Source organism: Membranihabitans maritimus (assembly GCF_021729145.1).
Lineage (GTDB): Bacteria > Bacteroidota > Bacteroidia > Chitinophagales > Saprospiraceae > Membranihabitans > Membranihabitans maritimus.
In genome coordinates this window covers 1-99,472 of sequence record NZ_JAJSLW010000019.1, presented here as the reverse complement: position 1 = coordinate 99,472, position 99,472 = coordinate 1, and the positions used below count along the sequence as shown (strand labels likewise).

The following is a 99,472-nucleotide window of genomic DNA, read 5'->3' as shown; positions in this document are numbered from 1 at the left end:
CCTACCCTCATCAATTGTGCAGCCACAATGCTGCTTATCAACTATTCATAATCTGCATCGTTTCGTGACACTCAATAGCCCGGGTTCTGATTGAGATTCGTGTTCGCCTGAATTTCCAGCAAAGGGATGGGAAACAGCCGGTGTCTATCCTGAGCCGGCTTTCCACTGGCAACCATGACATCTACAAAACGACCGGTTCTCAGCAGATCCCACCTTCGATGACCTTCAAAACACAACTCCATCGCCCGTTCCGCCCACACAGCTTCCCTGAACGCCTCCTTGGACAACCCCGCGAGGTCCGGCAATTGGGCCCTTTCATCTGCTTCATCCACCCCGTTGGCATTGGCATCCCGCGCTCTCTTCCGTATGGAATTTATAGCATCGTAAGCATCCTGTGTAGGTCCATTTACTTCATTTTCCGCTTCTGCAAACATCAGTATTACATCAGCGTATCTCAACACCATCCAATTGGCATCGCCCTGGCTTTCGGCGATAAGATTCGGATCCCAATATTTCATACACGCCGGCCCGGCCTGGCATCGCCCCTCCGCTGTTATCTCGGGATAATAAGCACTCGGAAAACTATCAACCAGGGTAATGGATTTCCGGTAATGGTCCGGGAAACCATTGTAAAAATCATCTTCCGCTGCAATGGCAGATCCGGCCCGCAGTCCGCCAAATAGCAAATTGGGATTCCGGGAAGCAAATGCAGAGGTAAAAGAACTGGCCAGTCCCGAGCTGGCCCCGGACATAAACTGCACGGAAAATATATGCTCTTTCCCGTTTTCATTTTCCACCCGGAATACATCCCTGTAATCTTCAAACAATTGATAGGTTTCCGAATCCATAACCGCCAGCGCCTGGGTCCGGGCATTGGCATAATCACCGCGGGTCAGATACACCTTGGCCAACATAGACCTTGCTGCACCTCTTGTAGCCCTTCCGATGTCACTACTCCCATACGATTCCGGTAATGACTGGGTGGCAAATACCAGATCTTCCTCGATGGTAGTATATATTTCATCCGCTCCGCTTCTCGGCAGGATATTATTCGATTCATCCGTCGTGGGTTCCAGGATCAGGGGAACATCTCCAAACCCCCTCACCAGGTCAAAATAGAACATAGCTCTCAAAAAACGAGCTTCCCCTACGTACCGATTCCGCAAATCTTCGTCCATCTGGATACCGGGAACATAGGTGATGACATTATTGGCATAATTAATACCCCGGTACAATATCGTCCAGTATCCCCTGAATGTATTAATAGCCGGATTGTAATCCATGACATCCAGCTCCCCGGTCACTTCACCGTTGTTCGCCTGGTCTGCCGATACATCGCCAAAATACCATCCGTTACCTCCGAAATAAGCACCGTCATTGAGGATAGAATATATGGAATTGACCCCGGCGAGGGCATCCTGTTGGCTTTTGTAAAAATTATCATTGCTTATTTGTGAAAAAGCCTGCTCCCTGAGAAAATCCTGACACGACTGGGCGCAGGTAAATAAACAAACAAAGGTTACTATATATATAGATGTTTTCATTATACTTTCATTTTATCATTAAAAACCAATTTGTACACCGGCACGAAAAGTCCTGGCCATAGGGTATGCATTCATATCCACGCCCAACACGGTATTGTCATCTCCCAGCGAGTTGACCTCCGGGTCGTATCCCGAATAATCCGTTAGGGTGACCAGATTTTCCGCGGCTACGTATACCCTTGCCCGCTGCAAAGAATAGATCTTTCCGGCGGGAAAATTATACCCCAATGTGACATTCCGCAATCGAATAAAGGATCCGTCTTCGATAAAATTGGTACTGACGCGGTTCGGGAATACCCCGGACCTACCGGCTGGACGGTCGATTTTGGGAATTAAATTTCCGGAACCGGGTCCATCCCAGGCCTGTGTATATACGGCAAATCCATTGAATCCGTTGATCTGGGTCGTTCCTTCTACCAGATTGAGGTTCAAAATATCATTGCCTTGCTTTCCGTATATAAAAAAACTGAAATCAATATTTCGGTAAGATAGGGTATTATTGATCCCGAATTCATAATCGGGATGGGGATTCCCCACTATGGTCTCATCCAGCCCTTCTTCGAAAACCCCGTTGCCATCAATGTCCCTGAAATTTTCAAATCCCGGTCCGGAATTACCGTTCCCGGACATATGGCCTGCGTCAAACGCTTCCTGGGTTTGCCACAACCCGTCAAATATATTTCCCCAGAAAACACCGATGGGTTGTCCTTCCATGATGACCGACCCGGATCCTCCATTCCGCTGGATTAAATAACTGCTCAAGGATGATCCGAAAAACCGGTCAGCATCCGCCAGTTTCAGTACTTTATTCCGGTTGAAAGAAATATTCGCTGATACATTCCACTTAAATTCCCGGTCTATCACATCGCCCGAAAGACCAAACTCCATTCCTTTGTTCTCCACTTCACCCACATTGATCAATGAACTGGTAAATCCTCCCTGCCGCGGTATCGGCACATTGAGAAGTAAATCCGAGGTCAGTTTGTAATAATAGTCAGCGACTACATTCACCCGGTCCCGGAAAAGGGTCAGATCGATACCGATATCAAACTGGTCCGTCTTTTCCCATTTAATATCTTTATTGGGCAATACCCCGGGGACAATACTATTGACAAAACTATTACCAAATACATATTGACCGCCGGTGGTATAGGTTTCCAGGCTCCTGTACAATGGGATATCCTGGTTCCCCGTCTTTCCATAACTCGCACGGATCTTCAAATCCCCGAGGAAAGAATTTTGGGGATAAAAATCCTCACCGCTGACTCTCCAGGCCAGCGCCGCAGATGGAAAAAACCCAAATTTATTATTCTCGCCAAACCTGCTTGATCCGTCGTACCGGGCCGAAACGGTCACGAAATATTTACTGTCAAAATGGTAATTGAGACGTCCGAGATAGGACATCAGCGACCACCGGTAGGCTGATGATTGCGGGGGTAGAGGATTATTCCCGCTCGAGAGGTCATTATATCCTGTAGCATTCGAAAAGAAATTCTGCGTATTCGCATTTGAATTCTCCCCATTTTCCTGTTGAAGCGTATACCCGATCAGGACATTGATACTGTGCCGATCGGCAAACAATTGCTGGTAGGTGAGGGTATTTTCATTGATCCAGTTTATCACCTGGCGGGAACCTATACTGGCACTTCCCCCGGTACTCCGGGAGATAACCAGGTCCGAGGGCAGAAAAGTCTTCAACCGGATGTTGGACACATCAGCTCCCAGACTCGATTTAAAAGTCAGGGAATTCAACAATTTATAGGTAAAAAAAGCATTTGCCAGGGTCCGGCTATTGGTTTTCAGGTAGTCCATCTTTTCGGCCAGTTCCACCGGGTTTTGATGAAACGGCTTCATGAATACCCCTGTAGTCTGCCATATTTCATCGTGGGAAGAATAGCTTCCATCCGGGTTGCGAACAGGGAGTACAGGCACCATGTGCATGGCCCCGAAAATAGGATTACTCTGGTCGTGTCCCGAAGTACTTTGGGGAATGGCGTCATCATGGATAAAACTTGAGGTAAACTGGGTACCTACGGTCAATTTATCCGTTACATTTTGTTCCAGGTTTAGTCGCAATGCGCCCCGGCGGTATCGGGAATCAATGACGATACCCTGTTGGTCGAAAAAGTTCCCCGATACCAGGAATCGCGTATCTTCATCCCCGCCGCTTACCGATAGATTGTAATTCTGGATCGGTGCATTCCGGAATATCGCATCCTGCCAATCCGTCCCGGCCCCCATCTGTGCAATCTGATCTTCGGTATACGCACGGCTAATCAAACTCCCGTCCCGGAAATTTGACCAAAACTCCCGGGCCAGGGTAGCCCATTGGCGTGCATTTAATACGTCTATTTTTTTGGTCACCTGCTGAAAACCCGCATACGTGTCAAAATTGATCTGGGTCCGGTTCCGACTCCCTTTTTTGGTAGTAATCATTACCACACCGTTCGCCCCCCGCGCTCCGTATATAGCTGTAGCGGAAGCATCTTTCAGTACGGATATGGATTCGATATCATTGGGATTCAGGAAAGCCAGTGGGCTCGTCCCCTGGTTTTTCCCAAATACACCCGAAGCCCCTATATTCCCTGTATTGAAACTACTGTTGATAGGGAATCCGTCTATGACATAGAGGGGTCCATTCCCATACTGGACGGAATTATTCCCCCGGATCCTTACCCTAAGGGTACCGCCCGGGGCCCCGCTGGTCTGGGATATATTCACCCCGGGGATCCGCCCCTGAAGGCCCTGTTCCGTGGATACTACAGGCAGTTGAAGGATTTCCTTACTGCTGACAGCAGCTACAGAACCAGTCAGATCCTTCCGGTTTACTTCCCGGTACCCCACTACGATGACCTCGTCCAGGCTCTGAATGTCTTCTGTTAGGTCGACATTGATTTCGGATTCACCCCGTACGGGCACCTCCCGGGGCACATAGCCGATATACGAAAAAACCAGGGTATCACCGACATCCGGCACGGCAATGGTATACGCCCCTGTCACGTCTGTAACTGCTCCTATATTCGTCCCTTTTACCAATATATTCGCTCCTATGAGGGGTTCACTCCCGGATGATGACACCACCCGTCCTTCGACACGGATGGATGGATTCTGCGCGTGCCCCCAGGCCGGAAGCAAAATAAATACCGCAGACATAATGCTTAGCCATTTTTCCACAGCATTCCATAAAAGCCCCTTATCCAAGGGATTTTCATTTTTTTTCATAAATTTGGGTTTTATATTAACAATTTTTAATATATCGGTATCTCAAACAAAATGCACCAACATTATCCAGTTTGAGATACTTTTTTGATTCATCTATTCCCTTTTTTCCAGTCCTTTTTCCCGGGTTGCCTTCTCTGTTTTGGAAGGAAAATACCCCAGTCTCTTGGATATCATATCCGCATGCTCCTTTACCAGTTGTCCTATCTCGTCCAGGGAAGACCTGCTCACGCGTTTGGTGGGTCCGGTAAGCCATATAGCGGCCTTTGGATATCCGTGCACATCAAAGATCGGGGCGCCTACGCATTGGGCTCCTATGATCTCTTCTTCATCGTCTACACTGTATCCTACTTCTCTGATCCTGGTCAACGCCACCATAAAATCGCGCGCATTGGTAATAGTGTTTCCGGTAAATTTCGGAAAACTCATTTTATCGACGATTTCTTGCTGCTCCGACGGGGGCAAAAATGCGATGATGGCTTTGGACGGTGCTGCTGTATTCAGGGGAAACCGGGAACCCGGATCGACATAAAACTTAAAAGGATACTTACCCACTACCTGTTCCAGGACGACTCCTTCTCCACTCAGTAAGACGCCAATCAATACGGTCTCTTCGGACAAATCCCGCAATCTCCGTAAAATATCCAGGGATTTTTCGATCAGGTTCTCCTCACCTACTGCGGAATACCCCAATGCCAGTAACTTCCGGGACAAAATAAATTTTTTGGTATCCTCATCCCGCAAGAGGTACCCCCTGTTTTCCAATGTTCGGGTGATCCGGAACACACTATTCTTTGGAACCTCCAGTTCATTGGTGATTTCCGCTATAGTCATTCCTTCCGGTGACTGACTCAATAAATCCAAAATATCAAAAGCCCTTTCCAGGTTGGGAACGTGGTATCGGGAATCCTGATTACGTTTTTTATTTGTCATTGTTTTATATTTAGAACATCGTTCTGTATAACAAATATACAAACACAATCTAAATCAACAACACTTTCCTATATTTTTTTCCAAAATCCATAGTATTATATTCTATAAAACCCCATTTATATAGAATTATAAAGTCCTTATCCGAAAACATGGATGCCGTTACTAAGAAAAAATTCTGGTCATATCCTACTCTATTGATATTCTGATGTGTACCTACAGCGCGCTATATATTTTTTCTACCCTATTTCTGCCCAGGCTTTGTCCTGCTGGGACCGCTTCGCAGCGTGCCGTAGGTACTCACCTTATGGGGCATCAGGGAAAAGACCGGACACCATTCCGTATTTTCAGTTCGCTGTACCGGGTACCGAAAACAATACATTAAAAAAACATGCGGTTCCAATCCCCCTATTATGCGAAGCATCGTACTGCCCCATACTAATGTAGCGTTTCATAAGTTTATATAATTTAACTGGTTCGCGTCAGGTCTCATGACCTGAGGATGGTAGGATGTCAGGAGAACCCGAGTGCACGGGACTGACAACAATCCATAATCTAACCTGAGTTCGACAGAGAGAATAAGAGCCCTGAAGGGGCGAAATATTACTAACCCAGGGTGGAAAACAAGTTGAATCGTCGATTCTGGCATTGATTTTTTTGCATTTTCAGCAAAAATAATGACAGAATCAATTATTCGTCGAAATCACGTTAATCTATATTTCTCATGAATTAATGAACCAATTCTTGATCGCCGCCTTACCGCCGGACCTAACGGCGGAACACATCTTTTTTTAACAATGTATTCTGGTCATATCCTATTCTATTGATATTCTGATGTGTGTATAATTGTTCCTTTCCGTGCCGTAGGTACGGTACATATGGTGAATGCGCGATGGATGGAAGCCAATAATTAATTTAAGATATGGACCAACGACAGACCACCGGACAGGAAGGCACAGCATTCCCCTATCCACCCCCATCGGTTATCTTCTTTTTTTCCGGGCCAGTGCACGAATGATAAGAGTCGCGACAAATACCTCCAGGAGGCTCAGGGGTATGGCAAAATACAAAATACCCAGGGGCAATACTCCCATATTTCCCGCGACCAACCACATAAGCACAAAACTCAGGAACCAGGAAAGCAACCAGGTCCCGACAAAGGAAAAATTCCGGGAAATACTATAAATACCTATAGCATAGCACAAAGACCAGAGGCCCCAGACCGCCCCGTTAACGGGCTCTTCCGGGAATGTCATTCCCAGGTTCTGGTAATGGGTAATCCAATAGTCGTGTAAAAAATAGGAATTGCGTACAAATTCGGATAGGCTGATCCAGGCTGTAGCTGCCAATATGGGAAGTAGGGTATTCCGTATCACGCTTGCATCATTTTGTGTGGTCGTAAAAGACTATTAATGTATTAAAAAAATCGCATTCGGCCTGAAAAATTTTACCGGCCCGTACTTTTTCATCCTTTTTTCCCCGCGGTGATAAAAGTCACCATTTCCCGGGTCCATCGTGATGTAGATTTGAAGGGACATCAAATTACACAACAATAATGCAAGTATCATGCGAATAGAACAAATTTATACCGGATGCCTGGCGCAAGGCGCATATTACATCGAAAGCAATGGCGAAGCGGCCATCGTGGATCCGCTCAGGGAGGTCGGGCCCTACCTCAAAAAAGCGGAAAAAGACGGGGCGGAGATCAAGTATGTCCTGGAAACCCATTTCCATGCAGATTTTGTATCGGGCCATATCGACCTGGCGAAAAAGACGGGAGCGACCATTGTATTCGGTCCTACGGCCCAACCGGGGTTTGACGCATACGTGGCGAAAGACGGGGAAGAACTGGCATTAGGCGGTGCGAAGATCACGATCCTCCACACCCCCGGGCATACCATGGAAAGCACTTGCTTCCTGGTGACGGATGAAAATGGCATACAGACGGGATTGTTTACCGGCGATACATTATTTATCGGGGATGTAGGCCGCCCGGATCTGGCCCAGAAAGTAAAAGCCGAACTTACCGAAGAAAAACTGGCGGCTCACCTCTACGACTCGCTGCATCAAAAGATTATGCCGCTCCCTGATGATCTTATCGTATACCCTGCGCATGGGGCCGGGTCGGCCTGCGGTAAAAATATGAGCAAAGAAACGACGGATACCCTGGGGCACCAGAAGAAGACCAATTATGCCCTGCAGGACATGTCCAAAGAAGCATTTGTCAAGGAGGTGCTTACGGGCCTGATGCCGCCTCCGGGCTATTTTCCCGAGAATGTATTGATGAATATTAAGGGCTATGACAGCATTGACGAGGTACTGGAACGGGGCCTGGAAGCCCTCAGCCCATCCCGGTTCGAACAGGTAGCCAATGAAACCGATGCCCTGTTACTGGACACCCGGGACGCCCAGACCTTCGCCAGGGGATTCATTCCCAATTCTATAAACATCGGGATAGACGGTAATTTTGCTCCCTGGGTCGGGGCCCTTATTCCGGATATCCGGCAAAAAATCCTGATTATCGCGGAACCGGGTATGGAAGAAGAAGTAGTCACCCGCCTGGCTCGCGTAGGCTATGACCACGCCATCGGATTCCTGGAAGGCGGCTTCCCCTCCTGGATAGCGGCTCACAAAGAAACCGATAAGATCCTGTCCGTCACCCCCGATGAACTGGCAGGACTCCGCACAGCGAACCCGGAAATTAAAATCCTGGACGTACGGAAGAAAAGCGAATATGATTCCGAACACCTCCTGGGTGCCGAGAACCTGCCGCTGGACTATATCAATGAGACCCTGGACCGCATCGCCAAAAATGAAACCTGGTTCGTACACTGCGCAGGCGGGTACCGGTCGATGATGTTCACCTCGATATTACGGGCGAGAGGATATGACCGCCTGATAGACGTGAAAGGCGGATTCAGCGCACTCAAAGCCTCCGGACAATTCGAAGTAAGCGAATACGTCTGTCCATCCACTATGCTGTAAACACACCTATAGATCATTTGGTAATCCTTGCTGCTGCCCGGCGCGTTCCGGGCAGCCCGGCAAGGGATGCCGCATCCATGAGGATAGTAATGCCTTCGTGCAAGCTGAATTCCATCCCCGGTAATCTCCATACCCCCACCTACTATTCTTACAGGATTACAGGATCCATACATCTTCTATACTAGCTATGATAATGGTAGGTACAGCCTTATGCGATATCTATGATCCAGTCCGCAAGACCCAGGTATCCATCCGGCGAACCATCCCATTGGAGGTGGGTCCCATCACCTCCCGACCGGGTTGATTTTTATGAAAACGCCCCCCGTATCTTTCCGGCCTTACTTACAAATGTATAATAAGAATAAATTAATTCGCTGTATATTTGTTAAATTAATTATTTATTTATACATTTACAACATTAAGATATTTCAATCTTAAAATTTAGTTCAGCCACAAATGTATTTTATTTTTTAATCAGAACTTTTAAGCAAAAGGATCTGGGTTATATATTTATGTAAAAAAACATAAAAGAAACAACTGTTTTTTTTTAAACAGGGTCTTTATGTAATACACTATACCCTGGAGTTCTCTTGCTGAATAAGTTCTTAAAAGGGTATATCATGCATTGGGCCAGAAGGATAGAGAACGGGACGGTATTGATTATGATTGTGGTATTTGCCTATACGGGCATTTCCAAGTTGTGGGCATTTGACCACCATATAGCTACTTTCCGCAATCAGCCTTTACCCACAGAATGGGAAAACATCCTGGCTTATATCATCCCATTTTCTGAACTTATAACAGTCATCCTCCTGATTTTTCTGAGTACCCGGAGGATAGGCTTAGTACTTTCTTTGGTCCTTATGACGATATTTTCCACCTATGTAGGATTGGTCGTAGCGAGGGGATTTGACCGCATACCTTGTAGTTGTGGAGGTATTTTCTCTTCGATGGACTGGAAGTTACATTGGTTGATTAATATTTTTTTGACGTCCTTATTATTTTTCGGTGTCATAATGCAAGGACCCAGGAAAAAACCGGGCAGCGATTGTGGCTGAACGACACATAGCATTGCCCGTGGGTGGGACCCTTTGCTAAGGGCTTCCACCCTATTTTTGAAAAAATTACATTTAGATAAACACCCAACGACCGGCCATCCGTCGACGGATGATTTTTGTACATAATTTTTTTTATAACCTGTGGTCGCATCCACAACGGTTACCGGTATGGGCCCATATACCGTACCGGATACGACTACGCAAATTTAAATGTCATGAAACATTTGAAAATTAGTAATTCGAAATGGGCAGTGAAACACCTGCCCGCACTGGCCGCCGCTGTGGCCGTCACACTCGCACTGGCGTTTACGCCAAAAGAAGCTGTCGATGGATTCGGAACTCCCGATGGAGGAGAAACGTGGTATGATACTTCTCAACCCGGTATAGAATACGAATGCAATGAACCTCAAACTGAGAATTGCATCTACGCTCTACCGGATACCAATTCACAGGTATTACAAACTGGGCGTTTCGAACTTCAGTAGTTATTAGGTTGTAAAGGGGGTACATTAGTATCCCCTTTACTTTTTTACAATGGATTTTGTTCAATTTTTGTCAATTGTATTTCATCTACCGGAATCGGAAATACGTATCCATTGGAATGAGGTAACAATTGGTAGGTTTTTCCATTTAAACTTCTTGAAATGGTAGTTTCACTATCTTCATCCCGATTGAGGCGACGCAGGTCCAACCAACGATTGTGTCGAAAGACTAACTCTTTACGTCGTTCTTCCAACACCCTATTCAGCGCCTCTTCCTGAGAAAGTCCTGTTATTGGTTGAAATGTTCCTTTTTTATACCGATATTCCAAAAGTTGATTAAGAAAAGATAAGCCTTCCTCTACCTCACCAATACGGATTAAGCATTCACTTCGGGTCAAGTAAATCTCATTTAAGCTAATTCCTCCAAATATATTCCTTCCACCTAAATAGCTTCCTCTAAAGTTATATTCTTCATATTCATTTTTAGTAAAGAAAATAGATTTTCTCAGATCATCTTTTTCATACAATTCAATTAACTGCGGGTTTACATATACCAAATTATTACCCCGAAAACTATAATTGGTAGCCCTGGCCTGGAAAAGAATTTCCGAATTAGGGAAAGGTATAGTATAACTTTCAGTGCTATCCAACAGGTTATAATCCATCAATTCCAACGGAACTTCATTTATTTTTGATATATGGGTTAAAGCACTTTCATATTCCCCTATTTGGAGATATATTCTGGAAAGCAATCCATGAACAGCATTTTTATCCGGTCTGTTTGGGAGGGTCTCTTCCTCAGGCAATAAACTTATTGCGTCTTGCAAATCCTTTATTATTTGATTATAAGTATTTTGCAATGAGGCTCGGGGTGGTTGCTTGTCTATATTTGAAGACCTTTTTAAAACTATACCTAATTGACGATCTGAATTTGATTGTTCATAAGGCAATGTGAATAGGGAAGTTAAATTAAAAAAAGCCTGGGCTCTAAAAAATAAAGCCCTTCCTCTTACTTTATTGTATAAATCCTGTTTATTAGCAGACGGGACTTCTAATCTATTCAATTCTTCCAAAATCACGTTGGCATAAAATACATTTTCATAAGACGCTGTCCATTCACTTATGGTCTCCAATCCTTTGGAATAATCCCAAATGTAAGTATTTTTTTCCACCGTAGAACTCAATCCCGCCCATCCAGCATCATCAGTTAAAAGTTCATCAGATGCCCATAGACCCAGTGCCGGATACCAATAGTTGAGAATAAGAATATTATCCGTCAATCGGGCAAGGTCTTCCAAAGATCTTGGAACTACAAGATTCTTCTCAGGTTTTACATCCAGGTAGTCTTTACAGCCGGTGGTCATGAGTATAGTTAGGAGTAAAAGTAGTATGTATTTTTTCATGGTTATGGTGCTTTAGTTGTTACGCAAAGTTCACGCAAAGACTCGCAGTGTATGTGAGTGCTTTATGATTTTGGGGGATCGCCCCCAACGGGATGCCTTGGGCACAAGCCGCGCACATGCATGAAGCAGAGGTAGGTTTGGCCCCGTAAGGCCCCAAAGGGATGGCCTTGCCAGATGCCTTTGGCATGAGCCCGCCTACACAGATGTTTCGGCGGGAGATCCCGGATATTTTTCAGTAATTATTTCTTTCTTCCGGGAGGTAACGCTGTCGGGTCTTACCGACGCCGACCGATTATTCCCTTCCTCATTCCTTCCATTTCTCAGGGAAGTCGGTATTTCGTATTTTTTCATGGTTATGGTGTTTTGAGGGATCGCTAAACCGCGTACATGCATGGAGCAGAGGCAGGTTTGGTGAGCCCGGTTATTTCTTAGTAATTATTCCATTTTTCAGGAAATAACGCTGTCAGGTCTTTCAGATGCCAACAGGTTATTCCCTTCTTCGTTCGTTTTCAGTGGCTGCGTCAAAGGCATCCCTAAGTGGCTTCCTGTCGCCCAGCCGATGCTAGAGAAAGGCAACTGCCACTTATCGCCGGCACTCTATTCCTTTCTTTCCTCCCTTTCTGTCATGATCGAGGGATCGCCCCCAACGGGATGCCTATGGCATGAGCCCGAATTAACTGCGACAAAGCTCTGCGCGCCCGGATAGTTGGCCCAGCCGCTTTGACAACTCCTCGGCTCACCAAACCCGGCTTCCCGCATTCCTTTCTCGCGGCTTGGCGATCCTTTCAAAACTCCACCCGCACCCCCACTGCTATACTCCTTCGCGGCTTCGCGCTCCGGAAGTCCGGGTCCAGGGGGTCATCACTCGCCTTCCACAGGATACCGATATTGTTCACATACCCATAGAACTCCGCATGCGCCACGGGCAGTCGCGGCATCTGCCTCCGGTCCAGCGAATAACTCAACCGCACATCCTGCCACCGGATATGGTCACCTTTCTCCACCAGGATATCCGAATAGATATAAGTATTATCCCTGTCATAATAGATCGATGAAGGCAGTGATGGAACATTAGTATGTGATTCATCTCCCGGTTGCTCCCAACGGTCTGAAAAGTCATTATGGTCCAGATTTCCATTTAACAACATGGGATAGTTTACCGATCTTCTCCGGTAGTAATAGCCCAATCTATAACTTAAGTTCGCCGACAAGTTCCATTCCTTCCAGGTCAGTTCATTCCGTAACGCTCCAAATATAGGTGGCCTTCCCGGACCGTGGTAGATCAGGTCCTCTTTGGCGAACCGGCTGCGAATCGCACTATAGTTCCTACTCGCCTCACCTTCAAACCAAATCATGGGATCTCCCGTCTGAGGATCCAGACCTACCCAGGGATAACTATACATTCCATACAACGGCCGCCCTTCATACGGACTCCCCGTACCACTAAATGATAAATAACCATTAGTTGTAAAATCATCTTCATAATTTGTCACCTTTTCACGGACCAAATTCCATAACCAATGTGTGGTCCATTTCCATTTTCCTGTAGTGTTAATCGTAGTCAGATCCAAATCCCAACCAACGGTTCGAGTAGAAGCAAAATTTCCACGCATTTCGGAAATACCACTGGAATATGGGAATTGACGGTCCCCAATTAAATCATTGCCCGTTTTTATGTAATATTCTAATGTTCCCTTCATACGTTGATTACGAGACTCCCAATCTACCCCCACATTCCAACTCTCTATCGTTTCCCAACGTAGATCGGGATTAGGTGGATTATTTATTTGAGCATATGGGACACTCACTCCCGCTATTGTATTATTCCAGTAAAATGCCGTTAAATATGCCGATAGTGAACGATCTACATTACCACTATAGCCATAGGTCATCCTCATTTTTAAATAGGGCAACCATCCGATATTATAGAATTTTTCCTTACTTATAGTCCAACTTGTACCTACCGACCAGAGTGGAACCCATTTTTGATTAGTACGGACACCAAAAAGATTCGATCCATCTTTGCGGGCACTCAATGACAATCCATAGGTATAATCATACGTATAAGCTCCATTAAAATAATACGATTCAAATCGGTCCGTCCTTCCGGTATGTGATTCCTTTGATGGGATAAAACCCAAACCACCATTATGAAAATATCGATACCAATTTGCCAAATCCACATTCTGGCTTTCGCCGGTGTAGTCATTATATCCGTATGATCTGTTTATATCAGTTTCCGTTTGGAATTCTTTTATTTCTATTCCGGACAAAACATCAATGTGGTGATCCCCTCGTTTGACATTATAGCGTACCTGTCCGCGTGCCGTATGACTGTATCCCGACGTATAACTATAGTCCAGGATCCCCCCTTCCGGCACCCTTTGAACCTTTCTTCCGTATTGGTCGATTTCAGTAAAGTAATTTATAAGACTCCTTGCTTCATAGCTTTCTTTTGGGTGATAATCACGTAAACGGGTATGATTATTCCAGTATTGATATTTACCTTCTATCGTCAAACCGCTCATGATTTCCCAGGATACCCCGGTTTGGATACGATATTCCATATTCGTATTGTTCCGGTCCCTAAGCCCAATCTCTTCCAGTGGACGGTATCGCCAGTCCAAAAGTCCCACTGTATCTAAACTGGCAAGATAGGTACTTCGCAAACCCTGCATCACCGGTAACGGCTGACCCTTTTCATCTACTAATGATTCATAAGGATGTGTGTCGGGTACAGAATTGTCATTGGCTCTCCGATCCCGGGACATAGAAAGCCCTACATCCGCACGCAATCGCTCAGACCGGGAAATCCAGGTATTTCTTGCATTCAAAGTGATCCGTTTCCGGCCATTGCCCACGATTTGGGATTGGTTGTCGTCATACCCCAGGGAAAACGAATACCGGTACCGGTTTCCACCACCCCGCAATGCCAGAGAATATTGTTGCTGCCAGGTGGGCCGGTAATAATATCGATCCAAATCCTCCCGTACATCATGGTTCCGATATCTATCCAGTATAGATTCAGCAACACCATTATCGATAATCTCGTCCCGCTGGGCGATTAGTGTCTCTACTACCGGGGATAACGCCGGTTTATTATTAGAATTTTCATCTCCACTGTAAAACGATCTATTAAATAATATTTCCTCCACCTCTACATAGTCAGTCATTGACATCATCGGTCGATAATAAAGGTCCCTTTGTTCCTGAAAGGTCCCATTACTATTGAAGGACACCTTTAGCGGCTTGTCATACTGTCCCTGCTTCGTGGTGATCACGATCACACCGTTCCCGGCCCGCGCCCCCCAGATAGAGGCCGCCGCCGCATCCCGCAGCACGGTGATGTTTTCCACATCATTGGGATTGATCGATACCAGGTCCCCGTCATACGGAAAGCCGTCCACTACGATCAGTGGCCGGGCATTCGCATAGATGGTATTCCGGCCACGGATCGATATGGGGTCATCAGAAGCTCCCGCCCGGTTGAAGACCAGCCCCGGTACCATATCTTCCAGCCGGTCCAGGAGGTTAGGACTCACCCGGCGCTGCACCAGTTCTTCATCCACCGTAGCGAACGAACCCGTCGCCCGCTCCCGCGGCACCTCCTGGTAGCCCGTAGATACGATCTCCACTTCCCCCAGCGAGATTCCCGAGGGGCCCAGGTTCACATGAAGGGAGTCGGTACCCGGTATGTGCGTAAGTAGTTGCTTTGGTCTATACCCCAGGTACCGGACTTCCAATGTATAAGTTCCTTCGGTGAGGGACAGGGTGAATCGGCCCGATTCATCCGTCACAGAACCTATGTTTTCTTCGCCCATCACCTGCACGGCAGCCCCCACCAATACGTGTTGTGTCAAGGAGTCCCATACACTACCATGCAGGGTGTATACGGCCTGTTGGGCTTGTAACCAGGATGCACTCATCAATATAAGTAGTAGTGTTATACGTTGTGTTGTTTTCATAGGCTATTTTTGAGGGATCGTCCCCAAGGGATCACTTTGTGGCCAAGCCGCGCACATGCATTGAGTCGCGGCGGGTTTGGCCCCGTAAGGGATGCCGTTGGCATGAGCCCGCCTACAGATATGTTTCGGCGGGAGATCCCGGTTTACATAATTAATCTTTTCACTTTTTTCGGTCCGTTTCTTTCTTTCAGTCCTTTCCATTCCCGTTCTGTCATGGTTTTTGCGTTTTGCAAAAACACACGCCAGAACTTTCCATTCGTTTCTTTCTTCACCCCGGGTTCAACACCCGGGGTTACTCCTATTCAGCCCCGATAGGGCTAACCCGTACTGCATTTCTGCGAAGGGATGCCCTGGGCATTTACTTTTCATATCTTTTTAGTTCTATTCGCTTACCAGTAGCCGGGATGCCGTTGGAGTTCTTTTCTCTCAACCTATTATTTCGAACGTCCCTTTGATTTCTAGTCGATTGATCCATAGTAAATAAATTTTAATATTTTCCTTTGTTCCTTTTTTTATCTGAAAAAAAGAAACCAAACCCCAAAGGGATGCCTATGGCAAAAGCAGACCTTTTGCTAAGGCGCTTTTGCGCTACTTCTTAGCCTTCAGCTCGTAAAATCCTGCTTCCACAATCCTTTTATGCATCGTCTTACCGTCTTTTTCCTGCATCACTCCCACCTATCTTCTATACCTCGGCTACAGGATCTCTGATAAAAGAATTGAAAGCCGCAACGGATTTTCCTCGCCCCGCGCTATTGCAAAAGGAAGCTCAGGAACCTGGCAGTCTGCTATATCAAAGCCTTCTTCCTGCCTTACCATTTCTCGGTTCTTGTCAGGAGTCCTCTCCTGACAACTCATGAGAACTTTCAATCCGTTTCTTTCTTTACCCCGGATCAGGTATCCTCTTTTTTATCTTTTCTTTGCTGGCCAAAGAAAAGAAACAAAAGAAAAGCCACCTTTTGCTAAGGCGCTTTTGCGCTACTTCTTACCCTTCAGCTCACAAAATCCTGCTTCCACAATCCTTTTACGCATCGTCTTACCGTCTTTTTCCTGCTTCACTTCCACCTATCTTCTATACCCCGGCTACAGGATCTCTGATAAAAGAATTGAAAGCCGCGACGGATTTACCTCGCCCCGCGCTTTTGCAAAAGGATGCACAGGACCCTGGCAGCCTGCTATATCAAAACCTTCTTCCTGCCTCACCACTTCTCCCGGGATTCTACACCCAACCTTGAAGGTCTCTGATTTGACCCCCGTGAAGCTTTCTCTGAATTGTATCACTCCTTACAGCCACTACAAGCCAGACCTTCAAGGTTTTTGTTTTGAACTGCCCATTCCCGTTCTGTCATGGTTTTCGCCCCTTTCGGGACCGCAAAAACACACGCCAGAACTTTCCATTCGTTTCTTTCTTTACCCCGGGTTCAAAACCCGGGGTTACCTGCCATTATAACAAATCGTGTAGCCTCGCCGTGGAAGGCTCGGTTCCTTCAAATTTAATTCCTGTAGCATCGGGACGGAACCCTCGGTTCCCTTACCAGAGCTCACCCACCCTCACCTTGGAAGGTGAGGTTCCCTCATCAAGCGTGCATTTAGCACCCTTGGTCCGACCTCCGGGTCGGACTACATTCGGTCACCTTCAGCGCTTTTCCATACTGGTTTCCATTTTCATTCACTGCTCCTATATTCCCGTCACAGGAACTTTGCTCCAACCTTGAAGTATACCCTTCAGGGTCTCTGATTTGATCTTTATATTCTTTTCTTGATAAAAACAGGGGCAGCCCCTACCGGCTCCGGGAGCGTCATGGTGAATTGCAATGTACTGACAGAAGGAATCCTATAACACTGCTCCGGAAATCCAGTCATACGTAACGGGTCCTTTTCAAACATTCTCAATATCAAAGGGATCGCTAAGCCGCGCATAAGCTTATGTGATGGCTAGGATTGTCCCAAGGGATCACTTTGTGGGTGAGCCCAAATTCAACCCGGTACGGGGCTGTCCAACCTGTCGATCATTTCCCGGTCGCCCTCCGGCCTCCGGGACTCTCTCTCCGGTCCTTTGACCGGAAAACTCCGCTTTTACCTGCCTTCACCGGTCCGTCATAAACACAGCAACCACAGGTCATAAGCATGGCATGAATTCTTTCCACAGGGTACACTTACCCGGGCACTTGTATTTTACCTTTCGATTTACTTTTTCAAAACCTCCCTAATTAATACCTCCAATTCCTCCGGGTCCTTCGGAAAATTCCCGATCTGGTAGACCTTCCCTTCCCGGTCCAGCAGCATCTGCGTGGGATAAGCACGGATCCCGTAGTACTTCAGCAGTGGGTGGTCAAATCCTCCGGCCGCCAGGTTGAGTAAATCCGACGAAGTATACTTTCCTTCTTCGATACTGCGCAGCCACACCTCCCGGCTCCGGTCCGAGGATACGGAGGCGAATACCACATCTTCTTCCTCCCGCATCCGCTCTTCCACTGGGCCCAGGGTCTCGTGGTAATACTTCATACAGGCCCCGCAACCCGTATACCAGAAGTCAACGAGAACAACTTTATCATCCAAGTCCGAGAGCAGGACTTCTTTTCCGGACCGGTCTTTCAGCGAGATTTCCGGAAAAGGGGTACCGGTCTTGAGACGGGAAGCCATTTGCTGCAATCCGTCACGTAACCACGGTGTTTGAATGAATTCCAATGCACGGGCAAACAAGGCATCGGGGGTGTCATGATTTTTGTACTGGCGAATTGTATAATACGCGACTACATATTCACCAAGTATAGCTCCATATTTACCAATCATATCATCAAAACTCACTTCTACCCCTTCCACTTTTTGGTACGCCTGGATATTCCGGTACAAAAAGTCCACTATTCCCGGCTCTATAAATGAAATATCATCCGGCAAGGTCACATCCTCCATGCGATCGGTATAGGTATCCCATATTCGTTGTGATTCTTCGCTACGCCCCAGGCCCATGTATAGAAATTCGGCCAGCGGTTCCATAATTTGCCCCAGGAGCCGGTACTCCATGGACCGGATACCCGCTTCATCCACCAGCGGGCGATACATCGCGATCACTTCCCACCCCGGGTGGTCGTAGGGATCCCGGTCTACCCTTTCTTCCATATACCGGTATTTTTGCCGGTCATTGAAGATCATGCGCATCAGGGGAAGCATACTTTCTTCCGCTGCTTCACGCGCTTTTTGATAGGCCTTCTGTGTTTTTCCTTCCGACAAAAACGTCTCCCGGTCCACCCCCACCATTACCGGGTCGTGGGTTTTCTTTTCCGTATCGATGGCGCGTGCCAGGTCGTACTGGGCCTGGAACCGCATGGCGTCAGGCCCGGTGAATCGCACCATCGCCTGCTTGGTATCGATGTGGATAAATACGCTGTCGCCCGGCCGGATTTTCATACGGTCGCAAAAGGTAAACACATTCCGACGCAGCGAGAAATAACCGGGTCGGTCCAGGTGCAGTCGGAAGGAGAAAGTCCTGCTTCGTATCGTCCGGTTGAAAATATTTCCCGCTTTCGTCACACTTTGCATCCGATCAAAAGGAGGAAATATCCCGGTTTTACCCAGATAGCGCTTCCATACTACCAATTCCATCGTATCCACCGGCTCCACAGATTCGATCTCCCCATATATCACCGCCGTACCTCCCTCACCGGCACCACTACTTCCCTCCTGCCCCATCACCACAGTACATACCATAGCCAGGAGACTGATAAACCTATATCGTCGCATATGTATAATTTCAAGTTGTTTGTAAAAATGTAAATCGTAAATCGGTAGTAGGGCCATTAAGCTGTCAGGAAATCAGGAAGATCCACAGATGAATTCACCATCGTGCACAAATGAAAATTTCATCAAAAATGGAATCCTGGCCCGTCTCTAGCTTGAACCTGTAGCTTGCAGCTTCCTCAGATCGGTTTCCTCGGCTTCCTTCTGTACATTAAATCATACTGTGAAAACCCTGACGCCATTTTTATTTTTGATATTATCACATTCATGTATTTGAAATTCCTTCCTATTTCCTCTTTCGATTGAGATGACGCTAATCTATGATCATCAATACAACTAAACAAATATGATTAGTTATAAATTATTCCTTCACCCTATTTTTGTTATCCAAACCTAAATCGGCTTCCTCGGCTTCCTCGAATACATAATATCTGATACGGAGAACAAATTAACAATCTGGATACCATCGTTGCTTTCCTCCAATTTGTAAGGGAAAAACAATGTTGAATAAGGATCGGTAAAAACAACTAATGGCTCCATAATTATTAAACTATTTTTATGGAACGTCTTGATTAAAAGAATGGATTCAAAAAAAGGCATGAACCAAACTCATCGACTAGAGGTACTGGTATACCCTGGACACAACAAGATGGCCCACGCCTAAATTTTATAGACGTGAGCATTCACCTAATGTCCTGTGTCCATAAAAATTACCAGTTTTCTAGACAAGACGTCAAGTATAAATGCTATATCTAGCTTTCACTTTTATTTCTACTCAAAGTAATATTTAATCTTTGAGTATTTTGTCTAAGACAAATATAATAAAAATAATTATACGGTCTAATTAGACCGTGATTTTTTTAAAAAAATCTCTCACTTTAGATATCACTGCAATCATCTATGACTGAAGAAGAGAGAAAAAAAATATTGTTATTATTTGGAGAAAACATTAAGAAGATAAGAGAAGACAAACAATTGTCTCTTCTTCAAGCTGATTACCAATCAAACATTGACGAAAGTAATATCTCTAAGTATGAACATGGCAAAAGAGATTTAAGACTATCCACTATATTTAAAATAGCTAAAATGCTTAAAACCCATCCAAAAAATCTCTTAGACTTAGGGATAGATTACACAGAGGAGGATTAAACAAATAATAGTTTTCAATAAACTCTTTACGTTACTTGCATAAAAGGCAACAAGAAAATTTCAGAACGCTCCTATTATTCTAATCTATTTGACCTTATACTAATAGCATATATAATAAATTGCAACTTATTTTAATTATATACATGAAAATTCTTGAACAAGGGTCAATTTTTGAATTTTATTTTTTACATTAGGGAGTGTATTTGTAAGCCCTAATGAAGTGATGATAATGTATTTACGTGCTACTTGTTATGTAAAATTCAAAGTTATCGAGAAGTATGTGATGCTGATGCTGCACTGCATACAAAAACGGTGTGAAAGGGGTATAAAATTTACGGATATAAATGAGTTATAAGCCATTCAAACAGTAAAGCAATATTTTAAATAATCATGTGGAGCGATAACGAAACAAATTCGGATTTTATTGATTTTCAGCATATGGTAAGGGCTGTAACAAGTATTATTAATAACGACAACCTTTTACCATGCAGTATAGGCGTTTTTGGAGATTGGGGTAGTGGAAAGTCTAGTCTAATGAAAATGATTGAAGACAAATATGCAGATGAGGATGATGTTCTCGTGATCAACTTCAACGGATGGTTATTTGAAGGTTATGAGGATACCAAGACAGTTCTGATGAGCAGGATTGTGGATGAAATTATTAAGAAAAGAACTCTTGATGAGAAGGCATTGAAAATCGCGGCTAAGTTGCTTCGGAAAATTGATCTGATTAAACTTGGACGATCCGCTATTAAATATGGTCTTGGATACCTCACAATGGGGCCTGCCGGATTAGCTGTCGCCGGCTCTGCGGAAGCAATTCAGAAGTTTTCAGAAGCGGATTACGAAAAGTATATAAAAGAGAAGCAAAGCACTGATGATCCTGATGAATCTCTGAGGACAAATATTCAAGAGTTCCATCTCAACTTTGAGGAACTGATCAATGAGACTAATATCAAAAAGGTTGTTGTATTTATTGACGACCTGGACAGGTGTTCTCATGATACTGTCATTGGTACACTGGAAGCTATTAAACTATTCTTGTTTGCTAAAAACACAGCATTCATAATAGGTGCAGACGAAAGATTAATCAAGTACGCTGTTCGAAGAAGGTTTCCAGAGATTCCAGGGGACAACATGGAGGTAGGCCGTGATTATCTGGAGAAATTGATCCAATATCCAATAAGAATACCTCCGTTGAGTGATTTGGAACTTACCATTTATGTAAACTTGTTATTTACTAATCTATTTGTCGATCCAGGCGAATTTGAATTTATACGTGAAGGTGTACTCAAGAAGAAAAATGAGGAGCAATTTGGTTTTAGGCTTAGTCTGGATAATATAGCGGATTTTATAAATGAAGTAGATGAAGAATTAAAGGAAGCTCTTTTATTATCAGCACAATTAATTCCAGTATTGACGGTAGGACTCAATGGAAATCCCAGACAGACTAAACGATTCCTCAACACAATGTTCTTGCGACATGAAATGGCTAAGTCCACGGGAGAAGAGTTGAACAAAAGAATTCTGGCTAAATTGATGTTGCTCGAATACTTTAAATCGGAAACGTTTAGGGCTTTCTATGAGGAGCAGTCAAAAAATGAGGGATTGATCCCATGGATTAGCAATGTAGAAGAATTGTTAAAAAAGGACATAGTAGGAGATGATGAGGTAGAGAGCTTATCAGTAGAGCAACAGGCATACATACAGGATAGCTGGATCAAAGATTGGTTGTCTTCTGAGCCACCTTTAGCTGGGGTAAATCTACAACCATATTTTTACTTCTCCAGAGATAAATTATCCTCATCTGGCATTAAACTGCAGCGGATGAGTTCACAAGCACAAGAGGTTTTCAGGAAACTGTTGAATGATGCTGAATCGGTAAAGAATGTTGCTTTACGGGAAGCCGCATCGATTAGTCCAGGAGATGCTTCAGCAATTTTTGAGTCTTTGTCTGAAAAAATCAAACATGATGGTATACAGAAGAGTGATTCTTCCCCCCTAAAAAGACTTGTGGATTTTTGTGAAGTGCGAAAGGAACTTATTTCTCAATTTCTTGGAATGGTGGAAAAATTACCGCACCAGTCATTGCCTATTTCTGCCGTAACCTGGATATCTACCTTAACCTCGGATTCTGAGCACGAACAAGTAGGGGATAAAATTTTAGGTCGTTGGAGCGAAAGTACCGCAAATAGGAACCTGGCAAAGATTGCTAAACGTAAATTGAAGAATTAATTATGGGAACGTCTTCATCAGGATCAGGGCCAAAAGGACGAACTCCACTCTTACCAAATTGGGCAACAGCAGGTGGGGATATGCCAGATAAGGATGACAATCAAAATCAAGAAGACAATTCACAAGGAGATGATGAGTCAGATGATGGGAAGCAGTCTGATAATGGGATAGGTGATAGATATGCAGATTCTTTAAAGACTGCAAAAGGAGCGCTAAAAAGGATAGTAAATGGCAGATATGGAGCAACTTTTAAAAAAGCTGCCAAGACTTATGTTAAAAGAACAGGCGGTCATAAAAGTGCTACGAGGGCTTCAAATGCGGGAATAAGTGCAGGACGCAATTACTTAGGGTTTTTTAGTGGTGTTGCAAGTTCTGGAATAGAACAAATATTACGAGATTATGATCTTGCAGATTGTATTGGCAAACCAACTGAAGAAGTTTTTGCAAGAATTGCGAATAAAATAGCTCCAGATGGTTCAACAAATGATGAAGCGATAGCTCGCACTGCTGTAATGATGGCATTTGATAAACTCTGTCAAAAACTAATCGAAAATGATCAAGACATCACGGCTCTTGATCGGCTTGATGAGAATACGCTTAAGGATACTGTGATTGAATTCGTAAGTGCATATATTTTTAAAAAGTGGGTTTATGAAGCCGGACTTGCTTTAGAACGTAATGACTTATCAGAAGCAGAAGCAATTGCATTAGAAAATGAGATGAAAGACTTTGTAACTGGTGAAGTGAAATCTGGTCTAGGAAAAATGGATATGTTGACTTTAGATATCACTCAAGGGAAAGGTAAGCAAATCATCCAAAATATTTTTGATTTAGCATACTCAACTTTAGAAAAATGAATACGTGGAATATAATTTTTAAGCAAAATAGTAAAGACTTTTTTGATATCGAAGTCCCAGAAAATCAAAAAAAGCTCATTATCAATACTGATCAGCAAGGGCTTCTGGACACTGTGTTGAGTACAAATGTGTTTACAGAAATTAAGAATCAACAGATAGTCACAACAGCAAATGTACATGACTTACTGCATTTTGCTATTGGTGTTTATACAGTGGATCAAGGTATCTCAAGAGAGAGTTATGGGTTTCAGCAATGGAGTCGGCATATTAGATTATTTGTTCCAGTATCAACAGTAGGAGGCTGGACCAGGTGCAAGAAAGAAATAGAAGATATGCTATCTTTTTTGAGTGGAGATAAATGGGAAATTTCATTTAGGAAGAAGGCTGGAGAGCAGAAACAGTTGGAATTACCTGTGGACACAAATCCCAACAAAATTCAATCTGTATCACTTTTTTCCGGAGGGATGGATTCATTTATAGGAGCAATAGACTTATTGGAAGACAATAAGAAAGTACATTTCGTAAGTCATTATAAACGCGGAACGGAAGGGAACGTGCAGCCAATACTCTATGACGCTCTAAAAAAGCAGTACGGTGAGGGCTCTTTTGACTATACCCGTTTCTGGGTTCAACCTACTCAAAAGAATAAGAGTCTTTCGAAAGAAAGATCTTCAAGAGCGCGTTCCTTTTTATTTCTTTGCTTGGGGGTGTCAGTTGCTAATTCCTTGGGACAAAATGTTGAATTTATTGTTCCAGAGAATGGATTAATATCATTGAATATTCCTTTAACTGGTACCAGGCTGAGTAGTCACAGCACGAGAACTACACATCCACATTACCTCGGTTTATTTAAGAAAATAATGGTTGAATTAGATATAAAAAACCCAATTCGAAATCCATATCAATTTCTTACAAAAGGAGAAATAGCTAGAAATTGCAAGAACACTAACTTTTTAAAAAAATGGAACAAAACAACAATATCTTGTTCCCATCCGGATAATAGTAGAAGAAAGAAAGGTAGTAAGCCCGGAATTCAATGTGGGTATTGCGTTCCTTGTATAATCCGACAAGCTACTGAGAAAATGAACAAACTTAAAGGAACAAAATATGTTCAAGATATTATTAAAAACCCACCTTCACAGACTAAGAAGACTGGAAGCGATATGCGCGCATTTAAGTTAGCACTTGAGGGAATGAATGGTAAATCTGATCAGTCAATAATGTTTGATATTCTGAGTTCAGGCCCAATACCATTCGATAATGAAGATGAGCTGAAAGAGTATGTGAAATTATATAAGCGCGGAATGAATGAGATAAAGAATTTTTTAAAGAAATAATATGAGATATCATGATACACATTTTCATCTTGACTTAATGTCAGAGCCCGAGAAAGTTGCCAATGAGATTGAACGCCAACAGGTTTATACAATAGCCGTAACGAATAGTCCATCTGTTTTTTTCTTCACGGAGAGAGTAACCTCAAATAAAAAGTTCATTCGTGCAGCGCTTGGTTTACATCCGGAGTTGGCAGCTGAACGACACAAGGAAATTGCGAAGTTCAGTGAACTCATTGATAAAACACGGTATATAGGTGAGATAGGCTTAGATAACAACAACAAATCACCAAGTGATTATCAAAAGCAAAAAAAAGTTTTTGAAAAATTAATCTCAGTATGCGCAGATAAAGGTGATAAAATACTAACAATTCATAGCAGAAGGGCAGTAAAGGATGTACTTGCTATTTTGGGTGATGAATTTCCAGGAAAAGTTATTCTTCATTGGTATTCCGATCCCTTGAGGCATATTGATGTAGCCATAGATCGAGGTTATTATTTTTCTATCAACTACCCAATGTTGCAATCTAAAAATGGGAAGAAAATTATTGACTCGATTCCGCTTGAAAGAATATTGATTGAAACCGATGGACCTTTTACAAAAAATGAAAATCAAGAATTTGTTCCATCAATGGTACCAATTATATTAGAGAACCTTTTCTCCTTGAAAAGGGAATTCAAATCACTTGACTCCTTAAAAAAAACAATACATAGGAATTTTGAAAACCTGCTAAAAACTACTTATAACAGACCCTTCAAAAACTAAAAAATGCCAAAATTTAATATTTATAAGATAGACGTTAATAAAAAGGATGATCTCGTTGAGAAGCTCGAATCAGTCAATCTAACTAAGACAGGAGAAAAAGTACTCGATGGCTATTCATTAGAATTTTATTTTTCTAAAACACCTGATGAAGTTGAAGTTTGGTGGACAGAAATTTATAGCGAATTTATTAACCAAGAAGAAGTACCAAAGAATAGTATTTACTTCGGCACTATGCTTGTTTATAATAATCAGGTTTGCTATGCAATAAGTCTAGGGAAAAGCCATTTTTATCTAAAAAAATTCAGCGATACTGATTTTGGTCTGAATCTCGGAGAAAGAATCGTGGATGAGGAAAACCTAAAAATCAAGAATTCTAAATTTTTTAAGAGTAAGAAGAGTAAAACAATAACCTCATATCAATCTAACACACCTGTCACTTATGATAGCGGTGAGTCATTGCATTATATTAAAGCCAAAACAATTAGTATGGATGAGTGGGGAAAAGTTGCAAGTTTTGGGACATCTGCTCAACTTAATTTAGATATACTACCAGATGAACTTCCAAATTTGATTAATAGAATAGAAATCAAACTATTTGAAGATCCGATTATAAAGTTACCTAAAACAGAGTTAATAAAAGATGAAGAGGTCGAAGAAATGCTAGATGCACGACTTGGAATAGCTCTTGAAGCTAAAGAAAACCCTGCTATACAAATTGATGAGTTTTCAGTATCTGGTGTGGATTTCATTTTTTCCGAAAGAAGTAGTTACAAGTTTTACATACAAGGAGATAGTCGCAATAAAACCAATTTACTTGATTTGACTGTGGATAATTTGATGAATTTCGTGAGAGATAGAGGAATAAATTTACGAAATGAAATAAACACCATAAAAGTGTATGTCCACAACGAGCATGGTAGAGGGCATTCCGAGATGGTTAAAGCTTTTTTAGATTATGTAGATAATGATAGATATTGTTTAATCGATGGAAAATGGCATAGATTTAATGAGTCCTACTTGCAATATCTTAATGATGAGGTACAAAAAATTCCTTGGACTTATTCTCCAGAACTAGATATATCTCTTAGTGTTTCTGAAGATGATTTCAATGATTGCATGGAAGAAGATCATGGATACAGAAATATTCATAGAGACTCATCTCCATTGGATAATCCATTGGGACGAAGGTTTCAAGTGGAGAAAATGGATCTTTATAAGGATAGATTATTGTTTTTCGTTAAAATAGGTAAACCTCAAAAATTAGGATATGCCATTGACCAAGCTTTAAATACCGTACGATTACTTCAGCATAATTCTAGCAATATCTTGATTGATGGTGAAGAACAGAAAGTACAGGGTATTTGTCTTTGGTTAATTATTGACAAAAGAGTAAATAATATTAGTGCCTTATCCGATATAAATTCAATTATATTTTTAATGAAATTAGTTGATTGGAGAAAAGCTGTTTTAGATGCAGGTTATTCCCCATTAATAAAAATTAATTACAGAAGAGATATCTAATGATTAATAGATATTATCCCCCCATATTGCCACACCCATTTCTTCATAAGAATCCTTTCCAAAATGATTACTATAGACCTTTAGATGGGACAATGTGTAGATATTCCGGCGCATAATTGGTTCTTCGTTACATTTGGGGAAGCTATCCGGCATTATAGAGAATGATTTTTTCTTAAAAGATCAAAACCGGCTTCCACAATTGTTTGGCTCTTTTTGCTAACTTAGACACAACCACAAGAGATCAAACCTATCGGTGAGAGCTGATGAGGGGTATTAAAATGAATGGGCGATCCAAATAATGATATACTAAGACAGAAAAATATAATGGAAATTTCTAATCTTGGAGCATTGATGTTTTTAGCCTTAATAGGGTTTTTCTGGCTATTGCCGATATTAATTATTGCCAGCTCTCACAAAACCACAGGGACCGAAAAAGTAGCATGGATTTTGGCTGTAATTTTTATATCATGGTTTGCATGGATTTTTTATCTTCTACTCGCTCCGATAAAAAAGAAGAACTGAAATTTTGATAAATGAAATTTGCGCTTGTTAAAGGTATTAAAGCTGAAGCTTCTAAAGGAGCCAAGGGAACCTGCCCAAGTTGTGGCTCGGAATTAATTGCCAAATGCGGTGAGGTTATAGTAAACCATTGGGCGCATAAAGGAATTCGGAATTGTGACCCATGGTGGGAGAACGAAACGGAATGGCATAGAAAGTGGAAAAATAACTTCCCTATTGAATGGCAAGAAATTGTTCAATTTAGTAAAACGGGTGAAAAACATATTGCTGACGTTAAAACAGAAAAAGGTTGGGTGTTAGAATTCCAACACTCGTACCTTAAACCTGAAGAAAGACATTCGCGGAATGCCTTTTATTCGAAAATCGTTTGGGTAATCGATGGCTTAAGAAGAAAAACTGATAAAATACAATTTCAGAAAATTTTAGAAGAAAGTTCAAAAGCACCTGTTGGAGGTGTTAATATTCGGCAAGTAAATTTCCCAGAAAACTCTCGACTTTTATTGGAATGGTTGAATTGTGGAGTTCCAGTCTTCTTTGATTTTTATGAACTTTATAAGTCCACATTATGGTTTCTTCTTCCTTTAAATATTAAGGACAAAGCCTATTTAATAGCCTTTTCTCGTGAGGAATTCATCAATGTTCACAATAATAATGGATTCGATGAATTGGTTTACAACTTAATTCCTAAAATTCAAGGTTTTATACGTAAATACGAGCGAAATAGAAATCAAATCCGATTTGTAAATCCAAGTAGAAGACGATATCGAAGACGTTTTTAGATTTTATTAAGTGAAAGGATATGGAGTATTTTTTATCTAAATTAAATGCCCGGGAATTTGAATCTTTAGCTGCTGATATCGCTTCGAAAGTTTTAAATGTATAATCCGGTCGTACTGACCCCCTAGTTCCGATTTATACTGACCCCGTCAATCCGGCGTATTGACCCCCTCAATATTTGGTAAATTAGTGAGTTAGTGAGTTTCGAGAAGCTAGGATAGGGTATTGATGTCATCCTGTATAAAGATACAATTCCCGGGGAATATTTTTGGAGACAGGTTGGGGTTTTGAGAGGAATTGTTAAATTACAGGGCAGTGAATATGGGGATAAACAGAAGTTTGGTGAACTAGAACTTGGATAGCACTGTGTAGTGGGATAACCGACGTGGGTTTGCCGGAATGAGGAAGGGGGAAAGTTCGGAGTTCATTAGAAGATATGAATATAGTCTGGACTTTTATGGCCTATTACACTAAAAAGGGATACAAACACTATAAGCGCAGATATAAGTAAGTTAAATCTAATAGATGAAAAATGGCAAAAGACAAAGGTGGAAGAATAGCAGCAAATTTCAGAAAAGCTAATATAGCAGAAGAATTAGCCATTCTATTATTTAAACCGTTTTGCGCAATTGCCAAGGTTACTCGACAAGAGGACTATGGAATTGATTTTATTGGAACACTTTTAAAGAGAACCGGAAAAATTTACAGTGCTCAAGATTCCTTTGTAGCCCAAATCAAAATTCAGTCATCACCACGATTTGAATTTTCAGGAGAAGGAGTGAATTGGCTAAAAAGCTTAAGGCTACCATATTTTCCTATTATTGTTAATCTCGAGAAAAGTTCTGTTTCCCTTTATACTTTAAATAGATGGCACCATCCCATATTCACTAGTATTTTAACTCAATACAATTTTGTTGTTCAAAATGATTACGATGAAGGAGATGGTTTAAATGACTTCCCACTTGAAGAGCCAATCATGGAATGGTCAATTCAGGATACAACAGATGGCAACTTTGCCGATTGGGCATACAACATTTTAAAAATCATTGTAGAAATAGAAACCCGGAATTTTCAATTTGGAAACCTATGGAAATTCGAAAAATTTGAATTCAAAACTTTTAAATTCGATCCGAATAATCCTATTCCCAAAACTGAAAATATTAATACATCAATTTTGGAGATTCCACCTGGCCTACCTGAAGAAGTAAAAAAATTAATTAACAGAGCTGTTTCCTCCTTACCTGATTGGATTGCAAACCAGCTTTATGAAAGTGATAAAAGTGAAGCTGTTCTTAAATTAAAAGATGCACTCAAAGAATTAAATATTGAAAGAAATTCTGATGAAAAGTGGAACCTATTGGCAAAAGAGATGAAAGCATACTATGAAAGAAAATAAACTACTAAGCACAACAACGAATCAGATACAACAAGCAAAGAACATTCAAGATAATGCAGCACACGACCTCAATGGGTTGTCAGATTAGTAGCTGGACCTGGCAGTGGAAAATCATTTGTTATTGAAGAAAGGGTTTCTTGGCTCACTCAAAATCAAAATGTATCGCCAAATGAAAAAGACCGAAAGGCATCAAATTAAACATATGAAAGCCCAAAACCAAGACACTGTCATATGAATAACATAAATTACAAAACATGGAATATAATCGAAATAAACCAGAAAAAGATTTCGTAAAGCGCACTATTGAAATGGCAGAAGAATTTAAAAACCATAAATATGGCACAACAGCTCAAATAAATTTTCTATTTGGCACAATCATACTTCCAAAATCTCATTGGTACAATTCATTAAAACAATATAGCATCAAATTAAATGAAATTCCCGGGGTCTCTATTGTTTATAAGGATTATCAACAAATTTCACTAAAAGTTTTATTGCATTGCCTTAGAAATGGAATTGCCCATTGGAAAGAGAATGGAAATCAAAATATTGATTTTGTGACTGTTCAAAATACCAAAGGCGAAAAAGAAATTAAAAAAGTGATAATTAAAGGAACTGGAAAAGTTGACAAAAAAGTTGAAAACGTAGAGGTAACATTTGACGTCGATCAAGATGGGCTAGTAGAATTCATGAAAAAAATCTATGACTATTTAAAATAACCTCTTGGATAGTCATAAAGAATTAACTTACTTAAAATGTAAAACATACAGATCCGGGGCTTTGGATATTTTCCACTTCTGCCGGGATCTTTTTGGTCCGGATTTTCATCTCCGGAATATAGTCAGGGTATTGAATTTTTATACGAATAAAAAGAGTAGGGTGCCGAAGCTGGGCAAAGAAGGAAGGGATGAGTTTGGGAGGAGGGAGTATATACTTATTCCAAAATAAAAGGGAATCACTCGGGAACTACCGATTTATTTTTCATGTGCCAAGTTTCGGTTGTCCGTTGCAAAACAAATATAAGATTGTAGCCTTCCCTAAAAAAGGACAGGTTTAAATTCAACTTTTTGTTTAAAATATTGGTATTAATGTGCCTTAAATGGAGAAGCCGGAGTATAGCCTGTCCCGGACTCGCTTCGGGATTGACCCTTTCCTTAGTTTGTGTGGAGGCATTGAGTTCCGAGTTTGTGAAGTGGTGAAATTGTGAGGATAATAAGAATTAAATGATTACTTGTCCCAAAAAAAGTGTATTTTTGGGACAAAGTAAATCGAGTTGAAATCTGTAAAAGAACAAATACGAACAAAAATAGAACAACACAAGAAAGGACAAATCGTGCTCCCCTCTGACTTCGAGCGGGATTGGGGTGTAGAGAATACGAAGAAAGCCTTGTTGCGTCTTACCAACGAAGGATTCCTGATACGGTTGGCCCGAGGCATCTATTTACACCCCGAAAAAGATGAAGTCCTTGGCGTATTATATCCTGATGTAGAAACCATTGCACGGCAAATTGCCAAAAGAGATAATGCCCGGATCATCCCTACCGGTGCGCAGGCCTTAAATCTTTTGGGATTATCAACCCAAGTGCCTTTGAATGCTGTATTTCTGACGGACAGCTCTCCCCGTACCATAACGATCAAGAACCGTACCATTAAGTTCAAAAAAACCAGCCCCAAAAATCTGGCCGTCAAAGGTCAAATCACCGGATTGGCCATACAAGCCTTAAAGGAAATCGGTAAGAAAAAAGTAACGCCCGAACAGATCAAAATAATTACAACGCAACTTAAAAAAGAAGAACCTGAAACGCTGTATCACGATATGAAACTGGCCCCATCCTGGATTGCTGACATTTTTGGAGACGTATTGAGGAACGCCTATGAATAATTTTTTACAATTGGAAGATCAACGGAAGGCTTTAATCTTTAGCCAGACGGCTGTGAAGACAAGTATGCCTTCCTACGTAATTGAAAAAGATTGGTGGGTGACTGAAATGCTAAGAATTGTTTTTTCGCTGCCGTATGCCCATGCTTTTGTCTTCAAAGGTGGCACTTCATTAAGTAAAGGATATCATTTGATACATCGTTTTTCAGAAGATATAGACCTCGCTGTAGACCGTGCTTTTTTCGATATGTCCGGCGATCTATCCAGAAACCAAATTAGTAAATTGAGAAAAGCAAGTGCCCGGTTTGTCAGAATACAATTGATAGAAGATATAAAACAAGAGATCGCTAAGAAAGGTCTTCCTGTTACTGAGATCGGTATCGAACCTTTCAATGATTCGGATACCGACCCTCTTCGAATTTATATAACCTATACCCCTTTAACAGAAGAAAATAAATATGTAACCCCACAGGTGCTACTTGAAATAAGCTGCCGGTCACTTAGAGAACCTTGTGAAGAAGTGCCCATACAGTCTTTTATTGATCAGGAATATCCGAATACTGATTTTACCAATCCTCCATTTTTAGTACGAACGGTACAGCCCCAAAGAACATTTCTTGAAAAAGTTTTCCTGCTTCACGAAGAATGGCAAAAGGATCGTATCAGGGTCACCCGGCTAAGCCGCCATTTGTATGACCTGGAACATATGATGGACACTCCTTTTGCAAAAAAAGCATTAACCAATAAAGAATTATATTTTCATATCGTAGACCACCGGAGAAAGTTTACACCGATAAGAGGAATAGATTACACCAATCATCATCCAAAAAATATCACCATATTACCGCCGGATCGGGTTTCGAAGGAATATGAAGATGATTACAATGAAATGAAGGAAAGTATGTTTCCGGGAAATACAGCAACCTGGAAAGAATTAACTCAAAAATTATTTCAGCTTCAGCAGCGCATACAAGCTTTGGATTGGTAATTTCGAACAAGCTCAGTTTGCCGTGCGCGAGACACTCGATTCAGTCTGTCTGTGAGTTCTGAGTTGGTGAGTTCTGAGTTCGTGAGTTGATGAGTATGTGAGTCGGTGAGTCGGTGAGTTGATGAGCCTGCCTGGCTACCTTTAAATCCTTATTTGCAGGCAGACAGGTTTACCCCATCTTTTTTGCGTAAAAATTTTTCTTTATTTTCCGGGCTGAGGCGGTGCGGCAGCCAGGTAACGGCTTGAGCGGTTATTCTTTCGGTGACGGATTTTCTGAGTGGATACAACGGTTCAATTTGTCCCGGCCCTTCGGCAGGCCCGGGACATCGCCCCCTTTTTAAATGAGAATTGCCAGTTGATCATTCCGATCCTTGTTCATTTTCAATTGTCTATCATCCATCATTTTATATTTTATCCATCGTCTTCATATCAGCTCTTTAATGGTTTGCAAAACCGTCACAGAATGGGCATCCAGCCTGGAGAAGGCCAACCAATCTTTGCCCAGGTCTTTCAACGAGGCTCCTATGTGATACACTTCTTTCTCATCGAGTACCAAAAAACGGTCGTGTGCTTGTTTACATTCAATCGCTTTAAATACAGGATATTGTGTGGTGGCTTTATCGATATCCAATGGTAGTTTTTTGCTTATGCTTTTGGTCAACAGGTAGACTCTTACCGCTTTTTTCTTTTTGGTACGTTGGGTTATCACGCTATCATCTATGTAAGTATCTATCACCACATTTGATTTTTTGGCCTTTTTAATGAGCTGGCTTATAAAGTGGCAGGCATCATAGGTTTGACCGTCAAAAAAAACGACTTGTTTTTGTTCTGTTTCAGGACCTTCCAGGGCTTTAAAAACTTGCTCCAATTTTTCGTTCGTTTCTAGTGTATGCTTTGTAAAGTCCGCAGATAATTGCAGCAATTGTTGGTGATTGCCAATGGTTTTACGCATTTGCACAAAAGTCCTCATCACTGCAATATTTACTTTTGTGGCAACTTTACTTTTTACTATTCCGGATAAACTGGCTACTCCTTGTTCGGTAAAAACATATGGGTTTATTCTTCTACCGCCCCAACTTGATATCGCATTTTGCGATTTCAAGTTTTTCCATTCTGTATCTGTTAATTGAAACATAAAATCTTTTGGGAATTTTTCTATGTTTCTTTTTACTTGTTCATTCAATCTTCCCGTAGAAACCTGGTATAAGTCAGCCAGGTCGCTGTCAATCATAATTTGTTGCCCTCTTACAATGAAAATTTTATTTTCGACCAAAACCCTATCGATATGTGACATTTCTTTGCTCATATCAGCTCTTTCATAGATGGCAATACCCGGTTGGTCTCAACATCCAATTTCTCCATTTCCGTCTCTATTTCCCGCTGAAATCCTCCAATTTTAATTTCATAATTCTTATTCATGATATTAATTTTGAAAATTATTCCCAAACACCTCCACCTCCGCATTCGATTCAAACATCCGGATGGAATACTGACCGTACCGGACGGTTTCCAGGAAATAGCAGGTATTCACCCCTCGTAAATCCCAAAGGGCGAATATCTTGTAGGTGGTATTTTTGACTACCTTTTTCCATAGGATGTAATGACCTGAGTGACTTAATTGTCCGGAGTAGGGAATCTCGCGGAACTGATTCTCCCACAGGTATTCATAGAGGAAGTCGTTCTCGTCGGATACGGATTTCATAGATGATGTCTAAAATACTAAATTTGAGGGAGGTTCTAAAATAAATCGAGCTATGACGGATATTCCGGTTCAATTTGTGCCAGCTATTTCGGTCCCGTTAGCCAAACAGGATGCCAGTGATTTCGGTCCCACTTGTGCCAGAGCAGAGGGGCACTAAATGGGGATCGGATCTCGGTTCGATTTGTGCCAGCCACGCCGACAGGAGTGGCCAACAATCCGGTCCATTGACCCCCTCAATAGTTCATGAGCTTGCCCCCGCATGCCCGCCGTGTCCGTCTGGATCAGGATCTTTCGGGGTTGGTGAGTCGCTAGATTTTCGAGTTGTGAGCCGTGAAGTTAACTTCCAGAAGGTCAATTCCACACTACAAACCAAGAGCCAAAATGCTCTATTTTGACAAAGATGAAATTAACGACTGGCTCCTCCAAAATCCACAGAAAACAAATGAAGAAATAGAGCGAGAGGCTTCGGAATATGTATATTTAAGGATGAATCATTAATGTATGCAATTCTGGGATTTGGGAGATATGGTCCTCTTTGAAGTTGGGTGTTTGCATACTTTTATATTAAAAAATATTAGAATGTATCACAATACATTAATTTAATATTCAACACTATATACATATAAAAATTAATAACCTTAATTTTTCCTCTCATAAACTCTCATAAACTCTCATAAACTCTCATAAAATTTTTAACTGATTAATACCCACTGACTTTTCGTCATTGATCCAATATTCTTGATTTTTCCTTTGCGCCTCATCTCACTCAATAAATTCATTACTTTATTTTTCTTTTGGTCTTCATTCAGGGAATTTGGCAATTTTTCCCATAGTAGATCATCGATATCGCTTCGACTCATAGAACCATGCTCCTTAATAGCTTTTACAATTAAATCTTTATAGTATTGCTTATCAAAGCCCTTTACTACAGAGTATCTTGCTTTTTGTCCTGTTCTTTGTGCCACCTGTTTTGACAAATAAAAGTTGGGCTTTCTACCTTCTATTAATCTATTGGACTTTAAAATTTTTATCTCTTGATTACTAATTCTTTTTCTCTTCTGTACTTTATCCAACAACATAATATCAGAGAGGGATAAATCTTTGTTTTTAGCAAGGATTTCTGCATAATTCATGTCTAATACCTTTCCCAGAATGCTGAGTTCTACTTTGGAGTTTTTTAAATTATATTCGGGCAACGGAAAATATTTCTGTGCCTGGTTCAAAAACATTTTCCTAATCCCGCCACCGGCCGTATCAACCATTCCAATATTAAACATTGCTGTCGCGAGAAATGGATTTCTATATGTTTCTTCCGGTGCATCATTGATAACTACTTCCTCCACCGAAACAGGTAAAAAGCGCCCTTTATTCGTAAAAACCAAATGATCGGGATATTCTACTACATTTATCCGTCCACCTTGTGTATAATCCTGATGAGCGATGCAATTGTTTATTGCTTCCCTTATGGTAAAAGGTTCGTATTGATTTACTTCCTCGGGGAACAAAGACTTATCTCTTATATATCTATACTTCAGGTTTCTTATTCGCGAATAAAGATGATTGACATTTAAAATAAGCGGACAACTGAAAAGTTCATAATCCAGTTGATTCCCTTCCTGGTCTCTTAAAATCCATCTTACTTTACACTCTACCGGGTTTAAAAAGTGCTCGGATTCGGGTTTGCCTAATAGTATGATAGCGGCTCTTGTGATTTTCCCTTTGCGGGTAATTTTAGCTTTATTAAGGAAGGTAAGCGTATCCCAATCCTCTATTTCTTTTTCCTTACCGGAAAATTTCTGCAAGAACTTTTCCTTTGCAAACTCTATTGCCTGTTCGTCCAAATCATTTAAATCAGCACCTTTAACAATCTCCGCCGTCCAGTCATGCATTATAACCTGGGACCGAATTCGCTCTATTTTCTCAATATTAAGCGGAGCCAAAGACTCATTATTCCTCGCATAATAATGCCCTTCAAACGCTATGGGGATCCCTACCGGAGCCGGAGGGATACGAAACACAATGATTCTTTTGTCTTTGTGATAAAATGGATGTATTTCTAAAAATGTGATCCCATCCGTCGTTTTTTCAGCAATTTCCTGCTTAAGATTATGCAGTGCCTGAGAAGATTTCCGGAAATTACTCCCCACGAGAGTTTTGTCATTGGCTATCCCAAAAACCAAATACGCTTCCGGTGCCCGGTTCAAATTTGCTTCATTGGACAGTGCGGAAAAATACCTGCCAAGTTTTGTAAAATCGAAGCTATTCTTAGCTTGTTTGAACTCAACAACTTCATTTTCGGAACCCGAACGGACCAACCGTTTAAAAATTTCTATTACGTCCACTTGATTGTGTTCCATGCTAATCTAAATTTACCTGCATTTTATCTATGAAAAATTGTAGCATTAAACCCCTACTTTGTTATTTGTCACTGAACCAATTTAAAAACTAAATGTTAATTTACCCATTCGGTGGAGAAAAAACACTGCAAAAGCAAGCATATGAAAACTATACCAATTTTGAGCAGAAGTTTCATATCATAGCATTAACCCTCTGAATCCATCCAGGCATTGGCCTCCTCGACAACAAACCTATACACCTGTCTACTATCAATGAAATAGATACATCTCCTTCCATAATATTGCCCCACTTGTAAAACTCCGGCTTCTCCAACCTTTGGAACGGATCAAAGCCAGGATCGAACCCGCAGCCTGGAAAATTGTTTGTCACTGGGTAAAAGTCCAGGTTTCCATGATCCTTCTGGAACACGCAGAATTGGCCGAAGTGTTTATACCGGATCACTATCATGCGGAAAGTGATCGGACGCTGTATGAGCGGGTGAAAGGTGGGAAGGTGAAGTTAATCGACAATATCTAATTCAGTAGAGGGTCCCCCACTAAACCAAATAGCAACACCGTCTAATACGTATTTATTAATGTCAATATATTTCGTTCCCAATACATCCTTAAGAGCTGATCGTAATTTATGTGGCAATTTATATTCAGGATTTGAACTTCCTTCACCGAAAACTCCGAATAAAAGTTTATCTATTTCATTTTTTGCTCTACTTCTTAATCGAACATTTTCTTGTGAAGCCTTTGTTAGTTTCTTAACTAGTTCATTTTCCATTTTCAAAAGTTTTATAGGTTATTAAATTGAATTCCCAAACAACTCCACCTCCGCATTCGATTCAAACATCCGGATGGAATACTGATCGTCCCGGACGGTTTCCAGGAAATAACAGGTATTCACCCCTCGTAAATCCCAAAGGGCGAATATCTTGTAGGTGGTATTTTTGACTACCTTTTTCCATAGGATGTAATGACCTGAGTGACTTAATTGTCCGGAGTAGGGAATCTCGCGGAACTGATTCTCCCACAGGTATCCATAGAGGAAGTCGTTTTCGTTGGATACGGATTTCATAGACGATGTCTAAATTACTAAATTTGAGGGAGGTTCTAAAATAAATCGAGCTATAACGGATATAACGGTTCAGTGTGTGCCAGCCATTTCGGTTAGATTGGTGCCAAACGATTGTAAAAGGGGAAAATGAGAATAACCATCCGGTCCCATTGGCAAATTCCCTGGTACAAACCTACATTGAAATAATGAGGAAGAAAGGTACGTAATATAAACCAATTATCGGCAATCGAAAAGAACCCATCGAAAGAAGCTATTTTCCGATTATTTTTTTTCTGTGAAACAAACCCCAAAAATGTAATTCGTCCAAGACTTTTTCCAAAGACATTCCGTGTTCCGTGATTGAATATTGGACTTTTGGAGGAAAAGTGTCAAACACTTCTCTTTTAACTAATTGATTTGTTACCAACAGTTTCAGTTCTTTTGATAAGGTTTTATCTGTTATACCAACAACTTCCCTACTTATCTCTTTAAATCGTTTTGGACCACCAGATAAAGAAAATAAAATCAATAATTTCCATTTCCCTTCAAGAACCTCAAGAGCATCTTTAATGGAAAGCATTGTTTTTGGACAACCACCTTTTGACAACATAATTTCAATTTTAAACACATTACTTTCCTAATGGATAGTGCTATCCAACAATATAGTAATATAAATTTGATAGTAAATGTACATAATTTCGTGTTGCATAAACTAAAAACATACATACAATGACGAATCAAATGAAAACCAAAGTGCTTACTATTGCCTTATGGATATTTCAGGTCCTTTTGGCTGTAACATTTATTTGGGCAGGTGGAATGAAATTATTTCGGCCAAATGAACTACCTTGGTTATGGATAAAAGAAAACCCTGAATTAGTTACTATTTCAGGCATTTTTGACTTATTAGCAGGTTTCGGATTGACCTTGCCTTCCCTACTTCGAATTCAACCAAAAATGACAATATATGCTGCCTATGGAACAATAGCTCTAATGATTTCAGCAGTTATATTTCACATTATAAGAGGAGAAGAAAACCAAATAGGATTTAACATATTCATTTTACTTTCTGCTATACCCGTGGCGTTTTGGTTTGACCGGCTCGATGGGCAGAGGAAAATGGACGATGCCGAAGAGATAAACGCAGGCATAGCCGTAGCTACGGCGAGTATTGACGATGAAGGAAGGGGGCATTTCCCTCCGCAGAAACCGGTCAAAATCAAGCGTCATGGGTATATATTTATTGCCTGGGGAAGACAGAAAAAGCTCCCATAGAACCGAAAAAATAAAAGGCAGCCGCTAGCACAGGTTATACGTAATGCGGGTTTAAGGGACAACCGAAATGTCTGTGCTGCTATTCCGCCAAGCTATGCTTTAATGTTTTTTTCGTAAATTTAAATCATAAAGACATGCCCTGGCTTGTGTTCGTGCAAACTGAAAGTGAAGTGCCTTGAAATACCGCACTACCCATAGCCGGGACCGTTGCCTGCAGCCAAAAACCAAACTTTTTGCCATATGACAAATTCCTATTAAATTATAATACAAATATTTGTGTCTATGGACCATTTAATAAACTATCTCTTGGAATTTGGGCAATTAAATCAACAGCAAATTGACCTGATAAAAAGAAAAGTAAATGTATCGGAGTTGAAAAAAGGAGAATACTTTTCCGAAGCAGGGAAAATACCAAAACAAGTAGCTTTTATTGAAGAAGGTATTTTACGGGTATGTTACTATAACAGCGAAGGGGATGAAATCACCAAATACTTTGTTGATGAAAACAATTTTGCTGTGGACATAAACAGCTTCAATCAAAAAATCCCCTCTTCAGAATATGTACAGGCTGTAACAGATTGTACACTACTTGTATTTGCTACAGAATCACTCAACGATTTGTCAGCCACTATCATTCAGTGGGACGGCATTATCAACAAAATAACAGAAAAAGCATTGGTTGATAAAGTAAACAAACTAAGTCCAATGTTGGCAGAAGATGCCACTACAAGGTATTTAAATTTCCTGGAGAAATTTCCGAATTTAGCTAATAGAATTCCACTATCCTATCTCGCTTCCTACCTGGGAATCACCCAATCATCACTGAGCAGAATAAGAAGGAGTATTTAAATCACTATTTGCCAAATGACAAAAGTTTTTGCTTTCAAAGTGATGAACTTTACTCCATCATTTAATTAAAAAGCAAAAACTATGGATTCAATAATTATTACAGGAGCGACCAGCGGAATTGGTTTCCAATGCGCCTTACAAATGGCACGCATGGCCAAAAATGAACAAATTATCATTCCTGCCAGAAATATAAAAGCAGGAAAAGAAGTAATTGAAAAGATAAAAGATAAAACAGGTCATAACAACCTAAAATACCTGGAATTGGATTTGGCATCATTGCAATCCATCCGTCAATTTTCAGAAAAATTATCAAAGGAAAAGAGTCTCTCTATTTCTATCCTGTTAAACAATGCAGGTGTACAATATATTGGGAAAACCCAATATACCAAAGATGGATTTGAACAAACTTTTGGAGTAAATCACTTAGGAGCCTTTGCATTGACAATGCAATTACTTCCCTTTATGAAAAGTGATTGTCATATCACATTTACTTCAAGCGAAACACACGACCCGGCTCTTAAAACCCCCATAGAACCCCCTATTTATACAACTGCCCAGGAACTTGCTTTTCCAAAAGAAACTTCCGAAAAACAAAATATTGTGGGTCAACGAAGGTATTCAACCTCCAAACTGTGCAACATTATGACAGTTTATGAATTACAAAATCGATTACAGCATACTAATATTCGGGTAAACGCTTATGACCCCGGAATGACACCGGGTACAGGACTTGCCAAAACATACTCACCTGTAATGCGGTTTTTATGGAAAAATATCTTTCCTGTTTTGACTTTGTTCAAAAGCAACATACATACGCCCGCTCAAGCAGGAAGAAATCTGGCAAATCTTGCTTATTCGGGTAAATACAAAGACTTGAAAGGAATTTACTTCTCAGATGGTAAAGTGGTTAGAACGTCAATCGATTCCTATAACAAAGATTTTCAAAAAGACCTGTGGAATGGTAGTCTTGAACTTACAAAAACCGTATTTACTGAACAAAAAAATTGAACTTCTGAATAAAATGGCAGCAGGTAATACAGTAGAAGGCTACTTTCGGGATAATTTGAACGGAGTGCGCCTCTTGCCATAGGCATACTTGTCGGGGCACACCACCAGGCGTACGAGTCTCACCGATAGTCATCGGTACAAGCCAAGTGCGGCGGTTTGTCAATTTGACCTAATTTCCGTCATAGAAATGGAGCCACTCGATTTAAGCCTTCCAATCTTGATTGTAGTTCCTGGTATGGGGCTTTGTGCTATACGCCATTTACCCATTCGGCTTCTACGCCATGCATATATATAATCCGGTCGTATTGTCCCCACTTGTTGCGAGCCAAGAGTCTTGAGGAGCAGGGCAGGATGTATATGAAATAATTGAAAACCTCGCACACAAAAAAGGTACTTTCCGGAATAGTAAGAGGCAAATAGTGCCGGGCCACCTCCAGGGGTGAAAAAGTCATCGCATGCTTTCCGGCACCTGCCGGTGTCATAAGCTATACTATTTGTTCAAAAACAAATAAATACCAAAAAAAACTTTAATATCCATGACAAACTCCTGTCATAACCCCGGATTACTTTTGCTATATAATTAACAAAAACAGCAAAATGAATTTAGTATCAATCCGAATTATTACAGCCAACATCAATGACTTAATAAAATTTTATGAACACATAACAGGAGTGCCCGCAGTAAAGTATACCCCGGACTTCGCTGAACTTAAAACCCAATCTGCAACTTTAGCAATTGGCAGCACCAACACATTACAGTTTTTTGGGGGAGACAAAGTTGCTCAGTCAGGTCATAATCGTAGTACTATAATAGAATTTAGAGTAGAAGATGTAGAGAAAGAGTATGAAAGACTGGCTAATTATCTTGGAAATTATATAGTTCAGAAACCCACGACCTTGCCCTGGGGCAATAAATCCCTTTTAATCCGTGACCCTGATGGGAATCTTGTGAACTTGTTTACACCTGTTACCAAAGAGGCTATAAAAAAGTTTGATGGAGAAATTAACTAAAAAGGGAATCACTACCGCCCATATTGTAGCTGTATAATGTGCGAGCCGAACGGTTAAAGCTGAGCATTTGGTCTCTTGCTAAACTTCGTGGATATAACGGTTCAATTTGTGCCAGCCATTTCGGTTCCACTTGCGCCAAAGGAGCACTAAATGTGGAGAAGCCGGAGTATGTTGACCCCCAGACTGGGATGTTGGAAGTCGGGAGTTTGAACTGACATTCCGGCGTATACTGACCCCCTAAGTGTTAAAAATGTGGAAAACGTACCGGAGTATACTGACCCCTTTCGGGTTTTATTCCGGAGTATACTGCCCCCTTTATGGTAGGGTTTTGGAGTTTTTTAAATAGTTTTGTAAACCGTTTAAAACCGGATCGGAATGGCCGGAAAACCAAATTCCATGTCACCGATCAAACAAATGGTACGAATGCGACTGCGAGGCCAGGGGATCAAGAGGATCGGCATTTCATTTTGGAATTTATTTTCTATTTGTTAAATTAACCTGAATAATGTTTAAGATAAATCTGAAAACAAAAATAACTCACCATGAAATTGTGTATTCCTGATTGCCATTTTTTATGTATGCATGTTTACCGAAATTTGTGTAGTTCTCGTTGCTGGTAGCAATTGTACGCTTCCTTTTGTTACAGGCTGTTGTTTCACAGGATATCAAACGTGAAAAATTCATGTTCGTGCCACATTTGAATCAGTATGACAAGCTTTATGGTGATGAAATTTTAAGGAAGAGATGGAAAATTTCAGATGAAGAATGGGAATTTATCGACTCTAAAATCAGAAATATATGAGTAAAGAATTCTTTTCAAAAAAATCGGTGGCTACACCAACAATCTACGCCTACAAGCTACCCAATGATGGCAGCAGAAAAGGCCAGCTAAAGGTTGGTTTTTACAAATTCCGCACGCAGTGCGTGCACAATTTCATTTTAGCCTATGAGTCAGCTGTCTAAATCATTCATACAAGCTGTTAAGCAAATCATTGCAGGGGCTCAGGCCAATGCGGTAAGAGCCGTAAACCAAGAACGCGTACTCATGTACTGGCAAATTGGTAGGCACATTGTAGAGGAAGAACAACAGGGCAAGGAGCGTGCAGATTATGGCGCTTTTTTAATAAAGAATCTTGCCAAAGAGCTGGAAAAAGATTTTGGGAGTGGCTTTTCGGTCAGGCAATTGGAAACCTGCAGGCAGTTTTACAACACGTTCCCAAATACGCACGCATTGCGTGCGCAATTGAACTGGACACAATACAAATTATTGCTCCGCATTGATGATGAAGATAAGCGCAGCTACTACATAGAAGAAACCTGCAACAACAACTGGAGTTCAAGACAGTTGGAACGACAAATCAATAGTCAGCTGTATGAGCGCCTGCTCTTGAGCAACGACAAAGAAAAAGTACTGGCTGTGGCTAAAAAAGAAGCCCAACCGGAAAACCCAAAAGAAATCATCAAAGACCCGATGGTATTGGAGTTTTTAGGGTTAAAACCACAAGCCGCCTACTATGAGAAAGATTTAGAAAATGCCCTGATCACCAATATGCAATCCTTTTTATTGGAGTTGGGTAATGGATTTTCTTTTGTGGCTCGGCAAAAGCGCATTCAGATAGAGGACGATGAATTTTTTATTGATCTGGTCTTTTACAATCGGCTATTGCGGTGCTTTGTGATAATAGAAATCAAAACCCACAAACTCACCCATCAGGATTTGGGGCAGTTGCAGATGTACGTAAACTATTACGACCGCACAGAAAAGCAGGAAGATGAAAACCCATCCATAGGCATTTTGCTTTGTACCGATAAAAACAACACCATGGTAGAATTTGCCTTACCTAAAAACAATACCCAAATACTAGCAAGTAAATATCAATTGTATTTGCCCAAGAAAGAAGAATTGGAAAAGGAATTCAAAAAAATAATGGATCATGAGTAAACAAGAGTTCTTTCCAAAAAAATCTGAGGCCACTCCAACAATATACGCCTATGAGCTACCCAATGATACAGGAAGAAAAGGGCAGCCAAAAGTTGGCTTCACCAACCGTACGGCCCAAGAACGTATCAAAGAACAAATTGGAGCTACAAGAGCAGAATATCGCATTGTATTAGAAGAAAATGCTATGCGGAATGATGGCTCTGTATTTACAGACTTTGATGTGCATCGATACCTGAAACAAAAAGGCATTAAACACACGGAAGGCGAATGGTTTGAGTGCACGATTAAAGACCTCAAAGCTGCTTTAATAGCCGTAAAAAAAGGCGAACTGAAGTAACCAGGAACTGTACCCCGTCTTTTTTGAGTTAAAATTTTTCCTTATTTTCGGAACTGAGGCAATGAGGAACATTTACCAACCGTGATTGGCCGGGATGACCTGAGTGGTTATTCTTCTCTGACGGATTGGATGAGCAGCCATTCAAAGTTTATTTTGAATGCATAGTCCATGATTGTAAAGTTATGACCAATATACCAACAAATAAAAAATTCTATTCCCAAATTGTAGATTTACTACAATCAGCAAGGAATAGTGTAGTCCGTACTATTAACCAGACAATGGTAACAACCTATTTCGAAATAGGAAGAATGATTGTAGAAGAAGAACAAAACGGGCAAGACAGAGCTGAATATGGAAAAAAGCTATTGCAAGAACTATCAAAAACTCTAACTCGTGAGTTTGGGAAAGGGTTTTCTGCAACCAACTTAAAACAAATGAGGCAATTTTACCTTATTTATTCAAAAACCTGAGCTCGACGAATAGTTATAGGTTCAGAGGAAGCGGAAGGTGAATATACAAGGCTTGCCCCGTTATTCGGTGGCAGCTTTCTGAAGCTTTATCGGGATAAAGTAAAGAAAGGGAACGTAGTAGATTCGCCTTCTCGATCCAAGCTTGAGAATTTACTTTATCGAACAACACTTGAAAACAGGCATCTTCTTCCTAAAAGGAGCTCTAAATAGTCCACTATGTATTCACCCCTTTTAGTCGAATCTCCCTATTCTCAAGTGCTCTGAATCCTAAAAATTTATCGAACTCAGGTCAAAAGGTCAGACACTGTCTGACGATTTGAAAAATAACCCGCAAACATTACCTGAAAAATCCATTCAACCAACTCAGTCTGCCCACTTCAAACTAAGTTGGTCACACTACTTGAAACTAATGCGGATTGATGATAAAAATGAGCGTGAATTCTATGAAATTGAATCATTTAAAAACAATTGGAGCGCAAGAGAATTAGGACGTCAATATGATTCCGCACTTTATACTCGTCTTGTATTGAGTCGGGACAAAGACAAAGTAAAAGAACTTTCGGAAAAAGGATTGGTACTTGAAAAGCCCAAAGATGCCGTAAAAGACCCTTTTATTTTAGAGTTTTTAGGGTTGCCTGAACATTCTTCATATTCGGAAAGCCAATTAGAGCAAGAATTAATTGACAAACTTGAACACTTTTTATTGGAACTTGGAAATGGATTCACCTTTGTAGCCCGACAAAAACGAATTTCCTTTGACGGCAAGCATTTTTGGATAGATTTGGTTTTTTATAATAGACTCTTAAAATGTTTTGTGTTGATTGACTTGAAAATCGGTGAATTGATACACCAAGACCTTGGACAAATGCAAATGTATGTGAACTATTACGACCGGGAAATAAAATTGGAAGATGAAAATAAAACCATTGGGATAGTACTTTGCCAAAACAAAAGCGAATCGATAGTGGAATACACTTTACCCGAGAACAATGAACATATATTTGCGAGCCGATATAAAACCATATTGCCGAGCAAGGAAGAATTGAAATTACTAATAAACCAAAGCGAATAACCAACGCTAAAGTAATACAGATTCTTCAATCTTATGATTTTGTTCCTGCCTTCATTTCGACAAATCCTTCCAACCTAGAGAAGTCGGAGCCTGCTACAGCTGAGGCAGGTATAGCCAGTACAGGTGCTATCAGCCTGCATGTATCCCGGCAGACCCCGAGGACTCGGGGGATCGCCTGGATGCTCCCTGATTAGTCGGTGAGTCCTTGAGTGGATGAGTTTGTGAGTTTTTGCCATTAGCGAGGTGCGAGCTATGAGTTACGAAGTTACCCAGCGTGCCATGCTTGCCCCCACCTGTCCTCCGTGCCCGCCGTGCCCGTCTGGGTCTGGGTCTGGATCTGGGTTTTTCGGGGTCCTTGAGTTGATTAGTCGGTGAGCCTGCCTGGTTACATTTAAATTCATTATTCGCAGGCAGACAGGTTTGCCCTCCCATATAGCTATCGGGATCGGGGTTAGTGAGTCAGTGAGTGTATGAGTTGGTGAGTTGGTGAGTGCTGAGTCGGGGAAAGGAAGTAGTCATTACAAGAGTGCCAGGTCTCATTTAAGGAGTGTGTCCGTTTGCATCCGGCAGGACATTTTCATAATTCCGATACTATCGTTATTTTGCAAGGGTATATGCGGAGTCACAAAATACGGAATATAAAAGTAGTTGGTTGGTGGGGCAGTGATTGGTCGGAGAGGATAAATGATTAGTTAAATGATATCATTACCTGAAAAATCAGATCCTTCGGAAAAAGTATGGCCCCTGTAAAAGCTGAAAAAAACCATTGATGAATAAAGGAGAAATCGAAATATACAAGTCTGAAACGGGTGCTGAAATCCATGTAAAATTAGAGCAGGATACCCTTTGGCTTTCACAAAGACAAATGGCAGAATTGTTTGAAAAAGATACTGATACGATTGGGTTACACCTGAAAAACATATATGCTGAAGGTGAACTGGATGAACAAGCAACTACCGAGAAATACTCGGTAGTTCAAAAAGAAGGTAATCGAAACGTTCGCAGGAAGATACAGTTTTACAACCTTGATGCAATTATATCAGTCGGATACCGTGTGAATTCCAAAAGAGGAACGCAATTCCGTCAATGGGCTACCCAGCAACTGAAAGACTATCTGGTGCAAGGATATGCAATCAACGAAAAGAGACTGGCCCAAAAACAACAGGAAGTCCACCAGTTGAAAACCGGCATCCAGATTTTAAGCAGGGCCATTGAAGAAAAAGCCACATCGGAAGGACATGGGTGGTTACAACAATTCTCAAAAGGCCTGGACCTGCTGGACGACTACGACCATGAAAGACTGGACACAAAGGGCCTGAGCAAAAGAAAGGCAAAATTTCCAGCACTAGTGCTTCTTTTCACAAATTCTATACGTTATTGATGGTTTCTTTTTTGGCCATGTCTTCATCATCGAAATCCTTACGTAGCTATGGCTATGTGCGGTTTCGCTTCTTCGACCTGACCAAAAATAGCCTCGTCAATAACGCATCTTATTTATAAAACGAAACACTAGAGGAATACCTTGAACTTATTGAACAAATGAAAGCTGAGTTCGACTCCGGTGTTTTCGGAAAAGAGAAAGACAAGGGCTTTCAAAGCTCTATCAATCAGATCAGCAAAGGTTTCGGAGATGAAGATTTCTACCCGACCCTTGAGGAAAAAGCAGCCACTTTACTTTATCTGATTATTAAGAACCATTCATTTGTCGATGGTAATAAGCGTATTGCAGCCGCTTCCTTTTTACTGTTCCTTGAACGAAACAATATGCTACGAAATAAAGAAGGCGACCATATTATCAGCAATGAAGCACTGGCAAGCCTTACGCTGTTTGTAGCTTCCAGCAAGTCGGAAGAAATGGACACTGTAAAAAAATTGATTATTAGCATTCTCAACAGAAACAAATCATCAGCATGACAGAATCAAGTATCATATCAAAAGTCTGGAGCTTCGTCCATGTGCTTCGTGATGACGGGGTAAGCTATGGCGATTACCTGGAACAGTTAACTTATTTGCTGTTCCTGAAAATGGTGGATAAATTCACCTGTTAGAGCTCCAGAACGGATTAAATTCTTGGAAAAAAATCAGAATAAATTTTCTGATCGAGAGAAATCATCAATTAAAGTAATTAAAACAAAACTCGGGGAATTTTTCAAGGAAGAAGGATTTGCAGATTATAATGAAACTGAATATAGTATAGAGTTCGGCGAAGTAACAGTGCCATTATCATATGAAGAAGAATGATTGCCGCACCCGCCTTCTTTTTACTTAGCAGGTCAAAACCGGATTTTTCTACCGTTCGGGTCTTTTTATCAACTTAGTCAGTAACCATGTACTACACCCCGTCTTTTTTGCGTAAAAATTTTTGTTTATTTTCCGGGCTGAGGCGGTGCGTCAGCCAGGTGACGGCTTGAGCGGTTATTTTTTCGGTGACGGATTTTCTGAGTGGATACAACGGTTCAATTTGTGCCAGCCATTTCGGTTCGATTGGTGCCAAACGATTGTAAAAGGGGAAAATGAGAATAACCATCCGGTCCCGTTGGCAAATTCCCTGTTACGAACCTACATTGAAATAATGAGGAAGAAAGGTACGTAATATAAACCAATTATCGGCAATCGAAAAGAACCCATCGAAAGAAGCTATTTTCCGATTATTTTTTTTCTGTGAAACAAACCCCAAAAATGTAATTCGTCCAAGACTTTTTCCAAAGACATTCCGTGTTCCGTGATTGAATATTGGACTTTTGGAGGAAAAGTGTCAAACACTTCTCTTTTAACTAATTGATTTGTTACCAACAGTTTCAGTTCTTTTGATAAGGTTTTATCTGTTATACCAACAACTTCCCTACTTATCTCTTTAAATCGTTTTGGACCACCAGATAAAGAAAATAAAATCAATAATTTCCATTTCCCTTCAAGAACCTCAAGAGCATCTTTAATGGAAAGCATTGTTTTTGGACAACCACCTTTTGACAACATAATTTCAATTTTAAACACATTACTTTCCTAATGGATAGTGCTATCCAACAATATAGTAATATAAATTTGATAGTAAATGTACATAATTTCGTGTTGCATAAACTAAAAACATACATACAATGACGAATCAAATGAAAACCAAAGTGCTTACTATTGCCTTATGGATATTTCAGGTCCTTTTGGCTGTAACATTTATTTGGGCAGGTGGAATGAAATTATTTCGGCCAAATGAACTACCTTGGTTATGGATAAAAGAAAACCCTGAATTAGTTACTATTTCAGGCATTTTTGACTTATTAGCAGGTTTCGGATTGACCTTGCCTTCCCTACTTCGAATTCAACCAAAAATGACAATATATGCTGCCTATGGCACAATAGCTCTAATGATTTCAGCAATTATATTTCACATTATAAGAGGAGAAGAAAACCAAATAGGATTTAACATATTCATTTTACTTTCTGCTATATTTATTGCCTGGGGAAGACAGAAAAAAGCTCCCATAGAACCGAAAAAATAAAAGGCAGCCGCTAGCACAGGTTATATGTAATGCGGGTATGTTGACCCCCTGGTTCCTATTCTGTAAGGTTACGTGACTGAAACCCTGTCAATCCGCTCTCCCTTCCTGTTCCCCACCCTATTACCTATAAAATTCAGCCATTCCCGGTCCACTCCTATCCGAAAAAACCAAATAGTCCGGAGATATAAAAAAATAGAGGGTCACTATGCATTAAGGAGAAGGTTATAACATTTCTATTCACACCTTCAGAATCGCCATATCCTATTTGGAATAATGATATTAATTTCAAATATTTAACACCTCCATATATACAATTCGGTAGATAATTTTATGAATAAAGGTCAGTCTTTGAATTTAATTAGTTACATTAGGGAGTGTATACCCATGTAAGTACAAAGAGCCTTCACAACGATAAAGAGTCCCTTTGATTGAGCTGTAGATTGGCAATAAAAGATACTAAATATAGACATATTCATCCTATAGTGTTGGCTATGTCTGATAAAATGAGATATATTAGTACGTTGTGTATCATATTAGAAAAACCCGAAATGAACAAAAAAATAGAATTGATCTACATCATACTCATATTGACTCTAAACTTTTCTTGTGCTGAAAAGAAATCAACAGAAAAGGAGATTAACCAACCTGAATTAGTGGCCACTTCAAATTCCGACACCTTAACGTTTACCTCGGGAATACGTGCAATCTTCCAAGACAGCAAAGGAAATTATTGGTTGGGAAGTCATAATGAAGGGGTAAGTTTTTATAATGGAAAATCATTTGAATACTTTACAACCAATGAAGGATTAGCTGACAATCAAATTCGTTCCATTCAGGAAGATGAGAACGGAACTATTTGGTTTGGAACGGCAAATGGTGTGAGTAGTTACGATGGAAAAACTATTAAAACCCACTCTCCAATTGGAAACTTGGAAAGTAAATGGACGAAAAAAGACGGTGATTTATGGTTTAATGCTGGCACAAAACAAGGCGTTTATAAACATGATGGACTAAAATTGATTTATTTGCCATTCCCTACTTCAAAAAATATAACTTCCGGAAGCACATATGCTGTAACAAGTATTTCAGAAGGAAAGAATGATCTGCTTTGGTTGGGTACTTATGCGGGTGTTTTTGGCTACAACGGCAGTGAGATTACAACGATTAATGATGAAACACTAAGACTTACGGAAGATTCTGAAAAAATGCACGTAAGAAGTATTCTAGAAGATTCCCAAGGCAGACTTTGGATTGGTAATAATGGAATTGGCGTTATGCTTAAAAGTGGAAACTCAATCATAAACTTTTCCAAAGAGCAGGGAAAATTCATCCCAATGAATGACTATGAAGCGAACGCCCTAAGTAAACAGTTTACTAGAAACACTGGACTACAAGCTGTTTTTTCCATTACAGAGGATAGTCAGGAAAATATTTGGTTTGGAGATAGAGATTCAGGAGCTTGGAAATTTGACGGTAAAACGCTGACAAACTACATAATTGACACAAAATTGACATCTCAAATGATATATGACATTTATGAAGACCAAAACAAAAACTTGCTTTTTGGAATGGCAGAAGGTGGTGTTTATAAATTCAACGGGAAAACATTTGATAAATGGCATTGAAAAGAAATACGAACGCACAACACCGTGTAAGCATAATGCGGGCGAAAGTGCTAAATTTAAAGAGTGAATAGTAACAAACATTTCAGCAAACCGAAAGTGAAGTGTCTTGTAATCCCGCACTACGCTAATACTTGACCGTTATGTGGCATTTGAAAAAAAAATAAAAATGAAATGAATGAAACAAGGCAAGAATACCTCAAACGAATAAATATCGTCTTGGATTTCATTGAAAATAATCTTGATACTAACCTATCACTTGAATTTTTATCTAAGAAAGCCCATTATTCAGCTTACCATTTTCATAGAGTATTTTTGACTGTCGTAAACGAAAGGCTAAATGAATACGTCAATAGAAAGAGGATTGAACGCATTGCCTCAATTGTATTGATTAAACCAAATCCTTCTTTAAAAGACTTAGCCTATAAATACGGTTTTAATAGTGATAATTCTTTTTCAAGAGCATTTAAGAAATACTACGGCATTAGTCCAACGAAATTTAAATCTGAGGGAAAAAAATTACTTAGCAAGATTGGTATAGAACCTTTTTCATCAGAAAAATACATTTGTTCCATTAATAATATTAAACAATGGACTAAAATGAATGCACAAATAACGACAAAAGAACTTCCTGAATTAAAACTTGCCAGTATATCGAATATTGGACACTTTGAAAAAGCAAGTAGTATGTTTCAAAAATTGATGGAATGGGGAGGTCAAAAAAGAGTATTAGATACTTCAAATTTTAAAGCAATAACAATTTATCATGACAACCCTAATACTACTCAAACCTCAAAAGTAAGATTTAGTACTTGTGTAACAATTTCTAAAAACATTAATACAACCGGAGAAATTAAGCAATATAACCTAAAAAAGGGTTTTTACATCATTGGGCATTTTGAAATTAAAGCAGAAGAAATTTCAAAAGCGTGGAAAAGTATGTGTGTTTGGGTCATTGAAAATGGTTACGAATTTAGAGATGGAGATTATTTTGAAATGTATCATAATGACCACAAAACTCATCCTGAACAGAAATGCATAATAGACATTTGTATTCCACTCGAAAAAGCAGAAAATATTAAACTTGGAGAAATTAACAATGTAAATCTGTCGAAAAATAACTCGCAAAACCAAGAATGCGAAAACAACTTAGATTATCATCAATTGATAAACTATATGAAAGAATTGAAACTCTTTTTTCAAAAAGAGTATGGCACAACTTTTAAGCTTGGAAAGATTTATCAAGGAGACCCAAATTTTTCCTACTTTTCTCTAACAACAGAGGAATTAAAAAAGCAAAAGCTTAAATTTGTTATCATCTTAAATCATAAAGAATTGTATTTTTCGATTTGCTTATCGGGTCAAAACAAAAGCATTCGAAAAAAGTATTGGAAGATTTTTAGAGATAGTGATTGGAACAAATACCATTTAGCTGAATCAATTGATGATAGCTTATCGATTATAGACCAAACAATTGTTGAAGAACCAAATTTTAATAACAAAAGAAATTTAACCGAAAAGATTGAAAAGGAATCATGGAAATTCATTAAAGAACTAAAAGATATACTTGAATAATAAAAACCGACCACACAACAGGGTATAAGAAACATTGTCACCCTTCGAGATGTCAACGTTTCTTATACTGGATGTTCGTGCGCCACCTAAAAAAAGACACTGCAAATAAATGATATACATAATCGGGATAGCCATAACAATCTTTTTGTCATTTATTTTGTTGACGAAAAAGGGAAAGAGCGGTGCAGACAAAATACTTTTCGCATGGCTTTGTGTGATTTTTGTGCATCTGCTTTTATTTTCGATTATTTCCTCAAAAGAATACTTGAAGTTCCCATACCTATTGGGATTTGAAATACCATTCCCCCTGTTGCATGGGCCTTTTCTTTTTCTTTATACGTTGACACTTACCTCGGAACAGGTCGCCAAAACAAAAATGTTTCCCCATTTTTTGCCCTTTGCAATTGGTTTTATTGCCACCGTTCCCTTTTTAATACTAAACCCTGAAGAGAAAATCCTTATTTACCAAAATGAAGGTGAAGGATTTGAAACCATATCAATCATTATTTTTATTGGAATCGTAATGTCTGGCATTACCTATACCTTTTTGTCATTGCGAGTTTTAGTTAACCATAAAAAGCTGATTAAGGACAATTTTTCCTCCATTGAAAAAATAAACCTGCAATGGCTTTTCAGATTAGTCCTCGGCTTATCTTGCATCTGGATACTTGTGTTTTTTGCTGATGATGAAATTATCTTCTCATCTGTAGTATTGTTTGTGGCTTTTATTGGGTATTATGGCATTAAGCAAGTAGGCGTTTTTACTAATCAACAGATTTTGGAACTTTCTCCCGCCTTTGAATCCAAAAAAATTGCTGAGCCATCCAATGCTGCACCCGAAGTTTCCAAATATGATAAATCAGCACTTTCGGATTTCCAACTGAAAACAATTCATTGTGAACTGGTAAAATTGATGAAGCAAAATAAATTATTCCTTACACCTGAACTAACATTGAAAATGGTTGCCGTAGAACTTGAAATTCATCCAAACACCCTTTCTCAAGTCATCAATACGGTAGAACAAAAAAACTTCTTCGATTATATCAATACGTTGAGGATTGAAGAATTTAAGGAACGTATTACCAATCCGGACAATCAAAAATATACACTCTTGTCGCTTGCCTTCGAATGTGGCTTCAACTCGAAAACGTCTTTCAATAGAAATTTCAAAAACCTGACGGGCAAATCCCCATCCGAGTACCTAAAAGAGAGCAAAACAATGCCCGATTAAGGGTGTCACCACTCAAAATATAGGTTCGATTTTCATAAGGGATTGATTGTATTGGTGTTAAAGATCGGGCATATAAACTAATAAACAGGTTCCACTTTTCATTTTGGGGCGATTGGCAATCTTCATACACTTACTTTTGCACCGAATGTAAAACTTGAAAAGTATGAACTTAAAAATTCTGACAGCCATAGGATTGGCTTGTGCCATGTTCATTTCCTGCGAAAAGGAGCTGGACATTCATGAACCGGGAAACTTAGTGCCAAAAACCGTAGTAGAAGACCCGAGTTTACCTTCCATATCTGTGAACGGGACAACCCTTCATGCAGAAACCTACGGAAACCCTGAAAGCTCTCTTGTCATTTTTCTACATGGTGGTCCAGGTGCTGATTACCAAAACGGACTGAACGTAAAGAAATTGGCAGATGACGGCTATTACATAGTATTCTATGACCAGCGTGGTACAGGCTTGTCACAAAGGCATGATAAAAACACCTATTCTATCCAACTCTACTTAGATGACCTAACGGCTGTGATTAAACACTACAGGACATTTCCCTCTCAAAAGGTGTTCCTTTTTGGTCATTCATGGGGAGCTATGCTTACGGCAGCTTACATCAATGCGTATCCTGATAGGATTGATGGGGCTATATTCGCTGAAGCGGGTGGGTTCAACAAACAACTCCTTGATGAGTATGGGGAAGCAAGCCGTAAACTGAACCTTTTTTCGGAAATAACAAATGATGTCCTTTATTACGACCAATTCCTGACAGGACGTGAAAACGAACACGAAATTCTGGATTACAAGTTGGCCATAGCTTCAAGCTTCTCCTATGCAGAAGGCAATGACGAAGGGATTGAAGGGCCTTCTCCTTTATGGAGGAATGGAGCAACCGTTTTACAAGCCTTTATGGATATTTCAGAAAATGAAGGGTTCGACTTTACCACCAATCTAAATCAATATCAAACCAAGGTCCTTTTTCTATACGGTAAAAACAACAAGTCATATGGATTGAGCTTTGCCAAAAAAGAAGCGGCATTTTTTCCGAATTCGAATATTGTTCAAATAGATGATACCGGACATGAAATGATATATTTCAAATGGAATTCAGTCTATCCTATGGTTCTTGATTATTTAAACTCATTAAACTAAAACAAATGAAAGGTATAAAAATATTTATAGCCTTTATTTTGCCACTTTTCATTTATCCAAAAGGTATTGCACAAACGTTGAATTGGAATGCACTGCAAGATTCAAAACATATCATCATCGCTGGTATTGGATGGGATTACAGTATTTCATATAGTTTGGGATACGCCTACCAACTCAAAACTAAAGTACCTATAGTGCTAACCACTAATTTTTCAACTCCTTCAGGCGAAAAGCTTTTGGATGATTTCAAAACAAAAATCGGAGGTCAGATTTTAATCTTGAATGAACCCAATCTGAAAGGAAGTATTGCTTTGAATGGGATCCATCGAAGGTATGAGAATCCCTTAGTAAGATTGCAAAACGTTGGAAGTGAGTTAAAGGGTACATTGGGCTATTATAAACCGAAATGGTTTGTGGCAGGTGAGGTGGTTTTTGATAATGCCATTGTAACGTATTTCAAACATTCCGAAACCTTCAAAGAATCAATCTTCACAGACGTAAAAGACGGTTGGTATGAACCTTCAACAGAAGGAAATTTCCAATATGGTATACAAACTGGCTACTCATTCAACAAATCGGACATCACACTCAATATTGGCATGATAACAACTCAGGACTTCAAAACCACTCCTTTGATTCCGTACTATTTAATGCTGGGGTACAACCATAGAATAAACTGATTCTATACGAAAAGAAATACGAACGCACAACACCGTATAAGCATAATGCGGGCGAAAGTGCTGAATTTAAAGTGAGTGGACTTGCGACTGAAAAAGATATAGTATGTTAAGCAAAATGACTTAATAATAATTGTGCCGGCCATTTTGGTCCCGAAAGCAAGCGGAATGCCAGTGATTTTGGTTCGACCTTAGCCAACAGATGAAATATGGTAAAATATCAATTCGAATGAACAAAGATAAGAACCTATCGGCTGAACATTTTGCCTTGGAAATCCTTTATTGTTCATAAACTTGGAATACGTGTAAAAAATATGCATCTTTGGGTAAGGTGGTTATAATTTCACAAATCAAATTGATCTTTTAATACGTGGAAGTACAACAAACATTATTCGAAAATCCTCCCATAGAACGGGCAGGACAATATCCTCGCTTTCGATATATGGGAAGTAAACATAAGTTACTTTCATGGATTAGCCATGCTCTGAAAGATCTATCCTTCGAAACTGCACTCGATGGGTTTTCGGGTTCAGGAGCTGTATCCTACCTCCTGAAAACTATGGGAAAATCAGTCACGAGTAATGACTTCCTACACTTCTCACACATCCTCACCCGGGCTACGGTAGAGAACAATCACATCACACTCGATGATAAAGATATGGAATCCCTTCTAACGCCCCATTCGGGTCGAAAAGATTTTATTCAAAAGACGTTCAAAGGAATCTTTTTTACTCCGGAAGACCTGCTTTTTCTTGATAATACCTATGCACAGATTTCCGAATTCTCTAACCCTTATAAAAAGAGTTTGGCATTGACCTGCCTGATTCGGGCCTGCGTCAAAAAACAACCCCGGGGTGTATTTACCGTATCTGGAGATCTTTCAAATTATAATGACGGTAGAAGGGACCTGAGGATTTCGATGAAGCAACACTTTACAGAACAAATTAACCTCTTCAACGAGTTGATATTCGATAACGGACATACTCATTATTCCATCAATCAGGACATTTTCGCGATCGAAAATCCCGAAGCTTACGACCTGGTATACCTCGATCCGCCCTATGTCCCCCGCTCGGATGATAATTGCTACGTCAAACGATATCATTTCCTGGAAGGCCTATCCAAATACTGGGAGAAAGAAGAAATATTATACGATACCAAAGTCCACAAAATAAAGAAAAAGTATACCCCTTTTTCATACCGGTCAAAAGCTGTGGAAGCATTTGATCGTATGTTTGATTTATTTCGCAGCAGCATTATCGTGCTCTCTTATTCGAGCAACGGATACCCGCACCTGAAAGAGTTAACATCCCTACTTGGGAAACACAAAAAAGAGGTTTTTGTCCTGGAAAAGGATCACCAGTATCACTTCGGCAACCACAAAAAAGTAACCCGGTCCAAAGTAAAAGAGTATTTAATAATCGGGAAATGATATCTTTGGTAGTCTATGGAACGACATCTACAGGATATCGAAGAAATCAAAAGCAAACTTTCTGTTCTGGAATCCGAATGGAAAGATGAATTTGCGGAAAAAGTACTTCAGCAGTTGGGATGGCTCCGGGACGCTTCCAAGGTTGATAATGAACTTTTGATCCGGTTGCTGCAAGATGATTATCAAGTAGCTCTGACCGTTTTTCGATTGTTCCTGGAAAAATCCAAAGACGAATTCAATACCATTCTACGTCAGCATATATTCGATGATCAGGAGCGTATCGGAAAAAATCTTTTCATCCGGGATCCCCGATTTTTCGTAAATCGTTTATCCCGAGCCCGGATTTTAGAAATCATCCGGGAGACTATATCTCGTCCGGTCACCTGGAAAGACGTCATCACGGAAAGATTGAAATCCGGACGGGGCAGTGCCATAAAAGGTCAAGTCCGGGGACGCCTTTTGGAAGACTTTACGGAAGATATTGTACAGAGTAATTTTGGTGATCAATATGATGCACGCTGCAATTTTACAGGCAAAGAAGACCGTGCTCCCGCCAAAGCCGACTTTGCCATCCCCAATAAAGACAATCCAACCGTAGTTATTGAGGTAAAAGCGTATGGGGCCACAGGTAGTAAACAAACGGACTCCATAGGAGATGTCAATAAAATCATACAAAGTAAACGTCATGACACGTATTTCCTATTTGTAACGGATGGGATTACCTGGCTGGATCGAATCAGTGATCTTAGAAAAATCGTCCGTGCCCAAAACGAAGGGTATATCTATCGAATATATACAAAAGACATGGTAGAAGAATTGTCTTCGGACCTGCAACAAATCAAGCAAGAAGTCGGATTATAACTTCTTATTTTGAATGTGTATAATCCGGTCCCGTTTGCTAACGGGATGCCCCCCTGGTTTATATCCTGTAAGGTTACGTGGCTGAAACCCGTTAATCTACCCTCTATTCCTTGCCCCCACCCTATTACCTATAAAATTCAGCCATTCCCGATCCACTCCTATTCGAAAAAACCACATAGTCCGGAGATATAAAAAAATAGAGGGGCTCTATGCATTAAGGAGAAGGTAAAACATCCATTTTGAATAATTAACGTATAGCGTACAATGGAGTGAAGCAGGGCGTATTTATTTTTTCAGGGAATATAAGTAGGCCTTTTTTATTTAAAAAGCTTAACAAGAAAAAGGATAGACCGGGTGTAAGTATACAATTGGGAGAGGAGTATGCCATGGCTTTTGGAAATTTAGATGTATTATTATCCTCATCAAATTAATTACCAGACAAATGAGAAAACTATCCCTTTTCATAGCAACGAGCTTAGACGGGTATATAGCCAAACCCAATGACGATCTCAGTTTTTTAAACATAGTAGAAAAAGAAGGAGAAGACTATGGTTATAAAGAATTTACCGATACTATAGATGTCATCATCCTCGGAAGAAAAACGTACGACTATGTGCTAAAAGCAATCGGTGATTCCTACTATGATAATGGGAAAAGGGATGTGTATGTCATTACTAGAACTTCCAAACAAAAAGTGGGTAGGACAACTTTTTACACCGGGAATGTAAACGACCTGGTACATCAGTTAAAATCAGAGAAAGGAAAGAATATCTATTGTGACGGTGGAGCCGAAATCATAAACGAACTTTTACAATGCGATGTAATCGATGAATTTATCATTTCTGTCATCCCTATTCTACTTGGAAATGGCATACGACTTTTCAAAGATGGAAGACCTGAACAAGAACTTACATTTATAAAGGCTAAAACGTATGATACCGGATTGGTACAGTTGCATTACAAACGAATACTGAACCAATCACCTGGTGGATAGCAACTTCCATCCTCTTCCTGATAGAGGCTGGATGCCTTTTTAGGAATACTTTTGTTCACACGCGGATAGGTTAACGCCGGGACAAAACCATGGGGTTATCCGGATTATTTTACTTTTTCTTTATTAATTAGATGGAATTCTTGCCGTATCTTCATTATATAATCAAAAATTGCCATCAATAGCCGAATAAAAAAACTATGAAACCAAGAATTTCAGTATTAACACTCGGCGTATCCAGCCTGGAAAGGTCTGTGGAGTTTTATCGGGATGGCCTTGGCTTCCCTACCGAAGGGATCATTGGAGAAGAATTTGAAAATGGTGCTGTAGCTTTTTTTGATTTACAAAGTGGCGTAAGATTAGCACTTTGGCCACGAAAAAGTATGGCAAATGATACGGGTATTCCTATTCAGGATTCCTTAGCAGTAGAATGTACCCTGGGACATAATGTAATGAATAAAGAAGAAGTGGACGCAGTAATGGAACTGGCACAAAATGCAGGAGCCAAAATTATCAAACCCGCTTCAGCCACTTTCTGGGGTGGTTATGCAGGGTATTTTCAAGATCCTGATAAACACGTCTGGGAAGTAGTCTATAACCCTCAATTGATCCCTAAAGAAGAATAAATGTATAATCCGATCGCAGCCTTCCCCCAAAAATAGGACAAATTCAACATAAGGTTCCCCAGCGGAATTCTTCAACATAATCGCTTGATCCCCATCAAAGTCCAGACGCTAAAGACTATGACCCCTAAAACACAGGCATATTATCCTTTCAGACCTACCTCCTTGCATCACTGCCACTATTCAGCCAGGATGTCTTCCTTATTGAGGTCGTAATAATTTTACTCAATTAAAACCTTTAATGCGCGCATAATTTCTCTTCCATTACGGCGCCTCTCCTCCGTATCATCACGCCAATCTTCGACAAACCACTTCCTCCCTACCCGTAATTTATAAAAGTAAACTCATAAGGGCTAATAAATCACCATATGACCAAATTGTTTTGGTCATATGGTGAAATGGAAAGCATGGCAAATAAAATCCAATTACTGAATATAGTTGATGAAAAGAAAAGAAAAAACATTTAAAACCAATTCGTCGACGTATTCAAGACACAAAAAAAAAAGCAAGAAAAAGGAGTTGAAAGGGATGGATACGGGTACAACCAAAAAAACCCTCCAATGAGGGTTTCATGGTTGTGTTACAGTCATAATGCAGATAAAATATCGTAGAACATACTACCGAAAGGCATTCCCCAATAAACAATCAAGAAATCCTCCCAACCTCCTTAATAATACGAAAAACAGGATCAATTACATAATTTTATTCCTTAATATTTGGAATTTACAAAAAATTACCCCATATTAGGATCAAACATTGTAAGGAAGTCTTTCATACCACGACTTTTGAACAACTGCTTTCACTAAACTAATAACATCTACAAAGACTGTAAGGAAATGACCCCTGAAGTATTTTCAGTGAGTGTCATTCCATTAATTTCCGGCCACTATTATTCCTGCGGAATCTTACTGGCCGGAAAAGAATGTATCGGGGACAGATCCCCGGCGCAGATTGATTATTTTTTTATTGAATGTAAGTTGTAAATCATGATCCAATTTATTACCGTACTGAACCAGGATATGAACCGCTCCTACTGGAGGGCCGTCCAATGGGATGACACCCTGGATTCTATATCCGGCAATCCATATTATACGGCAGGCGTACAAATGAGCCTCCCGCGGCATCCCCGCGACCATCCGTTACAAGAGACCATGTTGACAGAGGTTCGAAGCAACGTCCGGGGATCAGGCACCATTATTCAGCTACATAAGGACACGGCGGTAGCACTATTAGTAGCCAGCCATCGTCAGGAAAAAAACCACAACAATCATTCATCACTATGAAAGGCTACATGATATACGGGATATTGACTATTTTCCTACTTGGAGCGTGTGTAAATAACAGCAGGCTCACACGCCGCTACCATAGCCTGGAAATCCGGGAAAACAGCGACACCATACGAAAATACACGGAGGCCCATGCCTATGCCCTGGAACCTGCCATAGCCCTTACCCAACCGGCCAGGACGGTATTCGACCTGTCCCCCGGAGCACAAGCTGCCCTCATCCGGGAACTCGGGGACCGGATCAAGCCTACGGACGACCTCCTCCATGCCATCGACTACAGCTGGGACCGGAATGATGGAACTCCGGGACGCCTGAGCGACTTTTCCCGGTTCGAAAAACGATTGGTGTTCTCCGTCCGTGAAAAAAATCCCAGGCCTGCCGACCGAATCAGCAGACTGACTCTTACCCTGACCATAGATTCATCGATACAATTATTGAGCTGTAACCGCCTGGCTACTACTTATGAGCAGGTAGACCTGGGCACCATCGAACACCATCGGTCCCTGGCCTATGAAGCCGGCGCTGCTACCGGGTACACTGCAGGAAATACCGTGGAAGGCGTAGATAGTGCCCCTACCGCTACCACCGGACATGAATACGATATGGGAGTCACCGCTTCATTCTCCGGGCAACAGTCAACGACGGAAACCGTGAATATGGATCGACGCATCATCTCCCTCAATGCCTACATCTACGACAATGAACTCTCCCTGTACCAGGAGGGGGAAGTGGGGCGGGATCTTACGGGAAATGTAATCGCCGATATCACGCTGGCATTTACCGATCTTGTCGCCGAAAGGGTCTTCCGGTGGAACCAATCCCCGACTCCGGATAGTACGGCTGTGCTTTTTGAAGAACACATAGTCATATATCCTAATATCCATCGTGACATCACGGCCCAATTGACCTGGGAAGTAGATTACCGGAAAGTGGGAAAAGGCCATCGCAGCCGCACCGAATCGGATGACCATGTACAATTATATCACGGGTTGGGCACTCTTGATAATCCCGTTCTCATTATTCGTCGGAACGATCTCAGACCCGCTATATGGAAACTGGTGTATCCGGGTTCCGATTTCCCATTCCGCATACGGGGTCCCACAGATTATACTTCCGGGGATCTCCTGTTCGATTCCTACGAGGCAGCCCGGCAGATGACCCGGTGGATCGCGGCGTGGAAGGATGACATACACGAAGGAGGCCGGGAATGGGGGGATTACCGGATCCTGGCCCCGGCAGATGCAGATAATCCGGGGGCGCAGGTCCGGATCGTCCCACATGGAGACTGATTGAACCGGGATCGGTAATGATCCCGGGAGAGGTTGTAAAGGATGGTGATACCTCTTCGGGAAGGAGGGGTGATGGAAAGCAGGAAAGTAGGTTTTGATATAGCAAACTGCCGGGTTTCTGTGCTTCCTTTTGCAATAGCGCGGGGCGAAAAAAATCCGTTGCGGCTTTCAATCCTTTTCCGTTATATTCTCTAGCCGGGATATATAAGGATCATCAAGACCAGGCAGAAAAGAACCGTGAAAAAGAGAAGTAAAAAGGGTTGTGGAAGCAGGATTTTGCGAGCTGAAGGCTAAGAAGTAGAGCAAAAGCGCCTTAGCAAAAGGTGGCCTTTCTTTTGTTTCTTTTCTTTGGCCAGCAAAGAAAAGATAAAAAGATGAACTCTGATCCGTGGATGACCGAATGTAGTCTGACTGGAAGGAAGACCAAAGGTATGACTGAACGCAATCCCGTTGACCAACGGGATCGAAGATGGTAAATCCATCTTCGGTGAAGGAACCGAGCCTTCCATGGCGAGGGTGGGCAGACTTCGGTGAAGGAACCTCACCTTCCACGGTGAGGTTGGGTGAGCTCTGGTGAGGGAACCGAGGGCTCCGCCCCGAGGCAAGGAATGGTGAGGGAACCGAGGGTTCCATCCCGAGGCTACAGGAATTAAATTTGAAGGAACCGAGCATTCCATGGCGAGGGTGGGAAAGCCTTTATGAGGCTTGCCACGTTCTTCGTGGAAAACTTTACGGACCAGCCCTGTAAGGGCTGAATATGGGTAACCCCGGGTGTTGAACCCGGGGTAAAGAAAGAAACGGATTGAAAGTTCTGGCGTGTGTTTTTGCGGTCCCGAAAGGGGCGAAAACCATGACAGAACGGGAATGGGCAGTTCAAAACAAAAACCTTGAAGGTCTGGCTTGTAGTGGCTGTAAGGAGTGATACAATTCAGAGAAAGCTTCACGGGGGTCAAATCAGAGACCTTCAAGGTTGGGTGTAGAATCCCGGGAGAAGTGGTGAGACAGGAAGAAGGCTTTGATTTAGCAGGCTGCCAGGGTCCTGTGCATCCTTTTGCAATAGCGCGGGGCGAGGTAAATCCGTTGCGGCTTTCAATTCTTTTATGATAGATCCTGTAGCCGGGGTATAGAAGATAGGTGGGAGTGATGCAGGAAAAAGACGGTAAGACGATGCGTAAAAGGATTGTGGAAGCAGGATTTTGCGAGCTGAAGGGTAAGAAGTAGAGCAAAAGCGCCTTAGCAAAAGGTGGCTTTTTGCCCAAGGCATCCCTTCGGGGCTTTTGTTTCTTTTCTTTGGCCAGCAAAGAAAAGATAAAAGGATGATGCTAGATCTGGGATTGACTTGTCCTAAGGACTCTGCAACAAAATCCCGGGTATTGATAAGGGAAGAGAAATGAAAAATATAAGAAAAGTGAAGTGCCCAGGGTATCTGGCAAAATCATCCCTATGGGGACTTCGTGGAAACCATGACAGAACGATACATAAACAAAAAAAAACCAGAACCAATGACATCACATCCTATCATCACCATTGCCATCATCCTCATAACCTGTGGTATAACCGGCGGACTGGCCCATTACTTCAAAGAAGAAAAGCGACCTCCCTTCCACCGGCGTTTCCTGTACCGTAGCATCCTGACCGGGATCGTCGCTGCTTTTACCGTACCGCTTTTCCTGCGGATGGTCTCTTCCGAAATTATCAACAAAGCCACCACCCAGCAGTCCGAATACTTTGTACTGGCGGGGTTTGCCCTGATCGCGGCCTACTTCTCCCAACGGTTCCTGGACAGCATGTCCGAACATGTATTCCGGGAACTCGATTCGGTCAAACGCGAAGTAAAAAACAATGAAGACAAAGTCGATGGGCTCATTGACCTACAATCAGACGGCGAAGGATCGGAAGATTCTCCACCCCCCTCCCCGGCCGGAAACTTCGACTTTCCGGCCGGGGATGAAAATATACAACGTATCCTCCATGCCATGGGCCCCGGGCACAAACCCTTCCGTACCCTTTCAGGGCTCTCGGGAGATAGTAGTCTGGATACCCGACAGGTCTCCGATATGCTCGGTAAAATGCAGGAAGCCGACTTCGTCCGGTCTTTCCGGATCCATAATAACAAAGAAGTATTCAGCCTTACCCCCAGGGGCAGGCAATTTTTTCAAACGCCAAAATCAAACGAATCCAATGGATAATTTAATAGAAGGACCCGGTGGGATTGACGGTCATTTTCTTTTTGCGGGGGATACCATTACTACACAGTCACGCAGGGCCCATTCGGGGAGTCCCCTGCTTTTTTTTTGCACAAAGCAGGGGTTTTTTCATTGTTTTCTTCTGGTCCCATCTATTTCATAACCGATAGCAGGCATCTATACCGGCACAGCCAGGGAAAGAGCTGTTCCCATCTATATCGAATAAACATTTATCCGGTTATCGGTGATGATTGCACACCTAGATGCTAAATAGAAATTATATCCCTCCCTTGTCCGGACAATCGTCTCAATTTGCAATGCAGATGGTAGTCGATTCGGGCGGAAACGGAAGAATCAGGATGGTTGCGAAAATAAAAATCGGTGCCTAATCCAGATAGGGAAAGTAATACCAAATAGATTATAGGATGCAGCATAAAACTGAATTGAATTTTCTGCAAGTACCCTACAAAAAACACAGACCTGGTCACGGCTATGGAGAGTATTTATAACGTCGTAATCGTAGAAAAGACTTTCCATTTCAATAGCATCTTAGGGAAAAGAAAATCGCCATCCCTTTTTATGAGTATTGGGGTATAACCTTTTATCAACCGCGAATGAGGAGAACGCACCCTGGGGTGTATAATTCCGATAGCCAAAGAAATTTTCACCATCTATCCTGTCCCTGGTGGGACCATCTCCATGAGAGCCATACATGCGTATCGAAAGAACAAGGGGTTGGGTGGTTTTTACCTGTGCAATAGCTACCGGGTAATTGATTCAATTATTTATTGTATTCTATTAAGGTCAGGATTTTTTTTATCAGGGCCGATTGTTTCCGCCAGGTTTTTGCTTTTATATTGAGCACCACACTACCTTCCGGATAATATATATTAACTGTAGGAGGTTCTGTTTGGTCAAAAAAGGAAGCTATGTCAGTGAATAAAAACTTCGATGAATATCTATAATGCCATTTTGATTTTTTTGTCTCTATATACAACTTTTCCGCGTCGGATGATACCTGCTGATTCCCATTACTCAAAGAAATACTGTCCAGGATGAGGTTCATTCTATCAAAGTATGAAAAGTTCACGGTTACCGTATCATTCTGCGTTTGGTAACTCATATCATAAATGAAATTATTTTTGTTATTGGATTCAAATCCCTTTTGCGGTAAAATATAAAACAATGTTCCCTTTTCCTGAAGAGAGGAAGTGTAGTATCTGGAAATATTCTGGCCATTCATCGTATTGACCAGAAGCAATAAAGGAATAATAAAAAAATGGCGTGTTCGACACGCCATTCTAAGCTGATTATTCGCCATATACAAAAACTTTGTATTTCGCGAAAAAAACTAAGATGCTAGAGGATTGTTCATCAACGTGGTGAATTTTGGTAATCCCAGCCGATTTCGCAGCGGCTTCAATACTTGCATCTCCTGTAGCCACGATGCCAAGAATAGAAGTTGCTTCTGAAGACCCGACCTTGGTCGAATTGGAATTACCCGTAACTGCGACAGGTGCTTTAACATCTGAGTACACCATTCCACTCAATGGGCTTTTGACGGTGGCACAACTTGTCATACATACAAGAACTGCTAGTAATGCAAAAATTGCTTTAATTTTTGTTAACATAATTTGGTAATTTACTATTTTCCTACTCGTAAGGCTTTTCGGAATTCGCCCCGTTTTTTAGTTGGTTTCTGGTCTCCACTATTTACATACTTTAGGTGAGCTTCTCTTTGCTTCCCCAGGACCTGATTTATTGTATCTTCATAGAAGGGAAAGGGCTGTCTCTTCTGAAGATTCCGTAAAGCGAGTCGCATCAAAACCTAAAAAAGCAAATGTAAAGGGCAGGGTTGAAGACTTGGTTGTAAAAAACGGACAATGTAAGGTTTAGTCTATTGTAAAGAGTATATTTAGCTCATGATTTACGAACTGCAACCTCGTGAAAACCTCAGCAGGCTGGTGCGTGCCTATATGTTTCTGAAGGTAGAAGATACCTCCGGTTGTTTTTTTGCACCAGCTATAAAACGATTAGGAATAGTAATAGCTTTACAGAGTAATGTAGAAATTAACTGCAACCACAAAAAATATATCCCACCTGTAGTATCTATGAAAGGTGCCTTTGAACTGCCCTATTATTACTCTTACATACATCAATACGTTACTTCCTTTGCCGCTGACTTATACCCTATTGGGATGTATGAATTGACAGGTAAACCGGGCATTACTTTTAAAAATAAGTTTGTCAGTGCCAGTCAGGTTTGGACTAAAAATGAAGTAAAAGAACTCTTTTCTGCACTTTCCCGCGATATTCCTTTACAGGAACGATCTGTATTGTTTGATGATTTTTTAGAGAACAAAGCTCCCGATATCTTGAGCGAAAAAAGCCTCCTGGTAGAAAAAGCCGATAATATGGCCAGAAAACAGGATTACCAATGGTCTGTCAAAATGATTTCGCGAGAGATAGGGGTCTCTGAAAGGACTTTAGGCAGAGCATTTAAAGAGGTAGTAGGGCTAACTCCCAAACAGTATTTCACCACTGCTTTGTTTGAAGATATGGTAAATGAATGTACGAATACGAAAGAAAGGAGCATTGGAAAGTTTCTGTATTCCCCATTTTATGATTTTTCACATATCAATAAATGGTTTAAGAAATTTGCCCATACTTCACCCAGGGAGTTTGCTAGTCTGGATTTGCATTCGATAGCCGCTGTATTGTCAAGGGTATAGATCCCGGTAATTCGTCACAAGTTCTCTTCCCCTGAAAATATAAGTTTTGCCGGAAAATATGGAACTGCATATTATGCCGCAACGACTATAACAAAATAAATAGGATTATTTCTTTACATCCTTTGACATAAGGCTGTCACAAGACGACTGTACGTTTGGGGGCTAATTACATACAAAACAATAAAAATATGACCAACGTAACAAAAACAAGCCTTACGTCGATTGAATTTCCAGCACCTGCCATCATTTCCGTCAATGGGATAGATCTTGAGGTGTTTGAAGCAGGTAAACAAAATCAAGGTAAACCTATTGTCCTTTGTCATGGGTTTCCGGAACATGCCTATTCCTGGCGGTATCAGATACCTGTGCTTGCGGAAGCGGGCTACCATGTTATTGTGCCCAACCAAAGAGGGTACGGCAACTCCTCCTGCCCATCGGAAGTAACAACATATGATATAGCACATCTAACCGGAGATCTGGTTGTATTACTCGATTATTATGGATATCAAGAAGCTACATTTGTTGGCCATGATTGGGGCGCCAATGTGGTTTGGAATCTTGCCTTGTTGCATCCGGAGCGGGTACATACGGTCATAAATTTTGCTTTGCCGTATCAGGAGCGAGGAGAAAAACCCTGGATAGAATTTATGGAAGAAGCCTTTGGTGAAGACTTTTATTTTGTTCATTTTAACCGGCAACCAGGAGTGGCCGATGCTATTTTGGAGAAAAATACCGCCCGGTTTCTTCGTAATTTATTTCGCAAAAATGTACCGCCTGCTCCGCCGGAACCCGGCATGGTCATGATTAATCTTGCCCATGCGGATAAACCGCTTGGCGAACCGGTAATGACCAAGAGCGATTTAGCTGTTTTTAGCGCGGCCTTCCAATCATCCGGATTTACGGGGGCCCTGAATTGGTATAGAAACCTGGACCGGAATTGGTATTTCATGGCAGACATAAAACCATTAATTACACATCCGACCTTAATGATATACGGTAAACGGGATGTCATTCCACCCTCCGATCGCTTACACGATTTCGCACCCAATCTGGATATGGTTAGCCTGGATTGCGGTCACTGGATCCCACAGGAAAAACCGGAAGAAACGAATCAGGTTATTCTGCAATGGCTGGAAAAACAAGATGTCTAACAGAGAAGGAGAAAAGGGTATCCTGAATCCGAGCAGATGAGCAAAAAGATGAAAAAAAGAACGACCTGTAAAGAGGCAAACTAAATCCTATGAGGGATGAGAGAGGCTATCTATACCGAAGCAGTGGATACGAATTATTCAAAATAATACAGGTATGGTTCTTTTTGACACCTGAATTTCAATTGTTCCAGTCTGGCTACCCCTGGTAAACAAGTCCCGGAGCGCTGTACAATCTGACCCTATCGAAATAATGAGTTGTTTCCTGCGAAAACCGAATGGTAAAATGCATCCTGGTAACGGGTTCTTCGGGCCTATCCGGAAGCAGTACCGTTTCGCGTTTACAATGAAAAGATTATATAGGCTCCGGGATCAATCTAACACTCTGAATCCCGCAATCTTGTAAGATTCATACTATCAAAAGAATATGCATTTCGACTCCATAGGAAGAATAGAGTAAGGACTCCTGAAGGCCTTCTGCATTCACCAATTCAATTTTTTTTACCCCGCCTGACATCTTTCCATAGATATGGTAAAGTAAGTCCTGGATAGCCAATAGTTTGTTTACATTTTCAAGATGGAGGGTGTGATTTTAGACAAACATAAATTTAAAGGTAAATGCGGGACCTCTACTGAGAAATCAGATAATAATTGCCCTTTGGTAGCCCATCAATGGATCTCAAACAGGCTCAGAAAATAGCACCAATTGCTCCCCATCTTCCGGAATAATACACCTGTCGGATATACCCGCTGTGGCTATTTCCCTGCCAGTGAACTCCCGGTCCTCTGTACACGGGCTCACTGCCTCCAGGTGGGTAACCAAAACCTTAACTTCCGGAAAGGTATGGCAGAGCTTACAAATTTGCCTGGCCGTCATCGTGACAGGATCCCCGATGGCAAAAGTAGCCGCCCCACCCGCTACCACTACATACTTCGGTTGATGTATAGAGATAGCGGATTTTACTTCATCACACCAGATCGTATCTCCCGCAAAAAAGATACTTTCGGAGCCTGAAGAAAAGTAAAAACCATGCACGACCCCCATTTTCTCTTCAATTTCCCCGATACCATGTCTTCCGTGGGTAAGGGTGATGTCAATTCCCTTAACCTTCACGGACCGGTCCACGGATTGGATGTTTGTAAATCCATAGCCTGCCAGCGAATCCGCAATAATAGAAGGGCCAATTACCGGAAGATTTTTATCCAATAGGCTGATCGCATCAGAATCCCAGTGATCCGGATGAAGATGAGTAACGACAATCGCATCAATTTTACTTATCTGTTTTTTTAATTCCGAACGGGGAAAAGGTAAATCTATCAGGGGATTGGGCCGGGTATCGTTTGTCCAGGGGAAAACCCCAAAAGAAGCTTTTGGTCCCAACATGGGATCGATTAAAAACGTGGCTGTATCAATGTTGAGGAGGACGGTAGCATTTCGCCATAACTGAAATTTCATATTATCAGGATTTTATACTCATTTATGGAAAACTTAAAAGGGTTAAACCTTGTTTTTGCTAATGTAAGCAGCTACGGTGAATTCAGAAAGAAGTTTACCTCAGGGTAACCCAATTAAAAGTCGAATATGAAGTATACAGAATTTGAACAGTGTGGATTAAAGCGCAGCCTCGATTTGCTCTCCGGTAAGTGGAAGCCTTTAATTTTGCACCATCTTTTTCACGAAAAAGAAATCAGGTTTATCGAATTATGGCGCAAAATGCCAAAGGTCTCTAAAAAAGTTCTTCTCGAGCAATTGCATCAAATGCAGGAACATCATATTATTGAAAGAATAGAAAAAAATGGTTTCCCACCCCAGGTATATTACCGGTTGCATCGCGACACAAAAGAACTGGGCCCCGCATTGCAAATATTGGACCGCTGGGGAAGTAGTAAATAGTCATTCTATCCTGTAGGGATATGTTAAGAGTTTGTACCCTATCGATACTTTTAATTTTACACTTTGGCAGGGGACCACTTCACCTTTCCTACCCGCAGTACTGTTTTGAGCTAGTGTACATGTAGGATATGGTGACCACAGTGACAATAACACCTATTCATTCCAACCATTCTTTTTTTGCAAATAGAGGGTTATAATGGGCTGACCACCTAAATAAAACGGGTGTACATTGGGTTTCGGGTCAGGAAGACCCCATTTTTCTTGAAATAAGATCTCTATCCCCTTCCGACATTGATGTTTTCAATAGAAATGCAACTAAGAAATTGATGTCTCCGTGGCTTTTTTCAAACAAGGTAATCTCTCACCAAATCCGCCACAGCATTGGCATTAATTTATCAACAGCCCCTCTTATTTACAAAGTTTTTATATTAGTAAGGATTTTAATAAGCGTTCGTATATCAGGAAACGCAGTAGGATATACACAAGGTGTGCATCCAATAGTTGTGATTAATACAAGTAGACACACCACAAAATGGAAAACGAAATGACCATAGAAGATTTAGGATATAATGACACTTTCGAAAAACTGAGAAAAGAAAATAATCTTGAGGATTTTGAAATTGGACGTGTAATAGCCGAACACAAGGAAAGATATATTGTAAAGAACGAAAAAGGAGAATTTGAAGCTGAAATTACAGGAAATCTTAGGTTCACTGCTAAAAGCCGTGAAGACTTTCCTGCTGTGGGAGATTGGGTTGCGATCATAAACTATGATTCAGATTTTGTAATTATTCATAGCGTTATTCCACGAATATCGGTTCTTTCAAGACAAGCAGTTGGAAAGTTTGGTGAAACTCAAATAATTGCAACAAATATTGATTTTGCACTTTTAGTTCAAGCCATCGATAGAGATTTTAATATTAATCGCCTTGAAAGATATTTGACTATTTGTTATTCTTCCAACGTAAGTCCAATAATTATTCTAACTAAAATCGACTTGATTGAAACTCAAAATCTCGATGATATAGTTAAAAAAATTAAACAACGGATAAAGAATATTCCGATTTTTGCTATCAGCAATGAAACAAAAGACGGGTATAGCTCTATCACGGAATTTTTAAAGAAGGGAAAGACGTATTGCTTACTTGGCTCTTCAGGTGTGGGAAAATCAACATTGATGAACAACCTGTCAGGCAAGAACATAATGAAGACAAATACAATAAGTAAAAGCACAAATAAAGGCAGACATATAACCAGTCACCGTGAATTAACTGTTTTAGAAAGTGGAGGAATACTTATTGATAATCCAGGCATGAGAGAAATTGGAGTAATTGATTCCGCAGATGGATTAGAAAATACCTTTGATAAAATTTATGGTTTTTCAAAGCAATGTAAATTCACGGATTGTACCCATACAAATGAAATTGGTTGTGCTGTAATGGAAGCTGTTGAAAACGGCGAGATTGATGTTAACTCCTATGATAATTTCTTAAAAATTCAAAGAGAAAAAGACCATTTCAACCTTTCTGTTTCAGAAAAAAGAAAAAAGGAAAAATCATTCGGAAAAATGATAAAAAACTTTAAAAATGATATGCAGAAAATAAGTCCTAAGCACAAGAATGCGTATAAAAAATAAGCGAAACAACTGTAATTATAAGGGATATAGCCCGCTCTAACTTGATGTTGGTTTGACAGTGTCAATCAACAACTTTTCATATACAAAACCGTTAGGGCTCAATTAAAAATAACATTCTAAGAATAGAACCATTCCTGTCATAGTTGCTTTCTACATACAGTTGTAACCTGGTTTCATACAGACTAAAATAATCGACATCTATATTCATTCCTATTTAGAATCTTGCTTAGGTGGACCTGAACCAACAGGTGGATACTAAGAGAAGAAATGTACTCCCACTGCCGGAGAAAATAGAGAATCACTTTCGCCACACTCATAGTTATTACAATATTCTTGACAACTCTTATATCCAAAGATTCATTAACGGAGTTCCTGTGACATTCAGAACCTCCTCCCTCGGAAACATAGTGGGATAAATTATAATGAATTCAATTTTGGGTTAAATGTCATTCGGAAGATCATTTCTATATTTATAATGCACCACAAACTATTTCAAAAGATAATCTGCATAAAACACACTGATTTAATACGTTATGTGCCATTTTAGAAAGCGAAATAAAAAAATAAAAAACTGATTGAATAACTATGCAAACAATACTCGGAGCAAACGGACAAATAGCAGAGGAACTCACCAAAGAGTTATATCGAAATTATACTAGTGGATACTCAAAAATTTCCATTGATGGCAACAGAAATAAGCTACCTATACGCATGATGATTGATTTTACCTGTATAAATTCCCGGATGGATTCCGAATCATAGCTTTTAATCAGATTCTCTCTATTCAACTTATCTAAAAGATCAAGATAAATACAAGTCATTTTTCCGAAAGACTATGGCCCGGATTCAAAGGACAGGTTGGATGAGTTATAACGAGAGCTCGACGAATAATTGTTTCCCACCCTGGGTTGGCACCCAGGGTTAGGTATATTTGCTTCCCGACAATTTCATGTCGGAACAGCCACTTCAGAGCTCATCTTTTCTCTGTTGAACTCACATTATTTTATGCATTATATGGTGAATGGAATCTCGCTATACCAGAACCAATAATTGATTTCCCTGAAATATCCTGAGTACGTATCTCATTAGATAATTATATAGTGGAAAGCCAGGATTTTGATTCACCCTTACTATTGAAAGCGCCGAAGGCTTTGGCTATGGGAAGTGGCAGTCTCCCCCCCAATGAAACCGATTTTCCGGTCATCTGGGCAGGATTTATGATGCTTTAAAATGGATTGGAAGTTTGTTTATAAAACAACCACAAATCGCTAAATTCATATGAACGAAATACCGGTAAAAGTGATGAATTGAATACCAACAAACATATCGACACGGTAAAGTGCTTACAATCCCATACTGCAGTTCTACGTACCTGTTACCATACTAATTGTAAGAACAAAAAAATGACATGGTAACTATTCAACCTGAACCTCCTTCCTGCCCTGGCAATTAAACTCATTTCCGGTAACGGATTAGAAAAAAAACATGAAAAATATTTGTGTAGCTAAATGACTTCATATATATTTGTAGCCAAATGACTTCACAATGAAATTAAGAAGAGACATTTTCCAGGCAATTTCAGACCCGACAAGACGAGCGATTTTGGTATTGCTGGCCTCACAGGCCATGACAGCAGGAACAATAGCTGAAAACTTTGATGCAGCGAGACCTACCATTTCAAAACATATTCAGATTTTAAACGAGTGTGACCTTGTAGAAGCCAACCAACAAGGTCGGGAAATCTACTACGAGTTGAAAATCGAAAAAATGAAAGAAATCGATGAATGGTTGGAACAATTCAGAAAAATATGGGAAAACCGTTTTGACCAACTTGACAATTTGTTATCAACACTTAAAAACAAGAAAAATGAAAAGTAATTTACTATTCGATTTTACTTTCGACAAGAAAAACAATTCCCTTCACATACTACGTGAATTTGACGCGACGCTAGAACTGGTATGGCAAGCCTGGACCACTGCCGAGTTATTAAATCAATGGTGGGCACCTAAGCCTTACCATATTGAAACTAAATCACTGGAGTTGAAAGTTGGCGGAATGTGGCTTTATGCAATGGTGAGTCCACAAGAGGAAAAAATGTGGTGCAAAGCTGATTATAAAACCATCGAAACACATAGATTACTCTCATGGTTAGACGCATTCTGCGATGAGAACGGGATTGAAAATACTATTAAACCTCGCTCTTTATGGATAAACAATTTCTCTGAAGATAACGGTGTCACTACTGTGAGTATTTGTCTCAAGCATGAGAAACCTGAAGACCTGGAAGCAATGATTGAAATGGGCTTTAAGGAAGGCCTTACGATGGCTCTTGATAATCTAGATACGTTACTACTAACACTTAAAAATGAATACTATGAAAACTAATTTGCTATTCGACTTCACTGTCGACAAAAAAACAAGCACCGTATTTGTTAACCGGGAATTTAACGCTGATCAGCCATTGGTTTGGGACGCTTTTACCAAAAAGGAAATCCTTGACAAATGGTGGGCGCCAAAACCCTGGAAATCAGAAACAAAGTATATGAATTTTGAAGAAGGTGGACGAAGATTTTATGCAATGGTAAGTCCTGAAGGGGAAAAACATTGGTCGATTCAAGACTTCACCTCTATTTCTCCCATTGACAATTTCCAATTCAAAGATGCTTTTGCTGACAAGGACGAAAATATTAATAACCAAATGCCATCTGCCAAATGGAACCTGGATTTTAGTGAAAATGATGGAATGACAACTGTAAAGGTTACCATCAAGCACGAAAAACTTGCCGACCTTGAAATGCACATAAAAATGGGCTTCAAAGAAGGCTTTACAGCAACCTTAAACGCATTGGCAGATTTATTGGAATCCTTAAAACAGGGTAATGAAAAAGGCTAGAATCATCTTTTGGGCTACGACAGGTTTTATATTTATGTTTGAGGCACTTATGCCTTTAAGCACACTGCTGTTTGCCCACGAATACTTTAACGCAGGTACAAAACCATTGGGATATCCAGACTATTTTGCCTATTCTTTAATAATCTGCAAGATCCTGGGAGCAACGGCGTTGATGTTCCCAAAACTGCCCGGCAATTTGAGGGAGTGGGCATATGCCGGTTTAACATTCAACCTTATTTTTGCGGTAATAAGTCATACGGTAGTGGACAAAAATATCGGGAATATAATAATGCCAATAGGAATAGGCATTATCCTTGGGGTGTCTTATTTCTATAATCAAAAATTGTAAAAAAAGAATAAAAGTCAATTAGTATCAATAACTCAGGGGGGAAATTGTGATAGCGCAAATTTTATGATTCCAACGTAATACAAAAAGGTAATGACGGTATATAAAAGGAGCCTTCATAAGGGATACTTAACCATCCCATCTAAGCCTGAATAGAAAATGACCTGGAAAAAAATAAAATCAATGGGAGTTTACTGATCTTCAGATTTTCATCAATAGAATTTTCAGGATATTTACCCCATTTTACAACATACCTTGCCTTATTTCTATTAGATATAGCTACCCCTGATTGGGATTGACCTTTTTACATAAATTCATCATCTACTTTATCGACATTTGTAAAGCTATCCTGGCGAAGAATGGTGTAATCCAGCGTAGATTTTTCTACGTTGCCTGGCAATACTCGGTACGTTTTTAAGACTGCTTTCCTCAGGTAATCGAATATCCCAATAGAGTTATTGCCAGTGGTCCTCCCTTGATTATCTGTTGCTCCCCCTGGCTTTGGAAAGTATATACATCTCCTTCATACCATACAACGTCGCCAGTCCGGATCTTAATTGCCCGAAACTTTGGAAGTAAACCCGTAGACTTCTCCATATCTTCTTTTGAGATCATAACTACATATCTGATTCCAGGTCCAGGAAGATAATACTACCATTCCTGAAGGTAAGATTTGCATTACATGGTTTATTATAGTTTTATTTCAAGTACTTAAAGTACTAATTTATTAATATATATAAACCTCTACTTCCATTACATACCAGGGAAATATTAAGGCTTAACTATCTATGTCCGGGAGAAGCTGAAGAAAGTCGCTTCTTTGATTCACCGGTTTTTGCGAAAGCGGATATTCTTCTCATTTTTTGAGATATTGAAGAAACACCGGATAGGTGCAACGCATCGTAAATACCATTCAGCACTATTATTGTATATGATTATTACGGAATATTACGCAATAAAGTAATTATCAATATAAAATTTTATGGAATAAAACCCAACATAGAAATTAATATGGCAATAATCCGGAAAGCCAACTTTAAATGACGCTGCAACCAGGAAACCAGTCCGTTTTTCATTCCAGGTTCAATTGTCGTCCGGCTCTTTATCATCTTTATAAGAGCACTTTGTTTTAACTAAAAAATACTGATGAAAGGCAATAAAATGTTGGTACTTTCAGGTCTTTTTTTCGGACTCTCAAACTGTGCCACCAAAATTTTGGGGTCACGTCAGTCCATTGGAGTTTCGAGTTCCCCTTTTAAAGCTATGATATTTATTAACGATCAAGAAATAGGTTTGACTCCCCAATCCGTCGACATCAAAAAAAGTGATTCAAAATCCTTTAAGGTGCGTATTGAACTCAAAGGGTACAAGCCATATAAAACCGTATTAACCAGGAAAACGAGTGGTTGGATTGCGGAAAATATTTTACCAGGTGGGGTAATTGGACTAGCTGTTGATTACAGGACAGAAGGGGCATACATATTAACGCCAGAACAAGTTGAGGCTACTTGAATCAATAAAATCACTATGATCAAAAAATCTGAAGATTCCATCCAGGTTCTTGTAGGACTTGAACCGAACGATTCCTGGAATAAAATTGGACAACTTTCATCAGTGAAATAGTCAAAGTCTGTATTCCATGCCCCGGCAATTAGAAAAGAATATAATTTCTAAATAGTCAATATCAATAAAAAATATCAATTCTAAATTAGAAAGCTTTGATGACAAGGGACAAATTAAAAAGATCAAAAACCATCAAACTGCCAACTATTCCGCCCCCTCCGAAATCAAGACCCTTCATAAACATCTAATAATAAAGAAAGTATATAGAAAATATGTTGGTCCCACCAGGACCATTCCCTTTAAGATTCGCTAAGATTCATTAATACTAAAAATACTGATTATCAGTACTTTAATTTTTTTAAGTCTTAACAAATAATACCAAATATCAAACAAAACGACCCCTAAACCGACCCCTTGATATATAAATTTTTCATATATTTGTATTCTCAATACTTTAAATATGAATCAACCAAAGTTCAACCTTAAAACACCCAATGAGCCTGAATCCTTGATTTATTTAATTTTCCGATATGAAAGCAGGAGATTGAAGATAAGTACCGGATTAACAGTGCCTGTAAAGTTTTGGAATAATAACAAAATGAGGGTAAAAAACAACAACCAATTTCCCAAACATGAATTGTACAATCAAATTTTGGAGAAATATTCAGATGCGGCAAAGGAATCATACCTTGAACTATTAAAAGATGAACAAAAGGCTACAAATAGCAAATTGAAGGAAAGGGTTAACAGCAAAGTCAATGGGAGTCCCAAAAATACGGATGACAAGACTAAAACCCTCCATTCATTCCTCGATACATTCCTGGAAATGAAGAGAGGAGACAGCACAATCAAAGACATTACAACCCGAAATTATGAAAAGGTAATCCGGCTCATTAAAAAATATGAAAAGTCTAAATTCTTCCTTTTGTCTGATATTGATAAAGACTTCCATATAAATTTTCGACAATTTTTATTCAACACAAAATTTCAAAAGGGAGATAAAACAAAAAGGCATTATCAGCCCAATTATATAGCCCGACTAATGAAAAGCTATAGGGGAATAATGCAATATGCCTTTAGTGAAGGGTTAATTAAAGACCAAAGTTTTAGCTCTAAAGAATTAACTGTGTCAGCGAAAGAAACAGACACAGTCTATCTAAATGAAAATGAACTCGAATCAATTTATACTCTAGACCTTTCCGATAATCCAAAACTAGATAGAGCAAGGGACCTATTTCTCATAGGATGTCACACAGGATTGCGATTTTCAGATGTTGCCCAATTGAATATGAATCAAGTCATTGAAAGTAATGGCAAATTCCTCATAAAAGTACCTACTAAAAAGACAGGAGAGACAGTAATCATTCCGCTCAAGAGCGTTGTTTTAGAGATCATAGGTAAATATGACGGCTTCCCAAAAAATTTGTCCAATCAAAAGCTGAATGAATACATCAAAGAAGTATGCAAGCTTGCTGAAATCAATGATAAATGCCTGGATCGAAAATATGTACGTGGTAAAACAATAAAAGAGTATAAGGAAAAATGGGAAATGGTTTCCAGCCATACGGCCCGACGGTCATTTGCAACGAATGCCTACTTGAATGGAATCTCCCCTATCAAAATCAAGAAAATTACGGGCCACAAAAAGGAATCCACTTTCCTGAAATACATCCGAATTTCTGAATTGGAGAACGCCCTTGATTTGGCAGACAATGACTTTTTCGATTAATTGCATACATCTGCTTCATTTCAATTTTCAATGCCTTCAGAGCTCTTACATTCAATTATTATTTAAAAGGAATCCCCCGCCCTGTTTTTTAAGCTCTCTAAACACCCCCGGTATGTTAAAAACAGCACTTTACACCCCCTCAAAATACGTAAGAACCATTGCAAGAGAGACATTCATACAAAATTAGGTTCTCATATGAATTTAAAAACTCCATATTCTGCATTACAATAAATACGCTCTCTTCTTGTTTTTATCACACTAAAGTATGATATTCACACAACATCAAAACATAACAATCGCACAACACTAAAACATAATAATAGAACAACGTCTAACTATAACAAAAGAACAAAAAATAGAGAATGGCAACACCACAAGAAAAATTGGCTCAATCTCTAGAGGTTTTACAAAATCTCCAGAATAAACAAGGACATGATACAGTCATTCAAAGTACAGATTTAACCCGAGTGCATAGAGAAAGGTTGACTCAATTGGGATTTATAAGAGAGGTTGTTAAAGGATGGTATATGATCACTCCCCCGGATGAACAACCGGGCGACAGTACATCATGGTACACGAATTATTGGAAATTCTGTGCTCGCTATCTTGATGAACGATTTGGAGATGCTTATTGTCTATCCGCAGAACAATCTTTAGAACTTCATGCCGGGAATTGGTCTGTCCCCCAACAACTCATTGTACGTACTTCGAAGAATATTACTTCCAACACAGAATTATTATATGGAACATCCATATTCGTTATGCATTCCCCCCTTCCTGAAAAAGCCGAAATCAAGATTCAACGAGACATACGGATCTTGAGTTTGCCTTCTTCCTTAATCAATTGTGTACCTACTGTATTTACTAAATCCCCGATAACAGCAAGGACTGCTCTCTCATTAATAAAAGACGCATCCGAAATTCTAAATATATTGCTTTCAGGTGGCCATTCTAAGATTGCAGGAAGATTGGCAGGTGCTTTTCATAACATAGGACAAGACCGTATAACCAATGACATTGTGAAAACCATGCAATCTGCCGGATATGATATACGACAAATTGATCCATTTGATCAGGAATCACCAGTAAAACTATCTGCCAGAGAACAATCTCCATATATCAATCGCATACGACTAATGTGGTACAGTATGCGAGATGTAATTATTGATGATTTTCCCAAACCACCGGGTATTCCCAATGATCCTGGAAAATATCTGAAAAATGTTGAAGATATCTTCATTACTGATGCGTACCATTCGCTCTCCATTGAACGGTATCTGGTCACCCCGGAACTCATCGAAAGGGTGCGAAGAGGAGACTGGGACCCTAAAGTGAACGAAGGGGACAAAAGACAAAAAGAGGCTATGGCAGCCCGAGGATATTGGCAAGCTTATCAAAGTGTTTTAAAAAGTGTAGAGCGGGTCCTGAATAAAGAAAATGCCGGGATAGTAGTCGAGGAAGATCATAGTGATTGGTATAGGGAATTATTTGCCCCCAGTGTAATTTCAGGTCTTCTTCATCCTTCCGACCTGGCAGGGTATCGCAATAATCAGGTATATATCGGAAAGTCAAAACATGTTCCTCTGAATAAAGATGCATTGAGAGATGCAATGCCCGAATTATTTCAGTTACTGCAAAAAGAACCGGAAGCATCTGTGAGAGCAGTTTTAGGTCATTTTGTATTTGTATTTATTCATCCATACATGGATGGGAATGGAAGAATGGCTCGTTTTTTAATGAATGTTATGCTTGCGTCCGGTGGATACCCCTGGACGGTAATCCCGGTAGAAGAACGGGACACCTATATGAATTCACTGGAAAAGGCAAGCGCTGATCAAGACATCTCTGAATTTGCGAAATTTATAGCCTGGTTAGTTCGTGAAAGTCTGGCAGGGAGGTCAATAGCACAAGTCTGATGATAATAATAATTTGAGCATTTTATCCTGGAGGGTAATATGTACACCCGATATAATGGATTCTACATTCGATTTTATACGCTTTAAGGCTTCCAGGATATTTTCAAAAGAAGTAGTTCTGTCTTCGATAGGTATATACGTCAGATCTATATCAACTGACAACCTGGGCATTTCACGTATGAACAGATTAATCGCCGTCCCTCCATGCATAGCAAAGCATTCTTCTTTAGCGACCTCCGGTAGCACTTGCAACAGGAGCGATGCCTGATTCTTATATATGTTCTTTATTTTCATTTTATCAAATCTTCGGGGAGGGATATCTGATATTTAGGATCATACACACCTTTTTCTTTGGAAAAAGATCGCTTCCCGTTTCCCAGATCAATGTTATCAATAGAAACATAATTTAACCATTGGTGATTCGCTTTCTCTGCCATAAATAAAAACAATCGCTTCACTTTTACGGAATTACAATTCTCTAACAGCTTCTGTACTTCTTTTGGTCTTAAATTATTTAAACCTTCCATAAGTTCATAACATTCCAACAACGAATGAACCCTTTGACTCAAATAGAGACATTCCATTATGGCTCGCTCAGGATTGGCGATCTGTATGGTAAATGACTTTTGATCTATCGAGGTTAATCCCATTTCAGGAGGTAAAAAAGATGTATTTACCGTTTCTATTTTATATCCCCAATCATTATTTAAAAACCAGGCAGGCAACTTACTGCCACTTTCGCAAAACAGGAATACTTTTCTCGCATCAAAATCCAGGTAATGCGCCCGCCCCAATAAAGACAATGCTGTTCTCCCTCCGATGTGAACTTTTAGCCCCCCTTGTCGCTGTAAAGCATATACAGCTCCTTCATACCCCACATTATCTCCAGTCCTTATTATAGCTCCTGAACCTATGGAAGTAAACCAGTTACTTTTCTTATACCTTCTTATAAGATCATAACTATACCCTTTATCAACAAGCCAGGAAGATAAAACCACTATTCCCGAAGGTAGGGATTGCAACAAATGGTTTAATTTAGATCCTTTTTTAGCATCCATAGTACTAATATAGGAATTTTTTTAACCGGACAAAACAAATAGTTTATCCTACCTATAATTTAAGTACTAATAACGCTATAATATTATTAATTTTAAACTATCCATATATCGATCCTGTCCTTTCCCATATTTTATGATATCACAGCAATTCCAAATCCTGAAGCTTACGACCAAATTCATCATCAGAAGCCAATTTCAAAAAATCCTTCTGCAATCCAAATACACGCAAAACATTAAAGTATGCCCCCATTGCCACACTGGGTTCTCCTTTTTCAATAAAATATAATGTACTCCGTGCTATACTTGCACGTTCAGCCACCTGGCTGGTAGTCAATTTTCTCCGTTTTCGTGCCAACTTAATATTTTCACCCATTTGCGCCAATAGATCTTTATACTTCGGGAATATCACTTGCTTTTTCATAAATTTGATTTATATTCCATTTAAATCTATACTTTTTGATTGAGTTAGCAATCAAATAACACCTAAAGTTCAACTAAATTTACCCTGAAATATTTGGCAACTAATAGATTTCATGGTTGCAGTTATCATAGGATTAAGCATCTACAATGATTGGCGAATTATACGCAAGGTAAAAGTTCATTTATTATGTTAATCAAAACCAGGGAAATGCTATTTATTCCGGAATTTCTACTGTTGAATTAATATATTGACCGTCAGCATCAATTCAAAGTAACCCCAGTCGACTCACTCCATAGTCCCGGAAACCATAGTGTAAGTTTTATAAGGTAAAAACCTGGTAAATCTATCGAGATCTAATATCAATGAATGATTAGAAATCAAATTTCCGCTCACAATTCGACATTTCTATTGACTTTCAGCTGTTCTTCAAACCATAATATAGCTGCTTCTCCCTTCATTTTAGTTATTTGATCAATACTTCGTGAATGCCGAATACTATTCCTCAACTGTGCCACATCATTAAATTCCCCTGCAAGTTTTGGTTTCGTGGAAAAAAAGAGTTCAAATTGTGGCCAATTGGATTTATTGGTTATTATATCATTGAGTTCTTGTAAATCGGTAAATTCCATCCAAAATTTCACACTTTCTTGACTTACTTCCTTTAAAGAAGGATTTTTGCGAAATTCTCGTTCCACTCTTCCTTTGATCTTAGGGATTAGGTGGCTCGGGATGACTTCTTTTAACTTTGCAAAATCTTTGACACCCAACTTTTCAATAATTAAATCTCTGATTCTCAATTCAATTTTTTCAATTCGATTGTTTAGGGATATATATTGTTCGGGCAGTTGTACCTCTTCTTGTATTATTTTGGAAGTTATTTCTTCGATAATTCGTTCGCGTCGAGCATCCAGGAAAGAATCGTAATCATCTACAGTAAAAGGCTCTCGCAGTAATATATCTACAGCTTTTTTACTGATTAGGTGAGTATCCAGAAGCTTGTACACTTTATCCTCGTCATTATTGTCAAACAAATCTCGAAGGTAGTCATTCGGCAATCGATTGTTGATAATGTGACGGTTCGTCTCCGGTGTAAGCGGCGCACGATTGAGAATGGTATTAATTCTATTCCCCAAGTCCTGTTCTTTTCCCCAACTTTTAGGAACAATATGATGATCGTCTATCGAATCGTACTCAGGAAAATCAAAAGTTTCCCAATCCTTTGCTCCATTGATTATATACAGATTGAAAATGGCTTTGTAAATGGCAGAGGCATTCTTTACCTCCCGGTGCAGGTCCAACTGCTTATAATCCCTGTAAAAATCCAAAAGAGACTCTGGAATAGTATCTTCGTCCTGAAACCACTTTTGCAGATCCAAATAATCCTTTGTTGTAGAACTTTCAACAGAACTGGAATACCGGTTCTGGAATATGGACGCCCAATACCATTTTTTGACTTTGGAATGGATATCCACTTTATTCGACAGTTCAGCAGACTTCACATGGTGATAGATCGCAGACAGGGCCGGAATAATCGAGGGATAGGGCAAAAATTTGCTCGCAATCGCACCAAAATCCCTCGGGTTTTTCAACCGCTTCAATCCATTGAGAATAGCACTTACAGCCTCATCCCATCGTTCAATAAACTCTTCTTTATCCTCTATCAGTACAACATTCTTCCTGCTGCCATCTGCCGTTTTAATGGTTTTTTCTTCACCTGGGACTAAGTAATACAAATACTTGGGACTGCAATAACTCTGTTCAAAAATCGACATAACCATCAGGATATATTGCTTCATCTCAAAACCGGGATAATTCAAATCATCCAACTCAACCGACGCCTGCCTGTACATTTCCTTCAGATAAATGTCCTTTGGTCGGGTAATTGCATTGAGGAGATCGAAGGTATCGAGTTTTACACCCCTGGAATTGATATGGGTGAAGATGTCACACACCTTGGCTATGCCCAACTTTTCATCCAGGGCAATGTAACTGATCTGGTAGTCATTAAGCAATTCCAGAAAAATATCTTTTAACTCATTGGCCGAATCGGAATATTCCTGAAATCGTACAGCCCTTTCAGGATTTTCCCTGTTGCTTTCAATAGCCTTTTCCGCCCAATAAGCCTTGTAGTCCAATATCCACTGCTGAAGCTCCCAGGTACCGCCTTTCAGGATACCGAGGGGCATCAAATGATCAGCGAACTGCAGTTCCTTTTCATCCAGGATCTCTCTATACTTCTTGGTTTCCTGGTAGTAAAAAAAGGCTTCGTCGTAATTTTCATCCAGCAATTCGCGCAACCTGACAAAATACAGGTATCGATTTTTCCGATTTCGGAATTGCTCTTCCGGCTGAAAAAAGGCATAGTGCATCGCCGTCAGGCGCTGCTGACCGTCCAGTACGATATACTCCGGGTCCTGGCGTTCTCCTTCAAAAGCAAAAATGGGATCGCATGAAAGGGTATTGAAGTTTTCTTCCCTACCTTCCCAAAGCAATAGTGTCCCGATATAATAATCCATAAAAATGGACTTGATCAACTCTCGAATGTCCCAGGGCTGCCAGGCAAATTCCCGCTGAAAATCCGGGACTTGGTAATTGCCTTTCTTGATTTTTTCAATCAAACGCCCCAAGTTGATTTTATCCGGTTTTTGTGAATTTTTCATAGTTAGCTTTTTTTATTCTTCGACCTCTTCTGCAGCCATACTTACAGTTTCATAAACCATATACTCTGCTTCGTCCACACTTACCTGCCCGTTCATCAACATAGGTAAAAGCCAATCGCGAAGGGAAGCTAGATGTTGGTTTTCTGCGAGATTTATCTGTGTTGTTCTATAGTTAGTTTCTATAATTTTCTGATATTTTTCTCTTATCTCTAGAGGTGGAATTGGTATTAAATAATTTTTTACAAAAGATTTAAATAGAAGGTTTTTTATACCGCTTGTTTTACCTTCCCAGGAAAATAATACTCCATTATCATATAACAGTTGCCAAGTGTTTAAAAAGTAATATGTTGCACTATTATCACTAATACTTGTAGCCTTGCAAAAATTAGAGCATATAACATCTTGCCCAATTCTATCCAATAATTCTTTGGTAATTAAACATATTCTGCCTGTAGATTGCGTTGGACTTCCTCCAGATATCTCGATTACAAAATCACCTTCGGATAAACACTTATTCTTATTTTTCTCTAAAATAAATCTAGCTGGAGAATTATCAGAATGCGTAGTATAGGTATCTGGAATATCTGTACCCCTTATACATTTTACTGAAAAAGTATAGTTGCCTTGAATTTTATCCTTACCCCAATCTCCATTTTTAAATTCAGAAATTAGGTAATTTAACGGTTTCACCTCCCACCCTTCCGGGATTTCACGTTTCAATTCCTCGTTATAGACCATTTTACCGCCGGAGGATTTATACGGTTTGCCGTTTATATCGGGTTTTCCGCGCGCAAAGTCGTAGGGAAAATCAAACTGTACAAACCAATAATCGTATACGAGTTTGGCCATGGCTTCCAGCTTCTCATTGATTTTGTTGTTGACTTCTATTTTTGCATCTAAGTCGGATAGGACTTTGGCAATGGCTATTTGATTAGATAGTGGAGGAAGATTTATCTCAAAATCTAGCAACTGACTTTTATTAATGTTTGGAAATACTGAACCACCTTTTCCTCCCAATAATCCATTTAAGTATATTTCTAGTAAACCTTTCACAAAAGAATTTAAGTGACAGCCATTTTTGTGGGATATAGATGCTAGACCACGTCCAATAAAATAGGTCTGATCGGCTATATTCATTCTGCCTGTAGTTGAACCTCTGACACAAAATAAAATATCATTTTTATTAGCCTTTCGAGTACCTCTAGTCGAATATTGAACAGGTATTGGATATTTATCAGTAAATTCTGCTGGTCCATTGAGTAACGGTACTCCATCACAGTGATTATTAACATAAACCGATTTTGGAGACTGGCCCATCTCAATGTTAAGGAAACTTTTCAAACTGGCCCTTTCCCATTTACTCATACTTCAAACTTTTCAAATTCTCCTCAATCGCTTCTTCCAGTTCCTTGCCTTCCGCAAAAAGCTCCTTTAAATCCTTTTCGAAACCCGACAACTTTGATTTAAATTCTTCTTCTGTAATATCTATATATTCAATTTTGATTTCAAAATACTGGCCGGCACTCAGGCTATAGTTCTTTGCTTTGATCTCGTCGTAGCTCACCACCACACTCAGTTCGTCCACTTGTTCTTTTTGACAGAATGTACTAATGACCAGCTCTTCCTCATCCGGTTGCAACACGGTCTTTTGATTTTTGCCTTCCTTCACGGTTTTGCCCAGGTTGCTGGCATCTATCAGAACTACATCGCCTTTATTTTGTTTATCCAGGAATATCACTGAGACATTGGTTCCCGTATTCGCAAAAATATTACTCGGCATACTCACTACACCGGCAAGCATTTTTTCTTTCACCACCGCTTCGCGAATTTTTTTATCGATACCGCTTTGCGCCGTTATGAAACCCGTAGGCACAACAATGGCCGCCTTGCCGTCTTTTTTGAGGCTGTACATTATATGTTGTAAAAAGAGCTGATAAATGGCCATTTTATCCTTTTGTTTCTTGGGGATTGTAGGAATACCAGCGAAAAAGCGATTTATATTTGAATCTTTATCCAAGTCATCCCTGAAATCAGAAAAATCAAGCTTGAATGGCGGATTGGATACGATATAGTCAAACTGCTGCAAACGACTCCCCTCCTTATGGTATGGTTCCAAAATAGTATTGCCCTGGACAATATGGGGAATAGAATGCACAAGATTGTTCAATATCAGATTCAATCGCAATAGCTGCGATGACTTTTGCGATATATCCTGAGAATAAATAGTGCATCTGTCCTCGCCTATTTGGTGCGCCAAGTTCATCAACAGTGTACCCGATCCTGCACTGGGATCGTATATTGTAACATTGCTTACGCCTTCATTGACGAGACATCTCGCCATAATTTTGGACACAGCATGCGGGGTAAAATACTCGGCGTATTTTCCACCGCTATTACTGTTGTAATCCTTGATCAGGTATTCAAAAATCGTGGAATAAAAGTCAAACTTTTCATTGAATATATGTTCAAAACTAAATTCCGCCAATCGGTTGATAATTGCCCTGCAAAAGTCATCGCGTTTGCTGGCTACATATTCACTCAATTCTTCAAATAACACGATTTTGCGCCCGGTATCGGTCACTACTGAAAAAATATCACTGTTTTGCCCGGCAATATCCAGTAAAGTACTATCAAAAAGTTTGGCAAATCGATCCTCGTTTTGTCTGTTGAAAAGACTGGATATAAATTGACCGGGAAATATCCTGGCTGTATCCTCATCCATCTGTCGATACAATAGTTCGAAATCATCATTATTCATACCAGCCAATTGTTCCTCTACATTGTCCCCCTCCGCCAGTGAAGGATCTACTTGCCTGGCTTCATAGATAAATTTATCGTTTAGAAATTTGTAAAGAAAAACCTGGGTGATGATTTTAAATTCATTGCCATCGTTGCCTAAACCGTAGTTCGCACAGGTACTTTTGAGCCCGTCTATGAGTTCTTTGGTCTTTGCTTGAAATTTTTGAGTCTCTGTCATGCTCCTATTCCGTTGTATTCATTTATATATTCGTTAACTAATAAATGGTTGATCCGATCCACAGTTTCTAACCTGACCGGAAAATGATGGTCCTTCAAAACTTGAATCACATTTCTATCAATTAATCGCTTCATATAGTTTTCATTCTCCATGACCTTGGAATTATCCAATATTTCAATATCCATAACCTTTTTCAAATCATTTAAGGCTTCGTATAGCTTCCGTTCATTATCCGTAAGCGGATCTTTCTCCATCAAACGTTTGTGAAGACGGGTATACTTTTCGTCCTGGTCGTATTTTGCTCTCAACAAATTGTTTTGTCGATTGAGTTCATTAGCTTGATTATAGATTACTTTCAGTTCCTCCATGTTACACTCCATTTCCTCTTTACTTACGTTGTTCAAATTTTTCTTCTTGAACAAGCGTTCCAATTCTTCCCGCAAAGATATAAATTGTGGGTCTTTGGAATCAAAATTAGCGCCCATTCCTTCGCGTGTTTTTCGCAACATATCTTTGAGTTGATCTGCAAGGACCATCTCTTCTTCCCCGACCTTGGTGAAGGCAAAAATCACCTCTTCCAATGCCAGATTCAGCAGATTGGTGTTTTCTAGGTTCTGTTCTATACTTTCCTTTTGATTGATCAAAGCTAGTCTGTCATGTGCCATACGGGACAGTGTAGATAACGCCCTAAAATCCAACTTTTCAAGTAATTTGTATTGTCCTGTAAGTCGGATTATATTGTACAAATCTCTAGCATTATCTAGCGATTTTGTAATACGGAGCATTTCCTTCCTGTCATTAACTTCACTTATTTGACCCGAAAATACAGCTGGATTGATCGTATCAAAATGAAACAAAACATCCTTTATTTCTTCAATTTCTCTTTCAATCTCTTCCCCTGATTTAAATAAATCAGAATAATTTTCCATTTCATCGCCCAGCTCTGACTGTAGTTCGTCGAAATAAGCCCTGTTCGTTTTGTCAAATTCCTTTTCGATATCGGCGAAGTCAACTACATACCCATATCTATGATCTCTATACGTCCTATTGACGCGGGTAAGAGCTTGTAAAAGGTTGTGGGATTTAATTATCCTTCCAATGTATAATTTTTTCAAACGCGGTGCATCAAAGCCGGTAAGCAACATATTGTAAACAAAGAGAAAGTCGTAATCACCTTTTTTAAAATCATCCACCCAATCCTTTCGGTCTTGTTTGGTACCTATATCATGTAAAATAAGAGCCGCGGATTTTACTTTTCGCCGGGCTTCGCGCCTTCTCTTATAGCTGACCGGATCTTCAGCAGCCATAAGATATTTTTGTTCCCCGGTTGCATACTTTTCCTGAAAAATTTCATACATCTGTTTGGCCTGATCTGAAGAATCACAAATCACCATGCCCCCTATTGTATCATCGTCAAATGTTAATCGTGCCTGCTCAAAATTATCAATGATATAATCGAGCATTGGCTCCACAAAATTTGGCTTCGAAAAGACTTTCCTTCTATTAGAGCTTCCTTTCAGAATAGAGATCTTATTCAAAGTCTCCTGTAATTGCATTTTATAAGAAGTCTCTATTTCTTCGCGAATCAATCGCAAGGTATAACCGTCAGCAATGGATCGATTATAATAATACTTGTGAATATAATCACCAAATAAATCCCTTGAATTGTAATCGTTTCCGAGAAGTGGAGTACCGGTTAGACCAATTTTAATGGCGCTAGGATCAGATTCTTTTAAATTCGCCAGGAAACTACCTTTCGGGTTGTAACTCCGGTGTACTTCATCCAAAAAATAAATTCGTTTTATATCTACATTATAGTCTGTATTTCGCGTGACATCAGGATCATCCTTGAATTTTTGGATATTTACAACAGTGATTTCCGCCTTGCCTGAATCATTGTGTATGGCTGTAGTAGATTTGATATCTTTTGCAAAATCTTCTCTCGAATCAATATTATGTACCACTAATCCACGTATTCTAAATTCATTAGAAGCCTGAATCAACAAATCTAACCGATCTACAATGAAGTAAAATTTTGGAATAACTCCTTTTTCTCGATAGTAATTTGTCAAATGTTTTACGTTATAAAATGCCAAGGCTGTTTTCCCACTACCTTGAGTATGCCAGATTATACCTTTTCGTAATCCTTGGTCCAATTTTTTGGCAATAGCTTTGGTTGCAAAAAGCTGGGGGTATCGCATTATATGTTTTTGAAGGCCATTTTCGCGTTTCACATAGGCGATAGCATACTGTAATATAAAATGTAATCTGTCTTTTTGTAATAAAGAAGTACAAATTCGATTTGTAGGCCTGTGAGGATCTTTATTGATTGTAAATGCGTGAGAATTTTTTATGGAGACTAGGTTTGTATATTGTAAGACGCTGTTTTCTTCTTCCTCGGTTAGTGGCATTAATATTCGAGATAAATTAAAATCCTCCTCTTCCCTGAAATAATTAAAAATAGGCTCACCGTATGATGGACTTGCATAATATGCTCCAACAATGGGTTCAATGACACCTTCTTCATACTCCATATTATTGGAAAAAATCATTAACTGGGTAATGTTAATAAAATGCCTGAATTTGCGATTTCGAAACCGCTCATTAATTCGCTTCCTCTCAGCTAATACCCCATCCCGATTATTTGGCTTTTTAACCTCAATAAATACCAACGGCATACCATTAATCAAACAAATAATATCCGGCCTGAAACTTTCATCATCTTTTTCATAAGGCAATTCTGTAACTACATGGAAGGTGTTATTTGAAAAGTCATGAAAGTCGATAAGACGTATTTCAGACTGTTCCATTAACATTTCATAAAATTCCTGTCCCAAATCCTCATTTTTTAAGGCCAGTGAAACCTTTTTATAGAGGGTAAGTATTTCATCGGAAGAATAGTCTGGATTGATATTTTGAACGCTTTCCCTAAAAATTCCCCTAAAAATATTAGTTTCTTTATCCCACTTAGCACTCTTTAAGGATAAGTATTTGTATCCTAAACGTATAAGATGTAAAATAGCAGGAATTTTAACACGCGAATCTTCGTTGAAAGGCATTTGGGGATAGGGTTATATTTTAAAATTTCAGAAAATAGAAGATTAAGATAGGGAAGATTTTGAGAAATAAAAATTAATTGAGATTTTGAGAGAAGATTTAGATATTTCGTGCCTAGATTTTCACCTCTTACACGCGAATAAAATAACAAATTGACTATCTTGAAGTTACGTTTATTAAAAGTGGTCCCACCAGGACTCGAACCTGGATCTAGAGTTTAGGAAACTCCTATTCTATCCCTTGAACTATGGGACCGGAAAATCTAAAGCGTATTTTCAGCCGTAAAAATATAAAGACTCTTGTTTTTATCAAGTAATTTAGCTATAATTTAATTTTGCTGGCTATTTGTTATACTGAAAACTAGAGAAAATACATTAACCGGGACCGTGAAAAGCTGTTGGTCTTCAACATTTTTCACATAGGTCGTAAAAATTAGTTCAACATTTGAACCTATTTATTATGAGAACAATAGAAGAAGAAATTCAGCAATCCAAATTCAAATCCAAAGAACAAAAAGTCCATGTCAACATTGTTTACACCGGACAGTATATCAGCCAAAAGCTAGAATCGGTCATTAAAAAATTTGACATCAATCTCCCCCAATTCAATATTATGAGTATCGTTCGGGGACAAAATGATACGCCTATTAATATCAAGGATATCCAACGAAGGATGGTACATCAGATGGCCAATACTTCCCGGGTAGTAACCGCACTCGTCAGCAAAGGACTCGCTGAACGGACCCCCTCCCCTAATGACAAACGCGAAGTAACCATATCCCTGACAAAAAAGGGACATTTTACCCTGGAACAACTAGATGACCTTATTCCAAGATTTCTCGTCAGCCAGTTTTCTCATCTTTCAGAGGAAGAAATAGAACAACTTAATAATATCCTCAACAAAGTTAGGGAATACTAATCCCATGGTGATATTCCCTTTTACCCATTTATGTTTTATTAATTGAAAGCAGGATAGCACCCATTCCTCAAAAAACTATATTTTTACTTATGGTTTAGAAGGGTTCATTCATAACTGCATCCAATAAACCTAAAGAACAATTAATTAAATGATAGATGTCGTCTCGTCCGTAAGGGGAAAAACCACTTGAATTAATATTTATCGCAAGTAGGACACAACTGGCTGGACAAACACCCATAGCAACACATTAGCCAGGATTTTTAACGAAACGTCTGCTAAGGAAAGCTTTCAGCGGAAAGACTTTCCATACAAATGGTATGGTAGGTCATGGGTACGGCCAAGGCAGGAGCTCATGCCTAATCGTATCCAGTCCATCACCGAGAAAGGAGCCCTTGCTTTCAAAAATTATTTAGATAGATGGTCTACCAGGACTAGCTTAGGACTCCTGTTTTGCCTCTGCTGAATTCCCCTTTTGCTTAATGATCAGGCGAAGGGCCGTATCATACGTGAAATAATTCCACATCCAATTAATAACCACTATCAATTTATTCCGCGTCCCGATCAATGCATATAAATGAACCCAAAGCCATATTAACCAGGCTAAAAACCCTCCCAGGGAAAACCGGGGTAAATCGGCTACCGCCTTATTTCTACCTATAGTAGCCAAAGCGCCTTTATCTTTATAAACAAATGGCTTTTTCTCTTTTGAGTGCCCCCTTTTATCCAGAAAAGATGCCACATAGGAAGCCATCTGTAATGCAACCTGGGCTACCTGAGGGTGCCCGTATGGGTAATCGTCTGTGTCCATCCGTGCTATATCCCCTACAGCAAATATATTTTCAAAACCCTTCACCCTACAATGCTGATCGACTAAAAAACGCCCTTTATTATCTACTTGCTCTTCCCCGGACAATCCCGGCACCTCCGGACAACGAACCCCTGCAGCCCAAATCAATTTTTCAGCTAATATCGGATCTCCATTTTTGAGAAATACACTTTCTCCGTCATAATCCACAACCCTGTCATTCAGGATCAGAGTAACGCCCATATCCGAGAGATATCGTTCAGCACGCTGCTGACTTTCCGGCCGCATTCCCGGCAATAAATGCTCGCCAGACTGAACCAGGTAAATATCCACCTCCCCGGGGTCCAATTCCCTGTAATCTTTTGGTATAATATACCGTTTCATTTCTGCCAGTGCACCGGCCATTTCTACTCCGGTAGGACCCCCTCCTACAATAACAAAATCTATTAATTTTTGCCGATCATTATAATTCCGCGACATCAGTGACTCTTCAAAATCCTCAAAAATCCGGTTTCGGATTCCCAGCGATTCACCCAGGGTCTTAAGAGAATAACTCTTTTGCGCTATAGCTTCGTTATTGAAAAAATTAGTTACAGCCCCTATCCCTATTACCAGGAAATCAAATTGCACATTCCCGCGATCGGTAACAACCAATCGCTCTTCCGGATCCACTTCCAGAATTTCTGCCTGCCGGACGAAAACATTCTCTCTTTTCTGAAATACTTTTCGAATCGGGAAAGCGATAGCGCTGGGTTCCAACCCAGCCATGGCTACCTGATAAAACAGCGGTTGAAACTGGTGAAAATTATTGCGGTCAATTAATACTACCTGATACCCACTGTTCCGGAACTTACGGACAAAAGTCAACCCACCAAAACCAGCTCCCAACACTACTACCCTGGGATCACTGGACGCAGGGATATTTAAATCCTCTTCTCGGCTACTCATAAAATTTTATTAAGTACTTTCATGACCACACTCAATATAATGGACACAAGAATCATGGATACAATGGGGAAATAAAACCGGCTGTTCTCATTTTCGATACGAATATCACCTGGCAAATTCCCAAACCAAGAAATCCATCGAAACCCCGTAAAGTAAATTAAAGCACCAACAGCTATAATCAAAACACCGGCAATAACGATTCCTATTCCTGCAGACCGATGATTCATCTATATTTCGAGCGTCTCGGGATAAGCCCCGTTATCGTGCAATTCCTTAAATGCTTTTTTGACTTTTCCGGCATCTTCCTTGTATGTTACACCGTACCAGTTATCGTGCGAAGGAATGACATTCAATACAATTTCACCGCTATTGATCATTTCATCAATTAGAACAGGAATATAATACTCAGCTTTGGAATGATCTTTATTCGCAGCTACAAATTCGCGAAAACCTTTCTCCAATTTCTCGAAATAGGTAGGATGGAAACCCCAAAAGTTCATAGATACAATCGAATCTTCATCCAGTTCGGTACCTTTATCACCGCGTATAACTTCTCCTTCCTCATTACGGGCAATCTTCAAGGTTTCCTCAATTGACACTAAGTTTCCCTTCTCATCTGTCTTACATACTCCCCTGTTTACAGTTCCGGAATCTGATAATGTATTCTTAAGGATATATCCGATCAGAGAATATCGCTCGGGGGTAACATCCTCTTTCAAAAATTTAGCCACTTTGTAAAACCCATCTTTCCCGTAATAATCATCAGAATTAATAACGGCAAATGGTTCATCAACCACATCTTTGCAAACCAAAACAGCATGGTTCGTCCCCCAGGGCTTCTCCCTTTCCACAATTCCATCTACACCGGGAACTTCTACATTGACATCCTGAAACACATACTCCACTTCCATATACTCCTCAATTTTACTTCCTATCTGCTCTTTAAAATCATCTGCAAAAAAGTCCCTGATTACAAATACTACTTTCCGAAATCCAGCGTGATAGGCATCGTAAACCGAGTAATCTAATAATGTCTCTCCATTGGGCCCCAGCGGCTCCATTTGTTTCAAACCTCCAAATCTACTACCCATTCCTGCTGCTAGTACTACTAAAGTGATTTTGTCACTCATAAATATCGTTTAATTTTTAAATTGAGAAAAGTTAAGTAATTTTTCGTAAACAAAATATTAAATTTTCTGTGTTCGCCCACATGAATTTTATTCTATTTTTTTAAATTTAACGCGCTTAAACCAATAACTACTCCTACATTAGGGGTATAACACAACATGACGCTGCACTCTGTACAGTATCTGGAGAAAAGGCGGTGAAAGGAATAAATTTGAGGAAACGACTTAAACACCAACAACTATGAATATTTCTACACTTGACTGGGGAATTATCGTATTTTTTCTATTTGTCACATTGTTCATTGGACTTTGGGTATCAAAAAAATCCGGTAAAAATTCGTCCGAATATTTTTTATCTGGCCGAAACATGCCCTGGTGGTTATTGGGAATGTCCATGGTGGCTACCACCTTTTCAACAGATACCCCAAACCTGGTCACAGATATCGTGCGAAAGGACGGAGTTAGCGGAAACTGGACCTGGTGGATCTTTTTACTCACTGGGATGATGACCGTATTCGTCTACGCCAAATTGTGGAGAAAATCCAACGTAACTACAGATATAGAATTTTACGAATTGCGCTATTCGGGAAAAGCGGCCAAGTTCCTTCGGGGGTTTCGCTCTGTATTTCTCGGTTTGTTTTTCAATGTACTGGCGATGTCTGCGGTATCCCTTGCAGCCATTAAGATAGGGGGAATTATGCTGGGCCTGACACCTTTACAAACCATCGGTATAGCCTCTGTAATTACCGTGGTTTTTAGTTCAATGGGAGGATTCAAAGGCGTCGTATATACGGACTTTATACTGTTTTTTGTAGCTATGGTCGGTGCCATATCAGCTGCTTATTTTGCCATCGACCACCCGAAAATCGGATCCCTTGAAAACTTGTTTACCCATACGAATGTGGTGGAGAAAATGAACATCTTTCCCGACCTGACCAATAAGGAAACAATGATCACCTTGTTTATCATACCATTCGCTGTCCAGTGGTGGAATTCCTGGTATCCCGGTGCAGAACCCGGTGGTGGCGGATATATTGCCCAGCGTATGTTGGCGGCCAAAGATGAAAATCACGCCATTGGCGCAACCTTCTTTTTCAATGCCCTCCACTACGCATTACGTCCCTGGCCCTGGATTATTGTAGCGTTATGCTCGCTTGTAGTCTTTCCCGACCTGGATTCATTACGATCTGCTTTCCCCAACATTACGGAAGATAAAATAGGAAATGACCTGGCCTATCCCGCCATGTTGACCTTTTTACCCAAAGGATTTATCGGCATCGTTCTAGCCAGTTTAATTTCAGCCTATATGTCTACCATATCCACGCAATTAAACTGGGGAGCCTCTTATCTTGTAAATGATTTTTACAAGCGATTTGTAAGGCCCGAAAGCACAGAAAAAGAATTGGTGCGTGTGGGTAGAATTTGTACCGTTATTCTAATGGTTCTATCTGCGGGTTTATCTTTAGTTTTGACCAATGCTTTACAAATTTTTGACATTATTATCGCTTTTGGAGCGGGTACCGGATTGATATTTTTGCTTCGTTGGTTTTGGTGGAGAATCAATGCCTGGAGTGAAATCACAGCCATGTTTGCCAGTGGTATTATTACGATTATGTTCAATTTCGGTTTATATCCCGAAAGTTGGAATCCATCGTATAAGTTTCTATGGATCGTTCTATTTACTACCATAATTTGGGTAACGGCTACTTTCATAACCAAACCTGAAAAGAAAGAAACCCTCTATAATTTTTATAATAAAATTCAACCCGGAGGTCCCGGATGGGAAAAAATCCGGGTGGATGCTAAATCCGAAGGACTGGATATCGATAAAAAACTAAAATGGACTGTCCCCGATGGCATTTTGGCAATGCTGATTGGCTCTATCCTCATTTTCTCCACTTTATTTGCGACCGGTAATTATATCTATGGTGAAACGACCTGGGCCATTGGGTATACAGTAGTATCCATCGTATCCACTATAGCGCTTATCTGGATTTGGAAAAAAATACGGGCCAACGTCCTGTAAAAAATAAAAGATTAGTGGCAATTAAAAACACTTTCAATTTTACCGTCCGAGTCCGTTACAGTGAAACCGACCAGATGGGATTTGTCTATTACGGCAATTATGCAAGGTTTTACGAAATCGGAAGAACGGAGACCATGAGAGAACTGGGTATAGAATACAAAAGCCTGGAAGAGAATGGAATTATGATGCCCGTCATATCCCTTCAGGTACGCTATCTCAGACCTGCTAAATACGACGACTTACTCACACTCCGGACAAAAATCAAAATCCTGACTAAAAAGGAAATCGTTTTTGACACCAATATTTACAATGAAAAATCAAAATTACTCAACCAGGGCATTGTAAAACTTTGCTTTGTAGACAAAAATAGTGGTAAAAGAATCCCTACACCGCGCTTTATTCTTGATAAATTAGCAGAAATTGATAATTTATCTAATTAAAATAAAACTTTGGGATTAAAAGATAAAATTCTATCCAATAAAACGGTACAACGCTTTTCACACTGGGCACAAACCACTTCCCTGCCGGGATTTCAAAAGGTACCGGTCTGGGATGTATGCAGACTGCTCTACTACGAATGGATGGAAGGCAATATAGGAGTAAGGGCAAACTCTATGGCCTTTAGTTTTTTCCTGTCTTTATTTCCCGCACTGATTTTACTTGTATCTTTGGTTCCGTATATCCCAATCGCTAATTTTGATACCATCTTATACAATTTCATTTTTGAATTCCTGCCTCAGAGTACTGAAGAATGGCTGGGTGAGACGATCAAAGATCTTAGTATGATCCAACGTGGCAACCTATTGTCATTGTCTTTTTTACTCATGGTATATTTTTCTTCCAATGGCGTAATGAACATGATGACAGGCTTCGAGAAAAGCTTTGATACGACCTTCAAGACCAGAAATTTTTTTGAAAAACGATTTATTGCTATTTGGCTAACGGGATTACTGTTCTTGTTTATGGTTTCTTCAGTGATCATGGTCATATCATCCGACTTTATACTGAACTACATTTTTACCTATCTTATTAAAGCCCAATATTTCAGACCTTTAATTACAATGGCCAATTGGTGTTTGACCTTTTTAATCTTTTATTCAATGGTCGCGGTAATATATCGATATGCCCCTCCTTTTCGAAAAAAAACAGGATACCTCACCCCTGGAACAACGCTTGCTACCGTCCTAATCATAGCCACTTCCCTGGGTTTTGCCTTTTATGTCAATAATTTCGGCAGCTATAATAAAATATATGGATCTATTGGCGCCGTTATAGTTATGATGGTATGGATTGAATTAAATTGTTTTATCTTACTTATCGGTTTCGAAATCAATGCGAGTATAGCGCTAAATCGCGATTTAGGAACAATTAATGATTATTCAGCGTTGAAAAGAAATAATAAACGAGACTATCTAAATACAAAATGATTTTAATATGAAAAAATGGATATTTACCCCTTTTGTTTTACTTGGGCTGCTAAGTATTTCAGCATTTACCCATGTCAATAACAAGTCAAAAGCAGATAGCATTGAATGGCTTTCTTTTGAGGAAGCTGTGAAAGAAAATGATTCCGATAAAAAATTAATTTTCATCGATGTGTACACGGATTGGTGTGGATGGTGTAAAGTAATGGATAAAAAGACATTTACCGATGAAACCGTCAAATCTTTTATGAATGACAATTTCCATAATGTAAAGTTAGACGCAGAACAAAAAGAACAGATCCAGTTCGCTGGAAAAACATTTGAATGGGTCGATGCAGGGAGAAATGGCATTCACCAGTTGGCTTATTCTTTGCTAAAAGGACAACTTTCCTACCCGTCATTTGTCGTTTTGGATGCCGAATTTAAAAGAGTTAAAATTCTCAAGGGATATCAACAACCCCAACAATTACTGCAACAACTAAAGCCATTGGTAGAAAAGCACAAGAATAAAAGCTAATTTCATTTTTGGTTCCTGATGGCTGGTCCTGCGTACTAAGATTCGGATAGACAGCCAAACGATTTTGTTCTCTTTATCCGGAACGGATATAGAGACCGACTTTTTTACCCTAATCTTTATTTCAATTTTTACTGGGTTCTTATTATAATAAATGGGATGATTGAGATTGTACATGTAGAGAATAAGACGGATCTGGACCTTTTCATACAATTGCCGTATGACCTCTATAAGGATAATAAATATTGGGCACCCCCTATCAAAAGTGATGAAAGAAGTTATCTTACGGATATTCCTCAAATAGACCCGGGAATCGAGACAAAAATGTTCCTGGCTAAAAATAATACCGGTGAGGTAGTAGGCCGAATGCAAATTATTATCAATTACCATGAAATTGAATTTTCCGGGGAGAAAGTCGGCCGGTTCAATAAAATTGATTTCATAAAGGATATCGAGGTATGTCGATCTCTTCTCAAAGCCGGTGAAGATTGGGCTCGAAGTAAAGAAATAAAAAAATTGATCGGCCCTTTCGGTTATACAAATCTCGATGCCGCCGGTTTGCTGACAGAAGGTTTTGAGGAATTGTCCAATGCTTCTACCATTTACAACTTTCCTTATTATCGCGACTTTATTGTCCAATGTGGGTATAAAACCTACCTCAAATGGCTGGAACATGAATTTACCGTCCCCAATAAAATCCCTGAAAAAATCATAAAGTTTTCAGAACTTGTTCGCAATCGCTACAACCTCCATTATGCCAGCTTTAATTCTAAAAACGAAAAACTAGAGCAAGCGCGTCAAATCATCCAATTAATAAATATATGCTATGCCCATCTTCCGGGATTTGTCCCTCTCTCCAAAGAGATAAAAGACTATTATTTTAAGAAATATATCCCGATGATCAATAAGGAATATATTTCGCTGGTCAACGATCAAAATGGCAAGCTCATCGGATTTGGATTGACATTGCCTTCCTACACCAAAGCACTTCAAAAAGCAAAGGGTTTATTATTCCCTTTTGGTTTTTACTATTTATGGAATGCATCCAGATACAATGACCGCGCTGAAATGCTATTAATTGCCATTCATCCCGACTACCAACAGAAAGGTATTACCTCAATTATTTTTGAAAAGATCCTCAAACAATACATAAAAAATGGAATCAAAAAAGTGGAAAGTAATCCCGAACAAGAGAATAATATGAATGTCCGTAATCTCTGGAAGGAATATAAATTCCGACTGCACAAAAAACGGATCTGTTATTACAAGGATATATAAAAATAGATAAAAATTTAGAATGACCCATCGTCTGTAATCAGCTATCAATACTAGCCAATATTCTACCGAAAGCCTTTAGGTTGGTCATGAAAAAGCGGGATTGTAGCCTTCCCTAAAAATGAGACAGTTTAAAAATGAAAAAAAAATCATAAATTAAACTGCAGAATGAAAAAGACA

General features: G+C 40.0%; 86 protein-coding genes, 1 tRNA gene and 5 pseudogenes. 59 read left to right on the top strand and 33 right to left on the bottom strand.

Annotation, left to right across the window (positions count from 1 at the left end; translation table 11 throughout):
* Nucleotides 1-71 precede the first annotated feature (71 nt).
* From LVD47_RS19010 to LVD47_RS18995, 4 genes are all read right to left on the bottom strand, one after another.
* Entirely contained in the window at nt 72-1,544 is a 1,473-nt protein-coding gene (locus tag LVD47_RS19010) for a RagB/SusD family nutrient uptake outer membrane protein (RefSeq protein WP_236979729.1), read from the bottom strand.
* Between the two features lie 18 nt (nt 1,545-1,562).
* Entirely contained in the window at nt 1,563-4,766 is a 3,204-nt protein-coding gene (locus tag LVD47_RS19005; protein ID WP_236979727.1) for a SusC/RagA family TonB-linked outer membrane protein, read from the bottom strand.
* A 93-nt stretch (nt 4,767-4,859) separates the two neighbouring features.
* Entirely contained in the window at nt 4,860-5,696 is an 837-nt protein-coding gene (locus tag LVD47_RS19000) for an IclR family transcriptional regulator (RefSeq protein ID WP_236979725.1), read from the bottom strand.
* A gap of 980 nt (nt 5,697-6,676) precedes the next feature.
* Entirely contained in the window at nt 6,677-7,069 is a 393-nt protein-coding gene (locus tag LVD47_RS18995) for a hypothetical protein (RefSeq protein ID WP_236979723.1), read from the bottom strand.
* Nucleotides 7,070-7,259: 190 nt separating this feature from the next.
* Between LVD47_RS18995 and LVD47_RS18990 the strand changes: the two genes are divergently transcribed.
* From LVD47_RS18990 to LVD47_RS18980, 3 genes are all read left to right on the top strand, one after another.
* On the top strand, nt 7,260-8,678 hold the full coding sequence (locus LVD47_RS18990) for an MBL fold metallo-hydrolase (protein WP_236979721.1): 1,419 nt from the start codon (nt 7,260-7,262) through the stop codon (nt 8,676-8,678).
* Between the two features lie 620 nt (nt 8,679-9,298).
* Complete coding sequence (locus tag LVD47_RS18985) at nt 9,299-9,736, top strand: MauE/DoxX family redox-associated membrane protein (RefSeq protein ID WP_236979719.1); 438 nt, start codon at nt 9,299-9,301, stop codon at nt 9,734-9,736.
* Nucleotides 9,737-9,987: 251 nt separating this feature from the next.
* Nucleotides 9,988-10,221, top strand: a complete 234-nt coding sequence (locus LVD47_RS18980) for a DUF6520 family protein (protein ID WP_236979717.1) — start codon at nt 9,988-9,990, stop codon at nt 10,219-10,221.
* Nucleotides 10,222-10,265: 44 nt separating this feature from the next.
* Here the strand turns inward: LVD47_RS18980 and LVD47_RS18975 are convergent, their stop codons facing one another.
* The 4 genes from LVD47_RS18975 to LVD47_RS18960 form a co-directional block, all read right to left on the bottom strand.
* Entirely contained in the window at nt 10,266-11,621 is a 1,356-nt protein-coding gene (locus LVD47_RS18975; protein ID WP_236979715.1) for a RagB/SusD family nutrient uptake outer membrane protein, read from the bottom strand.
* Nucleotides 11,622-11,816: 195 nt separating this feature from the next.
* Nucleotides 11,817-11,972 (bottom strand): hypothetical protein, encoded by a 156-nt coding sequence (locus LVD47_RS18970; protein ID WP_236979713.1) that lies wholly within the window; start codon nt 11,970-11,972, stop codon nt 11,817-11,819.
* Between the two features lie 434 nt (nt 11,973-12,406).
* Nucleotides 12,407-15,586, bottom strand: a complete 3,180-nt coding sequence (locus tag LVD47_RS18965) for a SusC/RagA family TonB-linked outer membrane protein (RefSeq protein WP_236979711.1) — start codon at nt 15,584-15,586, stop codon at nt 12,407-12,409.
* Between the two features lie 693 nt (nt 15,587-16,279).
* Complete coding sequence (locus LVD47_RS18960) at nt 16,280-16,441, bottom strand: hypothetical protein (RefSeq protein WP_236979709.1); 162 nt, start codon at nt 16,439-16,441, stop codon at nt 16,280-16,282.
* On the opposite strand from LVD47_RS18960, the gene LVD47_RS18955 reads away from it, so the two are divergent.
* Nucleotides 16,440-17,033: a hypothetical protein gene (locus LVD47_RS18955; RefSeq protein WP_236979707.1), complete on the top strand. Its 594-nt coding sequence runs from the start codon at nt 16,440-16,442 to the stop codon at nt 17,031-17,033. The two genes, LVD47_RS18960 and LVD47_RS18955, sit on opposite strands and share 2 nt — an antisense overlap.
* Nucleotides 17,034-17,770: 737 nt before the next feature.
* Here LVD47_RS18955 and LVD47_RS18950 read toward each other — a convergent pair.
* Nucleotides 17,771-19,324: a TlpA family protein disulfide reductase gene (locus tag LVD47_RS18950; RefSeq protein ID WP_236979705.1), complete on the bottom strand. Its 1,554-nt coding sequence runs from the start codon at nt 19,322-19,324 to the stop codon at nt 17,771-17,773.
* Nucleotides 19,325-20,221: 897 nt separating this feature from the next.
* Here LVD47_RS18950 and LVD47_RS18945 point away from each other — a divergent pair.
* The 12 genes and pseudogenes from LVD47_RS18945 to LVD47_RS18895 all read left to right on the top strand — a co-directional run bounded on the left by LVD47_RS18945 (nt 20,222) and on the right by LVD47_RS18895 (nt 32,742).
* Nucleotides 20,222-20,470 carry a helix-turn-helix domain-containing protein gene (locus LVD47_RS18945; RefSeq protein ID WP_236979703.1) on the top strand — a complete coding sequence of 83 codons (249 nt, stop codon included), beginning with the start codon at nt 20,222-20,224 and terminating at the stop codon, nt 20,468-20,470.
* 390 nt (nt 20,471-20,860) lie between these two features.
* A complete protein-coding gene (locus LVD47_RS18940) occupies nt 20,861-22,705 on the top strand; it encodes a KAP family P-loop NTPase fold protein (RefSeq protein ID WP_236979701.1) in 1,845 nt (614 codons plus the stop codon).
* A gap of 2 nt (nt 22,706-22,707) precedes the next feature.
* Nucleotides 22,708-23,562, top strand: coding sequence for a Qat anti-phage system associated protein QatB (gene qatB, locus LVD47_RS18935; RefSeq protein WP_236979699.1), 855 nt, complete (start codon nt 22,708-22,710; stop codon nt 23,560-23,562).
* Nucleotides 23,559-24,899, top strand: coding sequence for a Qat anti-phage system QueC-like protein QatC (qatC, locus tag LVD47_RS18930; RefSeq protein WP_236979697.1), 1,341 nt, complete (start codon nt 23,559-23,561; stop codon nt 24,897-24,899). Before qatB ends, qatC begins: the two co-directional genes overlap by 4 nt.
* Before the next feature lies 1 nt (nt 24,900).
* Nucleotides 24,901-25,662 carry a Qat anti-phage system TatD family nuclease QatD gene (gene qatD, locus LVD47_RS18925; RefSeq protein WP_236979695.1) on the top strand — a complete coding sequence of 254 codons (762 nt, stop codon included), beginning with the start codon at nt 24,901-24,903 and terminating at the stop codon, nt 25,660-25,662.
* Nucleotides 25,663-25,665: 3 nt separating this feature from the next.
* The gene (locus LVD47_RS18920; protein WP_236979692.1) at nt 25,666-27,183 is read left to right on the top strand and encodes a DUF6119 family protein; all 1,518 of its coding nucleotides are present in this window, start codon (nt 25,666-25,668) and stop codon (nt 27,181-27,183) included.
* 533 nt (nt 27,184-27,716) lie between these two features.
* A complete protein-coding gene (locus LVD47_RS18915) occupies nt 27,717-28,481 on the top strand; it encodes a competence protein CoiA (protein ID WP_236979690.1) in 765 nt (254 codons plus the stop codon).
* Between the two features lie 530 nt (nt 28,482-29,011).
* Nucleotides 29,012-29,875, top strand: coding sequence for a hypothetical protein (locus LVD47_RS18910; protein WP_236979688.1), 864 nt, complete (start codon nt 29,012-29,014; stop codon nt 29,873-29,875).
* 90 nt (nt 29,876-29,965) lie between these two features.
* Nucleotides 29,966-30,073 (top strand): annotated as a pseudogene (locus LVD47_RS24150) (hypothetical protein); the annotation flags it as partial.
* Nucleotides 30,074-30,129: 56 nt separating this feature from the next.
* Nucleotides 30,130-30,594 carry a HEPN family nuclease gene (locus LVD47_RS18905; RefSeq protein WP_236979686.1) on the top strand — a complete coding sequence of 155 codons (465 nt, stop codon included), beginning with the start codon at nt 30,130-30,132 and terminating at the stop codon, nt 30,592-30,594.
* 554 nt (nt 30,595-31,148) lie between these two features.
* Nucleotides 31,149-31,757, top strand: a complete 609-nt coding sequence (locus tag LVD47_RS18900) for a DUF6088 family protein (RefSeq protein WP_236979684.1) — start codon at nt 31,149-31,151, stop codon at nt 31,755-31,757.
* Entirely contained in the window at nt 31,750-32,742 is a 993-nt protein-coding gene (locus LVD47_RS18895; protein ID WP_236979682.1) for a nucleotidyl transferase AbiEii/AbiGii toxin family protein, read from the top strand. The genes LVD47_RS18900 and LVD47_RS18895 overlap by 8 nt, the downstream gene beginning before the upstream one ends.
* A gap of 424 nt (nt 32,743-33,166) precedes the next feature.
* Here the strand turns inward: LVD47_RS18895 and LVD47_RS18890 are convergent, their stop codons facing one another.
* The 3 genes from LVD47_RS18890 to LVD47_RS18880 all read right to left on the bottom strand — a co-directional run bounded on the left by LVD47_RS18890 (nt 33,167) and on the right by LVD47_RS18880 (nt 36,801).
* A complete protein-coding gene (locus LVD47_RS18890; RefSeq protein WP_236979680.1) occupies nt 33,167-34,048 on the bottom strand; it encodes an ORF6N domain-containing protein in 882 nt (293 codons plus the stop codon).
* 117 nt (nt 34,049-34,165) lie between these two features.
* Nucleotides 34,166-34,444: a hypothetical protein gene (locus LVD47_RS18885; RefSeq protein ID WP_236979678.1), complete on the bottom strand. Its 279-nt coding sequence runs from the start codon at nt 34,442-34,444 to the stop codon at nt 34,166-34,168.
* 692 nt (nt 34,445-35,136) lie between these two features.
* Nucleotides 35,137-36,801 carry an RNA-binding domain-containing protein gene (locus LVD47_RS18880; RefSeq protein WP_236979676.1) on the bottom strand — a complete coding sequence of 555 codons (1,665 nt, stop codon included), beginning with the start codon at nt 36,799-36,801 and terminating at the stop codon, nt 35,137-35,139.
* A gap of 316 nt (nt 36,802-37,117) precedes the next feature.
* On the opposite strand from LVD47_RS18880, the gene LVD47_RS18875 reads away from it, so the two are divergent.
* Entirely contained in the window at nt 37,118-37,318 is a 201-nt protein-coding gene (locus LVD47_RS18875; protein WP_236979674.1) for a hypothetical protein, read from the top strand.
* On the opposite strand, the gene LVD47_RS18870 is transcribed toward LVD47_RS18875, so the two are convergent.
* The 3 genes from LVD47_RS18870 to LVD47_RS18860 form a co-directional block, all read right to left on the bottom strand.
* Nucleotides 37,301-37,570: a hypothetical protein gene (locus LVD47_RS18870; protein ID WP_236979673.1), complete on the bottom strand. Its 270-nt coding sequence runs from the start codon at nt 37,568-37,570 to the stop codon at nt 37,301-37,303. The genes LVD47_RS18875 and LVD47_RS18870 overlap by 18 nt on opposite strands.
* A 21-nt stretch (nt 37,571-37,591) precedes the next feature.
* On the bottom strand, nt 37,592-37,864 hold the full coding sequence (locus LVD47_RS18865) for a hypothetical protein (protein WP_236979672.1): 273 nt from the start codon (nt 37,862-37,864) through the stop codon (nt 37,592-37,594).
* Nucleotides 37,865-38,114: 250 nt separating this feature from the next.
* On the bottom strand, nt 38,115-38,453 hold the full coding sequence (locus LVD47_RS18860; protein WP_236979648.1) for a winged helix-turn-helix transcriptional regulator: 339 nt from the start codon (nt 38,451-38,453) through the stop codon (nt 38,115-38,117).
* A 119-nt stretch (nt 38,454-38,572) separates the two neighbouring features.
* Between LVD47_RS18860 and LVD47_RS18855 the strand changes: the two genes are divergently transcribed.
* The 3 genes from LVD47_RS18855 to LVD47_RS18845 all read left to right on the top strand — a co-directional run bounded on the left by LVD47_RS18855 (nt 38,573) and on the right by LVD47_RS18845 (nt 40,975).
* Nucleotides 38,573-39,118: a DoxX family protein gene (locus LVD47_RS18855; RefSeq protein WP_236979671.1), complete on the top strand. Its 546-nt coding sequence runs from the start codon at nt 38,573-38,575 to the stop codon at nt 39,116-39,118.
* A gap of 282 nt (nt 39,119-39,400) precedes the next feature.
* Entirely contained in the window at nt 39,401-39,967 is a 567-nt protein-coding gene (locus LVD47_RS18850) for a Crp/Fnr family transcriptional regulator (RefSeq protein ID WP_236979670.1), read from the top strand.
* Between the two features lie 81 nt (nt 39,968-40,048).
* The gene (locus LVD47_RS18845; RefSeq protein WP_236979669.1) at nt 40,049-40,975 is read left to right on the top strand and encodes an SDR family NAD(P)-dependent oxidoreductase; all 927 of its coding nucleotides are present in this window, start codon (nt 40,049-40,051) and stop codon (nt 40,973-40,975) included.
* 248 nt (nt 40,976-41,223) lie between these two features.
* Here the strand turns inward: LVD47_RS18845 and LVD47_RS18840 are convergent, their stop codons facing one another.
* Nucleotides 41,224-41,457, bottom strand: coding sequence for a hypothetical protein (locus tag LVD47_RS18840; protein ID WP_236979667.1), 234 nt, complete (start codon nt 41,455-41,457; stop codon nt 41,224-41,226).
* 115 nt (nt 41,458-41,572) lie between these two features.
* Here LVD47_RS18840 and LVD47_RS18835 point away from each other — a divergent pair, with 115 nt between their 5' ends.
* From LVD47_RS18835 to LVD47_RS18800, 8 genes and pseudogenes are all read left to right on the top strand, one after another.
* Nucleotides 41,573-41,986 (top strand): VOC family protein, encoded by a 414-nt coding sequence (locus LVD47_RS18835; protein WP_236979664.1) that lies wholly within the window; start codon nt 41,573-41,575, stop codon nt 41,984-41,986.
* Nucleotides 41,987-42,932: 946 nt separating this feature from the next.
* Nucleotides 42,933-43,928 carry a PDDEXK nuclease domain-containing protein gene (locus tag LVD47_RS18830; RefSeq protein WP_236979662.1) on the top strand — a complete coding sequence of 332 codons (996 nt, stop codon included), beginning with the start codon at nt 42,933-42,935 and terminating at the stop codon, nt 43,926-43,928.
* On the top strand, nt 43,921-44,265 hold the full coding sequence (locus tag LVD47_RS18825; RefSeq protein ID WP_236979660.1) for a GIY-YIG nuclease family protein: 345 nt from the start codon (nt 43,921-43,923) through the stop codon (nt 44,263-44,265). Before LVD47_RS18830 ends, LVD47_RS18825 begins: the two co-directional genes overlap by 8 nt.
* A 182-nt stretch (nt 44,266-44,447) precedes the next feature.
* Nucleotides 44,448-44,735, top strand: coding sequence for a DUF1016 N-terminal domain-containing protein (locus LVD47_RS18820; RefSeq protein ID WP_236979658.1), 288 nt, complete (start codon nt 44,448-44,450; stop codon nt 44,733-44,735).
* 343 nt (nt 44,736-45,078) lie between these two features.
* Nucleotides 45,079-45,807, top strand: a pseudogene (locus LVD47_RS18815) (PDDEXK nuclease domain-containing protein); the annotation flags it as partial.
* Between the two features lie 769 nt (nt 45,808-46,576).
* Nucleotides 46,577-47,188, top strand: coding sequence for a virulence RhuM family protein (locus LVD47_RS18810; RefSeq protein ID WP_236979653.1), 612 nt, complete (start codon nt 46,577-46,579; stop codon nt 47,186-47,188).
* Between the two features lie 140 nt (nt 47,189-47,328).
* A pseudogene (locus tag LVD47_RS18805) lies at nt 47,329-47,721 on the top strand (type II toxin-antitoxin system death-on-curing family toxin); the annotation flags it as partial.
* Nucleotides 47,718-47,846: pseudogene (locus tag LVD47_RS18800) on the top strand (type I restriction-modification system subunit M N-terminal domain-containing protein); the annotation flags it as partial. The pseudogenes LVD47_RS18805 and LVD47_RS18800, both read left to right, overlap by 4 nt.
* Nucleotides 47,847-48,139: 293 nt before the next feature.
* Here LVD47_RS18800 and LVD47_RS18795 read toward each other — a convergent pair.
* Together LVD47_RS18795 and LVD47_RS18790 are read right to left on the bottom strand one after the other, a co-directional pair.
* Nucleotides 48,140-48,334 (bottom strand): hypothetical protein, encoded by a 195-nt coding sequence (locus LVD47_RS18795; RefSeq protein WP_236979649.1) that lies wholly within the window; start codon nt 48,332-48,334, stop codon nt 48,140-48,142.
* Between the two features lie 110 nt (nt 48,335-48,444).
* Entirely contained in the window at nt 48,445-48,783 is a 339-nt protein-coding gene (locus LVD47_RS18790; protein ID WP_236979648.1) for a winged helix-turn-helix transcriptional regulator, read from the bottom strand.
* Between the two features lie 119 nt (nt 48,784-48,902).
* Here LVD47_RS18790 and LVD47_RS18785 point away from each other — a divergent pair, with 119 nt between their 5' ends.
* The 13 genes from LVD47_RS18785 to LVD47_RS24405 all read left to right on the top strand — a co-directional run bounded on the left by LVD47_RS18785 (nt 48,903) and on the right by LVD47_RS24405 (nt 64,227).
* Complete coding sequence (locus tag LVD47_RS18785; RefSeq protein ID WP_236979647.1) at nt 48,903-49,301, top strand: DoxX family protein; 399 nt, start codon at nt 48,903-48,905, stop codon at nt 49,299-49,301.
* A 440-nt stretch (nt 49,302-49,741) separates the two neighbouring features.
* The gene (locus tag LVD47_RS18780) at nt 49,742-50,926 is read left to right on the top strand and encodes a ligand-binding sensor domain-containing protein (protein ID WP_236979646.1); all 1,185 of its coding nucleotides are present in this window, start codon (nt 49,742-49,744) and stop codon (nt 50,924-50,926) included.
* 171 nt (nt 50,927-51,097) lie between these two features.
* Nucleotides 51,098-52,498: an AraC family transcriptional regulator gene (locus tag LVD47_RS18775; protein WP_236979645.1), complete on the top strand. Its 1,401-nt coding sequence runs from the start codon at nt 51,098-51,100 to the stop codon at nt 52,496-52,498.
* 109 nt (nt 52,499-52,607) lie between these two features.
* Nucleotides 52,608-53,729: a helix-turn-helix domain-containing protein gene (locus LVD47_RS18770; RefSeq protein WP_236979643.1), complete on the top strand. Its 1,122-nt coding sequence runs from the start codon at nt 52,608-52,610 to the stop codon at nt 53,727-53,729.
* A 163-nt stretch (nt 53,730-53,892) separates the two neighbouring features.
* Nucleotides 53,893-54,879 carry an alpha/beta fold hydrolase gene (locus LVD47_RS18765; RefSeq protein ID WP_236979641.1) on the top strand — a complete coding sequence of 329 codons (987 nt, stop codon included), beginning with the start codon at nt 53,893-53,895 and terminating at the stop codon, nt 54,877-54,879.
* A gap of 5 nt (nt 54,880-54,884) precedes the next feature.
* On the top strand, nt 54,885-55,559 hold the full coding sequence (locus LVD47_RS18760; protein ID WP_236979639.1) for a hypothetical protein: 675 nt from the start codon (nt 54,885-54,887) through the stop codon (nt 55,557-55,559).
* Between the two features lie 367 nt (nt 55,560-55,926).
* Entirely contained in the window at nt 55,927-56,988 is a 1,062-nt protein-coding gene (locus LVD47_RS18755; protein WP_236979637.1) for a DNA adenine methylase, read from the top strand.
* Between the two features lie 15 nt (nt 56,989-57,003).
* The gene (locus LVD47_RS18750) at nt 57,004-57,849 is read left to right on the top strand and encodes a DpnII family type II restriction endonuclease (protein ID WP_236979635.1); all 846 of its coding nucleotides are present in this window, start codon (nt 57,004-57,006) and stop codon (nt 57,847-57,849) included.
* A 442-nt stretch (nt 57,850-58,291) separates the two neighbouring features.
* A complete protein-coding gene (locus LVD47_RS18745; RefSeq protein WP_236979634.1) occupies nt 58,292-58,843 on the top strand; it encodes a dihydrofolate reductase family protein in 552 nt (183 codons plus the stop codon).
* 197 nt (nt 58,844-59,040) lie between these two features.
* A complete protein-coding gene (locus LVD47_RS18740; protein WP_236979633.1) occupies nt 59,041-59,466 on the top strand; it encodes a VOC family protein in 426 nt (141 codons plus the stop codon).
* A 983-nt stretch (nt 59,467-60,449) separates the two neighbouring features.
* The gene (locus LVD47_RS18735) at nt 60,450-60,746 is read left to right on the top strand and encodes a hypothetical protein (RefSeq protein ID WP_236979632.1); all 297 of its coding nucleotides are present in this window, start codon (nt 60,450-60,452) and stop codon (nt 60,744-60,746) included.
* Nucleotides 60,743-62,038 carry a hypothetical protein gene (locus LVD47_RS18730; protein ID WP_236979631.1) on the top strand — a complete coding sequence of 432 codons (1,296 nt, stop codon included), beginning with the start codon at nt 60,743-60,745 and terminating at the stop codon, nt 62,036-62,038. Before LVD47_RS18735 ends, LVD47_RS18730 begins: the two co-directional genes overlap by 4 nt.
* Nucleotides 62,039-63,501: 1,463 nt before the next feature.
* Nucleotides 63,502-64,227, top strand: coding sequence for a YEATS-associated helix-containing protein (locus tag LVD47_RS24405; RefSeq protein ID WP_500797287.1), 726 nt, complete (start codon nt 63,502-63,504; stop codon nt 64,225-64,227).
* Between the two features lie 778 nt (nt 64,228-65,005).
* Here LVD47_RS24405 and LVD47_RS18715 read toward each other — a convergent pair.
* Both LVD47_RS18715 and LVD47_RS18710 read right to left on the bottom strand, forming a co-directional pair.
* Nucleotides 65,006-65,545, bottom strand: a complete 540-nt coding sequence (locus tag LVD47_RS18715; protein ID WP_236979626.1) for a hypothetical protein — start codon at nt 65,543-65,545, stop codon at nt 65,006-65,008.
* Nucleotides 65,535-65,855: a TRL-like family protein gene (locus LVD47_RS18710; protein WP_236979624.1), complete on the bottom strand. Its 321-nt coding sequence runs from the start codon at nt 65,853-65,855 to the stop codon at nt 65,535-65,537. The genes LVD47_RS18715 and LVD47_RS18710 overlap by 11 nt, the downstream gene beginning before the upstream one ends.
* 291 nt (nt 65,856-66,146) lie before the next feature.
* Here LVD47_RS18710 and LVD47_RS18705 point away from each other — a divergent pair, with 291 nt between their 5' ends.
* Both LVD47_RS18705 and LVD47_RS18700 read left to right on the top strand, forming a co-directional pair.
* Nucleotides 66,147-66,956 (top strand): helix-turn-helix domain-containing protein, encoded by an 810-nt coding sequence (locus LVD47_RS18705; protein WP_236979622.1) that lies wholly within the window; start codon nt 66,147-66,149, stop codon nt 66,954-66,956.
* A 188-nt stretch (nt 66,957-67,144) separates the two neighbouring features.
* Nucleotides 67,145-68,107 carry an alpha/beta fold hydrolase gene (locus LVD47_RS18700; protein ID WP_236979620.1) on the top strand — a complete coding sequence of 321 codons (963 nt, stop codon included), beginning with the start codon at nt 67,145-67,147 and terminating at the stop codon, nt 68,105-68,107.
* Between the two features lie 676 nt (nt 68,108-68,783).
* Here the strand turns inward: LVD47_RS18700 and LVD47_RS18695 are convergent.
* Nucleotides 68,784-69,560: an MBL fold metallo-hydrolase gene (locus LVD47_RS18695; protein ID WP_236979619.1), complete on the bottom strand. Its 777-nt coding sequence runs from the start codon at nt 69,558-69,560 to the stop codon at nt 68,784-68,786.
* A 126-nt stretch (nt 69,561-69,686) separates the two neighbouring features.
* On the opposite strand from LVD47_RS18695, the gene LVD47_RS18690 reads away from it, so the two are divergent.
* The 7 genes and pseudogenes from LVD47_RS18690 (at nt 69,687) to LVD47_RS18660 (ending at nt 74,877) form a co-directional block, all read left to right on the top strand.
* A complete protein-coding gene (locus LVD47_RS18690; protein WP_236979618.1) occupies nt 69,687-69,998 on the top strand; it encodes a winged helix-turn-helix transcriptional regulator in 312 nt (103 codons plus the stop codon).
* Nucleotides 69,999-70,542: 544 nt separating this feature from the next.
* Nucleotides 70,543-71,634 (top strand): ribosome small subunit-dependent GTPase A, encoded by a 1,092-nt coding sequence (gene rsgA / locus LVD47_RS18685; RefSeq protein WP_236979617.1) that lies wholly within the window; start codon nt 70,543-70,545, stop codon nt 71,632-71,634.
* Between the two features lie 585 nt (nt 71,635-72,219).
* Nucleotides 72,220-72,312: pseudogene (locus tag LVD47_RS24325) on the top strand (NAD-dependent dehydratase); the annotation flags it as partial.
* A gap of 867 nt (nt 72,313-73,179) precedes the next feature.
* Nucleotides 73,180-73,512, top strand: a complete 333-nt coding sequence (locus tag LVD47_RS18675; RefSeq protein ID WP_236979615.1) for an ArsR/SmtB family transcription factor — start codon at nt 73,180-73,182, stop codon at nt 73,510-73,512.
* Nucleotides 73,502-74,020: an SRPBCC family protein gene (locus LVD47_RS18670; RefSeq protein ID WP_236979613.1), complete on the top strand. Its 519-nt coding sequence runs from the start codon at nt 73,502-73,504 to the stop codon at nt 74,018-74,020. Before LVD47_RS18675 ends, LVD47_RS18670 begins: the two co-directional genes overlap by 11 nt.
* Nucleotides 74,010-74,528 (top strand): SRPBCC family protein, encoded by a 519-nt coding sequence (locus LVD47_RS18665; RefSeq protein WP_236979611.1) that lies wholly within the window; start codon nt 74,010-74,012, stop codon nt 74,526-74,528. The genes LVD47_RS18670 and LVD47_RS18665 overlap by 11 nt, the downstream gene beginning before the upstream one ends.
* Entirely contained in the window at nt 74,515-74,877 is a 363-nt protein-coding gene (locus LVD47_RS18660; protein ID WP_236979609.1) for a DoxX family protein, read from the top strand. The genes LVD47_RS18665 and LVD47_RS18660 overlap by 14 nt, the downstream gene beginning before the upstream one ends.
* Nucleotides 74,878-75,303: 426 nt before the next feature.
* Here LVD47_RS18660 and LVD47_RS18655 read toward each other — a convergent pair whose 3' ends face one another.
* Entirely contained in the window at nt 75,304-75,489 is a 186-nt protein-coding gene (locus LVD47_RS18655; protein WP_236979608.1) for a hypothetical protein, read from the bottom strand.
* A 531-nt stretch (nt 75,490-76,020) separates the two neighbouring features.
* Here LVD47_RS18655 and LVD47_RS18650 point away from each other — a divergent pair.
* The 3 genes from LVD47_RS18650 (at nt 76,021) to LVD47_RS18640 (ending at nt 80,082) form a co-directional block, all read left to right on the top strand.
* Entirely contained in the window at nt 76,021-76,386 is a 366-nt protein-coding gene (locus tag LVD47_RS18650) for a PEGA domain-containing protein (protein WP_236979607.1), read from the top strand.
* Between the two features lie 511 nt (nt 76,387-76,897).
* A complete protein-coding gene (locus tag LVD47_RS18645) occupies nt 76,898-78,166 on the top strand; it encodes a site-specific integrase (RefSeq protein ID WP_236979606.1) in 1,269 nt (422 codons plus the stop codon).
* 362 nt (nt 78,167-78,528) lie between these two features.
* Nucleotides 78,529-80,082 (top strand): Fic family protein, encoded by a 1,554-nt coding sequence (locus tag LVD47_RS18640; protein WP_236979605.1) that lies wholly within the window; start codon nt 78,529-78,531, stop codon nt 80,080-80,082.
* On the opposite strand, the gene LVD47_RS18635 is transcribed toward LVD47_RS18640, so the two are convergent.
* From LVD47_RS18635 to LVD47_RS18600, 8 genes are all read right to left on the bottom strand, one after another.
* Nucleotides 80,065-80,376 (bottom strand): nucleotidyl transferase AbiEii/AbiGii toxin family protein, encoded by a 312-nt coding sequence (locus tag LVD47_RS18635; RefSeq protein WP_236979604.1) that lies wholly within the window; start codon nt 80,374-80,376, stop codon nt 80,065-80,067. The genes LVD47_RS18640 and LVD47_RS18635 overlap by 18 nt on opposite strands.
* Nucleotides 80,373-81,140, bottom strand: a complete 768-nt coding sequence (locus tag LVD47_RS18630) for a type IV toxin-antitoxin system AbiEi family antitoxin (protein ID WP_236979603.1) — start codon at nt 81,138-81,140, stop codon at nt 80,373-80,375. Before LVD47_RS18630 ends, LVD47_RS18635 begins: the two co-directional genes overlap by 4 nt.
* 139 nt (nt 81,141-81,279) lie before the next feature.
* Nucleotides 81,280-81,561: a helix-turn-helix transcriptional regulator gene (locus LVD47_RS18625; protein ID WP_236979602.1), complete on the bottom strand. Its 282-nt coding sequence runs from the start codon at nt 81,559-81,561 to the stop codon at nt 81,280-81,282.
* Nucleotides 81,562-81,950: 389 nt separating this feature from the next.
* Nucleotides 81,951-84,221, bottom strand: coding sequence for a DUF262 domain-containing protein (locus LVD47_RS18620; protein WP_236979601.1), 2,271 nt, complete (start codon nt 84,219-84,221; stop codon nt 81,951-81,953).
* A 12-nt stretch (nt 84,222-84,233) separates the two neighbouring features.
* Nucleotides 84,234-85,586: a restriction endonuclease subunit S gene (locus tag LVD47_RS18615; RefSeq protein WP_236979599.1), complete on the bottom strand. Its 1,353-nt coding sequence runs from the start codon at nt 85,584-85,586 to the stop codon at nt 84,234-84,236.
* Nucleotides 85,579-87,198, bottom strand: a complete 1,620-nt coding sequence (locus LVD47_RS18610; protein WP_236979597.1) for an HsdM family class I SAM-dependent methyltransferase — start codon at nt 87,196-87,198, stop codon at nt 85,579-85,581. The genes LVD47_RS18615 and LVD47_RS18610 overlap by 8 nt, the downstream gene beginning before the upstream one ends.
* Nucleotides 87,195-90,257, bottom strand: a complete 3,063-nt coding sequence (locus LVD47_RS18605) for a type I restriction endonuclease subunit R (RefSeq protein WP_236979595.1) — start codon at nt 90,255-90,257, stop codon at nt 87,195-87,197. Before LVD47_RS18605 ends, LVD47_RS18610 begins: the two co-directional genes overlap by 4 nt.
* A gap of 181 nt (nt 90,258-90,438) precedes the next feature.
* Nucleotides 90,439-90,510: transfer RNA gene (locus LVD47_RS18600), tRNA-Arg, on the bottom strand.
* 204 nt (nt 90,511-90,714) lie between these two features.
* On the opposite strand from LVD47_RS18600, the gene LVD47_RS18595 reads away from it, so the two are divergent.
* Complete coding sequence (locus LVD47_RS18595) at nt 90,715-91,173, top strand: MarR family winged helix-turn-helix transcriptional regulator (RefSeq protein WP_236979593.1); 459 nt, start codon at nt 90,715-90,717, stop codon at nt 91,171-91,173.
* A gap of 436 nt (nt 91,174-91,609) precedes the next feature.
* Here LVD47_RS18595 and LVD47_RS18590 read toward each other — a convergent pair whose 3' ends face one another.
* From LVD47_RS18590 to LVD47_RS18580, 3 genes are read right to left on the bottom strand one after another with little or no spacing between them, the layout of a single operon-like run.
* On the bottom strand, nt 91,610-92,926 hold the full coding sequence (locus LVD47_RS18590) for an NAD(P)/FAD-dependent oxidoreductase (protein WP_236979591.1): 1,317 nt from the start codon (nt 92,924-92,926) through the stop codon (nt 91,610-91,612).
* Nucleotides 92,923-93,153, bottom strand: coding sequence for a DUF2905 domain-containing protein (locus LVD47_RS18585; RefSeq protein WP_236979589.1), 231 nt, complete (start codon nt 93,151-93,153; stop codon nt 92,923-92,925). The genes LVD47_RS18590 and LVD47_RS18585 overlap by 4 nt, the downstream gene beginning before the upstream one ends.
* A complete protein-coding gene (locus tag LVD47_RS18580) occupies nt 93,154-94,056 on the bottom strand; it encodes a nucleotidyltransferase family protein (RefSeq protein ID WP_236979587.1) in 903 nt (300 codons plus the stop codon).
* Between the two features lie 238 nt (nt 94,057-94,294).
* Here LVD47_RS18580 and LVD47_RS18575 point away from each other — a divergent pair, with 238 nt between their 5' ends.
* The 5 genes from LVD47_RS18575 (at nt 94,295) to LVD47_RS18555 (ending at nt 99,295) form a co-directional block, all read left to right on the top strand.
* The gene (locus LVD47_RS18575) at nt 94,295-96,079 is read left to right on the top strand and encodes a sodium:solute symporter family protein (RefSeq protein WP_236979585.1); all 1,785 of its coding nucleotides are present in this window, start codon (nt 94,295-94,297) and stop codon (nt 96,077-96,079) included.
* A gap of 14 nt (nt 96,080-96,093) precedes the next feature.
* Nucleotides 96,094-96,519 carry an acyl-CoA thioesterase gene (locus LVD47_RS18570; protein ID WP_236979583.1) on the top strand — a complete coding sequence of 142 codons (426 nt, stop codon included), beginning with the start codon at nt 96,094-96,096 and terminating at the stop codon, nt 96,517-96,519.
* 9 nt (nt 96,520-96,528) lie between these two features.
* Nucleotides 96,529-97,506 carry a YihY/virulence factor BrkB family protein gene (locus tag LVD47_RS18565; protein ID WP_236979581.1) on the top strand — a complete coding sequence of 326 codons (978 nt, stop codon included), beginning with the start codon at nt 96,529-96,531 and terminating at the stop codon, nt 97,504-97,506.
* A 7-nt stretch (nt 97,507-97,513) separates the two neighbouring features.
* Entirely contained in the window at nt 97,514-98,020 is a 507-nt protein-coding gene (locus LVD47_RS18560) for a thioredoxin family protein (protein WP_236979579.1), read from the top strand.
* 156 nt (nt 98,021-98,176) lie between these two features.
* On the top strand, nt 98,177-99,295 hold the full coding sequence (locus LVD47_RS18555) for a GNAT family N-acetyltransferase (RefSeq protein WP_236979578.1): 1,119 nt from the start codon (nt 98,177-98,179) through the stop codon (nt 99,293-99,295).
* Nucleotides 99,296-99,472: the final 177 nt, after the last annotated feature.

What these genes read in the sequence shown, in the direction of transcription:
- LVD47_RS18735 (WP_236979632.1), top strand. Translation starts at nt 60,450, where the DNA reads ATGATCCAATTTATTACCGTACTGAACCAGGATATGAACCGCTCCTAC.
- LVD47_RS18630 (WP_236979603.1), bottom strand. Translation starts at nt 81,140, where the DNA reads ATGGATGCTAAAAAAGGATCTAAATTAAACCATTTGTTGCAATCCCTA.
- LVD47_RS18745 (WP_236979634.1), top strand. Translation starts at nt 58,292, where the DNA reads ATGAGAAAACTATCCCTTTTCATAGCAACGAGCTTAGACGGGTATATA.
- LVD47_RS18785 (WP_236979647.1), top strand. Translation starts at nt 48,903, where the DNA reads ATGACGAATCAAATGAAAACCAAAGTGCTTACTATTGCCTTATGGATA.
- LVD47_RS18825 (WP_236979660.1), top strand. Translation starts at nt 43,921, where the DNA reads ATGAGTAAACAAGAGTTCTTTCCAAAAAAATCTGAGGCCACTCCAACA.
- LVD47_RS18705 (WP_236979622.1), top strand. Translation starts at nt 66,147, where the DNA reads ATGATTTACGAACTGCAACCTCGTGAAAACCTCAGCAGGCTGGTGCGT.
- LVD47_RS18835 (WP_236979664.1), top strand. Translation starts at nt 41,573, where the DNA reads ATGAATTTAGTATCAATCCGAATTATTACAGCCAACATCAATGACTTA.
- qatB (WP_236979699.1), top strand. Translation starts at nt 22,708, where the DNA reads ATGGGAACGTCTTCATCAGGATCAGGGCCAAAAGGACGAACTCCACTC.
- LVD47_RS18855 (WP_236979671.1), top strand. Translation starts at nt 38,573, where the DNA reads ATGACGAATCAAATGAAAACCAAAGTGCTTACTATTGCCTTATGGATA.
- LVD47_RS18605 (WP_236979595.1), bottom strand. Translation starts at nt 90,257, where the DNA reads ATGCCTTTCAACGAAGATTCGCGTGTTAAAATTCCTGCTATTTTACAT.
- LVD47_RS18615 (WP_236979599.1), bottom strand. Translation starts at nt 85,586, where the DNA reads ATGAGTAAATGGGAAAGGGCCAGTTTGAAAAGTTTCCTTAACATTGAG.
- LVD47_RS18575 (WP_236979585.1), top strand. Translation starts at nt 94,295, where the DNA reads ATGAATATTTCTACACTTGACTGGGGAATTATCGTATTTTTTCTATTT.
- LVD47_RS18850 (WP_236979670.1), top strand. Translation starts at nt 39,401, where the DNA reads ATGGACCATTTAATAAACTATCTCTTGGAATTTGGGCAATTAAATCAA.
- LVD47_RS18750 (WP_236979635.1), top strand. Translation starts at nt 57,004, where the DNA reads ATGGAACGACATCTACAGGATATCGAAGAAATCAAAAGCAAACTTTCT.
- LVD47_RS18795 (WP_236979649.1), bottom strand. Translation starts at nt 48,334, where the DNA reads ATGGTTATTCTCATTTTCCCCTTTTACAATCGTTTGGCACCAATCGAA.
- LVD47_RS18890 (WP_236979680.1), bottom strand. Translation starts at nt 34,048, where the DNA reads ATGAGCAAAGAAATGTCACATATCGATAGGGTTTTGGTCGAAAATAAA.
- LVD47_RS18880 (WP_236979676.1), bottom strand. Translation starts at nt 36,801, where the DNA reads ATGGAACACAATCAAGTGGACGTAATAGAAATTTTTAAACGGTTGGTC.
- LVD47_RS18700 (WP_236979620.1), top strand. Translation starts at nt 67,145, where the DNA reads ATGACCAACGTAACAAAAACAAGCCTTACGTCGATTGAATTTCCAGCA.
- LVD47_RS18790 (WP_236979648.1), bottom strand. Translation starts at nt 48,783, where the DNA reads ATGTTGTCAAAAGGTGGTTGTCCAAAAACAATGCTTTCCATTAAAGAT.
- LVD47_RS18775 (WP_236979645.1), top strand. Translation starts at nt 51,098, where the DNA reads ATGAATGAAACAAGGCAAGAATACCTCAAACGAATAAATATCGTCTTG.
- LVD47_RS18640 (WP_236979605.1), top strand. Translation starts at nt 78,529, where the DNA reads ATGGCAACACCACAAGAAAAATTGGCTCAATCTCTAGAGGTTTTACAA.
- LVD47_RS18555 (WP_236979578.1), top strand. Translation starts at nt 98,177, where the DNA reads ATGATTGAGATTGTACATGTAGAGAATAAGACGGATCTGGACCTTTTC.
- LVD47_RS18985 (WP_236979719.1), top strand. Translation starts at nt 9,299, where the DNA reads ATGCATTGGGCCAGAAGGATAGAGAACGGGACGGTATTGATTATGATT.
- LVD47_RS18945 (WP_236979703.1), top strand. Translation starts at nt 20,222, where the DNA reads ATGACTGAAGAAGAGAGAAAAAAAATATTGTTATTATTTGGAGAAAAC.
- LVD47_RS19010 (WP_236979729.1), bottom strand. Translation starts at nt 1,544, where the DNA reads ATGAAAACATCTATATATATAGTAACCTTTGTTTGTTTATTTACCTGC.
- LVD47_RS18830 (WP_236979662.1), top strand. Translation starts at nt 42,933, where the DNA reads ATGAGTCAGCTGTCTAAATCATTCATACAAGCTGTTAAGCAAATCATT.
- LVD47_RS18770 (WP_236979643.1), top strand. Translation starts at nt 52,608, where the DNA reads ATGATATACATAATCGGGATAGCCATAACAATCTTTTTGTCATTTATT.
- LVD47_RS18965 (WP_236979711.1), bottom strand. Translation starts at nt 15,586, where the DNA reads ATGAAAACAACACAACGTATAACACTACTACTTATATTGATGAGTGCA.
- LVD47_RS18585 (WP_236979589.1), bottom strand. Translation starts at nt 93,153, where the DNA reads ATGAATCATCGGTCTGCAGGAATAGGAATCGTTATTGCCGGTGTTTTG.
- LVD47_RS19005 (WP_236979727.1), bottom strand. Translation starts at nt 4,766, where the DNA reads ATGAAAAAAAATGAAAATCCCTTGGATAAGGGGCTTTTATGGAATGCT.
- LVD47_RS18860 (WP_236979648.1), bottom strand. Translation starts at nt 38,453, where the DNA reads ATGTTGTCAAAAGGTGGTTGTCCAAAAACAATGCTTTCCATTAAAGAT.
- LVD47_RS18580 (WP_236979587.1), bottom strand. Translation starts at nt 94,056, where the DNA reads ATGAGTGACAAAATCACTTTAGTAGTACTAGCAGCAGGAATGGGTAGT.
- LVD47_RS18895 (WP_236979682.1), top strand. Translation starts at nt 31,750, where the DNA reads ATGAATAATTTTTTACAATTGGAAGATCAACGGAAGGCTTTAATCTTT.
- LVD47_RS18650 (WP_236979607.1), top strand. Translation starts at nt 76,021, where the DNA reads ATGAAAGGCAATAAAATGTTGGTACTTTCAGGTCTTTTTTTCGGACTC.
- LVD47_RS18715 (WP_236979626.1), bottom strand. Translation starts at nt 65,545, where the DNA reads ATGGCGAATAATCAGCTTAGAATGGCGTGTCGAACACGCCATTTTTTT.
- LVD47_RS18810 (WP_236979653.1), top strand. Translation starts at nt 46,577, where the DNA reads ATGAATAAAGGAGAAATCGAAATATACAAGTCTGAAACGGGTGCTGAA.
- LVD47_RS18665 (WP_236979611.1), top strand. Translation starts at nt 74,010, where the DNA reads ATGAAAACTAATTTGCTATTCGACTTCACTGTCGACAAAAAAACAAGC.
- LVD47_RS18840 (WP_236979667.1), bottom strand. Translation starts at nt 41,457, where the DNA reads ATGACACCGGCAGGTGCCGGAAAGCATGCGATGACTTTTTCACCCCTG.
- LVD47_RS18975 (WP_236979715.1), bottom strand. Translation starts at nt 11,621, where the DNA reads ATGAAAAAATACATACTACTTTTACTCCTAACTATACTCATGACCACC.
- LVD47_RS18695 (WP_236979619.1), bottom strand. Translation starts at nt 69,560, where the DNA reads ATGAAATTTCAGTTATGGCGAAATGCTACCGTCCTCCTCAACATTGAT.
- LVD47_RS18675 (WP_236979615.1), top strand. Translation starts at nt 73,180, where the DNA reads ATGAAATTAAGAAGAGACATTTTCCAGGCAATTTCAGACCCGACAAGA.
- LVD47_RS18560 (WP_236979579.1), top strand. Translation starts at nt 97,514, where the DNA reads ATGAAAAAATGGATATTTACCCCTTTTGTTTTACTTGGGCTGCTAAGT.
- rsgA (WP_236979617.1), top strand. Translation starts at nt 70,543, where the DNA reads ATGACCATAGAAGATTTAGGATATAATGACACTTTCGAAAAACTGAGA.
- LVD47_RS18920 (WP_236979692.1), top strand. Translation starts at nt 25,666, where the DNA reads ATGCCAAAATTTAATATTTATAAGATAGACGTTAATAAAAAGGATGAT.
- LVD47_RS18910 (WP_236979688.1), top strand. Translation starts at nt 29,012, where the DNA reads ATGGCAAAAGACAAAGGTGGAAGAATAGCAGCAAATTTCAGAAAAGCT.
- LVD47_RS18885 (WP_236979678.1), bottom strand. Translation starts at nt 34,444, where the DNA reads ATGAAATCCGTATCCGACGAGAACGACTTCCTCTATGAATACCTGTGG.
- LVD47_RS18655 (WP_236979608.1), bottom strand. Translation starts at nt 75,489, where the DNA reads ATGATCTCAAAAGAAGATATGGAGAAGTCTACGGGTTTACTTCCAAAG.
- LVD47_RS18620 (WP_236979601.1), bottom strand. Translation starts at nt 84,221, where the DNA reads ATGAAAAATTCACAAAAACCGGATAAAATCAACTTGGGGCGTTTGATT.
- LVD47_RS18970 (WP_236979713.1), bottom strand. Translation starts at nt 11,972, where the DNA reads ATGAAAAAATACGAAATACCGACTTCCCTGAGAAATGGAAGGAATGAG.
- LVD47_RS18820 (WP_236979658.1), top strand. Translation starts at nt 44,448, where the DNA reads ATGACCAATATACCAACAAATAAAAAATTCTATTCCCAAATTGTAGAT.
- LVD47_RS18990 (WP_236979721.1), top strand. Translation starts at nt 7,260, where the DNA reads ATGCGAATAGAACAAATTTATACCGGATGCCTGGCGCAAGGCGCATAT.
- LVD47_RS18950 (WP_236979705.1), bottom strand. Translation starts at nt 19,324, where the DNA reads ATGCGACGATATAGGTTTATCAGTCTCCTGGCTATGGTATGTACTGTG.
- LVD47_RS18740 (WP_236979633.1), top strand. Translation starts at nt 59,041, where the DNA reads ATGAAACCAAGAATTTCAGTATTAACACTCGGCGTATCCAGCCTGGAA.
- LVD47_RS18660 (WP_236979609.1), top strand. Translation starts at nt 74,515, where the DNA reads ATGAAAAAGGCTAGAATCATCTTTTGGGCTACGACAGGTTTTATATTT.
- LVD47_RS18595 (WP_236979593.1), top strand. Translation starts at nt 90,715, where the DNA reads ATGAGAACAATAGAAGAAGAAATTCAGCAATCCAAATTCAAATCCAAA.
- LVD47_RS18955 (WP_236979707.1), top strand. Translation starts at nt 16,440, where the DNA reads ATGAGAACTTTCAATCCGTTTCTTTCTTTACCCCGGATCAGGTATCCT.
- LVD47_RS18590 (WP_236979591.1), bottom strand. Translation starts at nt 92,926, where the DNA reads ATGAGTAGCCGAGAAGAGGATTTAAATATCCCTGCGTCCAGTGATCCC.
- LVD47_RS18690 (WP_236979618.1), top strand. Translation starts at nt 69,687, where the DNA reads ATGAAGTATACAGAATTTGAACAGTGTGGATTAAAGCGCAGCCTCGAT.
- LVD47_RS18905 (WP_236979686.1), top strand. Translation starts at nt 30,130, where the DNA reads ATGGAATATAATCGAAATAAACCAGAAAAAGATTTCGTAAAGCGCACT.
- LVD47_RS18645 (WP_236979606.1), top strand. Translation starts at nt 76,898, where the DNA reads ATGAATCAACCAAAGTTCAACCTTAAAACACCCAATGAGCCTGAATCC.
- LVD47_RS18960 (WP_236979709.1), bottom strand. Translation starts at nt 16,441, where the DNA reads ATGAGTTGTCAGGAGAGGACTCCTGACAAGAACCGAGAAATGGTAAGG.
- LVD47_RS24405 (WP_500797287.1), top strand. Translation starts at nt 63,502, where the DNA reads ATGACAGAACGATACATAAACAAAAAAAAACCAGAACCAATGACATCA.
- LVD47_RS18915 (WP_236979690.1), top strand. Translation starts at nt 27,717, where the DNA reads ATGAAATTTGCGCTTGTTAAAGGTATTAAAGCTGAAGCTTCTAAAGGA.
- LVD47_RS18710 (WP_236979624.1), bottom strand. Translation starts at nt 65,855, where the DNA reads ATGTTAACAAAAATTAAAGCAATTTTTGCATTACTAGCAGTTCTTGTA.
- qatD (WP_236979695.1), top strand. Translation starts at nt 24,901, where the DNA reads ATGAGATATCATGATACACATTTTCATCTTGACTTAATGTCAGAGCCC.
- LVD47_RS18870 (WP_236979673.1), bottom strand. Translation starts at nt 37,570, where the DNA reads ATGGAAAATGAACTAGTTAAGAAACTAACAAAGGCTTCACAAGAAAAT.
- qatC (WP_236979697.1), top strand. Translation starts at nt 23,559, where the DNA reads ATGAATACGTGGAATATAATTTTTAAGCAAAATAGTAAAGACTTTTTT.
- LVD47_RS18610 (WP_236979597.1), bottom strand. Translation starts at nt 87,198, where the DNA reads ATGACAGAGACTCAAAAATTTCAAGCAAAGACCAAAGAACTCATAGAC.
- LVD47_RS18760 (WP_236979639.1), top strand. Translation starts at nt 54,885, where the DNA reads ATGAAAGGTATAAAAATATTTATAGCCTTTATTTTGCCACTTTTCATT.
- LVD47_RS19000 (WP_236979725.1), bottom strand. Translation starts at nt 5,696, where the DNA reads ATGACAAATAAAAAACGTAATCAGGATTCCCGATACCACGTTCCCAAC.
- LVD47_RS18625 (WP_236979602.1), bottom strand. Translation starts at nt 81,561, where the DNA reads ATGAAAAAGCAAGTGATATTCCCGAAGTATAAAGATCTATTGGCGCAA.
- LVD47_RS18730 (WP_236979631.1), top strand. Translation starts at nt 60,743, where the DNA reads ATGAAAGGCTACATGATATACGGGATATTGACTATTTTCCTACTTGGA.
- LVD47_RS18670 (WP_236979613.1), top strand. Translation starts at nt 73,502, where the DNA reads ATGAAAAGTAATTTACTATTCGATTTTACTTTCGACAAGAAAAACAAT.
- LVD47_RS18845 (WP_236979669.1), top strand. Translation starts at nt 40,049, where the DNA reads ATGGATTCAATAATTATTACAGGAGCGACCAGCGGAATTGGTTTCCAA.
- LVD47_RS18635 (WP_236979604.1), bottom strand. Translation starts at nt 80,376, where the DNA reads ATGAAAATAAAGAACATATATAAGAATCAGGCATCGCTCCTGTTGCAA.
- LVD47_RS18865 (WP_236979672.1), bottom strand. Translation starts at nt 37,864, where the DNA reads ATGAAATCCGTATCCAACGAAAACGACTTCCTCTATGGATACCTGTGG.
- LVD47_RS18940 (WP_236979701.1), top strand. Translation starts at nt 20,861, where the DNA reads ATGTGGAGCGATAACGAAACAAATTCGGATTTTATTGATTTTCAGCAT.
- LVD47_RS18765 (WP_236979641.1), top strand. Translation starts at nt 53,893, where the DNA reads ATGAACTTAAAAATTCTGACAGCCATAGGATTGGCTTGTGCCATGTTC.